Genomic DNA, 115,343 nt, shown 5'->3' with positions numbered 1-115,343 from the left:
CGGGCTGTCCCTCGGCGATGTCGACGTCACACCCATACCGGTCGACACTCACACCGCCCGAATGGATTTGACGTTCTCGATGGGCGAACGCTGGAGCGACGCGGGTGAGCCCGCCGGCATCGGCGGAACCGTGGAATTCCGCACCGACGTATTCGACGCGGACAGCATCGCCGCCCTCATCGGCCGGTTGCAGCGGGTGCTGCTCGCGATGACCGCCGACCCCGCACGGGCGTTGTCGTCGGTGGATCTGCTCGACGACGCCGAACACACCCGACTGGACGACGTCGGCAACCGCGCGGCGCTCACCGGACCGGCCACCGGGACCGACTCGATCCCGGCGCTGTTCGCCGCGCAGGCGGCCCGCACCCCGGACAGCGTCGCGGTGGTGTGCGACGGACACGCGATGACCTACCGCGAGCTCGACGAGGCGTCGAACCGGCTGGCGCACCTGCTGGCCGGCCGTGGGGCGGGCCCGGGACAGGCTGTGGCGCTGCTGTTTTCACGCTCCGCCGAGGCGATCGTCTCGATCCTGGCCGTGCTGAAGACCGGGGCTGCCTACCTGCCGATCGACCCGGCGCTACCGGCCGAGCGGATCGGGTTCATGCTCTCCGACGCCGCTCCGATCGCCACGCTCACCACCGCCGATCTGGTCGAGCGGCTCGACGGCCACGAGGCCGCGGTCATCGAGGTCAACGATCCCGCCGTCGACACCCAGCCCGCGACCGCACTGCCGGCGCCGGGGCCGGACAACCTCGCCTACCTGATCTACACCTCCGGCACCACCGGTGTCCCCAAAGGCGTTGCGGTCACCCACCGCAACGTGACCCAGCTGCTGGCATCCGAGGACTCGGGCCTGCCGACCGACGGCGTGTGGTCGCAATGGCATTCGCTGGCCTTCGACGTCTCGGTCTGGGAAATCTTTGGCGCCCTGTTGCACGGCGGCCGACTGGTCGTGGTGCCCGAAACCGTGGCGCGGTCACCGGAAGACCTGCACGCATTGCTGGTGGCCGAACAGGTCAGCGTCCTCAGTCAAACCCCGTCGGCGGCCGGCGCCCTCTCACCCGCGGGCCTGGAGTCGGTCGCGCTGGTGGTCGCCGGCGAGGCCTGCCCGGCCGATCTGGTGGACCGCTGGGCTCCCGGCCGGGTGATGATCAACGCCTACGGCCCCACCGAAGCCACGGTCTACGCCGCGATCAGTGCCCCGCTTCAGGCGGGCTCACCGGGCCCAGTGCCGATCGGGTCCCCGGTGCCCGGCGGCGCGGCGTTCGTGCTCGACGAGTGGCTGCGGCCGGTGCCACCCGGCGTGATCGGCGAGCTGTATGTGGCCGGCGCCGGCGTGGCCTGCGGCTACTGGAAGCGGGCCCGCCTGACCGCGTCACGGTTCGTGGCCTGCCCCTTCGGGGCGCCCGGATCGCGCATGTACCGCACCGGCGACCTGGTGCGCTGGCGCGGGGACGGGCAGCTCGACTACCTCGGCCGCGCCGACGAGCAGGTCAAGATCCGCGGCTACCGCATCGAGCTCGGCGAGGTGCGGGCGGCGCTGTCCTGGACCGGCGGCGTCGAGCAGGCCGTCGTCGTCGCCCGCGAGGACCGGCCAGGGGACAAGCGCCTCGTCGGTTACGTCACCGGGACCGCCGACCCGGCCGCGGTGCGTGCCGCGCTGGCCGAAAGGCTGCCGGGCTACATGATTCCCGCCGCCGTCGTCGTCATGCGGGCCCTGCCGCTGACCCCCAACGGCAAGCTGGACACCCGCGCGCTGCCCGCGCCGGAATACTCCGACGCCGACCAATATCGGGCCCCCGACAACGCCGTCGAAGAAATCCTGGCCGGCATCTACGCCCAGGTGCTCGGGCTCGAGCGGGTCGGCGTCGATGACTCGTTCTTCGACCTTGGCGGGGACAGCATTTCGTCGATGCAGGTGGTGACGCGGGCGCGCACCGCCGGCCTGGTGTGCAAGACCCGCGACATCTTCGTCGAGCAGACCGTGGCCCGGCTGGCCCGGGTGGCCGAGGTGGTCGACGCCGACGCCGCGGTGCTCGACGAGGGCGTCGGGCCGGTGCAGGCCACCCCGATCATCCGTTGGCTGCACGGCGTGGAAAGCGTTGGCGGACAAGTCGATCAATTCAACCAGGCCATGCTGGTGCAGGCCCCCGCCGGGGTCACCGAGGCCGACGTGGTCACGGTGCTGCAGGCCCTGCTGGATCGCCACGCGATGCTGCGGCTGCGCGTCGACCGCTCGGGCGTCCAGGGCGCCGGCGAATGGGCGCTGACGGTGCCCGGGGCGGGCTCGGTCGATGCCACCCAGTGCCTGCACGTCGTGGACGAGTTGACCGACGCGGCGGTTATCGAAGCGCGGTCGCGGCTGAACCCGGCCGCCGGCGTGATGCTCAGCGCGCTGTGGGCCAGCGCCACCGGGCAGCTCGTGGTCATCGTCCACCACCTCGCCGTCGACGGTGTTTCCTGGCGGATCCTGTTGCAGGACTTGAACATCGCCTGGGCCCAGCATCACAGCGGGCAGCCGGTCGAACTGCCCGCCGCGGGCACCTCGTTTGCCCGGTGGTCGTCGCAGCTGGCCCGGCATGCGCACCACCCCGACGTCGTCGATCAGGCGGACACCTGGGCGAAGGTGGCGGCGACGCCGCCGGCGCTGCCGGCGCTCCGCCCCGACGCGGACACCTTCGCCACGGCCCGACACCTCGTTACGGAGCTGGACGCCCAGACCACCGGCATGCTGCTCGGCGAGGTTCCGGCGGCGTTCCACGCCGGCGTCCAAGACATCCTGCTGATCGCGTTCGCGTTGGCGTGCGCGGAATTCCGCGGCGGCCGCGCGCCCATCGGCATCGACGTCGAGGGCCACGGCCGGCACGAGGAACTGGGCCGCGACATCGACCTGTCCCACACCGTCGGCTGGTTCACCACGAAATACCCGACGGCTCTGAACGTGGGCGGCGTCTCCTGGGGGCAGGTCGTCGCCGGCGGGACCGAGCTGGGCGCCGCACTCAAAGACGCCAAGGAACAGCTCCGCGCGCTGCCGGACCCGCTGACCTATGGGCTGCTGCGCTACCTCAACCCCGAGGTCGACCTGGACGGCGCCGAACCACCGATCGGGTTCAACTACCTGGGACGCCAGGGCGGTACGGGCGAGCTCACCGCGGACATGTGGCGGCCCGTGCCCGACGGCGGGTCGGTCACCCGCGCCGCCGCGACGATAGCCATGCCGCTGATGCACACCCTCGAACTCAACGCGGTCACCGTCGACTCCGCGGAAGGTCCGCGCCTGCACGCCAACTGGACCTGGGCGCCGTCGGCGCTCGACGACGAACAGATCACCCGGCTGAGCCGGCTGTGGTTCGAGGCCCTGGGCGGCATCTGCGCCCACGTGCGCTCCGGCGGCGGCGGATTGACGCCGTCGGACATCGCGCCCGCGCGCCTGAGCCAACAGCAGCTCGATCAGCTTGCGGGCCAACACCATATCGCCGACGTCCTGGCGTTGACCCCGGTCCAGCAGGGGCTGCTGTTCCACGCCAACACCGCACCGGCGACCGACGATCTGTATGCGGGACAGCTGAACATCAGCCTCGCCGGGCCGCTCGACCCGAACCGCCTGCGCGACGCGGTGCGCACCGTGATCGCCCGGCATCCGAACCTGGTGGCCCGCTTCTGCGACCGCTACGACGAGCCGGTCCAGATGATCCCGGCCGACCCCGCGCCGGCCTGGCGGTACCTCGAGCTGGATGGCACCGACACCGACGAGCAGATTCAGCGCCTCTGCGCCGCCGAACGCGCGGCCGTCTGCGGCGACCTCGCCGAGCAGCCCGCGTTCCGGGTGGCGTTGGTGCGCACCGCATCCGAGCGCTATCGGCTGGTGCTGAGCAATCACCACATCGTGCTCGACGGCTGGTCGATGCCGATCCTGCTGGGCGAGATCTTCGCCGGCTATTACGGGCAGCGGCTTCCGCCCGCGGCGCCCTACCGCAGCTTCGTCAGCTGGCTGGGCGAACGTGACCTCGACGCCGCCCGCGCGGCCTGGGGCGAGGTGTTCGCCGGCTTCGACACCCCCACCCTGGTCGGCCCCCAGGACCGGGCGGAGCTCGGGCGGCAAAGCGTCGAGACGTTCACGCTGCCCGCCGACCTCACCCAAGCCGTCGGCGACCTGGCGCGGTCGCACCACACCACCGTCAACACGGTGCTGCAGGCCGCCTTCGCGCAACTGCTGTGCGGCCTGACCGGCCAACGCGATGTCGTCTTCGGCACCACGGTGTCGGGCCGCCCCGCCGAAATCGCCGGCGCGGACACGATGGTGGGCCTGCTGATCAACACCGTGCCGGTGCGGGCGAACATCGGCGCCGCCACCACCACCGCCGATCTGCTGGACCAACTGCAGGGCGCGTACAACCACACGCTCGACCACCAGCACCTGGCGCTCAACGAGATTCACCGCATCACCGGACAGGACACCCTGTTCGACACCCTGTTCGCCTACGAGAACTATCCGATCGACGCCAGCGCGCTGTCGGGCAACCACGAACTCGCCGTCACCGACATCACCAGCAGGGAGTCCACCCACTACCCGTTGACGGTGCAGGCCCAGCCCGGACGCGAGATGCGCCTCCAAGTCGAGTACGACACAGACGTTTTCGACGCGGCACGGATCGCAACGCTGATCGAACGGCTGCGGCGGGTGCTGATCGTCATGACCAGCGACCCCGCGCGGCGGCTGTCGTCGATCGACGTGCTCGAGCCCGCCGAACACGACCGGCTGGACGCGTGGGGCGACCGGGCGATCCTGACCCGGGCCGGCACGGCGGCGTCCATCCCGGAGTTGTTCGCCGCCCAGGTGGCGCGCACCCCGCGCGCGCCGGCGGTGACGTTCGAGGGCCGGTCGATGACCTACCGCGAACTCGACGAGCGCTCGAACCGGTTGGCGCACTTGCTGGTTGACCGTGGCGTTGGCCCCGGCGAGTCCGTGGCGCTGTTGTTCGGCCGGTCGGCCGACGCGATCGTCGCCATCCTGGCGGTGCTGAAGACCGGCGCGGCCTACCTGCCGATCGACCCGGCCCTGCCGGCGGCCCGCATCGATTTCATGCTCGGCGATACCGCACCCATGGCCGCGCTCACCGTCGCCGCCCTGGCCGACCAGCTCGACGCCCACCACCTGATGGTCATCGACATCCACGACCGCGGCCTGGCCCGCCGGCCCGCCACCGCGCTCCCGGCTCCGGCGCCCGAACACGTCGCGCACATCATCTACACCTCCGGTACCACCGGTGTGCCCAAAGGCGTTGCGGTCAGCCACCACAACGTGACCCGGCTGTTCGACGCGCAGGCCGTCGGCGTCGAGTTGTCGGCGGACCAGGTGTGGACGCAGTTCCATTCGTATGCCTTCGACTTCTCGGTGTGGGAGATCTGGGGTGCGCTGCTGCACGGCGGGCGACTCGTCGTGGTGCCCGATTCGGTGGCCCGCTCGCCGATGGACTTCCACGCCCTGCTGGTCGCCGAGAAGGTCACCGTCTTGAGCCAAACCCCCTCGGCGGTGCGGATGCTGTCGCCGCAGGGATTGGACTCCGCGGCGCTGGTGATCGGCGCGGAGCCCTGCCCACCGGAACTGGTGGACCGCTGGGCGCCCGGGCGGGTGATGGTCAACGTCTACGGCCCAACGGAAGCCACGATCTTCTCGTCGACGAGCACACCGTTGAGTGCGGGCTCGGGCGCACCCCCGATCGGCTCGCCCGTCCCCGGGGCCGCCTTGTTCGTGCTCGACGGGTGGCTGCGCCCGGTGCCGCCCGGCGTGGTCGGCGAGCTGTACGTCGCCGGCCGCGGCGTCGGATACGGGTACGTGCGCCGCGCCGGGCTCACCGCGTCACGGTTCGTGGCCTGCCCGTTCGGCGAGCCGGGATCGCGCATGTATCGCACCGGCGACCTGGTGCGCTGGGGCGACTCCAGATCCGGTGAGGGCCAGCTGCAGTACGTCGGCCGCGCCGACGAGCAGGTCAAGATCCGCGGCTACCGCATCGAGGTCGGCGAGGTGCGCTCGGCGCTGGCCGCGCTCGACGGGGTGGACGAGGCCGTCGTCGTCGCCCGCGAGGACCGGCCCGGCGACAAGCGCCTCGTCGGCTACATCACCGGCACCGCCGACCCGGCCGTCCTGCGCACCCAGCTGGCCGAGCGGTTGCCGACCTACATGATCCCGGCGGCCGTGGTGGCGCTCGAGGCGCTGCCGATGACCGTCAACGGCAAGCTCGACACCCGCGCCCTGCCCGCGCCGGAATACTCCGCCGCCGGGTACCGCTCGCCGACCACCCCCACCGAGGAGATCCTGGCCGGCATCTACGCCCACGTGCTCGGAGTCGAGCGGGTCGGGGTCGACGACTCCTTCTTCGACCTCGGCGGCGACAGCATCTCGGCGATGCGCGTCATCGCGGCGATCAACAGCGCCATGGACACCGGCGTTCCGGTGCGCGTCATCTTCGAGGCGCCCACCGTCGCCCAGCTGGCGCCGCGCATCGGTGAGGACACGGGCCGGCTGGACCCGCTGGTGGCGGGCGCCCGGCCGGCGGTGATCCCGCTGTCGTTCGCCCAGAGCCGGCTGTGGTTCCTCGACCAGCTGCAGGGACCGTCCCCGGTCTACAACATGGCCGCGGCGCTGCGGATGCACGGGCGGCTCGACGCGCAGGCCCTCGGCGCGGCGCTGGCCGACGTCGTGGCGCGTCACGAGAGCCTGCGGACGGTGTTCGCCGCACCCGGGGGAACACCCCAGCAGGTGGTGATCCCGGCCGAGCGGGCCGATCTCAGCTGGCGGACCGTCGACGCCCGCAGGTGGTCGGCCGGCCGACTGCGCGACGCCATCGACGTCGCCGCCGCCGAAACGTTCGACCTGGCGACCCAAATCCCGTTGCGCGCTTCGCTTTTCCGCGTCGCCGAGGACGAACACGTGCTGGTGGCCGTGGTGCACCACATCGCCGCGGACGGCTGGTCGCTGCGCCCGCTGGTGCGTGACCTGGGCCTGGCGTACGCCAGCCGGTCTGCCGGGCGGGCCCCCGACTGGGAGCCGCTGCCGGTGCAATACGTCGACTACACCCTGTGGCAGCGCGACCAGTTCGGCGAGCTCGCCGACAGCGGCAGCCGCATCGCCGCGCAGCTCGCCTACTGGCAGGAGGCGCTGGCCGGCATGCCCGAGCGGCTGCAGCTGCCCACCGACCGGCCCTACCCGCAGATCGCCGATCAGCGCGGGGCGGCCGTCGAGGTGGACTGGCCGGCGGACCTGCAGCAGCAGGTCGCCGGGCTGGCCCGCGAGTACAACTCCACCAGCTTCATGGTGGTGCAGGCCGCCCTGGCGGTGCTGCTGTCCAAGATCAGCGCCAGCACCGACGTGGCCGTCGGCTTCCCGATCGCCGGGCGGCGCGACCCCGCGCTCGACGAGCTGGTCGGCTTCTTCGTCAACACCCTGGTGCTCCGCGTCGACCTGGCCGGCGATCCCAGCTTCACCGACCTGCTGGCCCGGGTGCGCGCCCGCAGCCTCGAGGCTTTCGAGCACCAAGACGTGCCGTTCGAGGTGCTGGTCGAACGGCTCAACCCGGTGCGCAGCCTGAGCCATCACCCGCTGGTGCAGGTGATGCTGGCCTGGCAGAACTTCGCCGGCCAGGACGGCGACCCCGGGGCCGGGCTGGCCCTCGGCGACGTGCGGGTCAGCTCGATCCCGCTAAACACCCAGGTGGCCCGCATGGACCTGGTGTTCTCGCTGGCCGAACGCTGGACCGAGGGCGACGAGCCCGCCGGGATCGGCGGGCGGGTCGAGTTCCGCACCGACGTGTTCGACGCCGACAGCATCCGGACGTTGATCGGGCGGCTCGAGCGGGTCCTGACGGCGATGACCGCCGATCCCACCCGCGCGATGTCGTCGGTGGACCTGCTCGACGCGGCTGAGCACGCCCGCCTCGACGCCCTCGGCAACCGCGCGGCCCTGACCGCCCCCGCGACCACGGACGCGTCGGTTCCGGCGCTGTTCGCCGAGCAGGCGGCGCGCACCCCCGACGCGGTGGCGCTGAGCGACCAGGGCCGCTCGTGGACCTACCGCGAGCTCGACGAGGCCGCCAACCGCGTGGCGCACCGGCTGGCCGGCTTCGGCGTGGGCCCCGGCGAGCGGGTGGCCCTGTTGTTCGGCCGTTCGGCCGACGCGATCATCGCGATCCTGGCGGTGCTCAAGGCCGGCGCCGCGTACCTGCCGATCGACCCCGGGCTGCCGGCCGAGCGGATCGGGTTCATGCTCTCCGACGCAGCGCCGATGGCCGCGATCAGCACCGGCGATCTGGCCGCGCGGCTGCGCGGGCATCACGTCGTCGTCCTCGACATGAACGACCCCGCGATCGACGCCCAGCCGGCCACCGCGCTGCCGGCGCCGAGCGCGGACGACATCGCCTACCTGATCTACACGTCGGGCACCACCGGTGTGCCTAAAGGCGTTGCGGTGAGCCACCGTAACGTCGCCCAGCTCCTGGCATCCGGGGACTCGGGCCTGCCGCGCAGCGGCGTGTGGTCGCAGTGGCACTCGCTGGCCTTCGACGTCTCGGTCTGGGAGATCTTCGGCGCGCTGCTGCATGGCGGGCGGCTCGTGGTCATCCCCGACTCGGTGGTGCGGTCCCCGCAGGACTTCCACGCGCTGCTGGTCGACGAACAGGTCGACGTCATCAGTCAGACGCCGTCGGCGGCGGGCGTCCTGTCGCCCGAGGGGCTCGAATCGGCGACCCTGGTGGTCGCCGGGGAGGCCTGTCCGACGGAGCTGGTGGACCGGTGGGCGTCGGGCCGGGCGATGATCAACGCCTACGGCCCGACGGAGGCGACGGTGTACGCGGCGGTCAGCGCGCCGCTCAAGTCCGGATCGAACGTCGTTCCCATCGGGTCGCCGGTGCCCGGCGCGGGCCTGTTCGTGCTGGACGAATCCCTGCGGCCGGTCCCGCGAGGCGTCGTCGGGGAGCTCTACGTGGCCGGCGCCGGCGTGGCCTGCGGCTACTGGCGCCGGGCCGGGCTCACCGCGTCGCGCTTCGTGGCCTGCCCCTTCGGGGCGCCCGGATCGCGCATGTATCGGACCGGGGACCTGGTGTGCTGGGGCACTTCAGGATCGGGCGACGGCCAGCTGCAGTACCTCGGCCGCGCCGACGACCAGGTCAAGATCCGCGGCTACCGCATCGAGCTCGGCGAGGTGCGTTCGGCCCTGGCCGCCCTCGACGGGGTGGACCAGGCCGCCGTCGTCGCGCGCGAGGACCGTCCCGGCGACAAGCGCCTGGTCGGCTACGTCACCGGGGCAGCGGACCCGGCCGAGCTCCGCGCCCGGCTGAGCGATCACCTGCCGGCGTACATGGTCCCGGCGGCCGTCGTGTCGCTCGACGCGCTGCCGCTGACACCCAACGGCAAGCTCGACGCGCGGGCCCTCCCGTCACCCGAATACACCGACGCCGATCGCTATCGCGCGCCCGAGACCACGGTCGAGGAGACCCTAGCCGGCATCTACGCCCAGGTCCTGGGCGTCGAGCGGGTCGGGGCCGACGACTCCTTCTTCGACCTCGGCGGGGACAGCATCTCCTCGATGCAGGTGGTGACCCGGGCCCGGGCCGCCGGCCTGGCGGTGCGGACCCGCGACATCTTCACCGAGCAGACCGTGGCCCGGCTGGCGCGGGTGGCCGTCGCGGCCGACGGCGGGGACGGCGTGGTCGACGAGGGCACCGGAGCGATCACCGCCACCCCGATCATCCGCTGGCTGCGCAGCCTGGAAAGGGCAGGCGGCCCGGTCGACCAGTTCAACCAGACGATGGTGCTGCAGGCGCCCGCCGGGGTCACCGAGGCCGACGTGGTGACCGTGTTGCAGGCTCTGCTGGATCGGCACGCCATGCTGCGGCTGCGCGTCGACGAGGACGCCGGCGAGTGGTCGCTCCAGGTGCCCGAGCCGGGTTCGGTGGACGCCGCCCAGCGGGTGCTCTCGGTGGACGAACTGTCCGACGCGGCGGTCATCGAGGCGCGATCGCGGCTGAACCCGGCCGCCGGGGTGATGCTCAGCGCGCTCTGGGTCACCCCCACCCGCCGGCTGGTGCTGATCGTTCACCACCTGGCCGTCGACGGGGTCTCCTGGCGCGTCCTGCTGGAAGACCTCAACATCGCCTGGGGCCAGCACCATCACGGGCAGCCGGTGGCGCTGCCCGCGGGCGGCACCTCGTTCGCCCGCTGGGCCGCGCTGCTGGCCGAACACGCGCAGGCGCCCGCGGTCGTCGGACGGGCCGACGCCTGGCGGCGGGTGGCGGCGACCCCGCCCGCGCTGCCGGCCGTGCGCCCCGGCCTGGACACCTACGAGACCGCCGAGAACCTGTCCGTGACGCTGGACGCCGAGACCACCCGCACGCTGCTCGGCGCTGCGCCGGCCGCCTTCCACGCCGGGGTCAACGACATCCTGCTCGTCGGCTTCGCCCTGGCCTGGGCCGAGTTCCTCGGCAACGTGGGGGCCCCGATCGGCATCGACGTCGAGGGCCACGGCCGCCACGAGGACCTGGCCGCCGGCGTGGACCTGTCGCGGACCGTGGGCTGGTTCACCACCAAATACCCGGTGGCCCTCAACGTGGACGGCCTGTCCTGGGCGGACGTCGTGGCCGGCGCGCCGATCCTGGGCGGGCTGCTCAAAGACGCCAAGGAGCAGCTGCGCGCCCTGCCCGACCCGCTGACCTACGGGTTGCTGCGCTACCTCAACGACGACGTCAACCTGGACGGCTCCGACCCGACGATCGGGTTCAACTACCTCGGCCGGCTCGGCGGAGCAGCGGCCGAGCTCACCGACGAGCTGTGGCGGGTCAGCCGGGACGGTTCGTCGGCCACCGCCGCCAGCACCGCGGTGCCCATGCCGCTGATGCACACCGTGGACCTCAACGCCGGCACCATGGACACCGAGGACGGCCCCCAGCTGCACGCCACCTGGACGTGGGCGCCCTCCGCGCTCGACCGCGAGCAGGTGGCCCGGTTGAGCACGCTGTGGTTCGAGGCGCTGGCCGGCATCTGCGCGCACGTGCGCGACGGCGGCGGCGGATTGACCCCGACGGATGTCGTGCCGGCCCGGCTGGACCAGCCGCAGATCGACCAGCTCGAGCGGCGCCACCGGATCGCCGACATCCTGCCGCTGACCCCGTTGCAGGAGGGGCTGCTCTTCCACGCCAACACCACCCGCGGTGACGATCACCTCTACGTGGTCCAGCTGGACCTCAGCCTGGCCGGTCCGATCGAGCGCGACCGGCTGCGCGACGCGATGCACACGGTCATCGGCCGGCACCCGCACCTCGTCGCCCGGTTCTGCGACCAGTTCGACGAGCCGGTGCAGATCATCCCGGCCGACCCGGCGATGGTCTGGCGCTACCTCGAGGTCGCGGCCAACGGATCCGAGCCCGAGGAGCGGATCCAACGCCTGTGCGCGGCCGAACGCGCCGCCGTCTACGACCTGGCCGACGAGCCCGCCGTGCGGGCGGTGCTGATCCGGACGGCGCACGACCGGCACCGGCTGGTGCTCACCATCCATCACATCGTGCTCGACGGCTGGTCGGTCCCGATCCTGCTGAACGAGACGTTCGCCTGCTACACCGGGCAGCGCCTCCCCGCGGCCCCGCCCTACCGCAGGTTCGTGACCTGGCTGGCCGAGCGCGACCTCGACGCCGCGCGCGCGGCCTGGGCCGGGGTGTTCGCCGGCTTCGACACCCCGACGCTCGTCGGGCCGCCGCTTCAGCTCGAGCCCGGTGCCCGCGGCGTCCAGTCGTTCGCGGTCTCCGCCGAGATCACCGCCGCGCTCAGCGAGCTGGCCCGCTCCAGCCGCACCACCGTCAGCACCGTGCTCCACGCCGCGTGGGCGCAGCTGCTGTCGTGGCTGACCGGCCAGCACGACGTCGCCTTCGGCACCACCGTCTCCGGCAGGCCCGCCGAGGTGCCCGGCGCCGACTCGATGGTCGGCCTGATGATCAACACCGTCCCGGTGCGCGCGCGCATCACGGCGGCGACCACCGCGGCCGACCTGCTCGCCCAGTTGCAAAGCGCGAACACCGACACGCTCGATCACCAGCACCTCGCGCTGAGCGAGATCCACCGAATCACCGGTCAGGACAAGCTGTTCGACACCCTGTTCGCCTACGAGAACTACCCGCTGGACACTTCGGCGATGGCCGTCGACCACGAACTGGGCATCACCGACGTCAACATGTTCGAGCGCAACCACTACCCGTTGACGATGCAGGCCGCGCTGTCCGGCGAGGAACTCGGCCTTCGGGTCGAATACGACGCCGACGTCTTCGACGCGCAGACCATCGGCGCGCTGAGGGAGCGGCTCGAGCGGGTGCTGGTCGCGATGACCGCCGATCCGGCCCGGCCGCTCTCGTCGGTGGACCTGCTCGACGCGTCCGAACACGCTCGCCTCGACGAGGTCGGCAACCGGGCGGTCCTGGCCCGGGCGGCACTCGAATTCCCGTCGATTCCGGCGTTGTTCGACGCGGACGCCGCCGGGACGCCGGACGCGGTGGCGGTCCGCTGGGGCGACCTGTCGATGACCTACCGCGAACTCGACGACGCCGCCACCCGGCTGGCGCACCTACTGGCCGGTCATGGTGCGGGCCCGGGACAGTCTGTGGCGCTGCTGTTTTCACGCTCGCCGCAGGCGATCGTCGCGATCCTGGCGGTGCTCAAGACCGGTGCGGCGTACCTGCCGATCGACCCGGCGGCACCCGCCACCCGGATCAGGTTCATGCTCGAGGATTCCGCGCCGGTCGCGGCCGTCACCACCACGGGCCTGCGCTCGCGGCTGGACGGGTGCGACGTCACCGTCATCGACATCGAGGACGCACAGACCGATACCGCAGTGGGCACGCCGTTGCCGGCGCCCCCGCCCGACGGCGTCGCCTACATCATCTACACCTCGGGCACCACCGGAGTCCCCAAAGGCGTTGCGGTGACTCATCGTAACGTGACGCAGCTGCTGGAGACGCTGGACGCGGGCCTGCCGCGCGCGGGCGTGTGGACGCAAAGCCACTCGTACGCCTTCGACGTCTCGGTGTGGGAGATCTTCGGCGCGCTGCTGCGCGGGGGGCGGGTGGTGGTCGTGCCCGAGTCGGTGGCGCGCTCCCCGCACGACTTCCACGACCTGCTGGCCACCGAACGGGTCAGCGTGCTGACCCAGACCCCCTCGGCGGTGGCGATGCTTTCCCATGAGGGCCTGGACTCGGTGTCGCTGGTGGTGGTGGGGGAGGCCTGCCCGCCCGAGGTCGTGGACCGCTGGGCGCCGGGGCGGGTGATGGTCAACGCCTACGGCCCGACCGAGACGACGATGTGCGTGGCGATCAGCGCGCCCCTGACGGCGGGATCCGGGACGCCGCCGATCGGTTCGCCGGTGCCCGGCGCGGCGCTGTTCGTGCTCGACGCGTGGTTGCGTCCCGTGCCCGCGGGCGTCGTGGGGGACCTGTACGTCGCCGGCGACGGGGTCGCCGCGGGATATGTCGGCCGGTCCGGGCTGACCGCGTCGCGGTTCGTGGCCTGCCCGTTCGGGGCGCCCGGGTCGCGCATGTATCGCACCGGGGACCTGGTGTGCTGGGGAACGGACGGGCAGCTGCAATACCTGGGCCGGGCCGACGAGCAGGTCAAGATCCGCGGCTACCGCATCGAGCTCGGCGAAGTCCAGACCGCGCTGGCCGCACTGGATGACGTCGACCGGGCGGTGGTGATCGCCCGCGAGGACCGCGCCGGCGACAAACGCCTGGTGGGTTACATCACCGGAACCGCCGACCCCGGCGAGGCGCGCACCGCGCTGGCCCAACGCCTGCCGGGCTACATGGTGCCCGCGGCCGTGGTCGGGCTCGACGCGATGCCGTTGACACCCAACGGCAAACTCGACGCCCGCGCCCTGCCCGCGCCGGAGTACACCGGCAGCGGGTACCGGGCCCCGTCGAGCGCCCTCGAGGAGGCGCTGGCCGCGACCTATGCCCACGTGCTCGGCGTGGAGCGGGTCGGGGTCGACGACTCGTTCTTCGACCTGGGCGGCGACAGCATCTCCGCGATGCGCCTGATCGCCGCGATCAACACCGGGCTGGGCGCCGAGCTGCCGGTGCGGACGTTGTTCGACGCGCCCACGGTGAGGGCGCTGAGTCAGCGACTGCGCACGCCCGCGACGGACGCCGAAGAGCTGGTCCCGGTGCAGACCCTGAAGCAGGGGGCCGGCGGTGTTCCGCTGTTCTGCGTGCATCCCGCCGGCGGGGTGAGCTGGCCGTATCAGGTTCTCGGAAACCACCTCGACTGCCCGATCGTCGGGATTCAGCAGCTCCCGCGCAACGGCGACGCGGGCCCGCGGTCGATCCGGGCGATGGCGCAGACCTATGCCGGCCGGATCCAGGACGCCTATCCCGGCGGGCCCTACAACATTTTGGGCTGGTCGTTCGGTGGGGTCGTGGCGCACGAGATCGCCATCGAGCTGCAGCGGCGCGGATGCGAGATCGGGTGCCTGATCCTGCTCGACGCCCAACCCAACCTCGACGGAGGCGCCGCCCTGGGCGAGCACGCCCTGGGCGAGCAGCGGGTGCTCGAAGAAGTGTTGCGGGCCAACGACATTGGCCGTGGCGATGAAGACGGACAGGCCGAAGAAGGCCGGCCGCGCAGCAAACCGCTCTTCGAGCTGCTGCTGGGGAACCTCGACGACAACATCGAGCTCTATCGCCGCCACGAGCCCGGGCGCTTCGAGGGGGAGGTCACCGTGTTTTCCGCGGCCCGCGACGGCGGCGATCGCGGCGCGCAGCTGTCGCGATCGTGGGCGCCCTACGCGTCCGGCGACATCCGGGTGCACCCGATCGACTGCACGCACCACGAGATGCTGACCGCCGAATCGGTCGCGATGTACGGCGAACGACTCCGCCACCTTCTCCGCGCGGCGGTGCGAGCCACCTCACACTCGCGCCGATCGCGGTGATCACCAAGCGTTGATCATGGGCGTTGATGGGCCGTTGCAGCGCTTTTGGCGGACGTCACGCGCGGGTCGAATCGGGCCCCGGTAGGGTCGAAGAGGTGTGCGGAGTCACCGGGGAGGTACGACTCGACGGGCGGGCGCCCGAGGTAGCGGCGGTCTCAGCGATGGCCGCCGTGCTGACGCCGAGGGGCCCGGATAGTGGCGGCGCCTGGTCACAGGGCCGGGTCGCGCTCGGTCATCGTCGCCTCAAGATCATCGACCTGACCGAGGCCGGCTCGCAGCCGATGGTCGACTCCGAGCTGGGTCTGTCCATCGCCTGGAACGGCTGCATCTACAACTACAAGGAACTGCGCAGCGAACTCAGCGGGTACGGCTACCGCTTCTTCTCGCACAGCGACACCGAAGTTCTGATCAAGGCCTACCACCGGTGGGGCGACGACTTCGTCAGCCACCTGTTCGGCATGTTTGCCTTCGCCATCGTCGAGCGCGACAGCGGGCGGGTGCTGCTCGGGCGCGACCGGCTCGGCATCAAACCCCTCTACCTGACCGAGGACAGCCACCGGGTCCGGTTCGCGTCGACCCTGCCGGCCCTGCTGGCCGGCGGCGGCGTGGACACCCGCATCGACCCCGTCGCCCTGCACCACTACATGAGCTTCCACTCGGTGGTGCCCGCCCCGGCGACCATCCTGCGCGGGGTGCGCAAGGTGCCGCCCGCCTCGCTGGTCGCGATTGAGCCCGACGGCAGGCGCACCGTCACCACGTACTGGGCGCCCGATTTCACCCGGCACGCCGACCGCGCGGACTGGTCGGAGCGCGACTGGGAAGACGCCGTGCTGTCCACGCTGCGCCTGGCGGTGAAGCGCCGCCTGGTCGCCGACGTGCCGGTCGGCTGCCTGCTGTCCGGCGGTGTCGACTCCAGCCTGATCGTGGGCCTGCTCGCCGAAGCCGGCCAGCATGGGCTGTCCACCTTCTCGATCGGCTTCGAGTCGGCCGGCGGCGTCAAGGGCGACGAGTTCCAGTACTCCGACATCGTGGCCCAGCGCTTCGAGACCGACCACCACCAGATCCGCATCGAGACCGACCGGATGCTGCCCGCCCTCGACGGGGCCATCGGCGCGATGAGCGAGCCGATGGTCAGCCACGACTGCGTCGCCTTCTACCTGCTCAGTCAGGAAGTGGCGCGCCACGTGAAGGTCGTGCAGTCCGGCCAGGGCGCCGACGAGGTGTTCGCCGGCTACCACTGGTACCCGCCGATGGGCTCACCGGCCGCCGCGTCGCTGCAGGGTGCGGTCGCCGAGTACCGCGGCGCCTTCTTCGACCGTGATTCGGCCGAGCTGGCGGGCCTGCTGGGACCAGGCATCATGGCGCCAGGCGACCCCAGCGGCCGGTTTGTCACCGAGCACTTCGCTCAGGCCGGCGCCGAGACGGGCGTCGATCGCGCGTTGCGGCTCGACACCACCGTCATGCTGATCGACGACCCGGTCAAGCGGGTCGACAACATGACGATGGCGTGGGGGCTGGAGGGCCGGGTTCCGTTCCTCGACCACGAGTTGGTGGAACTGGCCGCCACCTGCCCGCCGGAGTTGAAGATCGCGCACGAGGGCAAGGGCGTCCTGAAACAGGCTGCGCGGCGGGTCGTTCCGTCAGAGGTCATCGACCGGCCGAAGGGCTATTTCCCGGTTCCGGCGCTGACCCATCTCGAAGGGCCCTACCTCGACATGGTGCGCGACGCCCTCTACGCGCCGGTTGCCAAGGAGCGCGGCCTGTTTCGCGCGGAAGCGGTCGACAGCCTGCTGGAGAATCCCAATGGCAAGCTGACCCCGCTGCGCGGTAACGAGCTCTGGCAGATCGCCCTTCTCGAGCTGTGGTTGCAGCGGCACGGCGTCACGGGGCCGGTTGCATGACCGTGGTCGATCCATCCGGCGACCACACCGAAGCGATCACGCTCGGCCTGCACGACGCCTCGCCGCCGGAGCTGGTCGATGCGATGGCCAAGGATGTCGAGCTCGAATTGGGTTGGGGCCGACTCATTTTCGGCCAGACCTTCGCCGACTCCCAGCACCTGGTCGAGGCGCTGCGGCGCGAAGGGCCCGGGCGGCGCGACATCTGCATCTACGCCCGCGAATCCCACGTCGTGGTCGCCGAGGCGCCGACCGAGCTGTTCATCGATCCCAGCCACACCTACCGGCTGCGCTTCACCGGCAAGAAGAAGACCTCGCCGCCGGCGCCGCTGGGCGTGACGGTGCGCACGCTCAACGATCCGATCGACGCCGACGCCATGAACCGCGTGTACGTGCGCTGCGGAATGGTCCCGGCCGGGGTCGACGTGATCTGGGACAACCATCAGCATGTGCCGGCGGTGAAGTACCTGCTGGCGGTGCGCGACGAGGACGGCGCCGTCGTGGGCACCGTCACCGGGGTTGATCACGAGTTGCTGTTCAACGACCCGGAGGAAGGGTCGAGCCTGTGGACGCTGGCCGTCGATCCGGCCGCGGGGCTCCCGGGCGTCGGCGCGGCCCTCACCCGGGCCCTGGCCGAGCACTTCCGCGACGCGGGCCGCGCCTACATGGATCTGTCGGTGGCGCACGACAACGCCGCCGCCATCGGCCTGTACGAGAAGTTGGGTTTCCGCCGCGTCCCGGTGCTGGCGATCAAGCGCAAGAACGCGATCAACGAGCCGTTGTTCAGCCCGCCGCCGGAGACGGTCGACGACCTCAACCCCTACGCCCGCATCATCGCCGACGAGGCGCTGCGCCGCGGGATCTGGGTCGAGGTGCTCGACGCCGAGACCGGCGAGATGCGGCTCACCCACGGCGGCCGCAGCGTCATCACCCGCGAATCGCTGTCCGAATACACCTCGGCGGTGGCGATGTGCCGCTGCGACGACAAGCGGTTGACCCGGCGCCTGGTCTCCGAGGCCGGGATCACCGTGCCGCGCGCCCGCCTGGCCACCTTCGACGAGAGCGACTTCGCCTTCCTCAAGGAGGTCGGCGAGGTCGTCGTCAAACCGACGCGGGGTGAGCAGGGCAAGGGCATCACGGTCGGGGTCGTCGCCGACAACGGGCCCGACGATCTGTCCGCCGCGCTCGCGCGCGCCCGCAAGCAATACCCGGACGTGCTCATCGAGCAGCGGGTGGCCGGCGACGACCTTCGGCTCGTGGTGATCGACGGCCGCGTCGTCGCCGCCGCGCTGCGCATGCCCCCGGAGATCATCGGCACGGGGGAGCACAGCGTGCGGGACTTGATCGCGGCCGAAAGCCGGCGCCGTTCGGCGGCCACCGGGGGCGAGTCCCGCATCCCGCTCGATGACCTCACGGAATCGACCGTCGCCGAAGCCGGTTGGGAGCTCGACGATGTGCTGCCCCAGGGCACCCGCCTTCGGGTGCGTCGCACCGCGAACCTGCATCAGGGCGGCACCATCCACGACGTCACCGCGCAGGTGAACAGCGAATTGTGCCGGGTCGCGGTGACCGCGGCCGACGCGATCGGCATCCCGGTGACCGGCATCGACCTGCTGGTGCCCGACGTCACCGGCGCCGACTACGCGTTCATCGAAGCCAACGAACGACCGGGGCTGGCCAACCACGAACCTCAGCCCACCGCAGCGGCTTTCATCGATTTCCTCTTCCCCGGCCACCCCGGGCAGCCGCAGGCCTGGACGCCCGAGGAGTCCCGCTCCGATCGTGGCTGACGCCGCGCCTGCGGTGCCGGTCCGATATCCGGTCGGCCCATTGCCACCCGAAAACGCCGACCCGCGAGAGGAGCCACCGACCATGACCGGTGCAAAGACTCGGCCCGACGGCACTGCCGCTGATGTGGAATCGCAGCGCCTGGCCGCGGTCCGCCGCTTCGCGATCCTCGACACTCCACGAGACGGAGTCTTCGATCGTGTCGCGGCGATTGCGGCCCGCATGTTCAACGCACCGTTCGCCTCCGTGACGATCGTGGATGAGGACCGCATCTGGTTCAAGGCCATTGAGGGTTTGCCGGAGGAGACCACGCAGATCGGCCGAGATCCGGGTCTGTGCGCGTCGGCGATCCTGCAGGACGAGCCGTATGTGATTCCGGATACCCTGCGCGACCCCAAGGCTCTCGATAATCCGCTGGTGCGCGGCGAGTTGGGGATCCGATTTTATGCGGCCGCACCGATCATCACCCCGGACGGGCACCGCCTGGGCACGGTCAACGTGCTCGACACCCACCCGGGCCAGGTCACCCCCAAGCAAACTGCTGGCCTCCAACTGCTGGCCGGGGTGGTGATGGAGCAACTCGAGTTGTGGCTGGCAACCCAGCAGACGGTGCGCAATCAGGAAGCCAGCGTTCAAGCCGTTCTGAGTTCTCGAGCCGACACCGACCGGGCCGTCGGCATGATCATGCACGCGCAACACTGCGATTCGGCCACCGCCTGGAACGTCCTACGGGACCTTTCGCAACGTACGAACATCAAAGTTCACACCATCGCCGAGATCATGGGGCGCTACGTTTGTGGCGGCGATGAGATGCCCCTGGACCGCGAGCAGGACCGGCTCATGCTCGGTGACCTGCTGTACCCCGACGACGAAAACGACTGAGACGCCCATGAGTGCGAGCGCGCAAACGAAGTCCATCGCGACGCAGGTGCCCGCCCGGCTGGACCGGCTGCCGTGGTCACGGTTTCATTGGCGCGTCGTGGTCGGCCTGGGCGGGGTGTGGGTGCTCGACGGGCTCGAGGTCACCATGGTCGGCAACGTCTCGGCGCGGCTGATGGAGCACAACAGCGGCATCGCGCTGAACCCCGCGCAGATCGGCATGGCGGCCGCGATCTACATCGCCGGGGCGTGTTCGGGGGCGTTGTTCTTCGGTCACCTCACCGACCGGTTCGGGCGACGAAACCTGTTCATCCTCACCCTCGCGATCTATTTGGTCGCCACCGTGGCGACCGCGTTCGCGTTCGCCCCCTGGTATTTCTTCTTGACCCGCTTCTTCACCGGCTCCGGCATCGGCGGCGAATACGCCGCCATCAACTCGGCCATCGACGAGTTGATCCCGGCGCGGGTGCGCGGCCGTGTCGACCTGGTGATCAACGGAACCTATTGGCTGGGTTCGGCCGCCGGCGCCGGCGGCGCGCTGATCCTGTTGAACACCGCGAACTTTCCGCCCAACCTCGGGTGGCGGCTCGCCTTCGGCATCGGCGCGATCCTCGGCATCTTCGTCCTGCTCGTGCGGCGCAACGTCCCGGAAAGCCCGCGCTGGCTGTTCATTCACGGCCGCGAGGAGGAAGCCGAGCGCATCGTCGGCGAGATCGAAGACGAGGTTCAGCGGGAGACGGGCGAAGCGCTGCCCGAACCGCAGGGCAAGCCGCTGCGGATACGTCAGCGCAAGGCGATTTCGTTCCGGGAGATCGCCGGGGTGGCCTTCAAGCTCTACCCGCGGCGCGCGGTGCTCGGGCTGGCGCTGTTCATCGGGCAGGCGTTCCTCTACAACGGCGTCACGTTCAACCTAGGCACGCTGCTCAGCCAGTTCTACGCCGTGCCGTCGGGCATGGTGCCGGTGTTCTTCGTGTTGTGGGCCCTCAGCAATTTCGCCGGCCCGCTGGTGCTCGGGCACCTGTTCGACACCGTCGGCCGCAAACCGATGATCACGCTGACCTACATCGGTTCCGGTGTCGCGGTGGTGGTGCTGGCGTTGGTGTTCGTCACCCAGGCCGGCGGCGTCTGGGCCTTCATCGGGGTGCTGATCGTTGCGTTCTTCCTGGCCTCGGCGGGTGCCAGCGCGGCGTACCTGACGGTCAGCGAGATCTTCCCGATGGAGACGCGGGCGCTGGCGATCGCGTTCTTCTACGCGATGGGGACGGCGATCGGCGGCATCACCGGCCCGTTGCTGTTCGGTCAGCTCATCAACTCGGGGCATCGCAACGAGGTCGTCTGGTCGTTCTTGATCGGAGCGCTGGTGATGGCGGCGGCCGGGGTGGTCGAACTGTGGCTCGGCGTCGCCGCCGAGCGGCGCCCGCTGGAAGAGCTGGCGTTGCCGTTGACTGTGGAAGACGCCGAAGACGCCGAAAGCCAAGAGGATTCGGCGCTACCGGACTGACGGTCCGGATGGATCAGCCGTACGCGTCCCACCACGTGTGCAGGTCTTCGACGGTGGCCGGGTCGCCGGTCACGTCGCTGAGCATGAGCCTCGCGTCGTTGGACCAGATCACGTTCGGGTGGTTGTTGTAGCTGCCGCACGCGATCAGGCCGGCCATGTCGTTCGGGGTTTCGTCGTAGTGCCAGCCGACCGGTGAGCGTCCCTCGCCCGGGCAGTTCACCAGGCTGACGTTGCCGATGTCGTCGTCGAACGCCTTCTTCAGCCGGTCGGGCGTCCCGAACAGCCCGTAGGTGGCGCGGCTCGGGCCGCCGGGCTGGGTGTTCTGCCCGCAGGTGACCATGGCCACCGCGTGCGTCCAGACGCTGCCCGACTCTGGGGTGGCGGGCGTGCACGTTCCGGGCAGGTAGCCCGGCGGCAGCAGACTGATCAGGCGGGCCTGGTCACCGCTTCCGGCGGCGGTGCTCGGCGGCGCGGTTTTCCCGATGCCGGCCCGGTGCGAGGGCTCGCTGGTCGGCTTCAGCACGAGCCAGACGCCGACGGCGCAGATGGCGGCGGCGACGACGGCCGCGGCGGCCGCTGCGGCCAGGATCGGCCGCCGGGAGCGCGTGCGCGGCGGGCCCGCCGGGCTGATCGCCGGGGCGTCGCCGCGCTGCAGGATCGTCTCGGCGCGCTCTCGTTCGGGACTGCTCAGCGCGGTGTGCGCGGCGGCCGCCAGGGCACCGGCGGAGGGGTAGCGCTCGCTCGGATCCTTGGCCATTCCACCCGCGATCACCGTGTCGAATGCCGGGCTCACGCCGTGCGCGCTGGGTTGGGGGATGGGCGCCGTCAGGTGGGCGTTGACCAGCGCGCCGGTGCTGTCGGCGCCGTAGGGCGGCGTCCCCGTCAGGGCTTCGTACAGCACGCAGGCCAGTGCGTACACGTCGGCGCGGGAGGTCACATCGTTTGATGCAGGGTCGCTTGCAGCGTCGCTCGAAAAGCGTTCGGGCGCCATGTATTTCAAGGTCCCCACCGCGGTGCCCAGCTGGGTGAGTTTCTCGTCGGTCTTGGCGTTGGCGATGCCGAAGTCGACGAGATAGGCGAAGTCATCGCCGGTGATCAGGATGTTCTGCGGTTTGACGTCGCGGTGTGTGACCCCGGCGGTGTGCGCGGCGTCGAGTGCCGACGCGACCTGGTGGATGATGGCCACCGCGCGCGGCGCGGCCAGCGGTCCTTCCCGTTCCAGCAGGCGGTCGAGGTCGACGCCCTCGATGAGGCGCATCTCCAAGTACAGCTGCCCGTCGATCTCGCCGTAGTCGTGAACGGGCACCACGTGCGGTTCCAGCAGCCTGCCGGTGATGCGGGCCTCGCGCTCCAGGCGCTTGCGGAACACCGGATCCTGACTGAACGTGTGCGACATCAGCTTCAGCGCCACGGTCCACTGTTTGACGGTGTGCTCGGCCTCGTAGACCTCGCCCATCCCGCCGCGGCCGAGCAATCGCTTCAGGCGGTAGGGCCCGAACATCGTCCCCGACCGCGAGCCCTGCGCGTCGCCCATCGCTGACTCCAATCAAGACCGGCGGGTGGGCCGTCGATCTCACCGCAGGAAAAGTACAGCATCCGCGTGGGCGGGGGCGTGGGACGCGACTAGCGGACGTCGTCGTCACCGGCGGCGCGGTCGGTGAGCCCTTCGCGAGACAGCGCCCGGACGAATCCGTAGGCCTGCATGCCGGCCGGGCCAGGATTGTCGAAAATCCACGCGTTGATCTTTTCCAGCGCGTTGGCCAGGTCGTCGCGCTTGACCCGGACCAGGTATGTCCTGCGGTCGTCGTCCGGGTCCTCGAGGGACTCGGCGACCGCGACGGGATTCCTGAACGCGTACGCAATCCCGTGCACGGCATCGTGGTTCAGCGCCCATTGAATTTCGCTGGGGCGCAATCGATTCACCGCCAGATTTCGATAGTCATGCTCGTGGTCGGAACTGCTCACCTGGCCGGTGATCCTTTTCTGTGTGCAGCGCGCGGGAGGCGACAAGCCGGGCATTCTCATCATAGGAAGGGAAGCCGCCCGCTGCATGTCGAGCGCTTTTGCGCACCGGTGTCAGCGGCTGTACTTCAGGAACAGGTAGTCCTCGCAGACCAACGCGTGCGCCAGGCGCATCGTGACCGGCGCGGTCAACCGCGCCGGGTGCACGCGGTAACCCACCGGCTGGCTCGCGGCGAGTCGGGGAGCGAGCGTGACGCACAGTTCGGTCACGACGTCGGCCTCCACCAGCTCGTCGAGCAGGGTCGGCCCACCCTCGCACAGGATGCGGTGCATGCCGTGCTCACGCAGCATCGCGACGGCGCGGGCCACGTCCACGGTGTCCTCACCGGCGACCAGCAGGCGCAGGCGGTCGTCATTGTCGAGGCGCGCCGCGGTTCGCGCGCAGGTCACCAGGATCGGTGGTTGTTCCGGATTGCTGAACAGCCGGGCGGGCAGTTCGCCGCTGCGGCTGACGACCGCGATCGGCGGGGGCGCGAACCGGCCCTCGTGGTGCCGCCTGGCCCGCGCGGCGTCGGTGAGCTTCACCGGGCCATAGTTTTCGGCGCGGGCGGTGCCGGCTCCGACCAGGACGACGTCGGCAAGCCCGCGCAGGATTCGTAACAGCCGTTGATCGGTGGGACACGACAGCGGGCCGGCGCGCCCGCCGAACGCGGCGGCTCCGTCGGCGCTGAAGATCATGTTGGCGCGCAGGCCATCCGGGGGATCGGCGTAGAAGGGCGCGAGTTCGACGATGCTGGGGACGATGCTGACCCGGGGAGTCTGGTCCACCCTCACGCCTCGTGGCCGGGTTCGAGTTGGCGGACGTCGCCGAAGGACACCCAGCTTTCCAGCTCCCGTGGCGCGCTGCCGCCGACCGGTGCCAGCAGGTGCCCGACGTGGTCGCCCAGCGGGAAGCGTTCCAGGATCTCACCGACGAACCATGCGGCCGCGTCGTCGAGGATGGGCATCCCGTCGGGGCCCGGATGCCAGGAGCAGCGGTCGAACTTGTCGATCTTGTCGCTGGTCTGGCTGCCGAAGAGCTCGACGACGTCGAGGTGGTCGTGATCGAAGACGTGCACGGCCAGGTGGGTGGCGTCGCGGGCCGTGCGGAACGTGTGGTTTCGCCGCGACAGGCCGACCAGAAATCGGGGCGGATGAATGCTGGCCTGGCTGGCGAACCCCACCAGGCAGCCGGCCGGGGTGCCATTGGCCTGCGTGGTGACGACGAACATCGGATAGTTCAGCACCGCCACCAGCTTGTCGAATGCCTCGGTCTCCGGGTCGGTTTCGGGGTCGGCCATCCGGTCAGTCTTCCCCGTCAGACCCCGGGGGAATCGTGTTCCCGCGATTTGCGCCGCGACGCAACATCATTGGGGAGATGATCCGCCGGATCGCGTAGGCGGCGACACCGATGCCCAACACCGTCACACCGGACAGCACCGACCACCGTGGCGTCGCGAAAGCCAGCACCACGCATCCGAGCAGGCCGACCACCGGGACGGCCCGGGGCGGGCGGCCCTCATCGCGCCCGAGGGTGAGCGCGGAGGCGTTGGCGATGGCGTAGTAGATCAGCACGGCGAACGAGGAGAAGCCGATGGCGTCGCGAAGGTCGGTGGTGGCCGCCAGGACCGCGACGACAACGCCGATCAGCAGTTCCGCGCGGTGGGGCACGCGAAACCGCGGGTGCACGGCGGCCAGCGCGTGGGGGAGATGGCGATCTCGCGCCATGGCCAAGGTGGTGCGCGAGACGCCGAGGATCAGCGCCAGCAGCGAACCCACCGCGGCGACCGCGGCCCCCGCCTGGACGAGGGGAACCAGCCGGGCCGCGCCCGCCGCGCGGGCCGTTTCGACCAGCGGGGCGGCGCTCTGGGCCAGGCGGGTCGGCCCCAGCACGGACAGCGCCGCGACCGCCACCAGGGCGTAGACGGCCAGGGCGATGGTCAGCGCCAGCGGTATCGCTCGCGGAATGGTGCGGGCCGGGTCGCGCACCTCCTCGCCCAGCGTCGCGATGCGCGCATACCCGGCAAAGGCGAAAAACAGCAGCCCTGCGGCTTGCACCACACCGCCGACGGTCGCGCCGGCCAGGCGGAACGGATCGATGTCGGCCCTTCCCGAGCTGAACGCGGCGACGATCACCGCCGCCAGCACGCCCAGCACCAGCGCGACGATGACGCGGGTCAGCCAGGCCGATTTCCGCACTCCGGCGTAGTTCACCGCGGTCAGCGCGACCACCACCGCGACGGCCACCGCATGCGCCTGCGCGGGCCAGACGTAGGCGCCGACGGTGAGGGCCATCGCCGCGCACGAGGCGGTCTTGCCGACGACGAAGCCCCAACCCGCCAGGTATCCCCAGAAATCGCCCAGCCGCTTTCGCCCGTAGACATAGGTGCCGCCCGACGCGGGATAGCGCGCCGCGAGCCGCGCGGAGGAAGTGGCGTTGCAGTAGGCCACCACCGCCGCGAGCGCCAGGCCCAGCAGCAGTCCCGAACCGGCGGCGCGCGCCGCGGGACCCAGCGCGGCGAAAATCCCGGCGCCGATCATCGAGCCCAGCCCGATCACCACCGCGTCGAAGACTCCCAGGCTTCGGCGAAGCTCGTCGCGGCGGCCGGATGGCGCGCTCATCCGAGTGGGTTGTTCTGGCGCACTCCGCGATACATGCCCCAGCGCACGAACCACGGCATCACCACGCGTTCGACCGACCAGGACGGGAAGCGGAAGGCGTGGCCGGTGGGCAGGAAGACCTCCAGCCCGTTGGGCTGGATGCCGACCAACGCACCCCATCGCCGCGTCGGCGCGCGGTAGGTGCGCAGCGGGCGGCCCGCGAACTCCGCGAGGAGGTTTCGCGCCACCAGGGCGTCGCCGCGGTTGCGGGCGGAGCTGCGCAGGGGGTCGGTGGCCGCGACGTCGCCGAGCGCGAAGACGCGCCGCTGTCCGGGCACCCGCAGCTCCGGTGTGACGCGCACGAACCCGAACTCGTCGAGCAACTCCGGTGGCAGCCAATCGGTGTTGGGCCGCGCCCGCCCGATCGCCCACAGCACGGCGTCCGCGTTGGCCGGGGGTTGTCCGGTGCTCCAGCGCACCGGTTCGTCGGTGAGTTCGTCGCCGACGAAGCCTTCGCCGAGCACCGCGCGGTGGCCCGGATGCACGCCGACGCCCAGCTCGCGCAGTCGGGTGCGGATCCGCTGCCACGTCCGCGGGTGATACTCCTGAAGCGCGGACGCGCCGGGGAAGTACAGGTCGATCCGCTTGTCCGGCCAGGTGGTCGCCATGTTGAGGGCGCTGCTGACCGCCGCCGCGCCGCCGCCCACCACGATCACCGACGCGGCGGCGGCGAGCCGGTCGTGCGCCGCGCGCAACTCGGCGCCGATCTCGGCGGCGGTCTGCAGTGTCGGCCGGCGCCAGAACCCATTGCTGACCCCGGTCGAGATGACCAGCGCGTCGTAGGCCTCGGTGATGGTCGCGCCGTCGTCGCCTCGGCCGAACACGGTCTGGGCCTCCAGGTCCACTCCGGTCAGCGTCGCCTGCACCGTGCGGACGCGGTCCAGGCGACGGAACCGGTCGAACGGGATCCAGTAATCGCGGGCCCAGTCGTGCGGGCGGGAGAGCCGGACGCCGAGTTCCTGGCCGCTCACCAGCGCGGGTTTGGCCGAGATCCCGACGACGTCGGCGTGCCGGGACAGCCGGATCGCAGCGAGGACGCCCGCGTCCCCGAGTCCCGCGACGACGACGCGCTTTCGGTTCATGGGGCTATCCTGCCGTGCGTACGGTGCGGACGAACGTCGACGATCCGATTGCGAGGAGGCCACGTCATTGGACGCCCTTCTGCGCGCCCTCGTGCGAGCCTCGGCCCCCCGTCCCGCCGCGGCACAGCGCGCCGCCATGGACTTCGCGAAGGACCTCGTCCCGGCGGTCGTCGCCGAGGTCCGGTGGGCGTTCACCCCGCCGCGCACCTGGCTGATGGGTGTGGTGGCCAACGTGGTCATCGCCGCCGCCTGGCTGGTGGTGCAGCCGCTGACCCCGGTGGGCCGGCACCACGATTGGGTGATCCTGGTTGGCACCTACTTCTCTTCGTGGGTGCTCGCCGACGTCACCACCACCAATTTCCTGGGCGCCGATCATTACCGCATCCTTCGGGGGCTGTCCGCGGGCGTGCCGTTCGGGCGCATCCTGTTGATCAAGAACCTCGCCCTGCTCGCGATCGTCGGGCTGCCGACCATGGCCGCCGCGACGGTGCTGACGTTGTTGCTGGAATCGCCTGCGCGCCTGGCTATTACGGTCCCCACCGTCGCGGTGCCGATCGTGTCGTGGCTGGGCGTGGGGAACCTGATGTCGGTGCTCTACCCGGTCAGTGTCGAGCCGTTGATCCGGCGGTGGCGCCAGCGCGGCGATCTGCGCCGCATGCGCAGCTGGCTTTTGGCGCTGGCGCTGCCGTACGCGTTGTACCACGTCGCCGATCCGATGAACGGTGTGGAGCACCGTGTCTTGTGGCAGCGATTGCCCGCCCTCATCTGGCCGGTGTTCGGCCGGGACACCAAAAGCGTTGTCCACGTCGCCATCGCGGTCAGTGTGTGGATCGCGTGCAGCGTCGCAGCGGTCGGATGGGTGCGCCGGCGCGGGCTGCAGATCAGGTGAGCTGCGGCTTGATCTCTTCGATGACCCACTGCGCGTAGTCGAGGTACTCGTCCACGCCACCGACGGCCGGAACGGGAACCGCGGTCATCGTCACGCCCTGCTCGGCGAGCCAGCCCAGCCGGTCGACGATCTGCGCCGCGCTCATGCCCGGCCGATCGCTGGCGTCGCGCCGGGCGACGTGCCCTTCGCCCACTCGGTTGGTGCCCAACCCGTGCATCACCTCGAAAGGGCGGCCGTCGTAGGAAGGTTGGGCCTTGATGTAGTCCAGCTTTTCGGCGATCTGCTCGGGCTTGGTAAGGAACGGCCACCAACCCGAACCGAAGGCGGCGGCCCTGCGCAACGCGGCGTCGGCGTCGCCGCCGATCCAGATCGGGAGGTGGGGCTTTTGAACGGGTTTCGGCTCGAAGGCGATGTCGGCGAACGACACGTAGCGGCCCTCGAATCGCGGCGCGTCACTGGTCCACAGTTCGACGATGGCCGCCAGGTACTCGTCGGCGATCCGCCCGCGTTCCCCGAACGGCACGCCGACGAGCTCGAACTCCCGCGCCAGCCACCCGACGCCGAACGTGACCATCATCCGGCCGCCACTCATCCAGTCGGCGGTGGCCAACGCTTTGGCCAGCACGATCGGATGTTGCAGCGGCAGGATGGTGATGCAGGAATTGACGACGACCCGTTCGGTGGCGCCGGCGATGAAGGCCTGGGCGACCGTCGAATGCAGGTAGTGCGCCCCGGACAAGTCGACGTGGTCGGTCGGGATGACGAGATGTTCGGGCACCGCGATCATGTCGTAGCCCCACTGGTCGGCGCACCGCATCATGCGCCGCTGTTCTGGGCCGGTGACGGCCGCTTCCCAGGGTTGCGAAATCGCCTTGAGGCGCAGCATGTGCGGAACGGGGAAGGCGAATTTCACGGGCATCCCAGCCAGCGGTCCATGTCCCCCAATCTAGGGTGCGTGTTGTTAACCTGGCCACGTGGACTCCGAAACGGACCCTGCCAGCAAAAAGCCGACGAACGCCGCCTTGGCGGCCACCAGTCGGGCGTTGCTGTGCATGATGTCCTATGAGGAGGAGATCTCCGGCTACGACCTCAAGAAGTGGATCGACTGGAGCGTCGATCTCTACTACTGGAGCCCGTCCTACAGCCAGATCTATACGGAGCTGAAGAAGTTGGAGGGCATGGGGCTGGTCACGTCGCGCGTCGAGCGCGACGAGGGCACCCGCACCCGCCGGCTCTACAAGATCACCGAAGCCGGCATGGCGGCTGCCATCGAGTGGGTCAACGACGCGCCGGTGGACCCGCCGGTGCTCAAACACAGTGTGCTGCTTAGGGTTACGTTCGGTCACCTCACCAATCCGGCTCGGCTCAAGGAACTGCTGCAAGAACATGTGGCGTTCGCCGATGCCCGTCATCGCAAGGCGGTGGAAGACGCCGACGGCGCCGAAGGCGAACCGGCGTGGGCGTATTCGGTGATCGCGTTGCGCTGGGCCGCGAAGTACTACGCCGCCGAGCGTGAGTTCGCCCTGGAGCTCATGAAGGACATCGACGAGGCCGACGCCGTCCTGAAGAAGGCCGAGAAGGGCGGGTTCGGCAAGCCGCGTCCCACGCCGGGGTATTGGCGCGAAATCGAAAAGCAGGTCCAGGCGAAGCGCGACGCCGAGTAGTTGTGGCGGCGGTCGTTTCGCCCTGTGTCGCCGCTCGTTGCGTGCACGCGGGTGCGGTTTCGGATATCGGGAACGTATATTGAATTCCCTTGTGTCACTGTGTTTTCTGTGGTCACAATGCGGGGTTTTCTGTCGGTGGGTCTTCGTAATGTCTGCGGCATGGGTTCGAGTACGCGTGAGGAGATCGTCGAAGCCTTCGACGCGCTCGACGCCGCCCTCGAGGGCGTGGCAGGGCTGAGTTTTGACGCGCTGGCCCCTCGGGAGTGTGTGGCGCTGTTGGAGCGCTGCGAAAGCGTGCGCCGCCGCCTGCCCGTGCCCGAGCATCAGTTGATCAATCACCTGGCCCGCCAAGCCAGCATCCAAGAACTCGGCGCCAAACTCGATCAGGCCATCGCTGACCGGTTGCGGATCAGCCACACCGAGGCCGGCCGGCGGGTCAAAGAGGCCGCCGATCTGGGCCCACGTCATGGTCTGACCGGTGAACCCTTGCCCCCGGTGTTGGCCGCCACCGCCGCCGCCCAGCGCCGCGGCGAGCTGGGCGCCGGACACGTCGCGGTGATCCGCAGGTTCTTTCGCCGGCTGCCCGGCTGGATCGACCCGGCCACCCGCGAGCGGGTCGAGGCCGATCTGGCCGGCCACGCCGCCTATCACCGGCCCGACGAACTCGACGGCCTGGCCCACGTCCTGGAAGATTGCCTCAATCCCGACGGTCTTTTCACCGATGAGGACCGGGCCCGTCGCCGCGGGGTGACCCTGGGCCGCCAACGACCCGACGGCATGTCGGAGTTGCGGGGCCTGATCACTCCCGAACTACGGGCCACCGTCGAAGCCGTGGAGGCCAAACTCGGCGCGCCGGGCATGTGCAACCCGCTTGATGAGATGCCGTGTGTGGAGGGGACGCCCAGCCAGGCCGCCATCGACGGCGACTCCCGCTCGGCTGCTCAGCGCGGCCATGACGCCCTGCTGGCCGCGCTGCGGGCGCTGTTGGCCTCCGGGGAGTTGGGTCAGCACAACGGGTTGCCGGCCTCCATCATCGTCACCACCACCCTGGCCGAGTTGGAGGCCGCCGCCGGGCGCGCCCTCACCGGTGGGGGCACCATCCTGCCGATGAGTGAGGTGATCCGCCTGGGCCGCCACGCCCACCACTACCTGGCGATCTTCGATAAAGGCAAGGCCCTGGCGTTGTATCACACCAAGCGGATCGCTTCCCCGGGGCAGCGGATTGTGTTGTACGCCAAGGACCGCGGCTGTACCGCCCCAGGCTGCGGGGTTAAGGGCTACTACTGCGAAGTCCACCACACCACGGACTACAGCAAGTGTCACAGCACCGACATCAACGATCTCACCTTCGCCTGCGGCCCGCATCACCGCATGCTCAACCCCGGCGGCTGGAGCACCCGCACAAACGCCCGGGGCGAGACCGAATGGAAACCCCCGCCCCACCTCGAGCGCGGCCAACCCCGCACCAACACCTACCACCACCCCGAAAAACTCCTCCACCACGAACACGACGACGACGAAGAAGCCGACAACCCCGGCGCGGCATAACACTTCGCGATCGCCGCTAGGTCCGATGGCGGCGACCCGCTTCGCCCGGCTGCGCCGCGCTCGCGATCGCCGCGTCTTGCGCCGCGATGTAGCCGTACACCAGACCCTGCGCGATCGTCGCGCCCGCACCCGGATACGTCGTGCCGAACGCGTTCGCGGCGGTGTTGCCGATCGCGTACAACCCGGGGATCACCCCGCCGTCCTCACGCAGCACCCGCGCCCGCTCGTCGGTCCTGAGGCCGCCGCAGGTGCCCAGATCGGACAGCACCACCTTCACGGCGTAGAAGGGGCCTTTGCCCAACGGACGCAGGTTTGGGTTCGGCGTGACCGTCGGGTCGCCGTAATAGCGGTCGTACGCGCTGCGGCCGCGGCCGAAGTCGGGATCCTCACCGACGGCGGCATGGTGGTTGAACCGCGTCATCGTCTCAAAGAACGCCGACACCGGCACCCCGATCCGCGCGCCCAGATCGGTGAGATTATCGGCCTGGGCCGCGATGCCTGCGACATACCAGGCCTGCGGGACGCGCATGCGCGGGAACAGTTCGGCGCCAAAGACATAACTGTTGCGGTACTGCTGATCGAAGATGATCCACATCGCCTCGACCGGGCTGCCGGATCGCTCCAGCTCGAGCACCCGCTGCCCAAACGTCATGTAATCGGTGGCTTCGTTGGCGAACCGGCGCCCGTTCTGGTCGACGATCAGGCAGCCCGGAAGCGAGCGCTCGGCCAGCATCACCGCCGGCGCCTTGCCGGGCAATGGCGCGATGGCGGGGAACCACCACGCCTGATCCATCAGGTCGATGCCGGCGCCGAGTTCCTGGCCCGCGCGGATGCCGTCGCCGGTGTTGGCCGCGGCGCCGAGGCTGAGATCGGCGCCCAACGACTCCGATTGAAACTTCCACCGCATGTCCATGCTGTGGTCGAAACCGCCGGTGGCCAGCACCACGCCGCGCCGGGCGGTGATCGTCACCTCGCGGCCGCCGTGTTCGACGACGGCGCCCGTCACGCGTTCACCGTCGTGGGCGAGGCGCGCGAGCGCGGTATCGGTCCACACGGGGATCCCGGCGCGCAGCACCCCGGTGAACAGCCCGGCCGCCAGGCCCTGACCGCCCGCCGCGTAGCGCCGGCCCAGCATGCGGCCCGCCACGCCCTGCGCCAATCGCTTGCCGTACGTGGGAATACCCTTGCGCGGCATCCGGGCGACGAGGTTCATCCAGCGGTAGTCCGCGCCCGTCGTCGGCATCGGAATACTGACCTCCATCAGGCCGGGCTCCAGCCGGGTGCGGTATTCGCCGAGCAGCGCGGTGTCGAATGGGCGGCATTCGCAGGTGCGCCCGGCCGCGCTGCCGCCGGGCGCCTCGGGGTGGTAATCGGAATAGTCGCGGGCCCAGAACAGCCGCAGCGGCGTCGTGCGGCGCAACATGTCCACCGTCGCCGACACGTGCGCCAGGAACCCGGCCGACCGCTGCGCGGGCGCCGACCCGGCGACCACCGAATCCAGGTAGGCGCCGGCGCTTTCGGCGGTGTCGCCGGCGCCGGCCTCGGCCAGCACCGGGCTGGCCGGCAGCCACAGCGCTCCGCCGGACCGGGCGGTCGAGCCGCCCACATACGACGATTTCTCCACGATCAACGCCGACAGCCCGGATTCGTGGGCGGCCAACGCCGCCGCCATGCCGGTGCCGGAGCCGACGACGAGCAGATCAACGGCGGTGTCGGCCACGGGAAGCCCGGCAGGGATCGTCGTGCTGCGCGTCGTCACGTCCGAAACGGTAGGCCGCGCCGGCGCGCTAACGGAAGAGCCGTCCTGATGAGTGGAACAACGCGGCCCACGTGCCGGCCCGGGGGAGTTGAATCGCGCCCATGACGTCGCAGACTGAGGCCGACGAAGTTCGGCTGATAGAAGCGCAGGCGGCGCCGACGCGGTTCGCCCGCGGCTGGCACTGCCTGGGACTGATAAGGGACTTCGCCGACGGCAAGCCACACGCGATCAACGCCTTCGGACAGAAGCTCGTCGTGTTCCGCAGCGGTGACGGCAGCATCAACGTGCTCGACAGCTATTGCCGGCACATGGGCGGCGACCTGTCGCAGGGCGAGGTGAAGGGCGACGAGATCGCCTGCCCGTTCCACGATTGGCGCTGGGGCGGCGACGGCCGCTGCAAGCAGGTGCCCTACAGCCGTCGCACCCCCAAACTGGCCCGCACACAAGCCTGGACGACGCTGCAGCAGGACGGCTTGCTGTTCGTCTGGAACGACCCCGAGCGCAAACCCCCGCCGTCGGACGTGACGATCCCGCGCATCGAGGGCGCCACCAGCGACCAGTGGACCGACTGGCATTGGTACACCACCGTCGTGGGAAGCAACTGCCGCGAAATCATCGACAACGTCGTGGATATGGCGCACTTCTTCTATATCCACGGCTCGTTGCCCACGTACTTCAAGAACATCTTCGAGGGGCACGTGGCCACGCAATACATGAACGGTGGGAGCCGGCCGGACATGGGTGGCACCGGATCGCAGATGCTGGGGACGACATCGGTGGCGTCCTACTACGGTCCCTCGTTCATGATCGACGACCTGACGTATCACTACGAGCACGGGGACGCCAACACGATCCTCATCAATTGCCACTATCCGATCGACGCGAATTCCTTTGTGCTGCAATACGGCATCATCGTGAAGAAGTCGGAGGTGATGCCGGACGACCAGGCGATGGAGACCGCGATCACCCTCGGCGACTACGTCAAGCTCGGTTTCGAGCAGGACGTGCAGATCTGGCGGCACAAGGCGCGCATCGACAACCCGCTGCTGGTCGAGGAGGACGGGCCGGTCTATCAGCTGCGTCGCTGGTATCAGCAGTTCTACGTCGACGCCGCCGACGTGCAACCGGACATGGTTGATCGCTTCGAGTTCGAACTCGACACGACCCGACCGTACGAAGCATGGATGAAAGAGGTCGAAGCGAACCTCGCGGCCCAGGCGGCGGGTTCCGTGTGATGGCACTCGACGGGTCCGTCAGGACCGACAACCGACTCGTCGACATGGCCATGGCCCCGATCACGTGCCGCGAGTGCGGTGCGCGGGTGCTGGCCCGCAAAAGCAGCTGGAACCAGACGAGTGTGCAGTGGAACGAGCGCGCCTCGGCGAGCTGCATCGAGCGGCGTGAAGCCGAGCGCCTCGCCGGTCATCATCACGGGCCGTTCCTGGTGTGTGCCGCACTGCGGGACTCGATCCAGGCCGCCGTGGCCACAGGAGAATTGGCGGTCGTCGACCCCGTAATGTGATGACCGTGAGTGGTGCAGCACGGGTCGCCGTCGTGACAGGAGCCAGCCGCGGCGCCGGACGCGGTATCGCGGCTGCGCTTGCCGCCCGCGACTGGCGGGTGTATGCGACAAGCCGCACCATCAGCGACGCTCCGCCCGGCATCGTGCCCGTTCGTGTCGATCATGGGGACGACGACGCCGTCAAGGGCCTGTTCGACCGCGTGCACGATGAGTGCGGGCGCCTCGATCTTCTGGTCAACAACGCCACGACCATCTCCGACGAGCTGGTCAGCCCAAAGCCCTTCTGGGAGAAGCCACTCGAGCTGGCCGACGTGCTCGATGTGGGATTGCGATCGTCCTACGTCGCTTCATGGTGCGCCGCACCGCTACTGATCGCCGCCGGCCGCGGCCTGATCGCGTTCACGTCCTCGCCGGGGTCGGTGTGCTACATGCACGGTCCCGCGTACGGCGCGCAGAAGGCCGGGGTCGACAAGATGGTCGCGGACATGGCCGTGGACTTCCGGGGCACCGGGGTCGCGACGGTGTCGATCTGGATGGGCATCCTGCTGACCGAAAAGCTGCGCGCCGCTTTCAGTGCGGATCCGGCGGCGCTGGCCGCGACCGCCGAGCACGCCGAAACACCCAAATTCACTGGGCATTTGATTCATGCGTTGTTCTGCGATCCGGCCCTGGAGGAGCTGAGCGGGCAGGCGCTGATCGGGGCGGAACTTGCGGAGCGTTACGGGATCACCGACGAGGGCGGCCGCCGCCCGCCGTCGCACCGGGAAATGCTCGGCTCGCCCCGGACGCCGAGCAGCGTCGTGGTGCGCTAGCCGGAATCGGATGAACCGTCAGCCACCGAAAACATCGAGCGCTCCGACGTAAGCGCGGTTGGCCTTCACCCGCTCCGTCAGGCACCACGATCCGTCATGGCGGCGCCGCCATGTGTCGTGATAGTCGCCGACCGTGTAGAACCGCGTCGATGGGTCAGCCGCCGAATTCAGGTGCACGTCACGGACATAGGCGCGGCTCACTGCGGTGTCGCCCGTGACGTCGACGACGACATTGCCCAGGAGGTGTTGGGTGGGGCCGCACTTGTCGAGAAACCCGCCAATCGTTTCGATGATCGCCGCGCTTCCCTCCAGGCGCCCTGTCCCGAAATCCCCGTGCGCATCCTCGGCAAGGATCTCGGCCATCGTGTCCCAATCGCGATTGTCCATGGCCCTCGCGAAAAGATTCAGCGCGCGTTCGACGTCGCGTTCGTCGCAGAGAGCCTGCAATCGTTCGTCATCCATGTGGCTGTTCCCTTGGCCTAGGTGTGCGCCCCGCCGTCGACGCGGATCTCGGTGCCGGTGATGAATGCGCCGTCGTCGGAGGCCACCATGGCGATCACCGCGGCGACCGCACTGGCGTCGCCGAGTATTTCGCTGTCCTTGCCGTGCAGCAGCGGAGTCTGCTTGGCCCACAGGCCGAGGTCATACCCGTCGGGCATTTTCTCCAGCGTGCTGTTGGCCAAAGCCGTTGAGATCCCGCCGGGTTGGATGTTCACCGCGCGCAACCCCTGCTTGGAGTACTCCAGCGCCAGCGAATGGGTGAAACTCAGGATGCCGCCCTTGCTGGCGGCGTACGCGGCCATGTAGGGGTGGGCGAACGACGCGGCGGTGGAGGTGAAGTTGACGACGACACCGCGGCCGGATTCGAGCAGCGCCGGCAGCGCCTGGCGCGTCATCAGGAAGGTGCCGGTCAGGTTGACCGCCAGCGTCCTGTTCCAGTCGGCCAGCGTGGTCTGGTGAGTGTGCGAACAGGTCTGCACGGCCGCAACATTGACCAGTACCTCGAGGCCGCCCAGGTCGGCCACCGCGGCATCGACGGAGGCGATCACGTCGTCCTCGGCGGAGATATCGAGCACCGCGGTGGTCAAGCGCTTGGCGGTGCCGGCGTCGTCGGCGGCGGCCGCCGTGCGCGCCAACCCCTCCGCGGCGACGTCGTAGGCCACGACCGTCGCCCCCTCGTCGAGCAGCCGGGCCACGGTGGCCTGCCCGATGCCGGAGCCGGCTCCGGTGACGATGGCCCGCCGATCGGCGAAACGATCCATCAGTGCAGACCTTTCGTTCATGCCAGTTGGAAGGCGCTGATCGGGGCTTCCTCCGGGTACGCGGTCGGCCCGCCGAGGTCGTAGGCGGCGTTGAGCGCGGCGATGAACGCCGGGTCGTGCAGCGGTTCACTCGGGATGTCGAGCTTGATGCCCTTGGCCTTGAGGTCATCGACCATGATGTCGATGGCCTTCTCGACGGTCAGGTCATCCGAGCCTTCCATGTTCTTTTTCAGCTCGTCGTAGTCGGAGAACACTTCGGCCGACCAGTGCACCAGGAACCGGAGTTCGTCGGTGTGGTGGCGGGCGATCACGTCCTCGCCGTTCTTCAGCAGCCAGTGGTCGCGGCTGGCGGGGTCTCCCGCGAACACGGTGTCGAAGGCCAGGCCCGCCGGAATTTGTTGGTCCAGTGGGCCATTCGCCTCGCCGCGGTGCACCATCATCTCGTTTTGCACCACCACGCCGCGGTTGTTGATCGGCGGCAGGATGCGCTGGGGCGCCTTGAGCGGCCCCTGCGGCCAGTAGGTGAATCCGCTGCCGGCGTCGAGTGAGAACCAGGTGATGACCTGCGCCATCTTGATCAGATGGTCGCGGAACAGGCCGGATTTGCCCATGACGCTGGTCAACCATGTCGGGGCGTTCTCGTGGCGGACGCCGCGGAAGCTCGGCGAATCCAGGTGGCCAGGGTCGCGATTGGCGCAGGGCCCGTTGATGTTGAACAGCATCAACTGGGGCTTGGCGTATTCGGCGTTCCAGTAGTTCTTGGCCATGTCCAGGAAGCGCTCGTTGTAGAAGCAGTCATGTAGTTGCGGGTAGAGCACCGCGCCGTAGTTGGCGAGGTAGCCGCGGAAGGTCGGGGTCAGGAACAAGTCCAGCGAGGGGGAGAAGCCCTCGGGGAACATGCCGCTCATCGTCGCCATCAATTCGTCGGCCGACGCGAAGTGTTGAGCGATGATCAGCTTCCACGGGCCTTCGGTGCGCACCACGTCGAGCAGGCGCTCACGCTGGTCGTCGGTGTAGACGTTGTCTATTTCGCGGGGTGGGGCGGCCGGCCGCAGCACGTCGGAAAGCTCCATCCGGCGCTCGTCGGTGAGCATCAGCGGTCTCCTTTGCAGTTCGAGATCGGTTGATTGTGCGCAGTGTCACCGCGATTCGGTGGACGGCTGTCCGGTGATCGGGACGTCAAAAATGGAGCGGATGGGCGAACTTCGCCCGAAGCAGGGCCCCGACCTCCGCGAGGGCCAGCCGGCCCCGCGCGGTGGCGTCGGAACGCATCAAAAATCCGTGGTACATGCCGGGATAGCGGGTGACGGTGGTCTGCACGCCGGCGTCGCGCAGCCGGGCCGCGTAGCGCTCACCCCAGTCCCGAATCGGATCGCAGCCCCCGGTGACCACGATCGCCGGCGGCAGACCCGACAGATCGGTCGCATATGCCGGTACGAGATACGGGTCGGTGGGCGGTCCGGCGTCGCCGTCGACCACCGCGTGCATGTAGTCGATGTCGTCGCGGGTGAGCAGCGGCGCGTCGGGCATCGCCGCAATCGAGGCGACGGACATGTCGCGGTCCAGGCCGGGATACAGCAGCACCTGTGCGCAGATGGCCGGTCCGTCGCGATCGCGCGCGGCCAGCGCCACCGCCGCCGCCAGCGAACCGCCCGCGCTGTCGCCGACGACCGCGAGCCGCTCGGCGTCGACGCCCAGTTGGTCGGCGTTGTGCGACACCCATTCCGTTGCGGCGTAGGCGTCGTCGAACTGCGCGGGCGGCGGTGCCTCCGGGGCCAACCGGTAGTCCACGGCGACGACGACGGCCGCCGCCGCCGAGCCCAGCTCGCGTGCCAAGGGTTCGAACGAGCGGTTGGAGCCCATCACCAGCCCACCGCCGTGTAGGTAGATCAACACCGGTGCACCGGAATCCGTTGTCGGACAATAAATCCTGACGGGGACAACGCCGGCGGCGGTGGGTGCGAGCGTCTCGGTCACGGCCGCCATCTCGGGCATCGCCTCGGGCGGCGGCGCGGCCTCCAGCCCGGCGCGCACCGCGGCCAAACCCCGCTGCCGCATCGGGGCGATCTCGCCGAACGAGGCGATCCGGGCGGCCGCGTCGGGATCCAGTGCGGGAGAAGTCATGTCGCCGCCACGTCAGTGCGGTGCGGATTCGAACCGGGTCTCGGTCCGCAGTCGTGGGGGCTGTTGCGCGGCAAGCACATTGGCTCGCTCTGTCATCGCGGCGCCGACGCTGTCCGGGTGGGTGTGCAGGTAGAAGCGCCCCTCGGCGGACTGCCCGAAGATCGTCTCGGCGGCCTCCAGCGGATCCATGGACGCGGTCTTGATGCCGAGCATGGTCGAGCGGTGGGTTTCGGCCGCGGCCACATCGGTGGCCGCGCCGGGGTCGACGCCGCCCGCGGACTCGAAGATGTTGGAGCGCACCGGCCCGGGCAGCACGGCCTGGACGTGGATGTGATGGGCGTGCCCGGTGGCCTGCACCTCCAGGTGCAAACACTCGGTCAGCGACAGCACCGCGTGCTTGCTCACGATGTAGGGCGCCTGCAGCGGCATCGCCACCACCGCGCCCACCGATGCGATGTTCCACACCCATGCCTGCTCGTCGCTGGCCATCATCTTCGGCAGAAACGCGCGCACGCCGTGGAAGACACCGCTGACGTTGATGTCCATGACGCGTTGCCAGTTGGCCACCGGCGTGTCCCACAGGTAGCCGAACTGTTCGATGCCCGCATTGTTCACCAACAGGCGCACCGGCCCGGCGTCGCGGTAGGCACGGTCGGCGAGGTTCTGCACGGCGTCGGGGTCACGCACGTCGCAGACGACGTCGTGCGCCACGCCGCCGGCCGCGGACAGCTCGTCGCGCAGCGCTGTGGCGGCGTCCCCGTCGACGTCGGCCAGCACCACCGCCATGCCCAACCGGGAGGCGTACCGGGCCAGTCCGGCGCCGATGCCGGATCCTGCGCCGGTGATGACCGCGACACCGCCGCCGAAGGCTGTCTGGGCGTCCATCGCTATGAGCCGGCGCCGCTTTCGGCGTGCATTTCCGACAGCAGAACCGAGTTGGTGGCGTCGAGGACGACGTCCATCTCGGTGAATTCCAGTCCCCGGACGCCGCGCCGGACCCCGACGTTGACCACGCCGCTGGACACCGCGAACGGCACGAAGTTGGCGATCTGGTTGACGAAGATGTAGAACCGCGCGCGGGTGACACCGTCGTCAGGGCCGTCGGTTCCGGTGCGGTGCACGTTGGTGGCGTGGTGCCGCAACGGGTAGGGGCTCTGCTTGCGGTGCTCGGACAGCCATTCCATCACCGCGTCGCGACCGCTGAGCTCCGGTGACATCAGTTCCTCGAAAGGGCTTGCGCCGGAATCGCTCCGGGTCAGATAGTGCACATCCTCGGCGTAACTGGTCGCCAGTTCTTCGTAGTGGGCCTCGTCGTAGTGGTACCAGAAGGACGCGATGAACTCCTGCAGCTCGGCCAGGCTGATGTCGTTGCTCATGGGCACAAGTCAACTCCGGTGTTGTCCCGCTGAGTTTGCCGATGCCCGGTCAGTGGAACACGGTCTGGATTCAGCCGGTGATCAGCTCCCAAAGGGCTCCAGCGCTCGCGTGCATCGCCGCGTCGGTGATCCGTTCGTCCCAATACCGCACCGAGCCGAACTCCGAACGCCACGCGAGCGCCGCGCGGGTGAACTCGTGCAACCGGTGCTCGCGGGTGGTGCCGATCGCGCCGTGCACCTGATGAGCGTCGCGCACCGCCACCGAAGCCGCATGACCGGCACACGAACGTGCCGCGGCCACAAGGAATTCCAGGTGGGGCGCCGACCATTGACTGATGACCCCGGCGTGCAGTGCCGCCTCGGTCGCCGCTCGGGCGAGCGCGGTTTCGGCGGCGATATCGGAGATCAGGTTCTGTACGGCCTGGAACTTGGCCAGGGGGCGGCCGAACTGGACCCGTGCGGCCGCGTGGTCGGTACACAGCTGCAGGATCCGGTCCAGGGCGGCGCTCATTTGGATGGATCGCACCAGCGCGGCTTTCAGCCGAAGCTGGGTGATGAGGGCAAGTCCGACCGGGATCCCTTGCAGGTCCGCCGGATCGGCGGTCACCGTGTCGCGTGGCTCGCCGATCAGGTTGCTGCCCGGGGTGACCGTGAGCTGCTCGGCGGCGACGTCGGCAACTCGGTGTCCGCCCTCGGCTCGCCACACGACCACGATCCGCTCGGCGGAAGTGGCCCAGGGCACCGCCGTTGCGGTTGCCTGTTTGTCGAGCACGCACACGGTCCGAACCGTGTCGTCGGCGGGCATCCCGCTGGCCTCCAGCAGCCAGCAGGCCAATAAGTCGTGCTCGGCCAACGGGATTCGAACCCCGTGGCTGGCGGCCGCGGTCACCAGTTCGGCGGCTTCGTACCAGGTTGCCCCGCTACCGCCGTGCTGTTCCGCACCGGTCAAGCGCACGAGGCCGAGTTCGTCGAGGTGCCGCCAGAGGGCGGGATCGCGCGCGATCGTCGCCGCGGGTGGGTGCTTGTCGCGGTAATCGGAGAAAACCGCGTCCATCATCTCGACGAGGGCGCCGTCAACGTAGGGCCCGGTGCTCATCGCATGCCCAACCCGCGCGCGAGCACACCGCGCAACACCTCGTTGGTGCCGCCGCGCAGCGTGAAGCCGGGCCGCTGATCGACGGCCGCACACACCAGGTCCGAGAAGGCCGAGTCGGGGGCCTCCTGCAGGTCGGCGAATTCGGCGATGTCACCTTCGGTGGTGGTGCCCAGCACCTTGACGACCGCGGCCGGTAGGTCCGCGGCTTCGTGCCGTTCCAGCGCACCCGCCACCGCGGTGGACATCTGATGTAGGCCGGCGATGCGCGCCACCAGGCGCCCCATATTGGGGTCGCGGGGGATGGCGTTCGACGCCATGCGATCGGCGCAGGCCGCCAACAGCACGAACGTGGACAGGAACCGCTCGGGCCCGCTGCGTTCGAAGGCGAGCTCGGAGGTCACCTGTTGCCAGCCGTTGCCGATTTCACCGAAGACCATGGCGTCGGGGACGAACGCCGAATCCAGGATCACCTCGTTGAAGTGGTGGGCGCCGTTCATCGACACGATCGGCCGGATCTCGACGCCGGGTCCGCGCAGGTCGACGATGAACTGGCTCAGGCCGGCGTGCCGGTTCGCGGGGTCCACCGCTGCGGTGCGCGCGAGCGCGATGAACGCGTGCGCGAGGTGGGCACCCGACGTCCACACTTTGGTGCCGGTCAGCGACCAGCCACCGTCGACCTGCACCGCCCGGGTGTGCACGCTGGCCAGATCGGAACCGGAGTCCGGCTCGCTCATCCCGATGGCGAAGAAGCACTCGCCGCGCACGAGCCGGGGCAGGAACTCCGACTTCTGGTGCTCTGTCCCGTATTTGAGCAGCGAGGGCACGATTTGGCGATCGGCGATCCAGTGTGCCGCCACGGGTGCGCCGGCGGCCAGGAGTTCCTCGGTGACGACGAACCGTTCCAGGAATGAGCGCCCGTGCCCGCCGTATTCGGCCGGCACCGTCATGCCCAGCCAACCGCGCGCGGCGAGGGCGGCGGTGAATTCTTCGTCCCACCCCGTCAGCCAGGCGTCGACGGACGGGGTGAACGCCCCCGCGGCCGATTGGTCGGCCAGGAAATCGCGCACCTCGAAACGCAGGTCCTCGGTCGCCGCGGTGTCGACGCCGGCGGGCGGCACCAGGCGCGGGAGTGCCATCAGCGTGCCTTCCACTTCTCGATGCGCCGCGCGTGTTCGGCGGAGCGGTGCGCCAGCGGTTGCATGGCCGCGGCCATGCCGAGCGTGGCATCGAGCGAGCCCGTGCGGGACTCCCGAAGTAGCCGCTTGGCCATTCGCAGCGCGTGGGGCGGATTCTTGCCGATCCGCTCGGCCAGCGCCCGGGTCTGCGGCAGCAGGTCGTCGTGCGGCACCACGCGGCTGACCATGCCCCATTCCAGGGCGGTCGCCGCGTCCACGCGATCGCCGGTGAACGTCATCTCGGCGGCGCGTTCGTAGCCCACCGCACGTGGCAGGAACCAGGTGCCGCCGTCGCCGGGAATCAGGCCGAGCTGCACGAAACTCTCCGCGAACGACGCGCGCTCCGATGCGATCCGGATGTCGCACATCATCGCCAGGTCGCAGCCGGCGCCGACGGCCGCGCCGTTGACCGCGGCGATCAGCGGCACCTCGAGCAGTTGCAGCGCCCGCGGGATCCGCTGGATTCCGGCGATGTAGGCGTGCCGTTGGTCCAGAGCGTCGAGACCGAACATGCCGGCACGGTCGGCCATTTCCTTGACGTTGCCGCCGGCAGAGAAGATCTTGCCCGCGCCCGTGAGGATCACCGCGCAGATCGAGGTGTCGGCGTTGGCGGCGTCGACGGCCTCCTCGAACGCGGCGATGAAATCCTTGCCGGTGATCGCGTTGCCCATGTCGGGCAGGTTGATCGTCCAGACCTGTGTCGGTCCGACGGTGGCGATATCGAGAGGCGCGGTCATGCGGGCAACTGTAGGGACTTGGTCTGCAGGTACTCCTCGAACCCCGCGCGTCCGAGCTCGCGCCCGATGCCGGACTTCTTGTAGCCGCCGAAGGGGGCGACCGGGTTGTACGTGCCGCCGTTGATGTCGAGCTGACCGGTCTGGACACCGCGCGCGAAGGCGATGGCGCGGTCGATGTCACCGGCCCACACCGCGCCGGACAGGCCGTAGGGGGTGCAGTTGGCGATCCGCAGGGCGTCGGCGTCGTCGTCGAACGGGATGACCGCGAGGACGGGCCCGAACACCTCCTGCTGGCCCAGCTCCGAGTGGGGGTCGACGTCGGCGAAGACCGTCGGCGCGACGTAGTAGCCGACGTCGCGGACCTTCTCGGCGCCGCCGGTGACCAGTCGGGCACCGTCACGCACGGCGCGCTCGATGTAGCCCAGCACCGTTCCGAACTGCTTGGCCGAGGCCGAGGGGCCGATCCGGATGGCCGGGTCGAACGGGTCTCCCACGGTGTATTTCGACGCCGCCGCCCGCGCCATGTCCAGTGCCTCGCCGTACCGGGACCGCGGCACCAGCATCCGGGTCCAGGCCATGCAGGTCTGGCCGCCGTTGAGGAAGGCGTTGCCGACGCCCACCTTGACCGCGGTGGCCAGGTCGGCGTCTTCGAGGATCACGTTGGCCGACTTGCCACCCAGCTCGAGCGCCACCTTCTTCACCGTGCGCCCCGCCAGTTCGCCGACCCGCGCCCCGACGTCGGTCGAGCCCGTGAACGAGACGAAGTCGACGTCGGGATGTTCGGCGAGCCGCTCGCCGATCACGGCGCCCGCCCCCGACACCAGATTCACCACGCCGGCGGGCAGGCCCGCCTCCGCGACGGCCTCCACGAATTCGAACACCGACAGCGGCGCCTCGTTGCTGGGCTTGAGCACCACCGTGCAGCCGGCCGCGATCGCCGGCAGCACCTTCGCGACCACCTGGTACAGCGGGTAGTTCCACGGGGTGATCGCCCCGACCACGCCGTAGGGCTCCCGCAGGACCAGCGAATTGCCCACGCGCTCTTCGAATTCGAAGGAGTCCAGCACGCCGGCGAAACCCCGGGCCACCGCCAGCGGTACCTGCGTCTGCACGGTTTGGGCGATGCGCAGCGGGGCGCCCATCTCGCGGCTGATGGTCTCGGCAATGTCGGGCAGCCTCTTCTCCATCGCGGCGATCACCGCGGCGACCCGCTCTCGGCGCTCGGCGACGCCGATCAGCGGGTCGAACGCACGCCGGGCGGCGGCCGCCGCCGCGTCCACGTCGGCTTGCGTGCCGGCGGGCACCGAACCGATCGGCTTCTCGGTCGAGGGGTCGATCACCTCGATGGCATCGCGCCCGGCGGGCTCGACCCATTGCCCGTCGATGAACAGCGTGGTGCGGTCGTAGTCGTGCATGGTCTTCTTTCGGTCAGGGGACAATGCTGGCGCGGACGTCGCGCCTGCCTTCGGCGGCCGCGAAGGCCTCATTGATGTCGTCGAGCGAATAGCATTTCGCGGCAAGGTGACTCAGTGGCAGCCTGGCTTGGTTCTGTTCCAGGAAGGCCAGCGCCCGCGACAATACCTCCGGGTCGTACAGCGACACTCCGATCATCGTCTTGTTGGCGAACACGAATCGGGAAGGATCGAACTCGAAGGTCTTGCCGATGTTGATGTTGCCGATCTCGACGTAGCGGCCGAATTGCCCGAGCAGCTTGAGGCCCTCATCGATCGCCGCCGGGTGGCCCGCCACCTCCACCGCCACGTCGGCCCCCTGCCCATCGGTGAGCTTGCGGACGAGCTTGGCGCGGTCCTTGACGTCGGGCACCTCGGTGATGTCGATGACGTGGTCGGCGCCGAAGGCGCCCGCCAGTTCCAGGCGTTCGGGCACCCCGTCGAGGACGATCACACGTGCCGCCCCGCGCGCCTTGGCGACCGCGACCGCATACAGGCCGAGCGCACCGGCGCCTTGCACGACCACGGTCTCGCCAAGCTGCTGGTCGACCCGCTCGAGGCCGTACATCACCTGCGACAGTGCGCAATTGGCGCCGGCGGCGATGTCGTCGGAAACACCGTCGGGCACGGTGTACACCACCGCGCCGGCCGGCAGCAGGTAGTAGTCGCCGTATCCGCCGACGAAATACGGCGGCGCGTCGGCACGGCCGAGCATCGCCATCGTCAAGTTCAGACACGCGTTACGCCGGCCGGCCAGGCAATTCCGGCACCGATGGCAGCAGAAAAAATACGGGAAGACCACCCGGGCGCCCGGTTGCAGAGGTGTGCCGCTGGAATCCGTGCTGACGCCGTCGCCGAGCGCTTCGACCGCGCCGACCATCTCGTGGCCCAGAACGGTCGGCAGCTGACCGCCCAGGCCCCGGGTGGCGAAGGTGCCGTGCCAGGCGTGCACATCCGAGCCGCAGATGTTGGCCCGGGTGACCTTGATCAGGATCTCGCCGGGGCCGACTTCGGGCAGGCTGACGGTTTCGATTTCGAAGGGCTTACCGGGCCCGTCGAAGCGTGCGATGCGGCCTGTGTACACGGGCGACGAATTCCTTTCGGGCAGATGCTGTTTCGAGGTCAACTGAATGCGTGCTCTTCAATACTGAAACGTTCCCGCAGCAAGCGTTTGAGCAACTTCCCGCTGGGGTTCTTCGGCAGCGCGTCGACGAAGAAGACACGTTTGGGCGTCTTGAAGCCGGCCAGATGAGCCCGGCAGTGGGAGAACAGGTCTTCCTCGGAGAGGGTGGCGCCGTCGCGGGGGACGACGGCGGCCACGACGGCTTCCACCCACACGGGGTGGGGCAGGCCGAACACCGCGACTTCCTCAACACCGTTGTGCCGGTAGATGACTTCCTCGACCTCCCGGCTGGCCACGTTCTCGCCGCCGGTCTTGATCATGTCCTTCTTGCGGTCGACGACGTGCAGCAGCCCGTGTTCGTCGAAGTAGCCGAGGTCACCGGAGTGGAACCAGCCGCTCGTGAAAGCCGCCGCCGTGCGTTCCGGGTCATTCAGGTAGCCCGGCGTCAAATGCGGGCTGCGGTGGGCGATCTCGCCGACCACGCCGGCCGCGACGGGGTTGTCCGCGTCGTCGAGGATGGCCGTTTCCACGTTGAGCACCGGCCGTCCGGCCGCTCCGCCGTGCGCGTCCTGTTCGTCGGGTCCCAGCGCGGAGGCCAGCGGCGCCATCTCGGTCTGGCCGTAGAAGTTCCACAGCCGCAGGTTGGGCAGCCGCTCGCGGATCTCGCGCAGGATCTCCACCGGCATGGCCGAGGCGCCGTAGTAGCCCTTGCGCAGGCTGGACAGGTCCACCTGATCGAACACCGGTGAGCGCAGCAGCGAGATCCAGACCGTCGGCGGAGCGAAATAGTTGGTGACGCGGTAGCGCTCGATGGTGCGCAGCACGGTTTCGGGCTCGGGCCGCGGCAGGATGATGCTGGTCGCGCCCAGGTAAATATCGGTGGCCAGGAAGTTGTCCAGCTGCGCGCAGTGATACAGCGGCAGCGAGTGGATCTCGACGTCGTCGGGCGACATCTCGCCCGCGGCAATCGTGCTGACGTACTGCCACATCAGGCTGCGGCTGGTGTGGATGGCGGCCTTGGGGCGCGATTCGGTTCCGCTGGTGTACATCAGCCGCAGGGGTTGGTCGTCGTCGATGTGCGGGCTAGGGACCGGCGCGTCGGTGGTCAGCCACTGGCTGAAATCCGCCCAACCGGGCACGCCCTGGTGTCCCCTCGGCACCAGGGCAACCTTGGCCCTGACCGCCCCACCTCGCAGAATCGCCTCCTCGGCGGTCGGTGTCAGATCCGCCTCGACGACGAGGCCGCCGACCTGACTGTGATCGAGGATGTAGGCGATCTCCTCTGCGGTCAGCATGAAGTTGATCGGGACCAGGACCACTCCCGCACGCGCCGTCGCGAATGCCAGCACGGCGTACTGCCAGCAGTTGCGTGACAAGAGCCCTAATCGGCCGCCGGGCCCAAACCCGCTGTCGCGCAGGGCCGCTGCCGCCCGGTCTACCAGGTCATCGAATTCGGCAAACGTCAGCACGACACCGTCGTCGATGATCGCGATCTTGTGCGGGTGCCGGCGGGCCGATCGCCGGGGGATATCGCCGAGTCCATGGCTACGTGCCCGTTCGATCATGGCGTCGAGGTCATCGGACTGCATGCCGGTCACGGTAAGCGCCGTCGCCCGCGGGCGGGTCATCCGTGTCCCGCTGAGTAGGCAGGGGTCCGCCATGCGCGGTGGACCGCGCCGATACTCATCGGCATGAGCACTGGTGTCCCTTTCACGACCGAAAGCGCCGGGTGGACGGGTCCGGATCACGACGGCGCCGGCGAACTGCGCGCCAACCTGCGTCAGGCGGACCCCGGTGTGCTGGTCGCCGTCCTGGCGCAGCTGACCGGCGACCCGACCGTGGCCGAGCGGTTCGCACCGAAGATCAGCCACGTGCCCAACCCGCCGGAGCAGGCCGGCGTCACCGATCCCGAGACCGCCGCACGGCTCATCGAGGAGATCGTCACCGCACTGGGGGAGCCGCGCCGGCCGGACGCGGTGCCCGCCGACGACCTCGACCTGTTCGCCCGTATCGCCCCCATCGCGCTCGGGGGAGAGATCGGCCCCGAGTACCTGCAGCTGCTCCTCGAGCAGGGCGGGTTCCAGCCCTCACAACCGGTACTGCCGCGCACCGCAAAGCTTCCCGCGGACTTCCGGGTGGTCATCATCGGCGCGGGCATTGCCGGCATCACCGCCGCGCTCGCGTGCGCGGACGCGGGTATCGAATACCAGATCATCGAGCGAAACGACGAGGTCGGCGGAACCTGGTACACCACCACCTATCCCGGCATCGGTGTTGACACGCCCTCGGCGTACTACTCCCTGTCGCGTGACATCAACGGCGACTGGTCGAGTTATTACCCTCAGGGTGCGGAGTATCAGGCCTACCTGGTGTCGGTGGCGGACAAGAACGATCTGCGCCGGCACACCCGCTTCGGCACCGAGGTCGAAGCGTTGTGGTGGGACGAGGGGCGCCGGCAGTGGCAGATCCACGCGGTCGGCCCGGACGGAACCCGCGACGTCAGTTACGCGAATGTGGTGATTCCGGCCGCCGGGTATCTCAATCGGCCGCGGTGGCCGGAACTGCCTGGCCGCAAGACGTTCTCGGGAATTTCGATCCATTCCGCACAGTGGGATCCGAAGCTGGATCTCACGGGCAAAAGGGTCGCGATCATCGGAGCCGGGTGCACCGCGGTCCAGATCGTCGACGCATGCGTGGACCAGGTCGCGCACATGACGGTGTTCCAACGCCAGCCGCACTGGGTCGCGCCGCGACGGCGGCCATCCGACGATGTTCCCGCCTACCAGAGGTGGCTGGGCACCCGGCTCCCGTTCTACGCCAATTGGGTTCGGCTCAAGTCCTATTGGGGCACATCCGACAACAACTATCCGGTGATCCTGCATGACGAGGAGTGGGCGGCCGAGCACCTGTCGATCTCGCCGGCCAACGACGTGCTGCTGCAGATCTGCCTCGATTACATCGATCGCGTGTTCGGCGCGGGCAGCGAGCTCGCCCGCAAGGTCACCCCCGACTTCGCTCCCTATGGCAAGCGGATCATCCGCGACCCCGGCGGCTACTACGCCGCGCTGGCCCGCGACCACGTCGACGTCGAGGCCAGCGAACCGGCCCGGGTCAACGAGGCCGGAATCGTGACCGCCGACGGCAGGCAGATCGACCTCGACATCATCATCTACGCGACCGGCTACTACCTGGATTTCCTTTCCAACGTGGATATTCGGGGCCGCGACGGCAAGAAGCTGACCGACGAGTGGGGCGATGCTCCCCGGGCCTACCGCGGCGGGATGGTGCCCGGATTCCCCAACCTGTTCATTTCCTCTGCACCCAACTACAGTCCGGGTCACGGCGCGGGGCACAACTTCGGTGTCGAAGTGATGGTGCACTACGTGATGGAATGCCTGCAGTTGCTGGCGTTGCGCGAGGCCGCAACGATGGAGGTCACGCAGCGCGCCTACGAGGACTACGTCGACCGCATCGATGCGACCATGGCCGGCACAGTATGGCGCCACACGCCGTCGGCCCACACCTACTATCGGTCGGGGGGCCGGATCGTGATCGCCTTCCCGTACCGCCTGGTCGACTTCTGGCACGACCATCGCGCCCCGGCCGAAGAGGATCTCGAGCTGCGATGAGCGACGGGTTACTTTCCGGCAAAACGGCTTTGGTCACCGGTAGCAGCCGCGGTATAGGGCGCGCCATCGCGCAGCGACTGGCCGCCGAGGGCGCGACCGTGGCGGTCACCGCACGATCGCACACGTCTTCTCTGTCGACGCGGGCCGGAACCACCGCCGCGTTGCCGGGGACCATCGGCGAAACGATCGACCTGATCGAGGCCGCCGGGGGCTCGGCGTTCGGCGTTGCGAGCGACCTGGAGGATGCGCGGCAGCGCGACGGTTTGGTCGGGGCGGTGCTCGACCGCACCGGACGCATCGACATCCTGGTCAACAACGCCGGTTTCGCCGACTACTCGCTGGTCGAGGACATGAGCCTGGAAACGTTCGACCGCACCGTGGAGCACTACCTTCGCGTTCCGTTCGTGCTGACGAAATCCGCTGTGCCGCAAATGCGTAACCAAGGCGCGGGCTGGATCGTCAACATCGGCTCGGTGACGGGCGTGGCCCCCGTCCGGCCGTACCGGGAATACAACAAGACGTCCGGCGACGTGATCTATGCGTCCATGAAAGCCGCCCTGCACCGGTTCACCCAGGGCGTGGCCGCCGAGCTGCTGGACGCCAACATCGCCGTGAATTGCGTCGGGCCCTCGACGGCGGTACGCACTCCCGGTGCCGCGCAACTGATTCCGGACTCGTTCCCCACCGAACCGGTGGAGTATCTGGCCGAGACGGTGCTGGCGATGTGCCATCTGCCCGCCCAGGAGCGCACCGGCTTGGTCGCGTTCAGCCTGCACTACCCGTGGTCACAACGACTACCGGTGCACAGCCTGGACGGCACCGAGGTGTTGCCACCGCTGCAGCCGCCGGCGACCGCTAACCCGAATATCGCCCCGTCGGGGGTCTAGACGAGTACCGGGTCGGGGATGGCGCAGAAGCTGTGGCATACCCGGTCGCGGATGATCACGTCGGTGGTTTCCGGGTCGAACCAGCGGTCCACCACCGCCCAGTGGATAGGGTGCATCAGGTAGGGCCCCATCAGCGCCTCGACATCGGCGAACTCCTGCTCGAAAACGTGCGTCCACGAGCAGTTTCCGACCACCGCGGATACCCGGCTCAGCTGCCAGGCCCGGATCGTCGGTAAGTGCCGCGGCATTGATGACAGCTCGCGCTCGAACCGGGCGACGGTGTGCTCGGGTGTGTCGGGCTGCACGCGCAGCAAAAGCGTTCGGTAGACGCTGCCCAGCTTCTCGCCGCAGCGAACGGGTGCGCCCGCGTAGCCCGCGCCGTTGACCCGATCCACCGACGGATCAGCCAGCACGGCGGCGAGATCATCTGCCGCGCGATCACATTGGTCTTTCGTCGCGAACCGCAGATGCAGCAGAATGTCGCCCCCGTTGCGCGAGCCGGGCAGTGTCGGTTGCACCACCCGGCGCAGTGGCGCCGCCGCACCGGCGGCCGTACGCAACTCGTCGAGGATCCGGTCGCGATCGGCCCCGGCGACGTCGATCAGCCGCGTAAGGTTATACATCGCACAGTCCGTCCACGTCGTCGGCGGCCGCGGCGAAGGACCGGGACCGATCGGTCACCAATTCGCCTATCCGCGACCACCATTCGCCCAGCGCCGGATCCGGGCGCCCCTTCCACGTCATCTGCCACCACGCCTGCGCGCTAGGCAGTGTCCAGGTGATGGTGACGGTGTTGACCTGCTCCTCGGACTCGTCGAACCAGATCGGCGGGCTCACCAGAACGTCGCGCAGCGTCATACCCCGTTCGCGCGCGCCGGGGGCGTATTCGGCGACATAGGCGTCGACGAATCGGCGGGCACACCCGGGTCGGGTCACCACCCGGTCGATCACGAACACTTCGCCGTCGGCCATGAGCCGACCGTATGGCACGCCGGGGACGCGGCGCCGTCGGCTCCCGGCCACCGGGAACCTACCGTTGACCAACTGCGGATGCGGGGTTCAGTGTCGGCGCATGAGTGTAGCGCCGCCCGACCCTTTCGCCCCCGCCGTACTGGGGCCGGTGACATTGCGTAACAGGGTGATCAAGGCGGCGACGTCGGAAGGCCGATCGCCGCAGGGCTTGGTGACCGACGATCTGATCGAATTCCATCGGTCGTTCGCCTCCGGTGGCGTCGGGATGACGACCGTCGCGTACTGCTGCGTGGCGCCCGAGGGCGCCAGCGCGCCCGGACAAATCGTGATGAGCGAGGCGGCCCTTCCGGGCCTGCGGAAGCTGACCGACGCGGTGCACCAGGACGGTGCGGCGATCTCGGCCCAACTCGGGCACGCGGGTGTCGTGGCGCAGAAGAGGCTGACCGGGGTCACGCCCATGGCGCCGAGCAGGTTCGTCAACCCCGCGTCCATGGGTTACTGCCGCGAGATCACCCGCGCCGAGATCGCCCGGGTGATCGACCAATTCGGTGCCGCCGCCCGGGTGGCCGCCGACGCGGGCTTCGATGCCGTGGAACTGCATTTCGGTCACCTATACCTGCCGAGCTCGTTTTTGAGTCCGTTGATCAACCGGCGCAGGGATGAATACGGCGGCGACATCGACAATCGGTCGCGGTTCTGCCGTGAGATCGCCCGGCGCGTTCGCGACGAGATCGGTGACCGCATCGCGGTGACCGCCAAGCTCGATATGGACGACGGTGTGCCCGGTAGCATCTGGGTCGACGAGGCGCTGCGCACCGCGGCGCTGCTCGATGCCGACGCCGTGCTGGATGCCATCGAATTGACCCAGGGCTCTTCGGTTTTCAAGCCCATGTATCTGTTTCGTGGTGACGTCCCCGTCAAGGAATTCGCCCAGGTCATGCCGCAGCCCATGCGCACCGGCATCCGTTTCATCGGAAAGTGGGCGATGGGCGACTATCCCTACCGTGACCTTTACATGCTGGAGAATGCCCGCCAGTTCGTCCCCCTCATGCGCAACACCAAGCTGATCCTGCTGGGAGGCATCACCAATCGCGAGCACGTCGAGACCGGCATGCGCGAAGGCTTCGATTTCGTGGCGATGGGGCGGGCGCTGCTGCGCGAACCGGACCTGGTCTCCAGGATGATCGCCGATCCGGCCACCCGAAGCCGCTGCACCCACAACAACAAATGCATGGTCACCGTGTTCGGGCGGACCCATTGCGTGCTCGATCCCGGACAGCGCTACGGTGCGGCAGAACCGTTGCGCGCCAACGAACTACCGCTGCAATAGCTCGGACAGGGCTGCGGCGGCCTCTTTGCGCGCCCGGTGCGCGATGTCGAGCATCGGCATCGTCATGAACCCGTGGATGCCGCCGTCGTAACACAATTGCCTGGTCGGCACGCCGGCCGCTGTCAACGCGGCGCCGTAGGCCAATCCCTCGTCGCGCAGGGGATCGTGGCCGGCGACCACCACCACGGCGGGCGGCACCCCGCGCAGGTCGGCGTTCAGCGGCGCGGCGTACGGGTGCGCGCGGTCCTCGCGCGAGGGCACGTAGCAATCCCAGTACCACTGCAGCGCCGGTTTGGGATTGTAGAAGCCCCGGCCGAACAGCCGGTAGGACTCGGTGTCGAAGTCGGCCGCGATCACCGGGTAGAGCAGCAGTTGGGCCGCCGGCGCCGGGCCGCCGCGGTCGCGGGCCATGATCGCGGTCACCGCGGCCAGGTTGCCGCCCGCGCTGTCGCCGCCCACGACCAGACGCTCGGGGTCAGCCCCGAGCGACCCGGCGTTGTCGTACGCCCAGCACGTCACGGCGTACACGTCCTCGGCCGCCGCCGGCCAGGGATTCTCCGGAGCCAACCGATAGTCGACCGAAACCACAACGGCGGGAACGAGGTTGGCGATATTGCGGCAGAGCCCGTCGTGGCTGTCCAGGTCGCAGAACACGAACCCGCCGCCGTGTGCGTAGACCAGGATCGGCAGCGGTCCAGCCGCCTCGGGACGGTATACGCGCACGGGGATCGGGCCACCCTGACCCTCCACCGAGCGATCGGCGACCGCGGCGACGGGTTCGGGCCGCGCCGGCGGCACGAGCCTTGACCGGATGAGCGCTCGGGCCTCGGCGCCGCTCATCTCCTGCACGGGTGGGAACCCGCCATCCAATTGCGGGAGGATCGCAGCGATCTGCGGATCGAGGCTCACGCGTACTGCAGGGCCGGCCGTCGCGCCGGCGCCGGGTGTTGCGGCCGCAGGGAAGGCAACGGCCGCAGCGGCTGCAGGGTCGGGGCGACTCGTTGTGGGCCGCCTTCGACGTTGCGCCACACGCCCATCGCGGTCATGCGCACCGGGGCGGCGAGGCGCTGGTCAAGCGCCATGCGATTCAGCGGACCGCATACCGACACGGCCGCCACGGCCTCACCGGGACTCCCGATAGGGGCCGCGACACAGCCAAACCCGAGCAGGGCTTCTTCGCGCTCGAAGGCGACGCCGTGCGCCCTGACCTTGGCCAGTTCCGCCGCCAGTTGCGGGGCACTGGAAATCGAGTACTTGGTCAGGCGGGCCCCCAGATCGATGTCGGTCTCCTCGTCGCGATAAGCCAGGATCGCCTTACCGACGGCGGTACAGTGCGCGGGCTGACGGCCGCCGACCCGGGTGGGGATCGCACCGAGCATCCGGTCGCCGACCTTGTCGAGGTAGACGACGTCGGCTCCGTCCAGCACCGCGAGGTGCACGACAAGCCCGGTGGCGCGGTGCAATTCACCCAGCAGTGGGCCCGCGGCCCGCACCAACCGATCCTGGTGCACGGCAAGCGAACCCAGCTCCACCAGCCGCATGCCGAGTTCGTAGTCACGACCGCTGCGACGCAGCCAGCGCAATTGAACCAGCCGCTCGAGCATCCGGTGCGCCGACGAGCGTGGCAGGCCGGTGCGGCGCACGATCTGGGCCAGCGTCAGCCGTCCGGGGCCGTCGAAGGCGTCCAGGACCAGCGAGATGCGGTCGATGACGGCGGTGGGGGTTTCGGCAGGCGCGGCCATACGTCCTCCTGGCTGGCATATTCCTATTAGGAATATAGTTCTACCACACCGCTGTGGTCGCTGTCACACACCGCGCCGACAAACCCGCGAGCGTAACGGCACTGTGAATCTCCGCGCGATTTTTCGCAGTGGCGTTACGCCCGCGGGCAAAAGGGAATCAGGCGTTGGCGGCCGAGCGTCCGGCGCGGCGGCCGTAGAAGCTGCCGTCACCGAGCGAGACGCCGCTGGCATAGCCCCACGCGGCCAGGCCGGCGGTGCACCGGCCGGCGGCGAACAGCCCGGGTATGGGCGCGCCGCTGACGTGCAGCACCTCGGCATCCAGCGTGGTGGCGAGCCCGCCCAGCGTGAAGCCGCCGGTGCTTTCCCGCAGGTCGATGGCGCCGACCGGGGAGCCGATCGGCCTGATCCACTCTTGCTTCTTGTGCAGCAGCGGGTCCTCGCCGCGCGCGGCGCCCTCGTTGTAGGCGGTCACGGTGGCCTGCAGCGAACCGGGCGGCAGGCCCATGTCGCGTTCCAGGTCCGCGACGGTGTCGGCCACCCAGGTCGCCGGGCGCAGCATCAGCTTCGGCGACCACGACGCCTCCGCCTCCTCCTGCGCGTCACCGTCGATGATCAGGTACGCGACGTTGTCCTGCTGGTACAGCGTGAGCTGGCCGATGCGGCCCGGGTAGGTGTCCTCGGCGACGTAGCGCTGACCGCGCCCGTTGACCAGGACGCCGCGCACCAGCTGTTGGGGGTCGGCGAAGATCGCGACCTCGGTGGCGTCCATGTGCGCCAGGTCGGCGCCCAGCGCCTGCGCCATCCGGATCGCCTGCCCGTCGTGTTGCTCGATCGACGCGGCCGGCCGTCCCGCGATGCGCGGCGCGTAGCGCGCCACCATCGCGTCGTTGTAGGCGAAACTGCCGGTGGCGAGCACGACCCCGCGGCGCGCCCGGATCGCCATGTCGTGCCCGTACTGGCGGGCGCAGATGCCCACCACCCGGCCGTCGGATTCGGTGATCAACCGCTGCACCCGCACGTCGTAGAGCGCCCGCGCGCCGGCGGCGGTGGCCGTTTCGACGAGCGGCTTCATCAGCATGTAGCCCGCGCTCGCTTCGCCCTGCTTCTTGTTCTGCATCTGCGGGACGTGCCCACGCGGGGCGGGGGCAGCGATCGTGTTGAACGGATAGGAGTTTTCGCCGCCGCTGTACATCAACCCCTGATCGCCCATGGGCTCCCAGCCCGGCTCGGAGAAGAACTCCGCCTTGAACGGGACGCCGCAGCCCACCAGCCAGTCGAAGTGGGCGACGCTGCCGGCGCAGTAGTCGGCGATCCTGGTCTCGTCCGCGCCGGGCCCCATCGCGACATTGAGGAATGCCGCCATGTTGTCGACGGAATCGTCGAAGCCGCAAGCCTTTTGCAGCGGGGTGCCGCCCCCGAGGTAGATGAATCCGCCGGCCATGGACGCCGCGCCGCCCCAGGAGCCGGTGCGCTCGAGCACCAGGACGTCGGCGCCGGAGCGGGCGGCTTCCACCGCCGCGGCGGCGCCCGCGATCCCATAGCCGGCGATGACGACGTCGGCCTCGGCGGCCCACGACGTGATCGACGACGCCGCCAGCGGCGTCACATCAATTTCGGCGATCACATGCGCATGGCCGCGGGTGGATCCGGAATCCACTCGTGGCCCCAATAGCTGTCGGCGGTGATTTCCTCTGCGGTGTAGTACGTTTCGTCGACCCGCATCCCGTCGGTGCCGAATTCGATGTCCCAGTCGCCGGGCGCGCGGACGTAGAAGGACACCATCTTGTCGTTGGTGTGCCGGCCCAGGGTGGACGCGACGGTGAAGCCATCGGCGTTGACCCGGTCCAGCGCCTGGCCGACCGCGTCGAGGGTGTCCACCTCCACCATGACGTGCACCAGTCCGGGATCGCGCTGCTGGGCGGCGGGGCAGATCGCCAGGCTGTGATGGCGCGCGTTGATGCCGAGGAACCGCACCCGGATCGGGCCGAACTCGGCGGGCAGCGGCACCCGGAACGCGCCACGAGACCGGAAACCGAGCACCTCGGTGTAGAAGTCGACGACGCCGTTGAAATCGGTTGCGGGAACGACGACGTGGCCCAGGCCCTGGTCGCCCGTCACGAACTTCGCGCCGAACGGCGTGATCACCGGGCTGTGGTCGAGCACCGCGCTGTGGAAGACCTCCAGCGTGGTGCCGGCCGGGTCCTCGAAGGTGATCACCTCTTCGACGCGGCGGGCGTCGGCCTCCTGGACGGACAATTCCTTGAAACCGACACCGGCGCCGTCCAGGGCGGCCTTGACCCGTTGCAGCGCCTGGTGGTCGCGCACCTCCCAGCCGACGGTGATCACCCGGTCAACGTCGCCGGGCACGACGATGATCCGGGCCGCGCGCTCGTCCATCCGCAAGTACAGCGCGGACTCGTCAGGTCCTTTCCCTTCGGCAAATCCCAGCACACCGAACGCGAAATGGCGCCAACGCTCGATATCGGCGGTCGAAACCGTGATGTAGCCAAGGCTTTTCAGGTCAGTCACCGAAAGCTCCTCAGATCAGGGCCCGCAGCGGGCCCTCGGGCGGGTCGATGCCGATCGAACTCAGCGCCGCCGCGTGATAGGTGGTGCCGGGCACATGGATGGCGTGCATCTGTCCGACGTGCACGTCACGCCAATAGCGTTGCAGCGGCTTGTCCATCCGGGCCGCGTTGCCGCCGGAGCGGGCGAAGATCTCGTCGACGGCCGAGACCGCGCGCCACACCGCGCGAACCTGGGTGCGGCGCCCGGCCGCGCGGTCGGCGAACGACGCCTCCTTGCCGGCCGCGACCATGTCGTAGATGCGGTCGGCGTTGGCCAGCAGCTCCTGGCGGGCGGCGTTGATGTCGGCGGCGGCCTCGCCGATCGCGTGCATCACGTAGGGGTCGTCCTTGATCGCGGTGCCGGTCGCGCCGACCCGACCCCGCTGATAATCCAGGTGCGCGGCCAGCGCGCCCTCGGCGATGCCGATGGTGGCCGCCGAGATGCCAAGCGGGAACATCGTCGACCACGGCATCAGGTACAGCGGTTCGGTCATGCCGGCCTCGCGCTGGGCGGTGCCGTCCATCACCTTCGCCGCGTCCATGGTCCGGTAGGCGGGGACGAACGCGTCTTTGACGATGACGTCCTTGGAACCGGTTCCCCGCAGCCCCACCACATTCCACGAGTCCTCGACGATCTCGTAGTCCTTGCGCGGCAGAATCATGTGCAGCATCTGTGGCGGCATCAACGGGACGCCCTTGTCGTCGCCGAGCATGGCCCCCAGGATGATCCAGTCGCAGTGATCGGTGCCCGAGCTGAACTGCCAGCGCCCGTTGAAGAGGTAGCCGCCGTCGACCGGTTTGGCCACGCCCTGCGGCGCGTACGGGGAGGCCATCCAGGTGTCGACGTCGTCGGCCCAGATTTCGGCGGCGACCTTGGGGTCCGCGTAGGCCAGCTGGTAGGGATGCACACCCACCACGCCGACGATCCAGCCGGCGGCGGGATCCAGCGCCGCGGTCGCCATGGTCGTTTCGGCGAACTCGCGGGGGTGGACCTCGAAGCCCTGGTATTGCTTGGTCTGCAGCAGCCGGATCAGGCCGGCGCCCTTCATCAGCTTGACGGTGTCGTCGGTCAGCCGGCCGAGTTGTTCGGCTTCGGCGGCCTGGTCGCGCAACTGATCGGCCATCGCCACTACCCGGTCGATTACCCGGTCGCTCATATCGTTGTCCTTACGTGTGGGGGCTTAGTAATGGTCTACCGCAGTGGGGGCCAGTCCCAAAGGAAATCCCGATGAGCGGACACGGCGGTTGTCAAAATTCGACCCGAACATCGGTGCCGGCCGGCCGCGCCTGGCAGGCGAGAATCAGGCCGTCTTCGAGATCTTCCGGGCCCAGGACGTCGCACGGGGCCATGGCCACCTCGCCCGTGACGACGGTCGCCACGCACGAACCGCAGCGGCCTTCCCGGCACGAGTGGGGCACCGCGATCCCCGCGTCGAGCATTGTCTCGACCAGCGTCTGACCGCACGGCCAGCGCAAACGATGCCGACGACCGTCGAGATCGACTTCGACGTGTGCGACTTCCGCCATCGGCCGATCATCGGCCGGGGCGCCGGGATGGCGGACGCCCGCGCCCGGTGGCCGGGAAAACTCGCCTCAAGCGTCCGGTGACCGGGAGGGGGAGCGGGTCGCGATGCCGCAGGCCTTACGGTGAGTACTTGTGAGCGATCCCGGCCAACAGTCCGTCGATGTCGTCGTGGTCGGCGCCGGCTTCGCCGGCCTCTACGCCCTGCACACGCTGCGCGGCCGGGGCCTGTCGGTGCGAGTGCTGGAAGCCGCGCCCGAGATCGGCGGCACCTGGTACTACAACCGCTATCCCGGCGCGCGCTGCGACGTCGAGAGCGTCGATTACTGCTACTCGTTCTCCGACGAACTACAGCAGGAATGGAACTGGACCGAACGCTATGCCACCCAGGCCGAGATCCTCGAGTATCTGAACTGGGCCGCCGACAAACTCGACCTGCGCCGCGACATCGCGCTACGCACCCGGGTGGTCTCGGCGACGCTCGACGAGGCCACGCTGCGCTGGACGATCACCACCGATGCCGGACAGACGATCTCGGCGGGGTTCTGTCTGATGGCCACCGGCCCGTTGTCGGCCGCACTGACCCCGGACTTCGACGGCCTGGACACCTTTGGCGGCGAGATCTACCACACCGCCCAATGGCCCCACGACCCCGTCGACTTCCGCGGCAAACGGGTGGCCGTCATCGGCACCGGATCCTCTGGCATCCAATCGATCCCGATCATCGCCGAGCAGGCCGCGCACCTCTACGTCTTCCAGCGCACCCCCAATTACAGTGTCCCGGCGGGCAACAGGCCGTTGACGGCCGCAGAGCTCGACGAAATCAAGGCGGAATATGCGCAGCGGCGCGCGCTGTCGTGGCGCAGCGGCGGCGGCTCACCGCACCTCACCGCCCCGAAGCCGACCATGCAGTTCACGCCCGAGGAGCGCCGAGCGGCGTTCGAAAAGCGGTGGCAGCTGGGCGGTGTGCTGTTCTCGAAGACCTTCCCGGACCAGATGACCGATCTGGAGGCCAACGAAGAGGCCCGCAAATTCTACGAGGAGAAAGTCCGGGCGATCATCAACGACCCGGCCGTCGCCGACCTACTGATCCCCAACGACCACCCCATCGGCACCAAGCGAATCTGCACCGACAGCAACTACTTCCAGACCTTCAACCGGCCGAACGTGTCGCTGATCAGCGTCCGCGCCACCCCCATCGAATCCGTCGACACCACCGGCATCAACACCACCGACACCCACTACGACGTCGACATGATCGTGCTGGCAACGGGTTTCGACGCGATGACCGGGGCGTTGGGCAGGATCGACATCGTCGGACGCCGCGGCACCGCCCTGCGCGACGACTGGGCACACGGACCCCGCACCTATCTGGGGCTGGGCGTCGACGGGTTCCCCAACATGTTCCTGATCTCGGGCCCGGGGGCGCCCGCCGTGCTGGCGAACATGGTGCTGCATGCCGAAGCCCAGGTGAACTGGATCGCCGAGGCCATCGCGTTCCTCGACGAGCACGGTTACGCCGCAATCGAAGCCAAGGTCGACAGCGTGGACGCCTGGGGCGCCGAATGCGCCCGCCGGGCCGAGACGACGTTGTTCACCAAGGCGAACTCGTGGTACATGGGCGCGAACGTGCCGGGAAAGCCGCGGGGCTTCATGCTGTTCGTCGGGGGCTTCGCCGCGTACAACGACATCTGCGCCGAGGTCGCCGACGCCGGCTACCGCGGCTTCGATCTGATCGAACGATGACGGGATTGCTGGACACGGTTGTCGTCGTCACCGGCGCCGCCAAAGGAACCGGGCGGGTGCACTGTCAGCGCTTCGCCGACGAGGGCGCCGATGTGATCGCGCTCGACGCGCCCGCGGTGGCCGACGAATTGCAGGGCGCCGCAAGGGAAGTCGCCGACCGCGGTCGGCGATGCGTGACCGGCTTGGCCGATGTCACCGACCTCGGGGCCGTCACCACCGCCATCGATGCCGGCGTCGCCGAGCTGGGCCGCCTCGACGTCATCGTCGCCAACGCCGGCGTCCACCTGCCGGGCGCGCCGTCCTGGGAACTCGACCCGCAGGTGTGGCAGCGCACGCTGGACATCAACCTCACCGGCGTCTGGCACACCGTCAGGGCCGGCGTGCCGCATATCGGCACCGACGGCGGCTCCGTCGTCATCATCAGCTCCACCAGCGGCATTCGCGGCCTGCCCAACACCGCCCACTACACCGCCAGCAAGCACGCGGTCGTGGGACTGGCCCGCACGCTCGCCAACGAGCTCGGGCCCCGCGGCATTCGGGTCAACACCGTGCACCCCGGCCCGGTCGCCACCCCAATGGTGCTTAACGAGGCCACCTTTCGGCGGTTGCGACCGGACCTGGCCAACCCGACGGAGGCCGACGCCGCCGAAGTGCTGCGCGCCCGCAACCTGCTTCCGGTGCCGTGGGTCGAGCCCGTCGACATCGCCAACGCCGTGCTGTTCCTGGCCTCGGATGAGGCCCGCTACATCACCGGCACACAGCTCGTCGTCGATGCCGGCCTGACCCAGAAGACGACATGAGGGCGACCCCCCGCGCGCGACTCCAAGGCAAGGTCGCCCTGATCACCGGCGCGGCGCGGGGGATCGGTCGCGCGCAGGCGGTGCGGTTCGCGCAGGAGGGCGCCGACATCGTCGCGCTCGACGTGTGCGGCCCGATCGACACGGTGATCGTCCCGCACAGCACCCCGGACGACCTCGACACCACCGCGTCGCTGGTCCGCGAGGCCGGCGGCCGGGTGCACACCGACATCGTCGACGTCCGCGACCTCGCCGGCCTGCGGGCCGCCACCGACCGAGGCGCCGAGCGGTTCGGCGGCCTGGACGTGGTGTGCGCGACCGCGGGGATCACGTCGCGCGGCCTGGCGGTCGACCTGGACGAAAACGCCTGGCGCACCATGCTGGACGTCAACCTCACCGGAGTCTGGCACACCTGCCGCGCCGGCGCTCCCCACCTCATCGCCCGCGGTGCCGGCTCGGTGATCCTGACGAGCTCCATCGCCGGGCTGCGTGGGCTGGTCGGCGTCGCGCACTACACGGCCGCCAAACACGGCGTGGTCGGCCTGATGCGCTCGTTGGCTAGTGAGCTTGCGCCGCACAATGTTCGCGTCAACTGCATCAACCCGACCAACGTCGACACGCCGATGATCCACAATGAGTTCGTCAGCAGCGCATTTCGCCCGGACCTGGACCGGCCGCCCACGCGCGCCGAATTCGCCGACGCCGCTCGTTCGATGAACATGCTTGCGGTGCCGTGGATCGACCCGATCGACGTCGCCAACGCCGCGCTGTTTCTGGCCTCCGACGAGGCGCGCTACATCACCGCGATCACCCTGCCCGTCGACGCGGGCGCCACCGGAAAATAAGGAGGATCCGTGACCGACATTGCGAAGTACGGGCCGTGGGCGTTGATCGCGGGCGGTTCGGAAGGGGTGGGTGCCGAGTTCGCAAAGCGCTTGGCCGGTGACGGGTTCGGCCTGGTGCTGATCGCTCGTAAGCCGGGACCGCTGCAGGACACGGCGCGGCAGTGCCGTGAGATCGGCGCGCAGGTGCGCACGTTGGCCCTCGATCTGCTGGACCCCGATGCGGTCTCGCGAGTCACCGCGCAGACCACGGACATTGAGGTCGGCCTGTTGATCTACAACGCCGGCGCCAACACCTGCAGCGAGCGGTTCCTGGACGCCGAGCTCAGCGACTTCGGCCGGGTGATCGACCTCAACGTGACGCGGATGCTGCAACTCGTGCAGCACTTTGGCCGGCCGATGCGGTCCCGCGGCCGCGGCGGCATATTGGTGGTCGGCTCGATGGCGGCGACCCACGGTTCGATGCGCCAATCGGTCTACACCGGCGTGAAGGCCTTCAGCCGCCTCTTCGCCGAGAGCCTCTGGCTGGAGCTGCGCGAGCACGGTGTCGACGTGCTGGAACTGGTGCTGGGTGTGACGCGCACGCCGGCCATGGCCCGGGTCGGCCTGAAGTTCGATGTGCCGGGGCTGTCGGTCTCCGAACCGGTTGACGTGGCCCGCGAGGGATTGGAGAACCTGGCCAACGGCCCGGTGTTCATCGCGGGCGGCAACGCGGCCGCGGTGCAGCGGGGCAGCGGACCGGACCGCGCCGCGATCGTCCTGGGCGCCCACAGAACCGTGCAGGAACTCCTGGGCCAGAAGTAATTTGCCCCGGTGTGGGCACGGAGGTGCCCTCCCTGGCCGATCGACTGGAAGGAGCGACGGTGATCGACGCCGACGAACTGTTGACGCGGCTATGCCGGCTCGAGGACGAACGCGACATCGCCCGATTGATCGCGTCCTACGGTCCGGCGGTGGACGCCGGGGATGCCGACGCCGCGGCGCGGCTCTGGGCGGCCGACGGCGGCTACGACGTCGAGGGTTGGCAGATGCACAGCCAGGCCGACGTGCACGCCATGGTGAGCTCGGCCTCGCATCGGAAGCTGGTGGGTGATGGCTGCTGCCACTTCCTCGGACCGGCGGTCGTGACGGTCACGGGAGATTCGGCAGTGGCGGTCAGCGAATCGCTGGTCCTCGTGCGTGACGGCGAGGGCTATCGCGTATGGCGTTGCACGGCAAACCATTTCGAGTTGCGGCGCATCGAGAATCGTTGGCGGATCACCAAGCGTACGAGCCGTGTCCTCAATGGTAATCCCGGCGCCCACGCCTTGCTCACCGCAGGCCTGGCGGGTGCGACGGCGCCGACGCTAGGTGTGGAGGAGACGTGAAGGATTGCCCGTTGGTGTTCTTTTCGTTTGTCGCGCTGGACAACCCGGAGCCCGAAGCGCACCGCCGCTACAACGAGTGGCATCAACTCGACCATCGACCGGAGAACCTGGCACTGCCGGGCGTCGCGTGGGGAGACCGGTGGGCTCGCACCGCCGGATGCCGCGCCGAATCGGTCGCCGGCCCCGAGCATGCGGCAACCGACTACGTTGCCATGTACTGGTTTCGGGAACCGGTCGAGCGATCGGTACGGGAGTGGGAGCGACTCGGACGCGACTCGTTCGAGTGGGGCCGGGGACCCATGATCGCCGGAGTGCGCCGAACGCTGCTGGCTTTCTTCCGGCCCGTCAAGGGTTATGCCGCGGCATCGTCGTTGGTGTCGCCGCAGGTCATTCCCTACCGCCCCAACCGCGGGCTGCACCTGAGCATGACGCGGTTCACCGATCCGTTGGGCGCTGACACGCACGAGCACCACCGCTGGGAGGATCGGGTGTTGATTCCGGCATTGCTCGACATTCCGGGAGTGGCTGGGGTGTGGACATTTTCGCTCGACCGCCACCAAGGCAACGGACTTGGACTTCGGGCCCTCGACCCGGTGGCCGACCGTGGCGCGCTGCGGATCCGCTTGCTCTACCTCGACGACGAGCCCGTGGCGACCTCGAGCCGGATTCGTGATCGTGTCGGCGCCACAGATATGCGTCTACCGGACTCGGCGGCCTCCGGTGACGTCGTGATCAGCACACCGCTGCGCACGATAATCCCGTGGCAGGACTGGTGACTCGCTCATCGTGGCGGAGTGGCGGACGGCACGCGAGCGGAGGTCGATGGTGGCTGACGGCGACGGTGAGCCCAGGCCGCCGGCCGCTTCGGGGCCGCCACCCGGTGACGAGGACGGTCCTGCGTTAGCCGCGTGAGAGGAACGCCAGCACGGTGCTTTCGAACGCCTCCTTGGCCTCGATCATCGCCCAGTGCCCCGAGTTGGGGAAGATGTGCAGCTCCGCGTTGGGAATGGTGCGCATCGGGATGAGGGCCATATCGGGCGGGCTCACCCGGTCGTCGCGCCCCCAGGTCAGCAGGGTGGGCGCGGTGAGCTTGTGCATGGTCGCCCACGGCAGCGGCCGGTCGGAGGCGGCCAGCGCGGCGTTCATCCCGGCGAACGCCGCCTTGCCGTACATGCGTCGCGCCGCGGCCAGGGTGTCGGGGTCCGTGGCCAGCTGCCAGCGCTCCTCGATCAGCTGCTCGGTGACCAGCCCCTGGTCGTAGACCATCGATTTGAGCCAGTCGACCAGGCGTTGCCGGGTCGGGTCTTCGACGAATTCCTGCAGCAGCCGGATGCCTTCGCTGGGGCTAGGGCTGAAGATGTTGGTGCCGATCCCACCGATGGTCACCAGCCGATCGACGCGGTCGGGATTGTGGGTGGCGAAGTTGATGCCCACACCGCCGCCCATCGAGTTGCCGACGATGTGCACCTTGGCGACGCCGAGCGCGTCCAACAATGGCGATACGGTGCCGAACGCGGTCACCATCGGGTGGCCGCCGAAGTCGTCGCTGACCCCGAACCCCGGGAATTCCAGGATCAGACAGCGGAACCGCTCGGCGAAGGCCGGCAGCACCCCGCGGAAGTTGCGCCACCCGGTGACACCGGGCCCCGAGCCGTGCAGGAACAGCAGCACCGGGGCGGAATCGCCGCCCCCGCTGTCGTAGTAGCGCAAAGCGCCCTTTTCCGTGCTGATTTCACGCAGGTCGTGCTCTGCGATGGTCGTCTGTCCAAAAGTGTCTGCCACGGATGTCACCCTGCCATGCCGCGGCGGCGGGATGGGGAAGGGTTCCGCTGAACGGGCGGCGGTCAGGTTCCGCGGACCGGCGCGCTCGAATTGATCAGCTCTTTGAGGGCGGCGGGGAACGCGTCGGCCAGGTCCCACAGGTCGGGCACGAGATCGGGGCAGGAAATGATGCCGACGCCGAGACGGCCCCCCAGCGACATCACGGTGATATTGAGCCCGGCGCCGGCGATGATCGGACCCAGCGGGTACATCGCGTCGAGCCGGCAACCCAGGAAGTAGAGCTGGTCTCGTGGCCCGGCCACGTTCGACATCACCAGGTTGTGCGGCGGCTTCTCGGGCAGCGGGATGCGGGGCAGCAATTTCATCGCGGCGCCGAACATGGTCTGCCCGGCCACTTGCGTCCAGTCCTGCAGCAGCGACGGGCCCATCGCCGCGGCGTGGTCCTTGGCCGCGGCGTTCCCGGCGGCAATGCTGGTGAGTCGTTCGACGGGGTCGGCGATGTGGGTTTCGAGCCGGCACAGCATCCAGGTCGTCTGGTTGCGGCCCGGCCGCGACGACTTGCCGCGGACGGACACCGGCACGCTGGCGACCAGAGGGATGGCCGGTAGGGCGTGGCGGTCCAGAAAGAACTGCCGCAGCGCCCCCGCACACATCGCCGTCACCACGTCGTTGACGGTCACCCCGAACCGCGCTTTGACGGTTTTGATGTCGTCGAGGTCCACGCCGGCCAGGGCGACGTTGCGGCGCCGGGTGAAACGGCCGTTGAACGCCGTCGGCGGCGCCGCGAACGGGGCCGCCATCGTGTGGCCGCCGCCGCGGGCGCGCAGGACCGTCTGCGCCAGCGTCAGCGCCGTGGCCGGCACCACCCTGGCCAGGCGCCACGGCCGCAACGCCGCCCCGATCAGACCGCTGGCGGCGATCTGCAGGGGATTCGCCGCGCCGGTGCGGGCGGCCGGTTTCGGCGGCGGGCCGTCGGGCGCGGCGCTGCACAACTGCGCGAGCAGGTTGGCACCGCCCACGCCATCGACCACCGCGTGGTGGGCCTTGAGGACGACGGACAGCGCGTCGCCGCGCAGGCCTTCGAGCACCCACATTTCCCACAGCGGACGATCGCGATCGAGCGCAAGCCCGGCGACGTGGCCGCAGATATCCGCCAGTTCTTCGGGTCCGCCGGGCGAGGGCAGGGCGACGCGGTGTAGGTGGCGAGCCAGATCGAACCGGTCGTCGTCCACCCAGACCGGATGGTCGAAGTTCAGTTGGTTGTCGGCCAGCTTGAGGCGGAATTCCGGCACGGCGTCAACCCGCTCCGCCAGCGCTTCACGAAAACGCGCGAAGCTATACCCGCCCGGCGCGGTCGTCGGGTCGAGCTCCAGGACGCAGCAAACATTCAACGGCTGCGTCGGTGATTCGAGGTACAAGAAGAACGCATCTAGCCCGCTGAGTCGTTGCATATCTGCTCGTCTCTTGTATGTGGCTCTGACCGCTGGTCACATGACCATCGGTCATCCCAGGCCCGCTGACGGGACGCCCGCTCGGTGCGACCGCAATGTGTTGGTGTGACATTTATCTGTAGCCGGTGAGGGGCTTTCGGCAAACATCTCGCCGGCACAGTGTTCGAAGCCGCCCCCCGGCGTCCCGGTGCGATACGAAAACGCCACGCGGCCAAAGTCTTTGACCAGGCCGAGACGACGACGTCGCGGAGTGCTAGCGGGCCATCGCCGAGTCGGGCGCTGCCCAGTCGGTCGACACCTGGCGGTGCTTGATCAGCCAGGTGTCGTCCTCGGGCACCAGGATGTCGCGGTAGCGGCCGCAATGGTCGAGGCCGATATGGGTGACCACGGTGAAGTACGACCTGACGCGCGCCTGGCCGGGTGCCAGCTCGGTGAACGACACGTTGGCGACGTTGTGGCGCACAAGGGGTTTGACGCCCACGTCGACGGCGAGGTTTCCGGTGACACCGCCCAGGAACTCCGCGATCGCCGATCGCCCGCGCAGTGGGTCGAATCCCCGTATCTCGAGGACACCGTCCGAGCAGAATGTCTCCGCGAGGGCGTCGAGCGCACCGGCGTCGCCGGACCAGTTGTAGCGCGCCAAGGTGTCGCGGATCTGCTCGCGGGCCACCAGCTCCCACATTTCCACTGTTACGGCTCCTCCCGCCGGTCCCTTGCCAAACATCCTGAACGGCAAGGCAATTAAACGGAGCTGCCCGCGGTCTCGCCCGCCCGCCGCATCGCCGCTGTGGCGAAGGCTACTCCGAGGTTTTGGGAGCCGGCCGGTTGGGCAATAAGTGCTGAGCAAGACGCACGACACGGAGGGAGTACCTATGTCGGACAAGAGCGGTCCCGAGGAAGCCATCAAGGGCGTCGTCGAGGGAGTCAAGGGCAAGGTGAAGGAAGTCGCCGGCGCGGTCGCCGGACGTGACGACCTGATGCGCGAAGGCCAGGCCCAGCAGGACAAGGCCGACGCGCAGCGCGAGGCCGCCAAGAAGGAGGCCGAGGCCGAAAGCGCCCGAAAGGCCGCCGAGATCAACGAAGCTCGCCAGAAAGCCGAACAATAGCGGCGGTCCCGCGACGCTTCGCGACCCGCCGCCCGGCAACGCGGTGATCGACGGCATCCGGTGACGATCATCGGCGATCAAGCCGGATTCCGTCCCGCACAAGCGCTTCGAGGCCGGCGGCGTACGAAAGACCCTCAGGGGTCGACGGGCCGATTCGTCCACTCGCGGCCGGGCCGGCGTGCCGAGCGGAACCATCCGCCGGCCGCGCCGGTGCCGCCGTCGGTCGCAATGGTGTGGCCCGTGACGAACGACGACAGGTCCGAGGCCAGAAACAGGATCACGTTGGCCTGATCCTCGGGCACGCCCATCCGACCGACCGGCACCCACTGCGGCCATCGCGTCTGCTCCTCGGGCGAAAGCCATTGCGAGTAGGGCACTTGAAGGGACTCGGTGACGTCGGGCGCGATCGCGTTGACCCGCACGCCGTGGATGCCCACTTGCACGGCGAGGCTCCGAGTGAACGCGATCAGGCCGGCTTTGAACGCGGCATACACCGGATCCTCCGGGTAACCGCGCAGCCCCTCGACCGACGAGACGTTCACGATCGCGCCGGCGTGCCGGTCCACCATGGCGGGCAGGAACGCCCGCGTGAGCAGGAAAACGTGGTGCAGGTTGATTCGGTAGAGCTCATCCCAGAGCTGCGGGTCGGTGTCGGCGAAGTTCCCGGGGTGGCGCAGCCAGTGGCCCACGTTGTTGACCAGCACGTCGACCCGGCCATACCCATCCAGCACCGTTCGGGCCAGGCGGGTGACGTGGTCGGGGGCCCGGACGTCGGTGATGACCGCCCGCGCGGACCCGCCGGAGGCCGTGATGGCGTCGGCGGTCGCATCGGCCAGCTCGCCGTCGATATCCGCGATCACGACGTGGGCGCCGTGGCGGGCGAAGAGCCGCGCGGTGGCCGCGCCGATACCGCCGCCACCGCCCGTCACGACCGCCACCCGGCCGGCCAGCAACAGGTCCGGATGCTGTGCGTGTGTCATCGCTCATATCTTGGGCCACTCGGCGGGCCGGCCCACACCCGGTCCGGCCCCGATCGGCCCGCGCGACAACCGCAAACGGGATCAGGCAGTGGTACCCATCTCTGCGGCCAGCAAACAGTGACGTATGCGACGTTTGCTGCGCGCTGCATCGGCCGGTATGCCGGGTATCCGGTGTCCACTTGAGGAGTTGATGACACATGGTGAGCACAATCGATCCGGCCCGCATATTGCCGAGCGTGGCGACGACGCGGCGCATGCATCATCGGCATAGCCCGCAGTCGGTTGCCGTCTCGTTCGCCAGCCGCCTGATCGTGAAGAACGCCGTGCGCGCCTGGGCCATGACGCCCAACCTGCACTGGCCGCTCGAGTACGTCGACGATTTCGCCGGGATGTTTCCCCGCCTCGGCTCCGGGGCGAGCACCGAACCGGTTCGTCTCGAGCACTGCGCCGCCGAGTGGGTCCGCGCTCCCGGCGTCTCGGGGGACCGGGCCATCCTCTATCTGCACGGCGGCGCGTTCCTCACCTGCGGCCTCAACACGCATCGCTCGATGGTGACTCGCTTGTCCAAGGAGGCCGACGCCGCCGTGCTCGCCGTCGCGTACCGGAAGCTGCCCGCGCATCAGATCACCGATGCCATCGACGACGGGATCAGCGGCCTGCGGTGGCTGCAGGACCGCGGCTACGACGGCGACCGGGTCGTCGTGGCCGGCGACTCGGCCGGGGGATACCTGGCGTTCATGACCACGCTGTCGGCGATTCGCGACGACGTCATGGAGCCGGCCGGGGTTGCGACCATCTCGCCGTTCACCGACGCGGACCCGGAACGAAAGCTCAAGCACCGCAACGCACGCAAGTGCTCGATGTTCACCCGCCGCGCCTTCTCGAGGTTCGCTCAGTACCTCGGCGATGCGCAGGTCGTCGAAGGCCGGGGCGAGTCCACGGTCGCCTCGCCCGTGGATGCCGACCTGTCGTCGTTGCCGCCGGTGACCATCCACGCAAGCTCGGACGAATTGTTGCTCGCCGACGCCGAACTGATGGCGAAGCGCCTGGAAGCCAGCGGGATCCGGTGCGATCTGCACCTCTGGGACGGCCAAATTCACGACTTCCCGCTGGCCGCCGACATCTTGCCGGAGGGGCGCCGCGCCATCAAATACCTCGGGGACTTCGTCAAAGACGTCACCCCGGTCAGGGACGCGGTCCGGAGAAAGGTCCGAAACGCGCGCCGCCTGCGCAGCGCCGCGGCGGCCGGTTGAAGACGACGAAAGTAATTGTGCCGCAGTCTGATTCGATGGACGGTGTCCATCCTCGGTCGCGGTGGCTGCGGTTGCCACACGCTGCCGGTGCCGGCCGGCGGCGATGGCCGGGGACGGGACGCAGCGCGTAAGTCGCGCCGCTGCCGTTACAGTTGGTCCTGATGAGCCCACCAGCCCCGCCTGCGCTGACCGTGCGGTACGAGGGAGCCGAACGCACCTTCGCGCCAGGCAACGACGTAGTGATCGGGCGTGACCTTCGCGCGGACGTCCGCGTCGCCCACCCCCTGATCTCCCGCACCCACCTCATCGTGAGGTACGACCAGGGCCGATGGATCGCCGTCGACAACGGCAGCCTCAACGGCCTTTACGTAAACAACCGCCGCGTCCCGGTCATCGACATCCAGGACGGGCAGCGCGTCAACGTCGGCAATCCGGACGGCCCGGCGCTGACCTTCGAGGTCGGCCGTCACCAGGGTTCGGCGGGGCGGCCGCCCCTGACGACGTCGATACCGATCGTCGGCACGTCCAGCGCGCCACTGGTGGGGGCGCCGCACGGCCCGCCCACCGGCACCCACCACCCCGCCCAGCCGCAGCAGCCGGCGTCGGCCTCGTTCCGTCACCCGGCCCATCCGCCCACCGCAACACAGCCCAGCCAGCCGCCCAGCGGGCCCACCCCGAGCCAGCCGTCGGGCCCGCAGCCCCGCTATCCGACCAGCGGCCCCCTCGCCGCGCCGCCCAGCGCAGCCCAGCCCGCACCGCAGATCTACCGGGCGCCGTCGACGCACGCGGCCCCGCCCACCACCGCGCAGCCGGCGGCATCCCAGACGGGCCGGATCGGCGGTGACTCGTCGAACATCGCGACCTCGATGATGAAGATCCTGCGGCCGGGCAAGGCCGGGCTGGAGTCGACACCGGGCGCGATCACGATCGGCCGCGCCAACGACAACGACATCGTCATCCCCGAGGTCCTCGCGTCACGCCACCACGCCACCCTGATCCCGGCGCCCGGTGGCACCGAGATCCACGACAACCGCAGCATCAACGGCACGTTCGTCAACGGCGCCCGGGTCGATTCGGCCGTGCTGCGCGACGGCGACGTCGTCACGATCGGCAACATCGACCTCGTCTTCCACGGCGGCACCCTGGCCCGCCGCGACCAGACCGCCACCGAGACGCGCACCGGCGGCCTCGACGTGCGCGGGGTGACCTGGACGATCGAGAACACCAAGACGCTGCTGGACAACATCTCGCTGACCGCGCTGCCCGGGACGTTGACGGCGATCATCGGGCCGTCCGGCGCCGGCAAATCGACATTCGCGCGGCTGGTCGCCGGGTACACGCACCCCACCACGGGCACCGTGGCGTTCGAGGGCCACAACGTCCACGCCGAGTACGCCTCGCTGCGCAGCCGAATCGGGATGGTGCCGCAGGACGACGTGGTGCACGGGCAGCTGACCGTTCAGCAGGCATTGATGTACGCCGCCGAGCTGCGCCTGCCGCCGGACACGACCAAGGACGACCGCGCCCAGGTGGTGGCCCGGGTGCTCGAGGAACTCGAGATGACCCAGCACCTGCACACGCGGGTCGACAAGCTGTCCGGCGGCCAGCGCAAGCGCGCCTCGGTGGCGCTGGAGTTGCTCACCGGGCCGTCGCTGCTGATCCTCGACGAGCCGACATCCGGGCTGGACCCGGCGCTGGACCGGCAGGTGATGACCATGCTGCGGCAGCTGGCCGACGCCGGCCGGGTGGTGCTCGTCGTCACCCACTCGCTGACCTACCTGGACGTCTGCGACCAGGTGCTCCTGCTCGCCCCCGGCGGCAAGACGGCGTTCAGCGGGCCGCCCAGCCAAATCGGTCCCGCCATGGGCACCACCAACTGGGCCGACATCTTCAGCACCGTCGCCAACGACCCCGACGGGTCCCGGGCGCGCTACCTGGCCCGCACGGGCCCGGCCCCGGCGCCGCCGCCGGCGGAGAAACCCGCCGAACTGGGCGACCCCTCACACACCAGCCTGTTCCGGCAGTTCTCCACGATCGCCCGGCGCCAGATGCGGCTGATCATCTCGGACCGCGGTTACTTCGTCTTCCTGGCGTTGCTGCCGTTCATCATGGGTTCGCTGTCGATGTCGGTGCCCGGCGACGTCGGCTTCGGCATCCCGAACCCGATGGGTGCGGCACCCAACGAGCCGGGCCAGATCCTGGTGCTGCTGAACGTCGGCGCGGTGTTCATGGGCACCGCGCTCACCATCCGCGACCTCATCGGCGAACGCGCGATCTTCTTGCGCGAGCAGGCGGTTGGCCTGTCCACGTCGGCGTACCTGTTGGCGAAGGTGTGCGTCTACACGGTGTTCGCGATCGTCCAGTCGGCGATCGTGAGCATCATCGCGGTGCTCGGCAAGGGCGCGCCGACCCAGGGCGCGGTGGCGCTGGGCAAGCCCGCCCTGGAGTTGTTCGTCGACGTCGCGCTGACGTGCGTCGCCTCCGCCATGCTCGGGCTGGCGCTGTCGGCGGTCGCCAAGTCCAACGAGCAGATCATGCCCCTGCTGGTGGTGGCCGTCATGTCGCAGCTGGTGTTCTCCGGCGGGATGATCCCGGTGACCGGCCGGGTGGGCCTGGATCAGATGGCCTGGGCCACGCCCGCCCGATGGGGATTCGCGGCGTCGGCGTCCACCGCCGACCTGACCAAGCTGGTGCCGGGCCCCCTGACCCCGAAGGATTCGCACTGGCAGCACACGCCGGCCGCATGGTGGTTCGACGTCGGCATGCTGGCGCTCATCAGCGCCGTCTATCTGGGTTTCGTGCGCTGGAAGATTCGCCTCAAGGGCGGGTGATCGCGCGCGGCCGCGTCCGTCAGGCGCCCTTGCGGACCACTTGGTCGGCCGCGGCGCGCATGCGATCGGACAATTGCAAAAGATTGTGCTCGCCTACGCCCAGGGGAAGGGTGTACGCCAGCTGCCTCAACTCGACGGCGTAGTTGCGCAAATCTTCGCGGAGGCGCGTCTCAACAGTGGGCATGATTTCTCCCTCGGGCTGGGGCAGAGTGCCTGGTCCGCGTCGACCAACCAATCCGAGAATTTTCGCAGCCTTTCGCCGAATCCGCCAGAGCGTCGGCGGGTCTTAACAGCGGATTTACAGTCGGAACCCCGGCCGTTCGCGACCGACGCACCGGAGAATGCCACGCGTGATCTCGCGGCGGCGTTACGCTGACGCTGCCCGATGTAAGGCCTCGAGGCTGCGAGAAAGGCACAGGCGCCGGAATGGATTTCGAACTCGACGCCGGGCAGCGCGCCTGGCTGGCCGAGGTCCGCGAATTTCTGCACGGCAACGTCACCCCGGCCCTGCGGGCGGAGCTCGCCGCGCACGACTTGGAGTTTCCCGACGGCGAAGTGGCGCGGTTTCGACGCAAGATCGGCGCCAAGGGCTGGTTCGGGCTGAACTGGCCGCGCGAGTACGGGGGCCTGGGCCTCGGTGCCATTCACCTGCACCTGTTGATGAGCGAATTCGAATACTGGGGCGTGCCCGGCCCCGACCTGACCGTCACGTCGGTGGCGCCGATGATCATGCGGCACGGCACCGAACGAAACAAAAACGAATGGCTGCCCCTGATCGCCCGCGGCGAAATGATCTGTGCCGTCGGCTATTCCGAGCCCGAGGCCGGCACCGATCTGGCGAACCTGCGGACCAGCGCGACCCGCGACGCCGAGGAATGGGTGATCAACGGCACCAAGATCTGGAACAGCGGGGCGCAGCGGGCGACGCATGAATGGCTCTGCGTCCGTACCGATCCGAGCGGTGCCCGCCACCGCGGCATCTCGGTCATCATCGTCCCGATCGACAGCCCCGGCGTCGAAATCCGCCCGCTCTACGCGTGGTCGGGCTACCGCACCAACGAGGTGGGATTCCGCGACGTGCGGGTGCCGGTCACCAATCTCGTCGGCGAAGTCAACCGCGGCTGGACCTACATCACCGGCGCGCTCGACCTCGAACGCGGCGCGCTGACCAACGCCGGAGACCTGCGCCGCGCCGTCGAGGAACTGCACGAGCTTTCGCGGCGTCCGCGGCGCGACGGGACGGTGCCCGCCGAGGACCCGTCGCTTCGCCGTCGGCTGGCGCAGGCCGAAGCCGACGTCGCGGTGGCCACCCTGATGGGCTACGAGGCGGCCTCGATCCTCGACAACGGCGTCATTCCGACCGTCGAAGTCAGCGTCGAAAAGGTGTTCACCAGCGAGCTGCGGCAGCGCATCGCCGCTCTGGCGCTCGATCTCCTCGGCCCGGATGGCTTGTTGGCGCACCGCAGCGAGCAGGCCCCGCTGGCCGGCAAATTCGAGCGGCTCTACCGGGCCGCCCCGCTGATGCGCTTCGGCGGGGGTACCAACGAGGTGCTTCGCGACATCATCGCCCAGCGCGGGCACGGGATGCCCTCTTATGGACGCTGACTCGGAGCCTCGCACCCACCGATGAAGACGATCCCGTCCGCCGAACAGCGCGAGTTCGCCTCGGCGTTGCGTGCCCTGCTGGCCGCCGAGAGCCCGGTCAGCCTGGTGCGCGCCCTCGACCAACCGGGCGCGGACCGCCGCACACCGGCGCTGTGGAAGGCGCTGGCCGACGCGGGTGTGTTCGGCCTGGCCATCGCCGAGGAGTACGGCGGCGCCGGCGGCTCCCTCGATGACCTGGCCGTGTTCTTCACCGAAGCCGGTCGCGCCCTGTGCCCGACGACGGTGCACAGCAGCGTGCACGCCGCCCTCGCGCTCGACCAGCTCGGCTCCCCGGGCGCCAAGGCCGTCTGGCTGCCACCGCTCGCGGCCGGGAGCGTCCGCGCCACCACCGCGCTCTGGAACGCCCGCGACGCCGCGGTCGTCTGTCCGCCGCTGCGCGCCGATCCTGCCTCGCAACGGTGGCGGCTCAACGGGATTGCGGATTACGTCGCCGACGCCGACGTCGCCGATCTCATCGTGGTGTCGGCCGCCTCTTCGCGGGACGTAGCCGAACGCACACTGGTCTTCATCGTCGATGTGCACGCCGGTGGCGTGACCGTCGAGCCGCTCGACATGGCGGGCGGGCACCGGGCGTTCACCGTGCGTTTCGACGATGTGGTCGTGGCCGGTGACGCCGTGCTCGGCGGCGTCACGGCGCCGGGATTGCGCCGGCTGGCCAACACCGCGGTGGCGCTGGGATCACTCGACTTGGTGGGGGTGGGGCAGGCGGTGCTGGACCGCACCGTCGACTACACCAAGCTGCGTCACCAGTTCGGCCGGCCCATCGCATCGTTTCAGGCGGCCCAGCATCTGATCGCCAACATGCACATCGCGCTGGCGGCCGCGCGATTGGCGGCGCACGCGGCGGTGTTCTGGCTGGGGCGCGGCCGCACCGCGAGCAGGGAGACGGCCATCGCCCGCATGCACGCGGCCACCGCGGCCCGGCTGATCACGCTGGACGCCCACCAGCTGCACGGCGGGATGGGCTACGTCACCGAGACGGACCTGCACTTGTGGACCGAACGGGCCCGGCTCGGTTCGACGCTCGGTGGCGGCGCCGACGTCGCGGCGTCGTGGCTTCAGGAAACCATGCACGAAGGGAGCGCCGATGAGTGAGGACAGCTTGATCGACGCCGAGTCCGCGTCGCGGGTGGGCACGGTCGCCGCGTCGGCGACCGGTGAGGTGAACCGGCGCGACTGGCAACGGTGGGCGGCCGCGGTGGGCGAGGACAACCCGTTGTATTTCGACCCGGAGTACGCCCGCGCCAACGGCTTTCGCGACATCATCTGCCCGCCGCTGTTCCTGCAGTACGCGGTCCTCGGGGTGGCGCGGCTCGAGTCGCTGCGCCCCGACGGATCCTCCGGCGCGGTCTCCGGTGGCCTCGCGTTTCCCCGCGCGCCCAAGCGGATGGCCGGCGGGGAGAGCTTCACCTTTCACCTGCCGGCCTACCACCGCGACAAGATCGAAATGGTCCGCACCGTCGAGTCGATCGTCGAAAAGCAGGGCCGCTCCGGCAGATTCGTCCTCGTCACCTGGCACACGGTGTACCGCAACCAGGACCGCGACCTGCTGGCGGAAGCGTCGACGTCGATGATCGCCCGCCCATGAGCGACCAGCAGGTCTTCTTCGAAGACATCGCCGTCGGCGATCACATCCCCACGCTGACGGTGACCGTCGACGAGACCCAGATGTTCTTCTTCAGCGCCGCCACCTACAACGGCCACCGCATCCACTACGACAAGGAATGGGCCCGCGACACCGAGGGTTACGACAACGTGCTGGTGCACGGTCCGCTGCAGGCGGCGCTGCTGGCCCGCGCCCTCGGGGACTGGATCGGCGGGCGGGGCCGGCTGGTGACGTTCGCCGTGCAGAACCGGGCGATCGCCTATCCCGGTGAGGCGCTCAGTTTCGGCGGCGCAGTCACCGGTAAACGCTTGGGAGACGACGTTTTCAGGGGGGCCGGGTTGGTGGATCTGGACATCGCCGGGCGTCGCGAGGACACGGTGCTGATGCCCGGCACCGCCACGGTCGCGCTGCCGCGGCGGGGGAGCCGGGCATGACCGGGCTGCGAGGGGAGGCCGCGATCGTCGGCATCGCCGAGTTGCCTGCCGAGCGGCGCCCCGCCCGGCCGGCGCTGTTCACCCTGGACCAATACGCGCTGTTGGCGAAGGTGGTGATCGAGGACGCCGGCATCGACCCGGGTTGCGTGAACGGCCTGCTGACCCACGGTGTCGCCGAGTCGGCCATGTTCGCCCCGGCCACCCTGTGCGAATACCTGGGACTGGCACTGGATTTCGGTGAGCGGGTCGACCTAGGCGGGGCCTCCTCGGCCGGCATGGTGTGGCGTGCCGCGGCCGCCGTCGAACTCGGTGTCTGCGAGGCGGCGCTGGCCGTGGTACCGGGCTCCGCGTCGGTGCCGCAGTCCGGGCGGCGACCCCCGGCCGACCCGAATTGGTACGGGGCATCCTCCAACAACTACGGCTCGCCGCAGGCCGAATTCGAGATCCCCTACGGCAACGTGGGCCAAAACGCGCCCTACGCTCAGATCGCCCAGCGGTACGCGGCCGAATACGGTTACGACCCCGCCGCCGTCGCCAAGATCGCCGTCGACCAACGCACCAACGCGTGCGCCCACCCCGGCGCCGTTTTTCACGGCACCCCCATCACGGTGAACGACGTGCTGAACAGCCCGATGATCGCCGACCCCATCCACATGCTGGAAACGGTGATGCGCGTGCACGGGGGAGCGGCGGTGTTGATCGCCAACCCCGACATCGCGCGCCGCGCCCGCCACCGCCCGGTGTGGATCAAGGGTTTCGGCGAACACATCGCCTTCAAGACCCCCACCTACGCGGAGGACTTGCTGTCCACACCCATTGCGCGCGCCGCGGAGCGGGCCTTCGCGATGGCCGGGCTGTCCCGGTCCGATGTCGACGTCGCCTCGATCTACGATTGCTACACCATCACGGTGCTGATGAGCCTGGAGGACGCCGGGTTCTGCGCGAAAGGCAAAGGCATGTCGTGGATTAACGAACGCGACCTGACCTATCGCGGAGAGTTCCCGCTCAACACCGCGGGCGGGCAACTGTCCTTCGGTCAGGCCGGCATGGCCGGCGGCATGCACCACGTGGTCGACGGCGCGCGGCAGATCATGGGGCGCGCGGGCGACGCGCAGGTGCCCGACTGCGACACCGCCTTCGTGACCGGTAACGGCGGCATCATGAGCGAGCAGGTCGCGCTGCTCATGCAGGGGGACTAGCCGATGAACCCAGCGGCCCTTCCCGTTCCCGAGCCGACGCCCGTCTCCCGGCCGTTTTGGGACGGCCTGGCGCAGCACCGGATTCTGGTGCAGTACTCGCAGTCGCTTCAGCGCTACGTGTTCTACCCGCGCACCCTGGCTCCGGGGACGCTGGCCGACGACCTGGAGTGGCGTGAGATCGACGGCGCCGCAACGCTGTACACCTTCACCATCGCCCGTCGGCCCACCGGCCCGCCGTGGGCCGACGCGGTGCCGCAGCTGCCCGCGGTGGTGCAGTGGGATGCCGGACCGAAATTCAGCACCGAGCTGGTCGACGTCGATCCCGACGGCATCCGGATCGGGATGCGGCTCGAGCCGGTGTTCTGCGACCTCGCAGACGGGATCACGTTGCTGAAGTACCGGCCGTCCGACCTCGGCGGCGGCCTCGGAGGCCGCACCCGATGACGGCAAAGAGGAAGTGAGACAGTGCCGGAGACGGTTCAGCAGCTCCTGCGGCAGCGCAGGCACGAGGACACCCCCGCGATCGCCCACGACGAAAGGACGTGGACCTGGCGCGAGCACCTCGCCGAAGCCGAGGCCGAGGCGGCGGCACTGATCGGGCGTGCCGATCCCAGCCGGCCGCTGCATGTCGGTGCCGCACTGGGCAATTCACCGGCGATGCTGCGCGCGATGGCAGCGGCCGCGCTCGGCGGCTACGTGCTGTGCGGCCTGAACACGACCCGCCGCGGACCCGCGCTGCTCGCCGACATCCGGCGCTCCGACTGCCAGATCGTGCTCGTCGACCACGATCACCTGCCCCTGCTGGACGGCCTGGATCTCACGGGAATTCAGGTTCTCGACGTGGGCGGGACGAGTTACGCCGATGCGGTGGCCGCGGCGCCACCGCTGACCCCCCATCGCGAGGTCGCCGCCGCCGACACGTTCATGATGATCTTCACCTCGGGGACAAGCGGTGACCCCAAGGTGGTCCGATTCGCACACGGGATGGCCGTCATGTGCGGCGCCAGCCTGATCTTCCAGTACGACGTCACCGCCGCCGATGTCTGCTACCTGGCGATGCCGCTGTTTCACTCCAACGGCGTCGCCGCAGGGTGGGCGGTGGCCATCGGCAGCGGGGCCACCATGGTCCCCGCCAAATTTTCGCCGTCCCGCTTCCTCGACGACGTGCGCCGCTACCGCGTGACCTACCTGAACTACGTCGGCAAGCCCCTGGCGTTGATCCTGTCCACCCCCGAACGTCCCGACGACGCCGAGAACACGTTGCGCGTGGCATTCGGCAACGAGGCGACCGATCGCGACATCGCCGAATTCGCACGGCGTTTCGGGTGCCGCGTGGTGGACAGCTTCGGCTCCAGCGAATTCGCGGTGATCGTGGTCCGCGAGGACGGCACCCCGCCCGGCTCCATCGGCAAGCCGTACCCCGGCGTGAGCATCTACAACGCGGCGACGCTGACCGAATGTGACGTCGCCCGGTTCGACGCGCACGGCGCGCTGACCAACTTCGACGAGGCCGTCGGCGAACTCGTCAACACCCAGGGCGCGGGGCCCTTCGCCGGCTACTACAACGATCCGAGGGCCACGGCCGAGCGCATGCGGCACGGGATGTACTGGTCGGGCGATCTGGCCTACCGCGATGCCGACGGGTGGATCTACCTGGCCGGGCGGACCTCCGATTGGATGCGGGTGGACGGGGAGAACTTGGCGGCCGCCCCGATCGAACGGATCCTGGCGCGGCTGCCCGCTATCAGCCAGGTCGCCGTCTACGCGGTTCCCGACGACCAAGTCGGTGACCAGGTGATGGCCGCCCTGGTGCTGCGTGCCGGGGCGGATCTGACCCCGGACGACTTCGGGAAGTTTCTCGCGGCCCAGCCCGATCTGTCACCCAAGGCGTGGCCGCGCTACGTGCGCATCAACGACCAGCTGCCGGCGACCGCGACCAACAAGATCCTCAAACGCGCGCTCATCGCCGTGGGCGTCAGCGCCCAGGACGGCGTGTTGTGGACGCGCCCCGCGCGCGCCACCACGTATGCGCCGGCGGTCGAAAACACCGGTGGCCGTTCGGCATCCGCCACCGCGGGCGCCTGAATCAACCGCCCGACACAGGGTCGGCCCCACCGGCCTCGCTAGGTACCGGGGCTTCCCCGAACCGCGCCAGCACCAGTGTGGCCGCCACGGCGACGGCGAATCCCGCGATCACCAGCCAGCCGAGCCCGTCGCGTGCGGTGTCACCCAACCACGCCACCCCGACGAACGCCGGTGCGAGGGTTTCTCCGACGACCATGCCCGCGACCGCCGTGGTCACAGAGCCGCGGTGTAGAGCGGACGTGAGCAACAGAAATCCCGCGGCGCCACCCGCGGCCGCCGCGTACAGGGCGGGGTTCGTGTAGAACGCGCGCGTGGTCGGATCGATCACGTCGATCAGCCGCACGCCGACCTCGACGACGCCGAAGCCCGTCCCGGCGCCCAGCCCTAATGCGAGCGCACGCGCGCGGTCCGGCAGACGCCCGGCGGCGGCGCCGGCGATGAATATCGCGGCCACCACCCCCAGGAGCGCCCAGCCGAGCCCGGCCGGGGCATGTCGAAAGTGCCCGGGCCCGGCCGCCAGTGCGAGGACGACGAGGCTGGCGCAGACCACGCCGACGGCACTCCATTCGGCCGGCGACAGCCGGGCCGACAAGACCCATGCGGCCACGACGCCGGTGACTGCGATCGAGGCGGCCAACGCGGCGGCGACGACGTAAATCGGAACGAGCCGCAGCGCGGCCACCTGCAGGAGAAATCCGACGACGTCGAGGCCGACACCGGCCAGGTAGCGCCACTGCCGGACGGCCCGCAACAGCAAGACGGTGTCGACGCCCGAGCCGCTGCCCGCTTCCACCGACCGCGTCCCCGCCGCTTGCAGCACGGTCGCGGTGCCGTAACAGACCGAGCAGCCCAACGCGAGAAGGAAGCCCATCAACACACCCACCGACATTAGCCGCGCGGGGCGCCGACCCCGTCCAAACACTGAATGGTGAACGTGTATGCGACATGTGTGGGCACATTTTGCATATGTGTAACCATGTGTGCCAACCAATTTCAAATCTGCGGTTTAAGTCGGTGTACACCTGTGTACTCCATTGGCATGGCCGAACGCGGCGCCCGGCCCCACGTCCCCCGCGGGCGTCGGCTGTTCCTGCGGGCGGTGCGGCGGCTGTTCAGCCCGCTGGAACCCGATGACTATCTCGAGATGATCAATCCGCTGTGGACCACCAAAGAGCTGCGCGGAAAGGTCGAACGGGTCGAGCCGCAGGGCTCGGAAGCGGCGAGTGTGCTGATCCGGCCCGGGTACGAATGGCCAGGCCACAAGCCCGGTCAGTATGTTCGGCTCGGCGTGGTCGTCGACGGCGTCTACTACTGGCGTGCGTATTCGCTGACGTCGGATCCGGCGCCCGAGGACGGGCTGATCAGCGTGACGCCCAGGCGGGTCGACGGCGGTGTCGTGTCGCCGTATCTGGTGCACACGATCCGGCCCGGGGATCTGGTCCGGCTGGGCGAGGTTGAAGGCGTGTTCACCTTGCCGGAGCCGTTGCCGGCCAAGCTGCTGTTCATCAGCGCAGGCAGTGGCATTACCCCGATCATCAGCATGTTGCGCAGCATCGATCACGGCGGTGACGTCGGCGATGTCGTGGTCATTCACTCCGCCCGCACCCGCGAGCAGGTCATGTTTTTGTCGGTCCTCGAAGAGTTCGACCGCCGCCACCCCGGCATGCGGCTGGATCTGCGCCTGACCTCCGAGCGGGGCCGGCTCAAGCCGGATGACCTGGACGAAGCCTGTCCGGATTGGCGCGAACGCGAGGCGTTCTGCTCGGGTCCCGGCGACATGCTCGACGCGCTGATCGAGCACTGGGAACGCAACGGCGACCGCGACCGGCTGCACTTCGAGCGGTTTCAGCCCAAGATCGGTGGCGACGCCAACGCCGGCGAGGGCGGCACGGTGTCCTTCCTCGACAGTGAGAAGACCGCCGAATGCGATGGCGGCACATCGATTTTGGAGACCGGGGAAAAGGCGGGCCTCAACCTGGCCTACGGCTGCCGGATCGGAATCTGCCATACCTGCGTCGGGACGCTGAAGTCGGGCAAGCTGCGTGACCTGCGCTCGGGTGACGTGATCGAGCCCACCGGACAAGACGTCCGGATCTGCATCAACACCGCCGAAGGTGATGTCGAGCTCGAGCTGTGACGGAAAGGAGCGGGTTGTGACAGCCGCTGCGAAAACCACCGGGGGCGAGCTGCTCGCCCGTCTGGGGGAGCAAGAACGCGAAAAGCTCGCGAAGGAATTGGACGCGATTCATGACGAGGTGTTCGCCGATCTCGGTGAACACGACCGGCATTACATCAAGACGGTGATCTCGGTGCAGCGACAGATTGTGGTCGCCGCCCGGGTGCTGTTGCTCGGCTCGCGCTCGAAGACCGCATGGGTCCTGGGAACGGCCTGTCTGGGAATGGCCAAGATCCTGGAGAACATGGAGATCGGCCACAACGTCATGCACGGGCAATGGGATTGGATGAACGATCCCGATATCCATTCCTCGGTGTGGGACTGGGACACCGCGTCGACCGCCGAGGCCTGGAAACACTCCCACAACTACGTTCACCACACCTTCACCAACATCTTGGGCAAGGACAAGGATCTCGGCTACGAGCTCCTGCGGATCGATCCGAATCAACAATGGCACCCGCGGTTCCTGTTTCAGCCGCTCTACAACGTCTTGCTCATGTTGCTGTTCGAGTGGGGCGTGGCCATTCACGACATGGACATCGACGCCATTCGGCGCCGCGAGAAGCCGTGGTCGGAGGTGCGCAAGGACCTGAGGGGCATCGGGGGCAAGGCCCGAGCGCAGATCTTCAAGGACTATCTCGGGTGGCCGCTGATTAGCGCCGGCGCCTTCGCGCTCGTCCAGCTGGTCTTGCGCGGCAGGCTCGATCAGCCCGCGGAGTCGCGCCTGGGCAGGGCGCTCCGTAAGGCCGGGGCGGGCCGCCTGGGCTCGACGGCGGGGTTCCTCGACAAGATCCTGCCGGGCGTGGAAAGCACCTATCTACGAACCATGGGTGCCGACGCGGCCGCCAACCTCATCCGCAATGTGTGGTCGAACGCGATCATCTTCTGCGGTCATTTCCCCGACCAGACCTACACGTTCAGCCAGGAAGACGTTGAAGACGAGACGCGCGGCGGGTGGTATCTGCGCCAGTTGGTTGGCGCCGCGAACATCGAGGGCAGCCCGCTGTTCCACATCATCAGCGGCAACCTGGGTTATCAGGTGGAGCACCATCTCTACCCCGACATGCCGAGCAGCCGATACTCGGAGATCGCGCCCAAGGTCAAAGACATTTGCGAGCGCTACGAGCTGCCGTACAACTCCGGGCGGTTCTCGAAGCAGTGGCTGATGGTGCAGCGCACCATCTTTCGGCTGGCATTCCCCGGCGGAAAGCCTCGGCGGAAACCCGGCCCGTACCGAAGCCAGGGAGGCCAACCCGCACCGCAGCGTCCCAGCGAGGGCGCCCGGTTCCGCGACCGTGTCCCGGCCGAACACCCGGCGGCGGGTCCCGAACACCAATCAACGGCGTGGCGGTGCAACCGCCACCGCGCGGCAACGACTGACGGCATCCCCGCTCGCGCCGCGCGGGTGGCTAGGGACGAACCGCCCTTTCCCTACTAGGCCCCATGCTCGCCCGACGATCATCGAAATGAACCGCTATCGCCGGCGCCTCGTGGATGATGATCGATGGTGCATATCATCCGGACCGCGAGCGCCTTTCCCGCGCGGCTGTGGCGCAGCCCGCTGCGCGGGCCATGGCTGACAGCGGTATTCGGCTCGGTCCTGTTGGTGACCCTGCCAGTCGTGATCCTCACCGGCCTGCTGTCCTACATCGCCTACGGGCCACGATTCGGCCAGGCCATCCCCGGCGACGTCGGCTGGCTGAAGTTGCCGACCTTCGACTGGCCCACCCGCCCGTCCTGGCTGTACCGGCTGACCCAGGGACTTCACGTCGGACTCGGGCTGGTGCTGATTCCCGTGGTGCTCGCCAAGCTGTGGTCGGTGATACCGCGGCTGTTCGTGTTGCCGCCCGCGCGGTCGATTGCCCAACTGCTGGAACGGGTTTCGCTGCTGATGCTGGTCGGGGGCGTCCTATTCGAGATCGTCACCGGCGTGCTGAACATCCAGTACGACTACATCTTCGGATTCAGCTTCTACACCGCGCACTATTTCGGCGCGTGGGTCTTCATCACCGGGTTCGCCATGCACGTGGCGGTCAAAGGCCGGCGCATGTGGTCCGGTCTGCGCTCGATGTCGCTGCGCGACGTGCTCCGCACCGGGCGCTCCGACACCAAGCCGCAGCCCTGGCGGCCCGACGGGCTGGTCGCCGCCGACCCCGGACCCGCGACGATGAGCCGCCGCGGCGCGCTGGCGCTGGTGGGCGGCGGTGCGCTCTTTCTCGCGCTCATCACCGCCGGTCAAACCGTGGGCGGGTATGCCCGGCCCGCCGCCCTGCTGCTGCCACGCGGGCGCAGCCGCGGCAACGGGCCCAATGACTTCGAGGTCAACCGGACCGCGGCGGCCGCCGGAATCGCCCCCGAGGACACCGCCCACCGATGGCGCCTGAGGATGACCGGCGGCCCCCGACCGGTGACCGTCGACCGCGCCGCGCTGCTGGCGATGCCGCAGCACACCGCGGTGTTGCCGATCGCCTGCGTGGAAGGGTGGTCGACCACGCAAACGTGGAGCGGGGTGCGGCTGGCGGATCTGGCCCGGCTGGCCGGCGTGCCCGCACCGGCATCGGCGCGGGTGTCGTCGCTGGAACGCACCGGCGCCTTCGGCGGCGCCACCCTGCAGGGCAGCCAGGTGTTGCACCCGGATGCGCTGCTGGCGCTTCGCGTCAACGGCGCGGATCTGTCCCCGGACCACGGTTTCCCCGCGCGCGTCATCGTGCCCGCGCTGCCCGGCGTCCACAACACCAAATGGGTGGCCGCCATTGACTTTCGGACGGCCGCACATGCGTAACGCGTTCGCGAGGCTCTACGGATCCCATCCGCTGCACCTGCTGACGATGATCGCCGGATTCGCGCTGCTGGGCTATGCGGTCGCCACGGTCAAACCCGTCACGCTGTGGAACCCGGGCGTGTGGTGGCAGTCGATCATCGTGTGGTTCGCCGCGGCCATCGTCGCCCACGACCTGGTGTTGTTCCCGGTTTACGCGTGCCTCGACCGGCTGCTGCCCCGCCGACCTGCGCGCCCCGGCCCCGACTTGCCGGTGCTCAACTATCTCCGGGTGCCCGCGCTGGGGGCGGGCCTGACGCTGCTGGTGTTCTTGCCCGGCATCATCGAACAGGGCGCCGCCACCTACCGGGCCGCGACCGGCCAGACCCAGGACCCGTTTCTGGGTCGGTGGCTGCTGTTGACCGCCGTGATGTCCGCGGTCAGCGCCGGAATCTATGCCATCCGGACGGCCATGGTGTGGCGGCGGACGCGGGGGCGGGAAATGGCATCTCGGGCAACGAATCAACCCTCCCGCGACGGGCCTTAAGGAATTCTTGGTGACACCTTGGAGTGTCCTACCGGGTCCGTGCGCGTCCCGTGCATCCCTTCTGGCGTCACTAGACTCGTGTCATGTGGGGAGCCGAAAGGAAGGGGCACGACCCGCGATCTGCGTGGGCGTAGCCGCGCTGGTCATCGCGATGGGCTGGTCGCCCGGCGGCGCGCCAGGACCGGCCACGCCGGCTCTCGATCTCGGCATCAACGCCTTGCCCGGATCGCAAAGCGGACCCGACGGCATCTTGCCCGTGCAAGCCACCGGCGGAGAAGGATGCATCATCGGCCTTAATTGCGGGTGCCTGCGCAACTGCCATAGGGCGCACCCCCGCCCACCGAGTGTTCCCGCCAAAACCCAGCGCTCCACTCCCGCCCCGAGGAATCCCTAGCCGCCTGATTTCTTGACGGCGGTTCGACCGCGGCCCGCACCGCTTTCCTATCATTTACCGAATGAGCGCCGGTGGGCTGGATATCGAGTCGTCGCCGGCGTTCTCCATTGAGGACCCGGCCCGGTTTCGCGCCGCGGGCTGGTGGTGCGATACGACGCTGTCGGACGCGGTGCGTCGCAACGCCGCGCAAACCCCGGACCGTCCCGCCTATGTCGACCACGACCAAACGTCGCTGACATGGCGCGAATTCGACGGTGTCGCAACACGTTTGGCTGAAACGCTGGCCGGCGCCGGTGTCGCGCGCGGGGATCGGGTCGCGGTGTGGCACGGGGATTCCGCGGCCATCCACGCCCTGTTCGTCGCGGTCGAACGCTGCGGGGCGGTGGTCGTCGGCGTCGGCGCGCGGGCCGGCACCCGCGAGGCCGCCGCGATACTGCGCAGCGCCTCGCCGAAGGTCCTGATCAGCGACGAACCCCACCGCGAAGCCGCGGCGGGCGTCGCGGGCGAACTCGGGCTGCCCGCGCTGCTCCTGAGCCGGACGCTTCGCCTGGATGTCGACGCCGAACCCACGGCGCTCACGAGCGACCGCCGGCTCGGCCCGGACGACGTTTTCCTGATCAATTCCACCTCGGGGACCACCGGGCTACCCAAGTGCGTCGTGCACACCCAGAACCGTTGGTATTACTTCCATCAGAAGGCCGTCGCGAACGGGCTGCTGACGCCGGATGACATCTTCCTGCCGGTCATACCCACACCATTCGGGTTCGGGCTCTGGACCAGCCACACCACGCCGATCTACCTCGGCGCCACGGCGGTGCTGCTCGACCGGTTCACCACCAAAGCCACCTGCGAGGCGATCGCCCGGCACAAGGTCAGCGTATTGTGCTGCGTCAGCACACAATTGACGATGCTGATGGCGGACCCGGCCAGTCGCGAGCACGACCTGAGTTCGCTGCGCGTCGTCTACACCGGCGGGGAGGCATTGCCGTATCGGCCCGCGGCCCAATTCGAGGACCTCACCGGCGCCAAGATCCTGCAGTTCTTCGGCTCGAACGAGACGGGGATGCTGAGCGCGACCACCGCCGACGACTCGCGTGAACACCGGCTCCGCACGGGGGGCCGCATCATCCCCGAAATGTCGGTCCGGCTCTTCGACGGAGACCGCGACGTCACCGACACGGGCCGGGGCCAGCCCGCGTGCCGGGGCCCGGCCACCAGCCTCGGTTACCTCGGCGGCACCGACCACGACAAGCTGTTCACCCGCGAGGGGTGGATGCGCATGGGCGACATCTGTGAAATCGACGCGGACGGCTATCTGCGGGTCACCGGGCGCACCTCCGACTTCATCGTGCGCGGCGGCAAGAACATCAGCGCAAGCCAGGTCGAAGACGCCGTCACCACCCATCCCGCCATCGCGGTGGCGGCCGCGGTCGCCATGCCCGATCCGGTGTTCGGCGAAAAGGTCTGCCTCTATGCCGAACTCACCGACTCCGCCACCATCGACCTTCCCGAGCTCGTCGAACACCTGCTGGCGCTGGGAGTTTCCAAGGAACTGCTGCCCGAGCGCCTCATCATTGTCGACGAACTGCCCCGCTCGTCGGGCGGAAAGATAGCCAAAGGCCTACTTCGCGAGGATATTGGAGCGAGGATGGAGGCTGGCCATGAACGCACCTGACGCACGCCGCGGCGGGCTGGAAGTCTGGGCGCCGTCGGTGGTTCCACCGATCGGCGTCGAACTCTCCCACGAGCAGGCGCTTGCCATCGCGTTCCGTCACCTCGCCGGCATCGGGTTCGCCGAGAACATGGCCGGCCACATCACCTGGCAGCTCGACGGCCAGACGGACATGTTCGTCAATCCCTGGGGTCTGTGGTGGCAGGAGATCACCGCCTCCGACATCTGCGTCGTGGATGGTGACGCGCACGTGGTCAGCGGTCGCTGGGACGTCACTCCGGCGATCCACATCCACACCGAACTCCACCGCGCCCGCCAGGACGCCCGCGTGGTCATCCACAACCACCCGTACTACGCATGCGTGCTCGCCGCGCTGGGCAGGCTGCCGGAGTTGGTGCACCAAACCGGTTCGCTGTTCCTCGACGACCTGTGCCTGGTCGAGACCTACGACGGCGAAATCGACAGCCCCACTCGCGCCGCGGATCTCGCGGCCCGCATCGGCGCGGCCAACCTGACCATCCTGGCCAACCACGGCGTCATCGCGACCGGCCGCAACCTGCCCGAGGCCGTCTATCGCGCGGCCTCGATCGAAAGAGTATGCAAGCTCGCCTACGACGTCATGCTCACCGGCAGGGAGCCGGTCCCCATGCAGTGGTCGGACATGGCCGGCATGCAACGCTCGCTGATCGAACGGGCCGCCGACGTGTACTGGGCCGGGGCCGCGCGCATGACGATCAAGGCCGACCCCGACGTACTGACTTGAGCCGCAAGGAGATTGACGCGTGAAATCGATCGACGAGCTGGCCACCGACCTGAACTTCACCACGGCCAAGACCGGCACCGAGCGGTCAGTCACCTTTCTGCCCGATCCGCCTCGGGCGCCGCGCCGCTACACGGTGATCTCGGTCGACGACCACATCGTCGAACCCCCCGACACCTTCACCGGCCGGCTGCCCCGAAAGTTCGCCGACCGCGCGCCCAAAGTCGTCGACACCGACACCGGGGGACAGACCTGGGTGTACGACGGGCAAGAACTGCCCAACGTCGGCTTCAACGCCGTGGTCGGGCGACCGGTGGCGGAGTACGGCTTCGAACCCGTCCGATTCGACGAGATGCGCAGGGGCGCATGGGATATCCATGAGCGCGTCAAGGACATGGATCTGAACGGCATCTACGCCTCGCTCAACTTCCCGTCGTTTCTCCCGGGCTTCGCCGGACAGCGGCTGCAGCAGGTGACCAGCGACCGCGACCTGGCGCTGGCCTCCGTTCGGGCCTGGAACGACTGGCATTTCGACGTGTGGGCGGGCTCGCACCCCGACCGCATCATTCCCTGCCAATTGCCGTGGCTGCTCGATCCCGAGCTCGGCGCGACGATGATCTACGAGAACGCCGACCGTGGCTTTCACGCCGTGACGTTCAGCGAGAACCCGGCGATGCTGGGACTGCCGAGCATTCACACCGATCACTGGGATCCGATGATGGCCGCGTGCGCCGAGACCGGGACCGTGGTGAACCTGCACATCGGGTCCTCCGGGTCGTCGCCGTCCACCACCGCGGACGCGCCACCGGACGTGCAGGGCGTGCTGTTTTTCGCCTATGCCATCTCCGCGGCGGTCGACTGGTTGTACTCGGGGCTGCCCAGCAGGTTCCCCGATCTGAAGATCTGTCTGTCCGAAGGCGGAATCGGTTGGGTCGCCGGGCTGCTCGACCGCCTCGACCACATGCTCAGCTATCACGCGATGTATGGCACCTGGCAGGCGCTCGGCGAGCGGCTGACCCCCGCGGAGGTGCTGACCCGCAACTTCTGGTTCTGCGCGGTCGAGGACAAGTCGTCGTTCGTGCAGCGCGACCGGATCGGGGTCGACAACATCATGCTGGAAGCCGACTACCCGCATTGCGACTCGACGTGGCCGCACACCCAACAAGCCATCCACGAACAGATCGGCGATCTGCCGCCCGACGTCATCCGTAAGTTCAGCTGGGAGAACGCGTCCCGCTTGTACCGGCACCCGGTGCCGGCCGCGGTGCAACAGGACCCCGAGGCATTCTGACCGGTTAGCACCCTTGACCTCCGGGGGGTTCCCTGCGCCGACGGCTTGGTGTAAGTTACGTTTAGTATGTACTGAACGATCTGATGGAGGCGTATGTCGCCGGAAGAGGCCGAGTTCGTCGACCGCCTCGGGCTGTTCTTCGAGCTGCTGGGCGCCACCCGCACCATGGGTCGGCTCTACGGGTGGCTGCTGATCTGCGATCCGCCGCAGCAGTCGCTGACCGCGCTGGCCGCCGCGCTGTCCGTGAGCAAGGCGTCGATCAGCACCGTCGCCCGCCAGCTGCTGGAAGGCGGCATGGTGGAGCGGTTGCCGAGCCCGAACCGGCAACACCTCTACCGGGTCAGGCCAGGCGGGTTCACCAGCGTGCTGGAAACCCAGCTGTCGCTGATGCGGCTGGGCATCGAGCCCGCCGACTTCGCGCTGTCCGTGCTCGGGGAGGACCGCGCCGAACAGCGCCGGCGCGTCGAGGACTTCCGCGATTTCTGCGAGTTCTGCACGCAGGCCTACCGCGACCAGCTCATGGAAATGTGGACGGAATACCGCGCGAACAGGAGACAGCGATGACCGCACCGGACAAAGTCGACTTCAGCTCGGTCGCCTGGGGTTCGGTGGAATGGACGAACCTTGTCACGTTGTATCTGCGCGCGTGCGAAAGCCGTTCGAAGCGACCGATTTTGGGGGACGGGGTAGCGGCGGAGGCGGTGGACCGGATCGGCTATGACTTCAAGCGCATGCGCCGGAGCACGATGCCCGCCTCGAACCAATACTTGGTCGCCTTGCGCGCCAAGAAGTTCGACGACTGGTGCGCCGATTACCTGTCCCGTCATCCCGACGCCGTTGTCCTGCACCTGGGTTGCGGCCTTGACGGCAGAGCCTTCCGCCTTGACCTACCGCCGTCGGTTTCCTGGTTCGACGTCGATCAGCCCAGCGTCATCGGGCTGCGGCGGCAGCTCTACGACGACACCGAGCGCTACCGGATGATCGGCTCGTCGGTGACCGAGCTGCGGTGGCTGGACCTAGTTCCCGCCGGGCGCCCCACGCTGGTGGTGGCCGAGGGCCTGCTGATGTACCTGCGCGAAGAGGAAGTCCGGCGGCTGCTGCAGCGTCTGATCGACCGATTCCCCGGCGGCGAAATGCATTTCGATACGCTCTCGGCCCTGGCCCCGCTGCTGTCCAAGGTCTTCACCAGGGGCATCATCACCTGGGGCATCCGAGACGCGCGCCAGCTGGCGGCCTGGCATCCCCGGCTGCGGTTCCTCGAGCAGACCCCCGCGCTGGCCGGCTACAAGCACATCCCGTCGGCCGCGGTGCGGTTGATCTACCACGCCACGTGGGTGATGGGCGGGCGCGGCTACGACGTACTCAACCGCTTCGAATACTGAACCGTCACAGGTCCGACGCCAGCCGGCGCAGAATGTCGGTCGCGGGCTCGGCGGTCGCGTGCCGAAAACCGGTGCCCGCCCACAGGTGTACGTACTCGGGCCTGCCCGCCGCCGCGGCCGCCTTGCGCAGCGGGCTGGTCAGGTGGTGGATGGCGGGATAACCCGGAGGCGCCTCGGCTTCGTGGGCGTCGATGAACGCGTTGCGCAGGCCGCGCGCCGGTCGGCCGGTGAAGGCCCGGGTCAGCACCGTCTCCGTGTACGCGGGATCGGCAAGTGCCGCCTGATGAGTGGCCGACGCGCCGCTCTCGGTGGCGCGCAGCAGCGCGGTCCCGACGGCGGCCGCGGCCGCGCCCGCCCGGATCACCTCGGCCACCGCGGCCGGCGTGGCGAGCCCGCCGGTGGCCAGCACCGGCAGGGGAACCGTCGCCGCGACCTGCGTGACGAGATCGACGATCCCGACGGGCGTCAACGGTCGCAACGGCGCCAGGGTGCCGGAATGCCCGCCGGCGTCCGCCGCCTGCACGACGAGCATGTCGACCCCGGCGGCGTGCGCCTGCGCCGCCTCCTCGGCCGTCGTGACCGTCTGGACCACCACGCTCTTGGCCCGCTGCAACGCCGCGATCACGTCGCGCGGCGGAATCCCGAACGTGAACGACACCATCGGAACCGGATCGTCGAGCAGCAGCTCGATCTTCTCGTCGAACCTGTCGTTGTCCTCGATGGGCTCGGACGGCAGCGTCAGGCCGAACTGGTCGGCGTCGGCCGCAATGTTCGAGGCGTAGGCCCGGTAGCGCTGCGCGTCGACCGGCAACGGGTTCGGTGCGAACACGTTGACGCCGAACGGGATCCCTTCGGCGCGAACGGCTTTGATCTCGGCTTCGACGGCCTCGACGGTCTTGTAGCCGGCGGCCAGCACGCCCAGGGCCCCCGCGCGGGTGGCGGCCGACACCATGGCCGGCGTGGTCGGGCCCCCCGACATCGGGGCCGCAACCAGCGGAATGGACATCCCGAACTGCGCCAACATCTCCATGCGTAGACAATATCGGCCGCGATCGGCGCTGCGGCGCTGCGGCGGTGCGCCAGCGTTCCGCCGTGACCACCGACCTGGCAGGATGCTTGAGCGTGAAACGCCCCAACTTCCTCGTGATCGTCGCAGACGACCTCGGGTTTTCCGACATCGGCGCCTTCGGCGGCGAGATTGAAACGCCCAACCTCGATCGGCTCGCCTACTCCGGGATCCGGCTCACCGATTTCCATTCGGCGCCGGCGTGCTCGCCGACCCGGGCGATGCTGTTGACCGGGACCGACCACCACATCGCCGGCATCGGCACGATGCTCGAGGTGGCGTCCCCGGGATTTCGCGGAGCGCCCGGCTACGAGGGCTACCTGAACGATCGGGTCGTCGCGTTGCCCGAACTCCTGCGCGACGCCGGGTATCTGACGCTGATGTCGGGCAAATGGCATCTGGGCGCCACGATCGACAGGTCGCCGTGGGCGCGCGGTTTCGAGCGATCTTTCGCGCTGCTGCCCGCCGGAGCCAGCCACTACGGGGGAGCGGGCGCGCGTGGGTTTTCGCCGGTGCCAACGCTTTACACCGAGGACGACCAATTCGTCACCGTCGGGGACGACTTCTACTCGTCGGACTCCTACACCGACACGTTGCTGCGCTACCTGGATGAGCGCGCACCCGAGGACGACCGCCCGTTCTTCGCCTATCTGCCGTTCCAAGCGCCGCACTGGCCGTTGCAGGCGCCCGACGAATCCGTCGCCAAGTACCGCGGACGCTACGACCAGGGACCGGACGCGCTGCGCGAGGAGCGACTGGCCGCCCTCAAGCGGCTCGGCCTGTGCCCGCCCGACGTCGTCGCGCACCCGGTGGTGGCCGACGGCGCCCCGGAATGGGCCGACATGACCGACGAGCAGCGCGCGCGCTCGGCCCGCAGCATGGAGGTCTACGCCGGGATGGTGGACCGGATGGACCACAACGTCGGCCGGGTGATCGACTACCTGTCGGCCAGCGGCGAACTCGACGACACCGTGGTCATCTTCCTGTCCGACAACGGCGCCGAGGGCGCGATCGTGGAGGCGATGCCGCTGCGCGGCGCGGAAATCGCCGCGCAGATCGAAAAGAATTGCGACAACAGCCTCGACAACCTCGGCCGGCCCACGTCCTTCATCTGGTACGGGCCGCGCTGGGCGCAGGCGGCCACCGCGCCGTCGCGTCTGCACAAGGCGTTCACCACCCAGGGCGGGATCCGCGTGACGGGCTTCATCACCTGGCCGGGCTTCGCCCGGCAACAGCAGATCGGCACCGCGTTCAGCACCGTCATGGACATCGCACCGACGTTGTTGGAGCTGGCCGGCGCCGCACACCCGGGCACGTCCTACCGCGGCCGCGAGGTCGCCCCCATGCGCGGCCGCTCACTGGTGGAGTACCTGACCGGCGCCGCGGAGACCGTGCACGACGCGGACACCGGGACCGGCTGGGAGCTGTTCGGCCGCCGCGCCATCCGGCAGGGGGACTGGAAGGCGCTGCACCTGCCGGCCCCGTACGGTCCGGGCAGTTGGCAGCTCTACGATCTGGCTTCCGATCCCGGTGAAGTCGACGACCTGGCCGCGTCGCATCCCGACAAGCTCGCCGAGCTGGTGGCGCTGTGGGATCGCTACGTCGAAGAAACCGGCGTGATCCTCGAACCCGTCTCCGTCTTCGAGACCGAGCTCTAGCTACCGGTTCACCGCTTCTCGATCACGTGCCGGGTCGGTGGGCCTCAAATAGCTCGACTGAACCACTGTGCCGCGCGACCACGACGTCGAGTCCCGCGTCGTCGAGCCAGCGCTGCACGTCACCGGCCTGGGGCGTATTCCCGAAAAAGCCGGCCGCCTGCAACGCCGTCACAAAGCGATCTTGGCGCCAGCCGCGACCCCGGACACACGTGCTCCCGCGCAGAATCCCACCCGGCTTGAGCACGCGGGCGAGCTCGACCACCGCAGCCTGCGGATCAGGAAGGCAATGCAGCCCGTTGAACGTCAAAACCAGGTCAAACGTGTTGTCCTGGAAGGGCAAATCTGTGATATCGGCCTCGCTGAATTCCATCAGGCCGACCACGCCCAACTGGGTCGCCCGGCCGCGCGCCCGCCTCAGCATGTCCGACGAAATGTCCGCGGCCACGTAGCGGCAATCCTGCCCGCGGCGCAAACCGCGAAACGCGAAGCCTCCACCGCACGGGATGTCAAGGATATGGGCGCCATCGGGAGCATCGCCGACCCGCTGAACCCCTTCCAGGAGGTCATGGAACACCAACCCCCACAACACTTTTGCGCCCACCGTAGCGACGCCGTCATGCATCGCGGCCGTGTTGTACAACGCCGATGCCACCCGAGCGGCACGCCAGCGGTCCGTTACCTGCCCCATGCGTTGACTCTAACCGCGGAGTCGAGGTCGGCGGTGTCGGGGCTTGGGGCGTTCAATACTTTCTTCGGGGACCTGCTATCAGGAGGCGTGGGCCGGAATGGCTTGGAGGATTTCAACTTCTCCCTCGTCGTCAATTTCGGCTGAGCTCGCCGTCGGAGCCGGCACGCGGCCTCGTCCCGGTTGACCGGTTCCCGCCTGCGCCGGGCGGTTCCGCTGCTGTGGGGATGGCGTTGTCGATGAGGACGGCGGCGATGGCGCCGGCGGTGGCGAAGGATTCGGTGTTGAGGACTCGGTTGCGCGCCGAGGCGCCATCCAGGAGCAGCGCGAGTTGTTCGCCGAGCTGTTCGGGGTCGGTGGCGCCGGCTTCGCGCGCGGTTTCGGCGAGGCGAGCGGCAAAAGCCTTCTTGTAGTCGCGGGCGTGGACGCGTGCCGGGTGGCCCGGGTCGCGAATCTCGACGGCCGCCGCGATGAACGGGCACAGGGGCCCGTGAATGTCGAATGCGGCGAGGAGCCGTTCACGCGGCGTGAGGTCGGTGCGGTCGAAGACCTCGGGCAGGATGTCGGGATCGAATCGGCGGAGGTGTTCGGCGATCAGCTCATCCTTGCCGGTGAAGTGCTGGTAGAACGTGCGCTTGGACACTTGGGCCACCGCGCAGAGCTGGTCAAGGCCGGTGCTGTTGATGCCTTGATCGCGGAACAGTTGTCGTGAAGCGCCCAGGATGCGCTCGCGTGCGCCCCTGCCGCGGCGCAGCCCTCGCGGCCCCTTCTCCAACTCGGTCATAGAGCCAGCCTAGCCCAGTTGGGTACGGATCGGTGTGCATAGCTTGCATTACAGATGTCTCTCCGATACGTTAAGCACACAGTTCGGTGTATATAACATCGGCGCTACGAACCGGATGGAGTAATCGTGGGAAAGCTCGATGGAAAGGTCGCAGTGATCACCGGCGCGACAAGTGGCATGGCCCTGGCCGGCGCCAAGTTGTTCGCCGACGAGGGGGCTCACGTCTTCATCACGGGCCGACGGAAGGACGCCCTGGACGAGGCCGTCGAACAGATCGGGCGGAATGTGACCGGCGTGCAAGGTGATTCGGCCGAACTCGACGATTTGGACCGCTTGTTCGACACGGTCAGGCGGGAGAAAGGCGCGATCGACGCGTTGTGGGCAAGCGCCGGGATAGGCAAGCAGAACAGGCTCGGCGAGATCACCGAGGCGGACTTCCATGACGCCTTCTGGCTGAACGCGCGCGGCACGCTGTTCACCGTGCAGAAGGCGCTGCCGCTGTTCAACGACGGCGGCTCGATCTTCATGACCGGATCGAACGCATCGCTGCGCGGCTACCCGAATTGGAGTGTGTACGCGGGAAGCAAGGCCGTGCTGCCCGCCTACGCGCGGGTGTGGGTGGCCGAGTTGAGGGACAGGAAGATCCGGGTGAACGTGCTGACTCCCGGCCAGGTCGCCTCGCCGATGTTGGATGAGGTGATGGACGAGGAGATGAAGGCCCAGTTCCAGTCCGTGATCCCGCGGCGAGAGATGGGCCGCCCCACGGAAATTGCGTCGGCCGCGTTGTTCCTCGCCTCCGACGACTCGAGCTATGTCAACGGCATGGAGCTGGTGGTCGACGGCGGCACCACGGTGATCTGAGTGAGCGACGACCACAACCACACAGGAGTAACCATGACCACGTTCACCCCGCACCGCGGCACGGTGCAGGCCTTCGTCGACTGCATGCACGGCGGCGCAGACAAAGACGCACTTTCCGGACTCCTCGCCGAGGACGCGGTGCTCTACGGCCCGCTCGGCGATGACCCACTCACCGGCCGGGAGGCCGTCCTGGGCGCCATGCAAGGGGTCGGCACGGTGGCGACCGATCTCGCCTACCAGGAAGTCCTCAGCGGCCAGACGCACCACGCCGCGTACTTCCGGCTGCAGGTCGAAGACACCGTGGTCGACGGGATGGACTACATCCTGCTCGACGAGGACGGCAAGATCGCCGAGGTGACCATATGGTGGCGCCCGCTTCCGTCCGGCGTGCAGATGCAGCGGCGCCTTGCCGGTCTGCTTGGCATGCAGCCCTGGGAACTACGCACGAACGACGAAACTTGATGGCGTGCCGTCGACGGTGGAGCACGCAAGACAGCAGCCCGGCTCGACGGCCCAGTTAGGAATTCCCGCCGTCACGCGGGACGACCCGCCAGCTGGGCCAATTGTGCTGCCCCCTCGGCTGTTTGGGTGGTCAGCACGATCCGTCCGGAGGTGACCTGTTCCTCGATGATCGGCGCTTCCAGCACCAGGTTGTCCCGGATGAAGGCCACATGGTCTTTGAGATGCTCGGCGGTGAACGACGCCCACGCCGCCGCCGACGGCGGGTCGAGCACCAGGGTCACCTCGTAAAAATCTGCCGTCAGGGCCTTGGGCGGGTCCACGTGGATCAGCCCGAGCTGCATGGTTTCCGGACCCAGCGCGTACACGTTGGCCCGGCCGATGTCGCAGGTGTTGAGGGCGTCGGTCGGGGCGACGGGGACGTTTGGACCCATGTCCGGGCACTTGGTGGCGGGCGTCGTCGGATGTGACTTTGTCACCGGCCGAACGGGCAGCGGCGCAATCTTCACGATCGGCGGCGGCGCCGGCGGCGCGGCAGAAGTGGTGGGCGCGTTGGTGGTCGGCGGGCTGGACGGCGCGGGCTTGTGCGCCGAGTGGCAGCCACACGTCAGCGCCGCAAGTAGACCGATGGACCCAAGCCAGGCGACGGCGTTGCGCACGCGAACTCGACGGGGACACATCGAAACACACTCTACTCACGTATCCGGAGGATCCTCGGAACTCTTGCACCGCAGTTTCTTTGGTGCCAAGCGGGCGCGGTGCCGCCGAGGGGGAGATGTGCCATCCTTTACTGACACTACGAATATAGAGTAGTGTCTCGATCCTGAATGGCTATGGATAAACGACGAAAGCCTAATCCCGCCGAGCGCCGCCGCGATTTATGCGATGCGGCGATTCGATTGTTGGCCGATGACGGGGCCAAGGGGTTGAGCCATTTGAAGGTGGATCGCAAGGCGGGCGTGCCGGACGGCACGACGTCGTTCTATTTCCGCACCCGCTCGGCGTTGCTGCGGGCCGTCGCGGAGCGTTCGGCCGAGCTCGACCTCGCCGAACTGCAGGCGATCGCGGACAGTTCCGAGGCCGGCGGTGAGGCTCCCACACCCTCGCGGTTGTCGCAGGTCGTCATCCAGGCTGGCAGCGATCCGCAGCTGTACCGGACCCGGGCGCGATATGAGCTGACCATGCAGGCCACCCGCGATCCCGCGCTGGCCGCGATCCTGCAGCAGGCCACCGACGAGTTCACCAAGCTGCATCGGGAAATCCTCGTGCAGCTCATGCCGCATGGCGCGGAGCTGGATCCGGCCGTCGTCGAGGATCTGAGCAACGTCACGTTGACGTTCATCAACGGCCTGCTGCAGCGGTTTGCCCATGGCGACCGGATCGTCGACAGCGCCGAACAGCTCGATGGGGTCTTGTCGGCGATCGCGGCCGGGATATTGAGGAGTTCGGACAAGGGGCGGCTCACCCAGGCGGGCGGCCTGCAGCTGCTGCGCGGCGGGGCGGCGGGGTCGCAATGAGAGCCCCGGCCGGATCCGGCGCGCGGGGCTCTTACCCTTGCCAGAGCACCCGCAGTATGGTTCTCTACGACAATAGAGTGAGTCCACGTTCATGCGCCGTTTTGAGCCGAACTTGTGCACACGCCAGAGCGACGCAATTAAGCGGAGTGTGTAAATTGCCCCGGACCGAATCCAGCACCGTAACGCTGGCAGCGCGGGCCCCGGCGCTGGTAATCCGGATATCCAAAACTGCAGCGGTAGGAGGGGTTTCGTGACGGCGAGCACCGACAGCCATGTTCGTTTCGATCCATACGACGTCGGGCTGATCGCCGACCCCTACCCGATGTTCGCGCGGTTGCGCGAAGAGGCGCCGCTGTACTACAACGCCGAATTCGACTTCTATGCGGTGAGCCGCTACGCCGACGTCAGCAAGGCGCTCGTCGACCACGAGACGTACAGCTCCGCGCGCGGCGCGATCCTCGAGCTGATCAAGGCCAACCTCGAAATCCCGTCGGGCATGTTGATCTTCGAAGACCCGCCGATCCACGACGTGCACCGCAAACTGCTGTCGCGGATGTTCACCCCGCGCAGGATCGCCGCGCTCGAGCCGATGATCCGCGACTTCTGCGCCCAACTCCTGGACCCGCTGGTGGGCTCGGGGCACTTCGACTTCGTCACCGACCTGGGCGCGCAGATGCCGATGAAGGTCATCAGCATGTTGCTCGGCATCCCCGAAGACGACCAGGAGTACATCCGCGACCGGGGCAACGCGCAGCTGCGCACGGAGGCCGGCAAGCCCATGGACGCGGCCCAGCACGGCCTGTCCGTGGGTGAGCAGTTCGAGGCGTACATCGACTGGCGCGCGGAGCATCCGTCCGACGACATCATGACCGAACTTCTCAACGTCGAGTTCGTCGACGAATCCGGCACGACCCGGCACCTCAGTCGCGAAGAGATCCTCGTCTACCTCAACGTCGTCGCCGGGGCGGGCAATGAAACCACCACCCGGCTGATCGGTTGGTCCGGAAAGGTTCTCGCCGAGCACCCCGATCAGCGCCGCGACCTCGTCGAGAATCCCGCGCTCGTCCCGCAGGCCATCGAGGAGCTGTTGCGCTACGAACCGCCGGCCCCGCACGTGTCCCGGTACGTGACCCGCGACGTCACCGTGCACGACCAGACGGTGCCCGAGGGCAGCGTGATGATGATGCTCATCGGATCGGCGTGCCGCGACGAGGCCCAGTTCGGGCCCGACGCGGGCGAATTCAACATTCATCGCGCGGTCCGTCCGCACCTCACGTTCAGCATGGGCACGCACTTCTGCCTGGGCTCGGCGCTGGCGCGCCTGGAGGGCCGCGTCGCGCTAGAGGAGATTCTCAAGCGTTTCCCCGAATGGGAGGTCGACCTGAGCAAAGCCACACTCAGCCCCACGTCCACGGTGCGGGGCTGGGAGTGCATGCCGGCGCTGGTGTCACGATGACAAGTCGGGTGAATGGGCGGGTAGAAGGGAAGGTCGCCTTCATCAGCGGCGCCGCCCGCGGTCAGGGCCGCAGCCACGCCGTGCGTCTGGCGCAGGAAGGCGCCGACATCATCGCCATCGACGTCTGCGGGCCGATCGAGAACCTGGCCTATCCGCACTCGACGCCGGAAGACCTCGACGAAACCGTCGATCTGGTCAAGGCTCTCGACCGCCGCATCGTGACCGCTCAGGTCGACGTCCGCGACTACGACGCGCTGAAGGCCGCCGTGGACAGCGGGGTGGAACAGCTCGGCCGCCTCGACATCATCGTCGCCAACGCCGGCATCGGCACCTTCGGCAACAAGCTACACAAGATCCGCGAGAACATCTGGCACGACATGATCGACGTGAACCTCTCCGGCGTGTGGCACACGGTGAAAGCCGGTGTGCCACATATTATCTCTGGGGGCCGGGGCGGCTCCATCGTGTTGACCGGTTCCGTCGGATCGCACAAGGCCATGGCGCACACCGGCCACTACATTGCCGCAAAGCATGGAGTTCTGGGGCTGATGCGGGCGTTCGCCGTCGAGCTGGGCGAGCACAACATTCGGGTCAACTCGGTGCACCCGAGCCAGGTCAACACCCCGATGACGATCAACGAGGTGACGTTCCGGTTGTTCCGGCCGGACCTGGAAAATCCCGGGCCGGACGATTTCGCGCCGTTCTCGCAGATGATGCACACGTTGCCGGTGCCCTGGGTGGAAGCCGTCGACATCAGCAATGCCGTCCTGTTCCTTGCCTCTGACGAATCGCGTTACATCACAGGCGTTTCGCTACCCGTCGACGCGGGTGCTCTGCTCAAGTAAGCATTAACAAAAATTCAACTGAAAGAAGAAGACTATGCCCGAGTACGACTACGAAGAAATGAAGAAGGAAGCCGAGCAGTACATCAAGTTCGAAAAGGATAAGAAGAACCGCATCGCCTACATCACCTTCGACCGCCCCGACGCGCAGAACTCCACCACCCTGGGGATGCGGCAGAACTACGCCGATCTGATCCACAAGTGCAACGTCGACGACGACGTCAAGGTCGTCGTGATCCGCGGCGAGGGTGAGGATTTTGGTAGCGGCGGAGACCTGCCCGAACAGCGCGGGATGCTGGAGAACCCGGGCATGCCCCTGTTGCACGAACTCGCGATCAACGACGACGACGTCAAGTACCCGCCCGGCGGCTCCTACCGCTACCTGTCCACGGTCACCGACTTCTACGCCAAGGCGCGCGCGGGAAACCGTCCGCTGCAAGAACTTCGGAAGATCAGCATCATCGAGGCCAAGGGCTACTGCTACGGGTGGCACTTCTACCAGGCCGGCGACGCCGACCTGGTGATCTCCTCCGACGACGCCCTGTTCGGCCACCCGGCGTTCCGCTACGTGGGCTGGGGCCCACGGCTGTGGTGGTGGGCCGAGACGATGGGCCTGCGCAAGTTCTCCGAAATGCTGTTCACCGGAAGGCCGTTCAGCGCCAAGGAGATGTACGACTGCGGCTTCGTCAACAGCGTGGTGCCCCGCGACAAGCTGGAAGACGAGACCCTCAAGTACGCGCTGGCGTGCTCGAAGGCCCGCCCGACCGACACCGTGGCCGTGCAGAAGACCTTCCTGGAGCTCTACAAGCAGCACAAGGGCGAGTACTTCGGCAGCCTGCTGACCGGCATGGTCGAGGGCATGCTGCCGATGATCGCCAATGACGCGCAAGAGGTCGACCTGACCGCGGGCACCTTCGAGAAGGGCCTCAACAACGTCGTCAAGGACAACGACATGAACTTCCCACCGGAGTGGCGACTGAGCCGCTCCGGTCGCGCGAAGCCCTGACCACCTTGCGAGGGCGCACATGTCGGCGCTGACGGCCTTCAGGGTCATCGAATTGGCGGGGTCGGTCGCGGGGGAGTACTGCGGAAAGCTGCTGGCCGACTTCGGCGCCGAAGTGATCAAGGTCGAGGCGCCGGGTCGCGGCAGCCCGACGCGGGCCATGGCGCCCCGTCTCGCCGACGGCGTTGAGGGCGGCGCATTGTTCGCCTACCTCAACACCAACAAACGTTCCGTCGTTCTCGACACCGCCTCGCGAGCAGGCGCCGAGCGTCTGGATCGGCTCATCGGCGGCGCCGACGCGGTCATCGACGACGGCGACACCGATTGGGGGCGGCGACACCCGAGCGCAGTGTGCTGCTCCATCACGCCGTTCGGCCGTGACGTCCCGGCCGAGTACGCGAATGCGAAGAGCATCAACGTGTTCCACGCCAGCGGCTGGGGCTATCACACCCCCAGCCATCCGGACCCGACCAGGCCGCCGCTGCGGGGGCCGGGCCGATTCCTGCCCGACTACGAGGCGGGGCTGGAGGCGGCGCTGTGCGTCGCGGCCGCGTTGTTCGGGCGCCTGCACTCCGGCCGGGGCGAGACCATCGACGTCTCCCAGCAGGCGGTGCTGGTCTCGCGGGCCGATTGCATTCTCGGGCGCCTGGTCACCGGCGAAGTCCCCGCCCTCGGCACCCGGGACGACTACGACCAGCAGGGTCCGGCGTCGTTCTTCGCCTGTGCCGAGGGCTTTGTCTATCTGTACCTGACCAGCCGCGCCCACTGGCTCGGCGTCAAGGAGTTGATGGGCCGCCCGATTTGGCTCGACGACTTCGACGACGACTGGCTGGAGTTCTCCGTCACCCCGGACAAGGTCGTCGCGTTCCAGCGGGGATTCGCGGCGTGGGTCCGCGACCTGTCCAAGGAGACGGCGGCCGACGAGGCTCAGCGCCTGGGCGTGCCGCTGGTGCCGGTCAACGAGGCCGCCGACCTGCATCGCTCACCCCAGTACCGTCACCGCGGCTTCTTTTCCGACGTGAGCCACCCCGTGCTCGGCGACGCGGCATACCCCACGGTGCCGTACCTGTTCAGCGCGTCCCCCGCTGAAATCGCCTCCGCGGCACCCGCGCTCGGCCAGCACACCGCGTCGGTCCCGGACCTCCTCGACACTCCACACGCCCCACCGGCGGTGCATTCGGCGCAGCTGAAGCCGCCCAAGACACCGCGCGGTGGCCCGCTGGAGGGGGTGCGCGTCGTCGAACTCACCAAGGTGTGGGCCGGCCCGTACGCCGGCAAGCTGCTGGCGCTGTTGGGCGCCGAGGTGATCAAGGTCGAAACCGCGGCGCTGCCCGAGGAGATGCGGGCCTACGGCGGCACCGACATCAACCACGCGCCGTTCTTCCTGAGCATCAACCCCGAGATCTTGAGCGTCGACATCGACATCAAGTCCGACGAGGGCATGGCGCAACTGCGGGACCTGATCGCCCGCAGCGACATCGTCATCAACAACCTGCGGCCGGGCGCGATGGAGCGCCAAGGCCTCGGGTACGACCGGCTCACCGATATCAAACCCGACATCATCTCGGTGTCGATCAAGATGTGGGGCAACGACGGGCCGCTGGGACATCAGACCGGCTACGCGCCCTGCTTCGCCGCCCTGGCCGGCCTCGCGCCGCTCGTCGGCTACGCCGGCGGGCCCCCGCTCGGAACCAGCATGCGCTACGGGGATTCCACCGTCGGCGCGGCGGCCGCATACGCCGCCGTGGTGGCCCTGCTGCACCGCGAGCTCAGCGGCGCAGGGCAATTCGTCGACGTGTCGGCCGTCGAAACCCTCTCCTCGATGATCGGGGATAGCCTGCTCGAACACAGCCTCACCGGGCGACGACTCGGCGCCGACGGAAACCACCACCCCGACATGTGCCCGCACGGCTGCTACCCGTGCGCGGATGGCTCTTGGGTCAGCGTGGCCGTCTCCAACGACACCGAATGGCGGCGGTTGTGCGGCGTGCTCGGTGCCGCCTCGCTGGCCGGCGACCCCCGCTACGCCACGTCAGAGGACCGACGCCGGCACGTCGAACCCCTCGACGCCGATCTCGCGTCGCTGACCCGCGCCCTCGACGCCGAGGAACTCGCTCATCGGCTACGAACGGCGGGAGTGCCGGCCACCAAGAGCGCCACCGCCATGGATGTGATTGCCGACCAACAACTCTGGGACCGCGAACTGTTTCGTTTCGTTTCGGACCATCGCGAAGGCCAGCGGCCCGTGCTCGGACCGTCCTGGCGGCTGGCGCGCAACCCCGCGCGGATTGCGCGCGGCGCGCCCGACCTGGGCGAGGACACGGATTACGTTCTGCAGGAGATATTGGGCACGCAACCGACGGGCGGATCATGACAATCTTGGCGCAGACCGCGGCCCTGGTGACCGGCGCCAGTAGTGGCATCGGAGCGGCGACGGCCAAAGCGCTGGCCGCCGAGGGCGCGGCGGTGGCCCTTCTCGCGCGCCGCGGCGACCGACTGGCGGAGCTGAAGGCCGAGATCGAATCCTCCGGCGGCACAGCGCTCGTCGTCGCCGCCGACGTCACCGACGCCGAGCAGGTCGCGGCCGCCGTGCAGCGCACCATCGCTGAGTTCGGGCGCCTCGACACCTTGGTGAACAACGCCGGCCTAATGCAGTCGGCGCCCGCGACCGAAGCCTCGCTGCAGGATTGGGACAACATGGTGGCCGTCAACGTGCAGGGTGTCCTCTACGCGACGCGCGCGGCGCTACCGCACCTGATCGACGCCGCCGCCGACTCGCCCCGCGGCGTGGCGGACCTGGTGACCATCAGTTCCACCGCCGGGTGGGTGGCCCGGCCGAATACCGCCGTGTATTCGCTGACCAAGTTCGGGGTCAACGCGTTCAGCGAAGGCATCCGCCAAGAGGTGCTCGGCAAGCGGGTGCGCGTCGGCGTGGTGGGCCCGGGAACGGTGGATACCGAGATCTTCAGCCATCTGGCCGAATCCTCGCGGGAGGCCTTCGAAAAGCAGACGTCGGGCATGGTCATGCTGCGGCCCGAGGACATCGCCGACGCGGTCCTGTTCATGGTCACCCGCGACCGACGGGTGGCGGTCAACCACATGCTGGTGCGCGCCGCCGAACAGACCTGGTAGCGCTGTGAGTTCGCACTGGGTGATCGGTGATCAGTATGGATTGCCGATCCCGGCGGACCCCGCGACCCTGCTCAGCGGTGGAGCTTCGTTCCTCACGAAGGTCTTTCGGGCGGCCGGGACACTCGACGACAACAGCGTTGTCCACATCGGCGACTACCGCGAGATCGACGGCGGCAGCACCGGACGCAAAGTGGTGTTGTCGGTCGAATACGACCGTCCCGCACCCGATCTGCACACCGACCTGTTCGTCAAGTTCTCCCGCGATTTCGACAATCCGGTGCGCGATCGCGGAAAGACACAGATGGAACCCGAGGTCCGCTTCGCCTCGCTGTCGCGCACCCCCGAATTCCCCATCGCCATACCCTGCGCGCAGTTCGCCGATTACCACGGTCAAACTGGCACCGGCCTACTGATCACCGAGCGGATCACCTTCGGTGGCAACGGTATCGAGCGCCAGTACCACAAGTGCCTCGACTACGAAATGCCCGAACCCCTCGAGCACTACCGCGCGCTGCTGACCGCGCTCGCGCGCCTGGCCGGCACGCATCGCTCCGGCCGGCTGCCCGCGGAATTGACCGCTCACTTTCCGTTGGACGTGCGGGCCGCGACGGTCGGGGAGCGGGCGGCGTTGTCCGCGGAGCAGCTGGACCGACGGGTGAACCAACTTGCCGAATTCGCGCGCACCCATCCCGGGTTGCTGCCGGCGAACGTCGGCTCGCCGGAATTCCTGGCCCGCCTGCGCGATGACGTAGCCCGCGTGGCGCTCCATGAGCACACCATCGCGCACCAACTGGCCGACGACTCCGACTATGTCGCGCTGTGCCACTGGAACGCCAACATCGACAACGCGTGGTTCTGGCGCGACACCGACGGCGCGTTGCACTGCGGCCTGATGGACTGGGGATGCGTCGCCCAGATGAATCTGGGCATGGCGCTGTGGGGAGCGATGTCCGGCGCCGAGACCGAGATGTGGGACGCGCATCTCGACGAGCTGCTGACCCTCTTCGTCACGGAATACGAGCGCTGCGGCGGTCCACGTCTCGACCCGTCCCGGTTGCGTCGGCACATGCTGCTCTATGCGGCCGCCATGGGGGTCGCCTGGTTGTTGGACGTGCCGGCCCTGATCCGCAAGCGATTCGACGCCGTGCCCGGCACGCGCAAGGATCCACGCATCCGGGACGACGAAAGCGTGCGCGCGCCACTGCAGATGCTGTCGAACCTGCTCAGCGCGTGGGAATGTCATCGAGTGGGGGACCTGCTCGATGACGCGGTGCCCTAGCGTCAAACTGGGTCGTCGTCGCCGTCGTAATTCAGGAATCGTTCGGGGTGATGGAAGGCGTTGGTGCGGGGTTGTCCGTGGTCGAGGTGGGCCGGTGGGAGCCATTCGGTGTCGCCGCGGGCGTTTTTGCGGGTGGTCCAACCCTTTTCGGCTAGCCGGTTATCCGGTCCGCAGGCCAGGGTGAGGTCATCGATGTCGGTGCGATGCGTGGTGGTCCAGCCGCTCACGTGGTGGACCTGGCTGTGATACGCCGGCGCGTCACAGCCCGGTTTCGTGCAGCCCCGGTCCTTGGCGTACAACATGATTCGCTGAGCGGGAGAGGCCAGCCGCTTGGTGTGGTGTAACGCCAGAGCCCTGCCGCGGTCGAAGATCGCCAAATAGTGGTGGGCGTGGCTGGCCATGCGGATCAGATCCGACATCGGCACCAACGAGCCCCCGCCGGTGATACCTTTACCTGCCGCGGCTTCGAGCTCCTGCAGGCTGGTGGAGACCACGACCGACACGGGTAGGCCGTTGTGGCACCCCAGCTCCCCGGAGGCCAGCAGGGTGCGCAGCCCGACCAGCAGACCGTCGTGATTGCGCTGGGCTGGGGTACGCAGGTCACGGCGCACTGCATCGTCATCGGGAACCTCATCGATGAACGGAACGTCGTCGTCAGGATTGCAGGCGCCGGGGGCGCCCAGCTTGGCCAGCACGGGTTCGAAGGTGGCGCGCGCCTCGGGGGTCAGATAGCCGCGGATGGGTGACATGCCGTCGTATTGCTGGGCGCCGATGGTGATGCCGCGCTTGCGGGCACGCTCGCCGTCTTTGAGTTTGCCGTCGGGGTTGATCCAGCCCATCAGCCGGTGGGCGTATTTGTGCAACTCATCGGGGCGAAAGCCGCGGGCCTGCTGCGCCAAATCTTGGTCGGCGTGCTCGTGGATGCACGGGTCGCCCCCGGACGGCAGGTTGGCAAAGAAACCGCGGATGACCCGCACGTGTCCGTCGCCGATCAATCCTTGGCGTTGGGCGGCCGCTGTGGCGCTCAAGGTGGGGGCCAACGCCTCCCCGGTCAACGCTTGACGTTCCCCGAGATCAGCGGCTTCGTCCACCCGGCGGCCGGCCTCGGACTTGGTGATGCGTAACCGATCGGCCAGCGCACAACGCAGGGTGCCACCGAGTTCTGTCGTGGTGGCCTGGGCGCGCAGCTGATTGATCAACTCATGCTGGGGGGCGCGCAGCCGGCGCGCAACGCGTTCGATGCGCTCGAGCGTGCGCAACCGTTCCGGGGTGGTGAACACCTCAAAGGACAACGCGCACAACCGGTCCAGGTCGGCATCGAGCGCTTCGAAGACCTCGACGATCTCATCCCGACTGCTCGAACCCATGCCCCAAAGTGTAGGAACGGCCACCGACAAAAAACCGCGGATTGTGACCACTGAAACCGCAGTGACACAAGGGATTTCGATATCCGTTTCCGGTATCCGTAATCGCGCCCGTGGGGCCGGGAAGGACCGACGCCGCCCAGGCTAACCCCAAGCAGGACTGGTGGTCAGCACATCGACGCCCTCCTCGGTGATGTGGACGGTGTCGCGGCGGAACACCGCGCCGGCGCCCTGCCGCCACACATAACCGGTGATCGCCAACACCATGCCCGCCTCGAGTTGGTCGTGCTCGCCCGCGGCCAGCAGGGCTTCGGACACGACCGGCGGGTCGAAACCCAGCCCCAGCCCGTGCGCGATCGGCATCGGCGGTATCGGCTCACCGACCGCCTCATAGGCGGCGAGCAGATCGCGGGTGGGTGCGCCGGGACGGCACGCGGCGAGCATCGTGTCGTACAACGTGTTCGACCGCGAGAAGAGCTCGCGCACATCGCCGCTGACGGCGTCGCCGGCGGGCCAGGTGCGTCCCACTTCCGCGACGTAGCCGTCCGCCAACGCGCCCGCGGCGAACGCGACGAGATCGCCCGATCCGATCTCGTGCGCAGAAGCGCGGCGCCACGGCTGTTCCCGCGACGTCACCCACGCGGCGTCCTGGGTGGCCGGCGTGCTCACCCCGCCGGCGGCCATCGCCTCCATCATCACCCCGGCCAGGGTCCGCTCCGACACCGCGGGCGCCAATTCGCCCAGGGCAGTGGCGAGTCCGTGGTCGGCGACGCGAAGGGCCGCCTCCATCGCGGCGATTTCGTCGGGCGTCTTGATGCGCCGAGCCGCGCGCATCGCCGGCTCGGCGTCGACGAGTTCCGCGTGGGGAAATGCCTCGGGCAGCAGCGCGGCGAAAGTCGGTGTGATCGCATCGGTTCCGACCCGCCGCGCCGACTCTGCGCCGTCGACCTTCTTCAGCACGTCGATGAGCGTCATCGGGTTCCAGGCCAGCCCGTAGAGGTGATCGTGGTCGATCTCCTCCGGGACCCCCTCATCGTCGGTGCTGTTGAGGTAGATGTCCTTAGTGGCACGCACCAGCACACACATCGGACCGAACGGTCGTGTCCCGGCGATCCACAGCTGCGGCGCGCCGGTGACGTAACGAATGTTGGCCTGCCGCCCGAGCACCAGGATGTCCAGACCATGCTCGTCCATCTGGGCCAGCGCGCGTTCCCGGCGCCCCGAGCGCAACGCCACGGGGTCGGGCAGAACTTCAGTCGTCATAGGGGGTGTAGGGGTAGTCGGTGATCGGCACGTAGCCGTCCTCGGTGATTACCACGATCTCCTCACTCCGATAGCCTCCCGTGCCGTCCTCCCACATGACCGGTTCCAAGACCAGCACCATGCCGGGCGGGAAGACGAAGTTGTCGTCGAACTCCGCGCCGAGATCCGTGCCGATCATCGGCGCCTCGGCGGGATAGGTGCCGATGCCGTGCCCCAGATAGAAATGCGGCAGCCAGGGTTTGCGGCCACCGTTGGCGCCAATCGCCGCGCGCGCCAAATCACCGGACGTCGCACCGGCTTTGGTCACGGCCAGCACCGCGTCGAGGACAGTGCGCCACTGCCGGAACTGGTCCTGCTGTCGTGTCGTCGGGCGCTCGCCGACCACCCAGGTTCGCCCGAAGTCGGAACAGTATCCGGCGTAGGTGATGCTGATGTCGGTCCACAGCACGTCGCCGGCCGCCAGTTCGCGATCCGTCGGCAGCAACGGCAGCGCGAGGTCGCCGTGCGTCGTCCATACCCCGGCTTCCCGGGAGCTCGGCATCACCTGCCAGATGGCCTCCAGCATGTTGGTCGTGGCGCCCAGCTCGAACGCGCGACGCACGAACGTGGCCGAAAGATCGATCTGGCGGACGCCCGGCGCGAGCGCCTGCTGCACGTCCACGATGGCCTGTTCGGTGATGCGGGCCGCCCTGCGCAGACAGGACAATTCGTCGCGGGTCTTCACCAACTGCGCGGCGCCGACCACGATGGCCGCATCCGTCGGTGGGCCCGCCGGGAAGAGCTTGGGCGCCGCCCGCCGCATCGCCCCGGTGAGCTCGTCGACGGCGATGCGCGCTCCCGGCGGGACGATCCCGGCCAGCCGCCGCGCGAAATCCTCGACCCCGTGGTCGAATTCGAGGTACGCGGGGCCGTGCAGATGGTCGTCGGGAACCGGCGCTTCCGCGCACGCCCCGCTGCGGAACGGCATGAACAGGTGCGGATACACGTCATCGGCGAGCACCACCGCGACGGGGCGCTCCACGTGGGACAGGCCCGCATCCAACAGCGGCCAGCTGGCGCCCGTGGCGTAGCCGACGTAGCCGTTCAGCAGCAGGATCAGCGCGTCGACACCGTGTTCGGCCATCGCCGCCCGCAGCCGCGCTCCGGTCTCCGCGCGCATGCGGGCCCAATCCGGCTCGTCGGGGATGTCGAGCACCGAGTCGACGGCGGTCGCCGAGTTCGTCATGCGGCGATCCCCAGGAATTTCTTGATGTTGCCGCCGACAACACGCACGGCGTCCTCCGGCCCGACGGCGCCGACCACCGCGGCCAGCGACCGCTCCGAATAGCCGAAAGTGCTTTCGTTGTGCGGGTAGTCCGACGACCACATCACCTTGTCGACGCCGATCTCGTTGATCTGCCGCAAGCCCAAGGGATCGACCATGAACGAGGCGTACATGTGCGTGTCCCAGTAATGGCGAATGTGGCGCTCGGGCTGGTGCGCGAGCATGTGCCGATACGAGGCCAGCACGTGCTCGGCGTCCTGCAGCGCCGTCGGTACCCAGGCAATACCGCCCTCGAACCAGCCGACCCGCAACCGCGGATGCCGGTCGAGGATGCCGCCGAAGATGTACTTGGAGAACATCTCTCGAAACGAGTCGATGTTGACCATCATGGCCACCGCCACGCTGTTGACCTCGCTGGGGAACTTGGGTTGACTCTCGCCGATATGGTGCGCGACCGGCAGGCCGGCCTCTTCGATCTCGTCCCACACCGCGCTCATCGCGGTGCTGGAGTAATCGATGGGCTGGCCGTCGCGGTCGTTGCCGGGACTGATCGGCATCAGAAACGTGGTCAGCCGCAGCGACTTCAGCTCGGTGAGCGTGCGGCGGGCGCCGGCCGGATCCCACCAGTTGATCAATCCGACGCCATAGCAATGCCCGCCGGAACGTTCCTGAACGTCGGCGATGTGCTCGTTGTAGACCCGAAAGATCCGCTCGCGGATCGCGTGGTCGGGATGGTGGAACAGCGCGAGCACCGCATTCGGGAAGGCCAGTTCCCTGTCGACGCCGTCTTCGGCGAGCTCACGAACCCGGGCCTCGACGTTGTTGGTGGCCGCCCCGGCGAGATCGTCGTACTGCATGAGCACCGCGCTGAAGTCGCCGACCACCATCGACTGTCCGGGCGGGCCGAGCAGGTACGCGCCGTCCTCGTACCAGATCCGCGGGGCCTGATCCTTGAGATCTTCGGGAAAGCGCTCGTAGAAGATGTCGTCGGCCACCGAGATGTGGTTGTCGGCGGAGAAGACCTCGGTGCCGGCCGGCAGGCCGGTGCTGAACTCCGCGGCATGACCGCGACGGTCCTTGGGCGCGCCGATCACGCCGTCGGGATAGACGGTTTGGGCTGGGCTGGACATCATCGTCCCTTCATCGGGGATCACTCATCATTGTGCATCTGGGTCGGGATAGGTGACGCCACTGAGCCGCTCGGAAAGCTGCCACAGCTGTCGCACGTCGGTGTCGCTGCGCACCAACCGGGGGACTCGAGCGAAAGTGACTCCACCCCTGACCGTCTCGTAGAAGCCGCGCGGACCGTAATACATGGCGCCCTGCGCATCCGGGGACACCGCGGCGTAGAGGGACGGCTTGATGCCTTCGTCGATGTCGAGCCACATGAACGGCATCACGCGCCAGGTCAGTTGCGTCAACCGGGCCTGCAACGTGGGTTTGTCGCGGCCGTACGAGGCGCCGCTGAGCAGGTTCGTCTTGGTCAGGCCCGGGTGCGCAGCGTTGGACATCAACCCCCAGCCACCCTGGCGGCTGCGCCGATCCAATTCGACGGCGAACATCAGTTGCGCCAATTTGGCGACCCCGTACGAATGCATGGGCTTATAGCCCTGCTGCGCATTGACATCGCCGAAGTCGAGCTTGCCCTGGGTCGCGGCGAGGCTGCTGACCGTCACCACCCGCGCGGATTCCGCCGCCCGCAGCAACGAGAGCAGGTGTCCGGTCAACGCGAAGTGGCCTAAATGGTTTGTCCCGAACTGCAATTCGAAGCCGTCGCGGGTCTGCTGGCGCTGCGGCGGCGTCATGACGCCGGCGTTGTTGATCAGAATGTCGATCGGGCGCCCTTCGGCGGTGAGCTGTTCACCCAGCGCCGCCACGCTTTCCAGCGACGACAGGTCGAGTTGCCTGATGGAGAGCTTGGCCTGCGGCACCTCTCGGCGGATGTCGGCGGCCGCCCGTTCGCCCTTGACCCGGTCACGGACAGCCATCACCACGTCGGCGCCCGCGGCGGTCAGCCGCTTCGCCAGGCCGAACCCCAAACCGCTGTTCGCCCCGGTCACGACCGCGAACCTGCCGCGCAGATCGGGAACACTCAGCGCGAGATCGGGCTTCACCATGTCACGGGCAGCTCATAGAGGCCGTAGGCCAGCGCGTCGTGCTTGAACGGAAGCTCATCCAGCGGCACGGCAAGCCGCAGCGTGGGGACGCGGCGCAGCAGGGTGGGCAGGACGATCTGCAATTCCATGCGGGCCAGCTGCTGTCCCACGCACTGGTGGCGACCGTAGCCGAACCCGACGTGCGGCCCGTCTTCGCGCAAAAGGTCGAGGCGGTCCGGGTGGGGGAACTGGCGCTCATCCCAGTTCGCCGGGGCGACGTCGAGGATGATGCCATCGCCGGCGCGGATCGTCTCGCCGCCAATCTCGATGTCCTCGACGGCGATTCGGCGCTGACCGGTCTGGATGATGCTCAGGTAGCGCATCAGCTCCTCGACCGCGGTCGCGATGACCTTCGGATCGTCGGTGTCGCGCAACAGTGCCCGCTGATCGGGATGCTCGAGCAACGCGGCGATGCTCAGGCTGATCATGTTCGCCGTGGTCTCATGACCCGCGATCAGCACACCGGTCGCCAATTGTGCGGCTTCGCGCACGCTGATCTCTTCGGCGTTGACCCGCTCGGCGAGGTCGGACACCAAATCCTCTGAGGGGCTTTGCATTTTCGTCCGAACCAGGTTGGCCAGATACTTGGCCAGCGAGGCAGCACCTTGCGCGGTGTCCTCCTCGGTCGCGTAACGGCCCATGCCGCGCTGGGCTTGGGTCTGGAAGAATTCCGCGTCCTCGTACGGCACGCCCAGCAGTTCGCTGATGACCAGGGAGGGGACCGGCAGCGAGAGGGTGCTGACGACGTCGCCCGGCTTCGGCCCAGCCAGCAGGGCGTCGATGTGATCGTCGGTGATCTTCTGCACCGCCGGCCGCAGGGCTTCAACACGCTTGAAGGTGAACGGTTTCGACAGCATCCGGCGAAACCGGGTGTGCTCCTCGGCATCGGAGGTGAACACCGAACGCGGGCGCTTGTGCACCGTGGCCAGCATGCCCGCGTTCCAGTGCGGATAACCCGGCAGCCGGTCGTCGACACTGGTGCGGGAGTCGGTGAACAGCGCGCGGATCGCGTCGTAGCCGTGGATGAGCCACGGTGTGCTGTCGTCCCAGATCCGCACCCGGCTCAGCTGCTTGTCGGCGTTGAGCTCCAATACCTGCGGGGGCGGGGAAAACGGGCACCCCGGCGCGCGTGTCATCGGAAACTCCGGGATATCGGTGGCGGTGGATCCTTCGGTCATCGTGCTCCTCGGTGTTCGGCTTACGCGGTTGTCGGTGACGGCTGGCCGCCCGCCGCGGCCACGTGGACGGGCGCGCGCCACAGGCCGACGATCGCGTCGATCAGCCCTTCGGCGGCGACCGGCCAGGCCGAACGCGATCGCGGCCCGTGCTCGGCCAGCGCGCCCTCGTGCTCGGCGCAGGTGTGCATCAGCAGGTTGCGCACCATCACCATCCGTTCGGAACGCACCCGCTTGGGCAGCTCGGGGAGACAGCGGTTGATGCCCTCGAGCGTCTCCACCAGTAACGGCGAGGCCAGCGCATCTTTGGTGACCACGTGGCGATACGTGGGATCGGCCATGGCCTGGGCGGCGAATCGCGCATACCAGCTCGGGGTTCCCAGCGCGGCCAGATGTTCGGTCAGCGGACGCACCAGCGCGCCCACCCAGTCCCGCAGCTCGGCGGAATCGCCGACCGCGGCCAGCATGTGCGCGCGCAGCTCCTCGATCGGGTCACGGTGTTTGGCTTCGATCGCGCGCAGCAGGTCGACCCTGCTCCCGAAGTGGTAACACGCCGCGGCGTTGTTGCCCTGTCCGGCCGCCTCGCTGATCTGCCGGTTCGACACGGCATACATCCCGCGTTCGGCGAACAACACCTCGGCGGCCGACAAGAGCGCCTCTCGGGTGCCCGTCGACCTTTCGGAACGAGCGATCCGCTCGGCGGTCATCGCCTCAGTGAACACGCGCCGCTGGGTTAAATCAAGCAATTTATTTAGTTGGGGGTTCCGCGGCGGCCCCGGATCCCGCCCGCCGGCGCCCGATGACGGCGGCCGAAAGGTCCGTCGAATTCCAATTCGGCGTGCTGCGAGCGAATTCCGCCCGCGTCACGGTTGTTAGCTGACCGGGAATGCGGGGCGCCGCGCCGGGCACGCCGGGCGGCATCCCCTGGGCACCGCAGGGCCGCCCCTTGACGAAATTGGTCGTGAGATGTCTAATCCGGACGAGAAATCGGGAGGCAGAACCGGTGGTCGTAATCGACACGCGGACCGTGGATCGGACGGGGCTTCACCGCATATGGAAAGCGATTCTTATCGGCATCGCGGCCATTGTGTTTGCGGCATGCTACTTCCAGCCGGTTCTCCTCATCGGGGTCGCCCTGATTGTTGTGGCGCTGCTGTGCGCGCGCTTGGTCTATAAGGGCCGGGACCGTTATATCCCCAATTTGTATGCGCGGGACATCGAAATTTACGACGATGCATATCGTTCGTTTATCGGGCGCACGCTCGCGGATCTGCGTCGGTGCAAGATCGGGGGCCACACGCTGCTGTGGGAGGCCTCGCGCCTGGCGACGCCAAGCCCCGGCGATCCTGACGAATTGCTGCTTGACCTCGGCGTCTGGGCGGGCTGGTCGACCCGGCTCATCTCTGACGCCTCCAACCGCACGGTGTACGGGTTCGATACCTTTTCCGGGCTCGTCGAGGACTGGCAGATCGATGACCACACCGTCATCAAGCGCGGGACCTTTTCACTGGCGGAGCCGGTGGCGCAACGTTTCATCCGGGATACCGGCGTCAGCTTGCACGACGGGGTGCCCGACGCGCTCGGCCGCAAGGTGGAGTTCATCAGGGGAAGCACCTACGAGACGCTGGCCCCATTCCTGGCCGACCGGCCGGACGCCATCATCAAGCTTTTTCACATGGATCTGGATACCTACGAGAGTTGCCTGCACGCGCTGGAAACCTGTAAGGACCGCTTCGTCGAGGGATCGATCCTTGTCTTTGACGAATATCTGGTCACCAATGGCGAAATGCTGGCGTTCTACGAGTTCCAGAACAAGTACGAGTTGCAATGGCGCTACCGCGCGTGGGGCCTCGAGGCGTGGGAGATGAACCTCGAGATGGTTACCGCACGCCCGAAACGGGCCATCTACTACCTGGTCACGATGGCCTTGCATTGGACGATCGGGAGCGGCAGCTACGCCTGGACCTTTTTCCGCAAAAGGTTTTGGCGATTTTGGCTGGGCGCGCCGCTATCCGACATGCTTTTCATGCTTGGCGCTGCGGGACAACGTAAGTCGGTCAGCCTGGAAATCACCGGGCTGGGCAAACTCGATCGAAACCGCCCCGTGCAGCACTAGCGGCTGTTCAGCCGCCCCAGACCGCGTGGGCGCCGGCGTCGCCCACCCGGTAGATCTGGAGCGTCGACGCGATGCCGGTCGCGAGCACCACGATCGCGACGAGGACGTGGAGCACCACGCGGCGCTGATCGGATCGGCGTTCGACGACACGGAGCGCGATGAGCGCGACGGCAACCGCCAGCAGCGCGGCGGAGAAGTAGGTCATGACGCCGCCCCGCTCGGCGTGCTCGCGCAGGATCGGGCTGGGGTTGGCCTGGCGGTCGTAGAGCCACGCTCCGGCGTCGATGGTGATGGGCGTCAACACCATCGTCACCGCCGCCAAGATCAGCGTGAGCCACATCAGCTGCCCGCGCCGGGCGGCCGGCCAAAGCCCGCACGCGATCTCCAGCGCGGCGGTCAGCGGCACGAGCACCAACACGAAATGCAGCAACAGGGCGTGAGCCGGCATCCCGATGACGTTCATGGCGTCCCTCGGCTGGGGGTCTGCTCGGGCCTGCTCAGCGCCTAGCCGCCGAGCCCCTTCTTGATGGCCGCGTCTTGCTTCTGGCCGACATCGTTGACGAAATCAGGCGGGGCCAGCGTGTCGGTCGGGCCGTCGAACTGCAGCGTGGCGAGCGCCCTTCCCTCGGTGAAGAGCAGGATCACCACACCCTTACTGCGGTCGGGCGCGTTTCCCATCAGCATCGTGCCGCCGCTGCCGACGTTCGACGGTTGCGTGGTCGGGTCCTTGACGACGCCGCCCTGTTGGCCCTTGGCGGCGTTCAACGCGTTCGTCGCCGCCTCGGGGTCGTCGTAGACACCAATGGTCACCTTGATCGCGTGGCTGCCGTCGTCGTCCTTGAAGGTCGTCGCCACGCCCGGCTGCCCATTGGGATTGCTCGTCGGGGGAGCGGCGGTAAAGGGAACCGGTGCATTGATGTCGCTCGCCTGGATGAGCAGCCGGGCGTACTCATTGGGCTGTGCCGGTGCCGCCGACGACGACGGTGGTGCCGAGCCGGGGCTGCTGGTGGCGGAGGTTGCCGAGGTCGCGGATCCGGTCTTCGACGTCGACGGTTGCTGCTTGTTGTTGCCGCAGCCGGACACCGACACCGCCAGCGCCGTTGTCGCTGCGACACCCGCGAGCAGCGCTCGTGAAATCCTCATCGATCGAGTTCCCTTCCAGGTCTTCCCGGCGACCGCG

At 68.6% G+C, this 115,343-nt stretch carries 95 protein-coding genes and 2 pseudogenes (1 of these 97 only partly in view); 50 read left to right on the top strand and 47 right to left on the bottom strand.

The features are described 5' to 3' along the window. From AC0KS4_RS12105 to AC0KS4_RS12085, 5 genes are all read left to right on the top strand, one after another. Window positions 1–14,962: the final stretch of a non-ribosomal peptide synthase/polyketide synthase gene (locus tag AC0KS4_RS12105; protein WP_238955956.1), read on the top strand. 16,343 nt of this gene lie to the left of the window's left edge; 14,962 of the gene's 31,305 nt are visible here — the last part of the coding sequence; the start codon falls outside the window, past its left edge; it ends in the stop codon at window positions 14,960–14,962. Window positions 14,963–15,057: 95 nt separating this feature from the next. Further along, a complete protein-coding gene (locus AC0KS4_RS12100) occupies window positions 15,058–16,863 on the top strand; it encodes an N-acetylglutaminylglutamine amidotransferase (protein ID WP_225328534.1) in 1,806 nt (601 codons plus the stop codon). Further along, window positions 16,860–18,650, top strand: coding sequence for an N-acetylglutaminylglutamine synthetase (gene ngg / locus AC0KS4_RS12095; RefSeq protein WP_225328535.1), 1,791 nt, complete (start codon window positions 16,860–16,862; stop codon window positions 18,648–18,650). The genes AC0KS4_RS12100 and ngg overlap by 4 nt, the downstream gene beginning before the upstream one ends. A gap of 82 nt (window positions 18,651–18,732) precedes the next feature. Continuing rightward, window positions 18,733–19,530 carry a GAF domain-containing protein gene (locus AC0KS4_RS12090; protein WP_225328536.1) on the top strand — a complete coding sequence of 266 codons (798 nt, stop codon included), beginning with the start codon at window positions 18,733–18,735 and terminating at the stop codon, window positions 19,528–19,530. A gap of 7 nt (window positions 19,531–19,537) precedes the next feature. Next, window positions 19,538–21,028 carry an MFS transporter gene (locus AC0KS4_RS12085; protein WP_225328537.1) on the top strand — a complete coding sequence of 497 codons (1,491 nt, stop codon included), beginning with the start codon at window positions 19,538–19,540 and terminating at the stop codon, window positions 21,026–21,028. Window positions 21,029–21,041: 13 nt separating this feature from the next. Here the strand turns inward: AC0KS4_RS12085 and AC0KS4_RS12080 are convergent, their stop codons facing one another. The 6 genes from AC0KS4_RS12080 to AC0KS4_RS12055 all read right to left on the bottom strand — a co-directional run bounded on the left by AC0KS4_RS12080 (window position 21,042) and on the right by AC0KS4_RS12055 (window position 26,772). Beyond that, window positions 21,042–22,562, bottom strand: a complete 1,521-nt coding sequence (locus AC0KS4_RS12080) for a serine/threonine-protein kinase (protein WP_238955955.1) — start codon at window positions 22,560–22,562, stop codon at window positions 21,042–21,044. Between the two features lie 89 nt (window positions 22,563–22,651). Further along, window positions 22,652–22,993, bottom strand: a complete 342-nt coding sequence (locus tag AC0KS4_RS12075; protein WP_225328716.1) for a hypothetical protein — start codon at window positions 22,991–22,993, stop codon at window positions 22,652–22,654. A 111-nt stretch (window positions 22,994–23,104) separates the two neighbouring features. Further along, window positions 23,105–23,818: a pyrimidine reductase family protein gene (locus AC0KS4_RS12070; RefSeq protein WP_238955954.1), complete on the bottom strand. Its 714-nt coding sequence runs from the start codon at window positions 23,816–23,818 to the stop codon at window positions 23,105–23,107. Between the two features lie 2 nt (window positions 23,819–23,820). Next, window positions 23,821–24,330: a flavin reductase family protein gene (locus AC0KS4_RS12065; protein WP_238955953.1), complete on the bottom strand. Its 510-nt coding sequence runs from the start codon at window positions 24,328–24,330 to the stop codon at window positions 23,821–23,823. 4 nt (window positions 24,331–24,334) lie between these two features. Beyond that, window positions 24,335–25,651, bottom strand: coding sequence for an APC family permease (locus tag AC0KS4_RS12060; protein WP_238955952.1), 1,317 nt, complete (start codon window positions 25,649–25,651; stop codon window positions 24,335–24,337). After that, entirely contained in the window at window positions 25,648–26,772 is a 1,125-nt protein-coding gene (locus AC0KS4_RS12055) for an FAD-dependent oxidoreductase (protein WP_238955951.1), read from the bottom strand. Before AC0KS4_RS12055 ends, AC0KS4_RS12060 begins: the two co-directional genes overlap by 4 nt. 91 nt (window positions 26,773–26,863) lie before the next feature. On the opposite strand from AC0KS4_RS12055, the gene AC0KS4_RS12050 reads away from it, so the two are divergent. Then, the gene (locus AC0KS4_RS12050) at window positions 26,864–27,661 is read left to right on the top strand and encodes a hypothetical protein (protein ID WP_238957289.1); all 798 of its coding nucleotides are present in this window, start codon (window positions 26,864–26,866) and stop codon (window positions 27,659–27,661) included. On the opposite strand, the gene AC0KS4_RS12045 is transcribed toward AC0KS4_RS12050, so the two are convergent. Further along, window positions 27,654–28,574 carry a TIGR03619 family F420-dependent LLM class oxidoreductase gene (locus AC0KS4_RS12045; RefSeq protein ID WP_225328772.1) on the bottom strand — a complete coding sequence of 307 codons (921 nt, stop codon included), beginning with the start codon at window positions 28,572–28,574 and terminating at the stop codon, window positions 27,654–27,656. The two genes, AC0KS4_RS12050 and AC0KS4_RS12045, sit on opposite strands and share 8 nt — an antisense overlap. Window positions 28,575–28,635: 61 nt before the next feature. Here AC0KS4_RS12045 and AC0KS4_RS12040 point away from each other — a divergent pair, with 61 nt between their 5' ends. After that, on the top strand, window positions 28,636–29,325 hold the full coding sequence (locus AC0KS4_RS12040) for a PadR family transcriptional regulator (protein WP_225328721.1): 690 nt from the start codon (window positions 28,636–28,638) through the stop codon (window positions 29,323–29,325). Between the two features lie 159 nt (window positions 29,326–29,484). After that, complete coding sequence (locus AC0KS4_RS12035) at window positions 29,485–30,873, top strand: HNH endonuclease signature motif containing protein (protein ID WP_238955950.1); 1,389 nt, start codon at window positions 29,485–29,487, stop codon at window positions 30,871–30,873. 16 nt (window positions 30,874–30,889) lie between these two features. Here AC0KS4_RS12035 and AC0KS4_RS12030 read toward each other — a convergent pair whose 3' ends face one another. Next, window positions 30,890–32,632 (bottom strand): 3-ketosteroid-delta-1-dehydrogenase, encoded by a 1,743-nt coding sequence (locus AC0KS4_RS12030; protein ID WP_238955949.1) that lies wholly within the window; start codon window positions 32,630–32,632, stop codon window positions 30,890–30,892. 101 nt (window positions 32,633–32,733) lie between these two features. On the opposite strand from AC0KS4_RS12030, the gene AC0KS4_RS12025 reads away from it, so the two are divergent. Genes AC0KS4_RS12025 through AC0KS4_RS12015 form a run of 3 tightly spaced genes read left to right on the top strand, consistent with a single transcriptional unit; the run spans window position 32,734 to window position 34,966 of the window. Continuing rightward, window positions 32,734–33,867 carry a Rieske 2Fe-2S domain-containing protein gene (locus AC0KS4_RS12025; protein ID WP_225328724.1) on the top strand — a complete coding sequence of 378 codons (1,134 nt, stop codon included), beginning with the start codon at window positions 32,734–32,736 and terminating at the stop codon, window positions 33,865–33,867. After that, the gene (locus tag AC0KS4_RS12020) at window positions 33,867–34,154 is read left to right on the top strand and encodes a ferredoxin (RefSeq protein WP_225328725.1); all 288 of its coding nucleotides are present in this window, start codon (window positions 33,867–33,869) and stop codon (window positions 34,152–34,154) included. Before AC0KS4_RS12025 ends, AC0KS4_RS12020 begins: the two co-directional genes overlap by 1 nt. After that, window positions 34,154–34,966, top strand: a complete 813-nt coding sequence (locus tag AC0KS4_RS12015; RefSeq protein ID WP_238955948.1) for an SDR family NAD(P)-dependent oxidoreductase — start codon at window positions 34,154–34,156, stop codon at window positions 34,964–34,966. The genes AC0KS4_RS12020 and AC0KS4_RS12015 overlap by 1 nt, the downstream gene beginning before the upstream one ends. Window positions 34,967–34,984: 18 nt before the next feature. Here the strand turns inward: AC0KS4_RS12015 and AC0KS4_RS12010 are convergent, their stop codons facing one another. The 12 genes and pseudogenes from AC0KS4_RS12010 to AC0KS4_RS11955 form a co-directional block, all read right to left on the bottom strand. Further along, the gene (locus tag AC0KS4_RS12010) at window positions 34,985–35,428 is read right to left on the bottom strand and encodes a nuclear transport factor 2 family protein (RefSeq protein ID WP_238955947.1); all 444 of its coding nucleotides are present in this window, start codon (window positions 35,426–35,428) and stop codon (window positions 34,985–34,987) included. A 17-nt stretch (window positions 35,429–35,445) separates the two neighbouring features. Beyond that, window positions 35,446–36,228 (bottom strand): SDR family NAD(P)-dependent oxidoreductase, encoded by a 783-nt coding sequence (locus AC0KS4_RS12005; RefSeq protein ID WP_238955946.1) that lies wholly within the window; start codon window positions 36,226–36,228, stop codon window positions 35,446–35,448. 17 nt (window positions 36,229–36,245) lie between these two features. Beyond that, window positions 36,246–37,322 carry a hypothetical protein gene (locus tag AC0KS4_RS12000; RefSeq protein ID WP_238955945.1) on the bottom strand — a complete coding sequence of 359 codons (1,077 nt, stop codon included), beginning with the start codon at window positions 37,320–37,322 and terminating at the stop codon, window positions 36,246–36,248. Window positions 37,323–37,367: 45 nt separating this feature from the next. Beyond that, a pseudogene (locus AC0KS4_RS11995) lies at window positions 37,368–38,352 on the bottom strand (alpha/beta hydrolase). 12 nt (window positions 38,353–38,364) lie between these two features. Further along, a complete protein-coding gene (locus AC0KS4_RS11990) occupies window positions 38,365–39,237 on the bottom strand; it encodes an SDR family NAD(P)-dependent oxidoreductase (RefSeq protein WP_238955943.1) in 873 nt (290 codons plus the stop codon). Window positions 39,238–39,239: 2 nt separating this feature from the next. Next, the gene (locus tag AC0KS4_RS11985; RefSeq protein WP_238955942.1) at window positions 39,240–39,728 is read right to left on the bottom strand and encodes a nuclear transport factor 2 family protein; all 489 of its coding nucleotides are present in this window, start codon (window positions 39,726–39,728) and stop codon (window positions 39,240–39,242) included. Window positions 39,729–39,798: 70 nt separating this feature from the next. Further along, window positions 39,799–40,824 carry an acyl-CoA dehydrogenase family protein gene (locus AC0KS4_RS11980; protein WP_238955941.1) on the bottom strand — a complete coding sequence of 342 codons (1,026 nt, stop codon included), beginning with the start codon at window positions 40,822–40,824 and terminating at the stop codon, window positions 39,799–39,801. Beyond that, window positions 40,821–41,960: an acyl-CoA dehydrogenase family protein gene (locus AC0KS4_RS11975; protein WP_238955940.1), complete on the bottom strand. Its 1,140-nt coding sequence runs from the start codon at window positions 41,958–41,960 to the stop codon at window positions 40,821–40,823. Before AC0KS4_RS11975 ends, AC0KS4_RS11980 begins: the two co-directional genes overlap by 4 nt. Beyond that, complete coding sequence (locus AC0KS4_RS11970) at window positions 41,960–42,736, bottom strand: crotonase/enoyl-CoA hydratase family protein (protein ID WP_238955939.1); 777 nt, start codon at window positions 42,734–42,736, stop codon at window positions 41,960–41,962. Before AC0KS4_RS11970 ends, AC0KS4_RS11975 begins: the two co-directional genes overlap by 1 nt. Continuing rightward, entirely contained in the window at window positions 42,733–44,151 is a 1,419-nt protein-coding gene (locus AC0KS4_RS11965; RefSeq protein ID WP_238955938.1) for an aldehyde dehydrogenase family protein, read from the bottom strand. Before AC0KS4_RS11965 ends, AC0KS4_RS11970 begins: the two co-directional genes overlap by 4 nt. Window positions 44,152–44,164: 13 nt before the next feature. Then, window positions 44,165–45,271 (bottom strand): zinc-binding dehydrogenase, encoded by a 1,107-nt coding sequence (locus tag AC0KS4_RS11960; protein ID WP_238955937.1) that lies wholly within the window; start codon window positions 45,269–45,271, stop codon window positions 44,165–44,167. A gap of 38 nt (window positions 45,272–45,309) precedes the next feature. Continuing rightward, window positions 45,310–46,908, bottom strand: coding sequence for an acyl-CoA synthetase (locus tag AC0KS4_RS11955; protein WP_238955936.1), 1,599 nt, complete (start codon window positions 46,906–46,908; stop codon window positions 45,310–45,312). Between the two features lie 93 nt (window positions 46,909–47,001). Here AC0KS4_RS11955 and AC0KS4_RS11950 point away from each other — a divergent pair, with 93 nt between their 5' ends. After that, on the top strand, window positions 47,002–48,939 hold the full coding sequence (locus tag AC0KS4_RS11950; RefSeq protein ID WP_238955935.1) for a flavin-containing monooxygenase: 1,938 nt from the start codon (window positions 47,002–47,004) through the stop codon (window positions 48,937–48,939). Then, window positions 48,936–49,826 (top strand): SDR family NAD(P)-dependent oxidoreductase, encoded by an 891-nt coding sequence (locus AC0KS4_RS11945; protein ID WP_238955934.1) that lies wholly within the window; start codon window positions 48,936–48,938, stop codon window positions 49,824–49,826. Before AC0KS4_RS11950 ends, AC0KS4_RS11945 begins: the two co-directional genes overlap by 4 nt. On the opposite strand, the gene AC0KS4_RS11940 is transcribed toward AC0KS4_RS11945, so the two are convergent. Together AC0KS4_RS11940 and AC0KS4_RS11935 are read right to left on the bottom strand one after the other, a co-directional pair. Continuing rightward, window positions 49,823–50,449, bottom strand: a complete 627-nt coding sequence (locus tag AC0KS4_RS11940) for a Dabb family protein (RefSeq protein ID WP_238955933.1) — start codon at window positions 50,447–50,449, stop codon at window positions 49,823–49,825. The two genes, AC0KS4_RS11945 and AC0KS4_RS11940, sit on opposite strands and share 4 nt — an antisense overlap. After that, window positions 50,442–50,798 carry a hypothetical protein gene (locus AC0KS4_RS11935; RefSeq protein WP_238955932.1) on the bottom strand — a complete coding sequence of 119 codons (357 nt, stop codon included), beginning with the start codon at window positions 50,796–50,798 and terminating at the stop codon, window positions 50,442–50,444. The genes AC0KS4_RS11940 and AC0KS4_RS11935 overlap by 8 nt, the downstream gene beginning before the upstream one ends. Before the next feature lie 100 nt (window positions 50,799–50,898). On the opposite strand from AC0KS4_RS11935, the gene AC0KS4_RS11930 reads away from it, so the two are divergent. Next, window positions 50,899–52,128, top strand: coding sequence for an NADH:flavin oxidoreductase (locus AC0KS4_RS11930; RefSeq protein ID WP_238955931.1), 1,230 nt, complete (start codon window positions 50,899–50,901; stop codon window positions 52,126–52,128). On the opposite strand, the gene AC0KS4_RS11925 is transcribed toward AC0KS4_RS11930, so the two are convergent. From AC0KS4_RS11925 to AC0KS4_RS11900, 6 genes are all read right to left on the bottom strand, one after another. After that, window positions 52,114–53,037, bottom strand: coding sequence for an alpha/beta hydrolase (locus tag AC0KS4_RS11925; RefSeq protein ID WP_238955930.1), 924 nt, complete (start codon window positions 53,035–53,037; stop codon window positions 52,114–52,116). The genes AC0KS4_RS11930 and AC0KS4_RS11925 overlap by 15 nt on opposite strands. Further along, entirely contained in the window at window positions 53,034–53,870 is an 837-nt protein-coding gene (locus AC0KS4_RS11920) for an IclR family transcriptional regulator (protein WP_238955929.1), read from the bottom strand. The genes AC0KS4_RS11925 and AC0KS4_RS11920 overlap by 4 nt, the downstream gene beginning before the upstream one ends. A 157-nt stretch (window positions 53,871–54,027) precedes the next feature. Then, window positions 54,028–55,527, bottom strand: a complete 1,500-nt coding sequence (locus AC0KS4_RS11915) for an FAD-dependent oxidoreductase (RefSeq protein WP_238955928.1) — start codon at window positions 55,525–55,527, stop codon at window positions 54,028–54,030. Continuing rightward, a complete protein-coding gene (gene bphC, locus AC0KS4_RS11910) occupies window positions 55,491–56,399 on the bottom strand; it encodes a biphenyl-2,3-diol 1,2-dioxygenase (RefSeq protein WP_225328747.1) in 909 nt (302 codons plus the stop codon). Before bphC ends, AC0KS4_RS11915 begins: the two co-directional genes overlap by 37 nt. Before the next feature lie 10 nt (window positions 56,400–56,409). Further along, window positions 56,410–57,594, bottom strand: coding sequence for an acyl-CoA dehydrogenase family protein (locus AC0KS4_RS11905; protein ID WP_238955927.1), 1,185 nt, complete (start codon window positions 57,592–57,594; stop codon window positions 56,410–56,412). Between the two features lie 91 nt (window positions 57,595–57,685). Then, the gene (locus AC0KS4_RS11900) at window positions 57,686–57,964 is read right to left on the bottom strand and encodes a 2Fe-2S iron-sulfur cluster-binding protein (RefSeq protein ID WP_238955926.1); all 279 of its coding nucleotides are present in this window, start codon (window positions 57,962–57,964) and stop codon (window positions 57,686–57,688) included. A gap of 130 nt (window positions 57,965–58,094) precedes the next feature. On the opposite strand from AC0KS4_RS11900, the gene AC0KS4_RS11895 reads away from it, so the two are divergent. The 6 genes from AC0KS4_RS11895 to AC0KS4_RS11870 are packed head-to-tail and all read left to right on the top strand — an operon-like array spanning window position 58,095 to window position 63,487. Beyond that, window positions 58,095–59,705, top strand: a complete 1,611-nt coding sequence (locus AC0KS4_RS11895; protein WP_238955925.1) for a flavin-containing monooxygenase — start codon at window positions 58,095–58,097, stop codon at window positions 59,703–59,705. After that, the gene (locus tag AC0KS4_RS11890) at window positions 59,702–60,505 is read left to right on the top strand and encodes a mycofactocin-coupled SDR family oxidoreductase (RefSeq protein WP_238955924.1); all 804 of its coding nucleotides are present in this window, start codon (window positions 59,702–59,704) and stop codon (window positions 60,503–60,505) included. The genes AC0KS4_RS11895 and AC0KS4_RS11890 overlap by 4 nt, the downstream gene beginning before the upstream one ends. Continuing rightward, window positions 60,502–61,347 (top strand): mycofactocin-coupled SDR family oxidoreductase, encoded by an 846-nt coding sequence (locus AC0KS4_RS11885; protein WP_238955923.1) that lies wholly within the window; start codon window positions 60,502–60,504, stop codon window positions 61,345–61,347. Before AC0KS4_RS11890 ends, AC0KS4_RS11885 begins: the two co-directional genes overlap by 4 nt. Before the next feature lie 9 nt (window positions 61,348–61,356). After that, the gene (locus tag AC0KS4_RS11880; RefSeq protein ID WP_238955922.1) at window positions 61,357–62,148 is read left to right on the top strand and encodes an SDR family NAD(P)-dependent oxidoreductase; all 792 of its coding nucleotides are present in this window, start codon (window positions 61,357–61,359) and stop codon (window positions 62,146–62,148) included. Window positions 62,149–62,207: 59 nt separating this feature from the next. Beyond that, complete coding sequence (locus AC0KS4_RS11875) at window positions 62,208–62,711, top strand: nuclear transport factor 2 family protein (RefSeq protein WP_225328773.1); 504 nt, start codon at window positions 62,208–62,210, stop codon at window positions 62,709–62,711. Between the two features lie 14 nt (window positions 62,712–62,725). After that, window positions 62,726–63,487 carry a hypothetical protein gene (locus tag AC0KS4_RS11870; protein WP_238955921.1) on the top strand — a complete coding sequence of 254 codons (762 nt, stop codon included), beginning with the start codon at window positions 62,726–62,728 and terminating at the stop codon, window positions 63,485–63,487. A 124-nt stretch (window positions 63,488–63,611) separates the two neighbouring features. On the opposite strand, the gene AC0KS4_RS11865 is transcribed toward AC0KS4_RS11870, so the two are convergent. From AC0KS4_RS11865 to AC0KS4_RS11855, 3 genes are all read right to left on the bottom strand, one after another. Beyond that, on the bottom strand, window positions 63,612–64,493 hold the full coding sequence (locus AC0KS4_RS11865) for an alpha/beta fold hydrolase (protein WP_225328755.1): 882 nt from the start codon (window positions 64,491–64,493) through the stop codon (window positions 63,612–63,614). Window positions 64,494–64,555: 62 nt separating this feature from the next. Then, window positions 64,556–65,944 carry a WS/DGAT/MGAT family O-acyltransferase gene (locus AC0KS4_RS11860; protein ID WP_225328756.1) on the bottom strand — a complete coding sequence of 463 codons (1,389 nt, stop codon included), beginning with the start codon at window positions 65,942–65,944 and terminating at the stop codon, window positions 64,556–64,558. Window positions 65,945–66,197: 253 nt separating this feature from the next. Then, window positions 66,198–66,632, bottom strand: a complete 435-nt coding sequence (locus AC0KS4_RS11855; protein WP_225328757.1) for a nuclear transport factor 2 family protein — start codon at window positions 66,630–66,632, stop codon at window positions 66,198–66,200. A 184-nt stretch (window positions 66,633–66,816) separates the two neighbouring features. On the opposite strand from AC0KS4_RS11855, the gene mbp1 reads away from it, so the two are divergent. After that, window positions 66,817–67,050 (top strand): microaggregate-binding protein 1, encoded by a 234-nt coding sequence (gene mbp1 / locus AC0KS4_RS11850; protein ID WP_225328758.1) that lies wholly within the window; start codon window positions 66,817–66,819, stop codon window positions 67,048–67,050. A 134-nt stretch (window positions 67,051–67,184) separates the two neighbouring features. Here the strand turns inward: mbp1 and AC0KS4_RS11845 are convergent, their stop codons facing one another. Further along, window positions 67,185–68,030 carry an SDR family oxidoreductase gene (locus tag AC0KS4_RS11845; protein ID WP_225328759.1) on the bottom strand — a complete coding sequence of 282 codons (846 nt, stop codon included), beginning with the start codon at window positions 68,028–68,030 and terminating at the stop codon, window positions 67,185–67,187. 197 nt (window positions 68,031–68,227) lie between these two features. On the opposite strand from AC0KS4_RS11845, the gene AC0KS4_RS11840 reads away from it, so the two are divergent. Both AC0KS4_RS11840 and AC0KS4_RS11835 read left to right on the top strand, forming a co-directional pair. After that, window positions 68,228–69,283: an alpha/beta hydrolase gene (locus AC0KS4_RS11840; RefSeq protein ID WP_238955920.1), complete on the top strand. Its 1,056-nt coding sequence runs from the start codon at window positions 68,228–68,230 to the stop codon at window positions 69,281–69,283. 161 nt (window positions 69,284–69,444) lie between these two features. After that, the gene (locus AC0KS4_RS11835; protein ID WP_238955919.1) at window positions 69,445–72,114 is read left to right on the top strand and encodes an FHA domain-containing protein; all 2,670 of its coding nucleotides are present in this window, start codon (window positions 69,445–69,447) and stop codon (window positions 72,112–72,114) included. Between the two features lie 19 nt (window positions 72,115–72,133). Here AC0KS4_RS11835 and AC0KS4_RS11830 read toward each other — a convergent pair whose 3' ends face one another. Next, window positions 72,134–72,298 carry a hypothetical protein gene (locus AC0KS4_RS11830; protein WP_008257199.1) on the bottom strand — a complete coding sequence of 55 codons (165 nt, stop codon included), beginning with the start codon at window positions 72,296–72,298 and terminating at the stop codon, window positions 72,134–72,136. Window positions 72,299–72,540: 242 nt separating this feature from the next. Between AC0KS4_RS11830 and AC0KS4_RS11825 the strand changes: the two genes are divergently transcribed. Genes AC0KS4_RS11825 through fadD1 form a run of 7 tightly spaced genes read left to right on the top strand, consistent with a single transcriptional unit; the run spans window position 72,541 to window position 79,103 of the window. After that, complete coding sequence (locus tag AC0KS4_RS11825) at window positions 72,541–73,719, top strand: acyl-CoA dehydrogenase family protein (protein ID WP_238955918.1); 1,179 nt, start codon at window positions 72,541–72,543, stop codon at window positions 73,717–73,719. 21 nt (window positions 73,720–73,740) lie between these two features. After that, complete coding sequence (locus AC0KS4_RS11820; RefSeq protein WP_238955917.1) at window positions 73,741–74,874, top strand: acyl-CoA dehydrogenase family protein; 1,134 nt, start codon at window positions 73,741–73,743, stop codon at window positions 74,872–74,874. Next, a complete protein-coding gene (locus AC0KS4_RS11815) occupies window positions 74,867–75,367 on the top strand; it encodes a MaoC family dehydratase (protein WP_238955916.1) in 501 nt (166 codons plus the stop codon). Before AC0KS4_RS11820 ends, AC0KS4_RS11815 begins: the two co-directional genes overlap by 8 nt. Further along, a complete protein-coding gene (locus AC0KS4_RS11810; RefSeq protein ID WP_238955915.1) occupies window positions 75,364–75,819 on the top strand; it encodes a MaoC/PaaZ C-terminal domain-containing protein in 456 nt (151 codons plus the stop codon). The genes AC0KS4_RS11815 and AC0KS4_RS11810 overlap by 4 nt, the downstream gene beginning before the upstream one ends. Further along, complete coding sequence (locus AC0KS4_RS11805) at window positions 75,816–77,018, top strand: thiolase family protein (RefSeq protein WP_238955914.1); 1,203 nt, start codon at window positions 75,816–75,818, stop codon at window positions 77,016–77,018. Before AC0KS4_RS11810 ends, AC0KS4_RS11805 begins: the two co-directional genes overlap by 4 nt. Window positions 77,019–77,021: 3 nt before the next feature. After that, entirely contained in the window at window positions 77,022–77,462 is a 441-nt protein-coding gene (locus AC0KS4_RS11800; RefSeq protein WP_238955913.1) for a Zn-ribbon domain-containing OB-fold protein, read from the top strand. A 21-nt stretch (window positions 77,463–77,483) separates the two neighbouring features. After that, window positions 77,484–79,103, top strand: a complete 1,620-nt coding sequence (gene fadD1, locus AC0KS4_RS11795) for a fatty-acid--CoA ligase FadD1 (RefSeq protein ID WP_238955912.1) — start codon at window positions 77,484–77,486, stop codon at window positions 79,101–79,103. 1 nt (window position 79,104) lies between these two features. On the opposite strand, the gene AC0KS4_RS11790 is transcribed toward fadD1, so the two are convergent. After that, complete coding sequence (locus AC0KS4_RS11790; protein ID WP_308193055.1) at window positions 79,105–79,992, bottom strand: DMT family transporter; 888 nt, start codon at window positions 79,990–79,992, stop codon at window positions 79,105–79,107. Window positions 79,993–80,142: 150 nt separating this feature from the next. Between AC0KS4_RS11790 and AC0KS4_RS11785 the strand changes: the two genes are divergently transcribed. The 9 genes and pseudogenes from AC0KS4_RS11785 to AC0KS4_RS11745 all read left to right on the top strand — a co-directional run bounded on the left by AC0KS4_RS11785 (window position 80,143) and on the right by AC0KS4_RS11745 (window position 90,083). Next, the gene (locus AC0KS4_RS11785; protein ID WP_238955910.1) at window positions 80,143–81,240 is read left to right on the top strand and encodes a ferredoxin reductase; all 1,098 of its coding nucleotides are present in this window, start codon (window positions 80,143–80,145) and stop codon (window positions 81,238–81,240) included. Beyond that, window positions 81,221–82,659, top strand: a pseudogene (locus tag AC0KS4_RS11780) (fatty acid desaturase family protein). Before AC0KS4_RS11785 ends, AC0KS4_RS11780 begins: the two are co-directional and overlap by 20 nt. A gap of 124 nt (window positions 82,660–82,783) precedes the next feature. Beyond that, window positions 82,784–84,061, top strand: coding sequence for a molybdopterin-dependent oxidoreductase (locus tag AC0KS4_RS11775; protein WP_225328154.1), 1,278 nt, complete (start codon window positions 82,784–82,786; stop codon window positions 84,059–84,061). Beyond that, window positions 84,054–84,584 carry a hypothetical protein gene (locus AC0KS4_RS11770; RefSeq protein ID WP_238955909.1) on the top strand — a complete coding sequence of 177 codons (531 nt, stop codon included), beginning with the start codon at window positions 84,054–84,056 and terminating at the stop codon, window positions 84,582–84,584. Before AC0KS4_RS11775 ends, AC0KS4_RS11770 begins: the two co-directional genes overlap by 8 nt. A 455-nt stretch (window positions 84,585–85,039) precedes the next feature. Continuing rightward, complete coding sequence (locus AC0KS4_RS11765) at window positions 85,040–86,653, top strand: class I adenylate-forming enzyme family protein (protein WP_238955908.1); 1,614 nt, start codon at window positions 85,040–85,042, stop codon at window positions 86,651–86,653. Further along, the gene (locus AC0KS4_RS11760) at window positions 86,640–87,413 is read left to right on the top strand and encodes a class II aldolase/adducin family protein (RefSeq protein ID WP_238955907.1); all 774 of its coding nucleotides are present in this window, start codon (window positions 86,640–86,642) and stop codon (window positions 87,411–87,413) included. Before AC0KS4_RS11765 ends, AC0KS4_RS11760 begins: the two co-directional genes overlap by 14 nt. 19 nt (window positions 87,414–87,432) lie before the next feature. Beyond that, window positions 87,433–88,701 carry an amidohydrolase family protein gene (locus AC0KS4_RS11755; RefSeq protein WP_238955906.1) on the top strand — a complete coding sequence of 423 codons (1,269 nt, stop codon included), beginning with the start codon at window positions 87,433–87,435 and terminating at the stop codon, window positions 88,699–88,701. A 93-nt stretch (window positions 88,702–88,794) separates the two neighbouring features. Next, window positions 88,795–89,265 (top strand): GbsR/MarR family transcriptional regulator, encoded by a 471-nt coding sequence (locus AC0KS4_RS11750; protein ID WP_238955905.1) that lies wholly within the window; start codon window positions 88,795–88,797, stop codon window positions 89,263–89,265. Beyond that, entirely contained in the window at window positions 89,262–90,083 is an 822-nt protein-coding gene (locus AC0KS4_RS11745; protein ID WP_238955904.1) for a class I SAM-dependent methyltransferase, read from the top strand. Before AC0KS4_RS11750 ends, AC0KS4_RS11745 begins: the two co-directional genes overlap by 4 nt. Before the next feature lie 4 nt (window positions 90,084–90,087). Here the strand turns inward: AC0KS4_RS11745 and AC0KS4_RS11740 are convergent, their stop codons facing one another. Further along, complete coding sequence (locus tag AC0KS4_RS11740; RefSeq protein ID WP_238955903.1) at window positions 90,088–91,113, bottom strand: NAD(P)H-dependent flavin oxidoreductase; 1,026 nt, start codon at window positions 91,111–91,113, stop codon at window positions 90,088–90,090. A 92-nt stretch (window positions 91,114–91,205) separates the two neighbouring features. Between AC0KS4_RS11740 and AC0KS4_RS11735 the strand changes: the two genes are divergently transcribed. Then, window positions 91,206–92,807, top strand: coding sequence for an arylsulfatase (locus tag AC0KS4_RS11735; RefSeq protein ID WP_225328162.1), 1,602 nt, complete (start codon window positions 91,206–91,208; stop codon window positions 92,805–92,807). A 22-nt stretch (window positions 92,808–92,829) separates the two neighbouring features. On the opposite strand, the gene AC0KS4_RS11730 is transcribed toward AC0KS4_RS11735, so the two are convergent. Next, complete coding sequence (locus AC0KS4_RS11730; protein WP_238955902.1) at window positions 92,830–93,459, bottom strand: class I SAM-dependent methyltransferase; 630 nt, start codon at window positions 93,457–93,459, stop codon at window positions 92,830–92,832. A 166-nt stretch (window positions 93,460–93,625) separates the two neighbouring features. After that, a complete protein-coding gene (locus AC0KS4_RS11725) occupies window positions 93,626–94,276 on the bottom strand; it encodes a TetR/AcrR family transcriptional regulator (protein WP_225328164.1) in 651 nt (216 codons plus the stop codon). 126 nt (window positions 94,277–94,402) lie between these two features. On the opposite strand from AC0KS4_RS11725, the gene AC0KS4_RS11720 reads away from it, so the two are divergent. Continuing rightward, window positions 94,403–95,137 carry an SDR family NAD(P)-dependent oxidoreductase gene (locus AC0KS4_RS11720; RefSeq protein WP_225328165.1) on the top strand — a complete coding sequence of 245 codons (735 nt, stop codon included), beginning with the start codon at window positions 94,403–94,405 and terminating at the stop codon, window positions 95,135–95,137. Between the two features lie 33 nt (window positions 95,138–95,170). Then, window positions 95,171–95,599 carry a nuclear transport factor 2 family protein gene (locus AC0KS4_RS11715; protein ID WP_225328166.1) on the top strand — a complete coding sequence of 143 codons (429 nt, stop codon included), beginning with the start codon at window positions 95,171–95,173 and terminating at the stop codon, window positions 95,597–95,599. Between the two features lie 71 nt (window positions 95,600–95,670). Here AC0KS4_RS11715 and AC0KS4_RS11710 read toward each other — a convergent pair whose 3' ends face one another. Further along, the gene (locus AC0KS4_RS11710) at window positions 95,671–96,276 is read right to left on the bottom strand and encodes a SecDF P1 head subdomain-containing protein (RefSeq protein ID WP_255642030.1); all 606 of its coding nucleotides are present in this window, start codon (window positions 96,274–96,276) and stop codon (window positions 95,671–95,673) included. A gap of 153 nt (window positions 96,277–96,429) precedes the next feature. Between AC0KS4_RS11710 and AC0KS4_RS11705 the strand changes: the two genes are divergently transcribed. From AC0KS4_RS11705 to AC0KS4_RS11675, 7 genes are all read left to right on the top strand, one after another. Beyond that, window positions 96,430–97,113: a TetR/AcrR family transcriptional regulator gene (locus AC0KS4_RS11705; RefSeq protein WP_225328167.1), complete on the top strand. Its 684-nt coding sequence runs from the start codon at window positions 96,430–96,432 to the stop codon at window positions 97,111–97,113. Between the two features lie 250 nt (window positions 97,114–97,363). Further along, window positions 97,364–98,569, top strand: a complete 1,206-nt coding sequence (locus AC0KS4_RS11700) for a cytochrome P450 (protein WP_238955901.1) — start codon at window positions 97,364–97,366, stop codon at window positions 98,567–98,569. Window positions 98,570–98,577: 8 nt separating this feature from the next. Then, window positions 98,578–99,414, top strand: coding sequence for a mycofactocin-coupled SDR family oxidoreductase (locus AC0KS4_RS11695; protein ID WP_308193079.1), 837 nt, complete (start codon window positions 98,578–98,580; stop codon window positions 99,412–99,414). A gap of 34 nt (window positions 99,415–99,448) precedes the next feature. After that, the gene (locus AC0KS4_RS11690; RefSeq protein WP_009952401.1) at window positions 99,449–100,417 is read left to right on the top strand and encodes an enoyl-CoA hydratase/isomerase family protein; all 969 of its coding nucleotides are present in this window, start codon (window positions 99,449–99,451) and stop codon (window positions 100,415–100,417) included. Between the two features lie 19 nt (window positions 100,418–100,436). Further along, window positions 100,437–102,788 (top strand): CaiB/BaiF CoA transferase family protein, encoded by a 2,352-nt coding sequence (locus AC0KS4_RS11685; RefSeq protein ID WP_238955899.1) that lies wholly within the window; start codon window positions 100,437–100,439, stop codon window positions 102,786–102,788. Beyond that, entirely contained in the window at window positions 102,785–103,546 is a 762-nt protein-coding gene (locus AC0KS4_RS11680) for an SDR family NAD(P)-dependent oxidoreductase (protein ID WP_225328170.1), read from the top strand. The genes AC0KS4_RS11685 and AC0KS4_RS11680 overlap by 4 nt, the downstream gene beginning before the upstream one ends. A gap of 19 nt (window positions 103,547–103,565) precedes the next feature. Next, complete coding sequence (locus tag AC0KS4_RS11675; protein ID WP_238957288.1) at window positions 103,566–104,825, top strand: hypothetical protein; 1,260 nt, start codon at window positions 103,566–103,568, stop codon at window positions 104,823–104,825. A 2-nt stretch (window positions 104,826–104,827) separates the two neighbouring features. On the opposite strand, the gene AC0KS4_RS11670 is transcribed toward AC0KS4_RS11675, so the two are convergent. The 7 genes from AC0KS4_RS11670 to AC0KS4_RS11640 form a co-directional block, all read right to left on the bottom strand. Next, complete coding sequence (locus AC0KS4_RS11670) at window positions 104,828–106,192, bottom strand: HNH endonuclease signature motif containing protein (RefSeq protein ID WP_238955898.1); 1,365 nt, start codon at window positions 106,190–106,192, stop codon at window positions 104,828–104,830. A 141-nt stretch (window positions 106,193–106,333) separates the two neighbouring features. Continuing rightward, on the bottom strand, window positions 106,334–107,452 hold the full coding sequence (locus AC0KS4_RS11665; protein WP_225328172.1) for a M24 family metallopeptidase: 1,119 nt from the start codon (window positions 107,450–107,452) through the stop codon (window positions 106,334–106,336). Continuing rightward, entirely contained in the window at window positions 107,442–108,677 is a 1,236-nt protein-coding gene (locus AC0KS4_RS11660; protein ID WP_238955897.1) for a M24 family metallopeptidase, read from the bottom strand. Before AC0KS4_RS11660 ends, AC0KS4_RS11665 begins: the two co-directional genes overlap by 11 nt. Beyond that, window positions 108,674–109,846, bottom strand: coding sequence for an amidohydrolase family protein (locus AC0KS4_RS11655; protein WP_225328218.1), 1,173 nt, complete (start codon window positions 109,844–109,846; stop codon window positions 108,674–108,676). The genes AC0KS4_RS11660 and AC0KS4_RS11655 overlap by 4 nt, the downstream gene beginning before the upstream one ends. Window positions 109,847–109,873: 27 nt before the next feature. Further along, entirely contained in the window at window positions 109,874–110,833 is a 960-nt protein-coding gene (locus AC0KS4_RS11650) for an SDR family oxidoreductase (protein WP_225328174.1), read from the bottom strand. Beyond that, a complete protein-coding gene (locus AC0KS4_RS11645; protein WP_225328175.1) occupies window positions 110,827–112,050 on the bottom strand; it encodes a cytochrome P450 in 1,224 nt (407 codons plus the stop codon). Before AC0KS4_RS11645 ends, AC0KS4_RS11650 begins: the two co-directional genes overlap by 7 nt. Window positions 112,051–112,070: 20 nt before the next feature. Continuing rightward, window positions 112,071–112,769 carry a TetR/AcrR family transcriptional regulator gene (locus tag AC0KS4_RS11640; RefSeq protein ID WP_225328176.1) on the bottom strand — a complete coding sequence of 233 codons (699 nt, stop codon included), beginning with the start codon at window positions 112,767–112,769 and terminating at the stop codon, window positions 112,071–112,073. 281 nt (window positions 112,770–113,050) lie between these two features. Between AC0KS4_RS11640 and AC0KS4_RS11635 the strand changes: the two genes are divergently transcribed. After that, window positions 113,051–114,163, top strand: coding sequence for a class I SAM-dependent methyltransferase (locus AC0KS4_RS11635; RefSeq protein WP_238955896.1), 1,113 nt, complete (start codon window positions 113,051–113,053; stop codon window positions 114,161–114,163). 7 nt (window positions 114,164–114,170) lie between these two features. On the opposite strand, the gene AC0KS4_RS11630 is transcribed toward AC0KS4_RS11635, so the two are convergent. Both AC0KS4_RS11630 and AC0KS4_RS11625 read right to left on the bottom strand, forming a co-directional pair. Beyond that, complete coding sequence (locus AC0KS4_RS11630) at window positions 114,171–114,626, bottom strand: DUF2231 domain-containing protein (protein ID WP_225328178.1); 456 nt, start codon at window positions 114,624–114,626, stop codon at window positions 114,171–114,173. Window positions 114,627–114,667: 41 nt separating this feature from the next. Then, entirely contained in the window at window positions 114,668–115,306 is a 639-nt protein-coding gene (locus AC0KS4_RS11625; protein ID WP_225328179.1) for a hypothetical protein, read from the bottom strand. Window positions 115,307–115,343: the final 37 nt, after the last annotated feature.

The organism is Mycobacterium sp. NTMscope_MAC_12 (genome assembly GCF_976985675.1).
Note: the sequence above shows the minus strand (reverse complement) of the source record. Positions and strands in the feature narration are given on the sequence as shown.

Coding starts and splice junctions, on each gene's coding strand:
- ngg (WP_225328535.1), top strand. CDS start 16,860: ATGACCGTGGTCGATCCATCCGGCGACCACACCGAAGCGATCACGCTC.
- AC0KS4_RS12090 (WP_225328536.1), top strand. CDS start 18,733: ATGACCGGTGCAAAGACTCGGCCCGACGGCACTGCCGCTGATGTGGAA.
- AC0KS4_RS12085 (WP_225328537.1), top strand. CDS start 19,538: ATGAGTGCGAGCGCGCAAACGAAGTCCATCGCGACGCAGGTGCCCGCC.
- AC0KS4_RS12080 (WP_238955955.1), bottom strand. CDS start 22,562: ATGGGCGACGCGCAGGGCTCGCGGTCGGGGACGATGTTCGGGCCCTAC.
- AC0KS4_RS12065 (WP_238955953.1), bottom strand. CDS start 24,330: ATGGCCGACCCCGAAACCGACCCGGAGACCGAGGCATTCGACAAGCTG.
- AC0KS4_RS12060 (WP_238955952.1), bottom strand. CDS start 25,651: ATGAGCGCGCCATCCGGCCGCCGCGACGAGCTTCGCCGAAGCCTGGGA.
- AC0KS4_RS12055 (WP_238955951.1), bottom strand. CDS start 26,772: ATGAACCGAAAGCGCGTCGTCGTCGCGGGACTCGGGGACGCGGGCGTC.
- AC0KS4_RS12035 (WP_238955950.1), top strand. CDS start 29,485: ATGGGTTCGAGTACGCGTGAGGAGATCGTCGAAGCCTTCGACGCGCTC.
- AC0KS4_RS12025 (WP_225328724.1), top strand. CDS start 32,734: ATGACGTCGCAGACTGAGGCCGACGAAGTTCGGCTGATAGAAGCGCAG.
- AC0KS4_RS12020 (WP_225328725.1), top strand. CDS start 33,867: ATGGCACTCGACGGGTCCGTCAGGACCGACAACCGACTCGTCGACATG.
- AC0KS4_RS12015 (WP_238955948.1), top strand. CDS start 34,154: ATGACCGTGAGTGGTGCAGCACGGGTCGCCGTCGTGACAGGAGCCAGC.
- AC0KS4_RS12010 (WP_238955947.1), bottom strand. CDS start 35,428: ATGGATGACGAACGATTGCAGGCTCTCTGCGACGAACGCGACGTCGAA.
- AC0KS4_RS12005 (WP_238955946.1), bottom strand. CDS start 36,228: ATGGATCGTTTCGCCGATCGGCGGGCCATCGTCACCGGAGCCGGCTCC.
- AC0KS4_RS12000 (WP_238955945.1), bottom strand. CDS start 37,322: ATGCTCACCGACGAGCGCCGGATGGAGCTTTCCGACGTGCTGCGGCCG.
- AC0KS4_RS11990 (WP_238955943.1), bottom strand. CDS start 39,237: ATGGACGCCCAGACAGCCTTCGGCGGCGGTGTCGCGGTCATCACCGGC.
- AC0KS4_RS11985 (WP_238955942.1), bottom strand. CDS start 39,728: ATGAGCAACGACATCAGCCTGGCCGAGCTGCAGGAGTTCATCGCGTCC.
- AC0KS4_RS11980 (WP_238955941.1), bottom strand. CDS start 40,824: ATGAGCACCGGGCCCTACGTTGACGGCGCCCTCGTCGAGATGATGGAC.
- AC0KS4_RS11975 (WP_238955940.1), bottom strand. CDS start 41,960: ATGGCACTCCCGCGCCTGGTGCCGCCCGCCGGCGTCGACACCGCGGCG.
- AC0KS4_RS11970 (WP_238955939.1), bottom strand. CDS start 42,736: ATGACCGCGCCTCTCGATATCGCCACCGTCGGACCGACACAGGTCTGG.
- AC0KS4_RS11965 (WP_238955938.1), bottom strand. CDS start 44,151: ATGCACGACTACGACCGCACCACGCTGTTCATCGACGGGCAATGGGTC.
- AC0KS4_RS11950 (WP_238955935.1), top strand. CDS start 47,002: ATGAGCACTGGTGTCCCTTTCACGACCGAAAGCGCCGGGTGGACGGGT.
- AC0KS4_RS11945 (WP_238955934.1), top strand. CDS start 48,936: ATGAGCGACGGGTTACTTTCCGGCAAAACGGCTTTGGTCACCGGTAGC.
- AC0KS4_RS11940 (WP_238955933.1), bottom strand. CDS start 50,449: ATGTATAACCTTACGCGGCTGATCGACGTCGCCGGGGCCGATCGCGAC.
- AC0KS4_RS11935 (WP_238955932.1), bottom strand. CDS start 50,798: ATGGCCGACGGCGAAGTGTTCGTGATCGACCGGGTGGTGACCCGACCC.
- AC0KS4_RS11930 (WP_238955931.1), top strand. CDS start 50,899: ATGAGTGTAGCGCCGCCCGACCCTTTCGCCCCCGCCGTACTGGGGCCG.
- AC0KS4_RS11920 (WP_238955929.1), bottom strand. CDS start 53,870: ATGGCCGCGCCTGCCGAAACCCCCACCGCCGTCATCGACCGCATCTCG.
- AC0KS4_RS11905 (WP_238955927.1), bottom strand. CDS start 57,594: ATGAGCGACCGGGTAATCGACCGGGTAGTGGCGATGGCCGATCAGTTG.
- AC0KS4_RS11900 (WP_238955926.1), bottom strand. CDS start 57,964: ATGGCGGAAGTCGCACACGTCGAAGTCGATCTCGACGGTCGTCGGCAT.
- AC0KS4_RS11890 (WP_238955924.1), top strand. CDS start 59,702: ATGACGGGATTGCTGGACACGGTTGTCGTCGTCACCGGCGCCGCCAAA.
- AC0KS4_RS11885 (WP_238955923.1), top strand. CDS start 60,502: ATGAGGGCGACCCCCCGCGCGCGACTCCAAGGCAAGGTCGCCCTGATC.
- AC0KS4_RS11860 (WP_225328756.1), bottom strand. CDS start 65,944: ATGCAACGACTCAGCGGGCTAGATGCGTTCTTCTTGTACCTCGAATCA.
- mbp1 (WP_225328758.1), top strand. CDS start 66,817: ATGTCGGACAAGAGCGGTCCCGAGGAAGCCATCAAGGGCGTCGTCGAG.
- AC0KS4_RS11845 (WP_225328759.1), bottom strand. CDS start 68,030: ATGACACACGCACAGCATCCGGACCTGTTGCTGGCCGGCCGGGTGGCG.
- AC0KS4_RS11840 (WP_238955920.1), top strand. CDS start 68,228: ATGGTGAGCACAATCGATCCGGCCCGCATATTGCCGAGCGTGGCGACG.
- AC0KS4_RS11835 (WP_238955919.1), top strand. CDS start 69,445: ATGAGCCCACCAGCCCCGCCTGCGCTGACCGTGCGGTACGAGGGAGCC.
- AC0KS4_RS11830 (WP_008257199.1), bottom strand. CDS start 72,298: ATGCCCACTGTTGAGACGCGCCTCCGCGAAGATTTGCGCAACTACGCC.
- AC0KS4_RS11825 (WP_238955918.1), top strand. CDS start 72,541: ATGGATTTCGAACTCGACGCCGGGCAGCGCGCCTGGCTGGCCGAGGTC.
- AC0KS4_RS11820 (WP_238955917.1), top strand. CDS start 73,741: ATGAAGACGATCCCGTCCGCCGAACAGCGCGAGTTCGCCTCGGCGTTG.
- AC0KS4_RS11815 (WP_238955916.1), top strand. CDS start 74,867: ATGAGTGAGGACAGCTTGATCGACGCCGAGTCCGCGTCGCGGGTGGGC.
- AC0KS4_RS11810 (WP_238955915.1), top strand. CDS start 75,364: ATGAGCGACCAGCAGGTCTTCTTCGAAGACATCGCCGTCGGCGATCAC.
- AC0KS4_RS11805 (WP_238955914.1), top strand. CDS start 75,816: ATGACCGGGCTGCGAGGGGAGGCCGCGATCGTCGGCATCGCCGAGTTG.
- AC0KS4_RS11800 (WP_238955913.1), top strand. CDS start 77,022: ATGAACCCAGCGGCCCTTCCCGTTCCCGAGCCGACGCCCGTCTCCCGG.
- AC0KS4_RS11790 (WP_308193055.1), bottom strand. CDS start 79,992: ATGTCGGTGGGTGTGTTGATGGGCTTCCTTCTCGCGTTGGGCTGCTCG.
- AC0KS4_RS11785 (WP_238955910.1), top strand. CDS start 80,143: ATGGCCGAACGCGGCGCCCGGCCCCACGTCCCCCGCGGGCGTCGGCTG.
- AC0KS4_RS11775 (WP_225328154.1), top strand. CDS start 82,784: ATGGTGCATATCATCCGGACCGCGAGCGCCTTTCCCGCGCGGCTGTGG.
- AC0KS4_RS11770 (WP_238955909.1), top strand. CDS start 84,054: ATGCGTAACGCGTTCGCGAGGCTCTACGGATCCCATCCGCTGCACCTG.
- AC0KS4_RS11765 (WP_238955908.1), top strand. CDS start 85,040: ATGAGCGCCGGTGGGCTGGATATCGAGTCGTCGCCGGCGTTCTCCATT.
- AC0KS4_RS11760 (WP_238955907.1), top strand. CDS start 86,640: ATGAACGCACCTGACGCACGCCGCGGCGGGCTGGAAGTCTGGGCGCCG.
- AC0KS4_RS11750 (WP_238955905.1), top strand. CDS start 88,795: ATGTCGCCGGAAGAGGCCGAGTTCGTCGACCGCCTCGGGCTGTTCTTC.
- AC0KS4_RS11745 (WP_238955904.1), top strand. CDS start 89,262: ATGACCGCACCGGACAAAGTCGACTTCAGCTCGGTCGCCTGGGGTTCG.
- AC0KS4_RS11740 (WP_238955903.1), bottom strand. CDS start 91,113: ATGGAGATGTTGGCGCAGTTCGGGATGTCCATTCCGCTGGTTGCGGCC.
- AC0KS4_RS11725 (WP_225328164.1), bottom strand. CDS start 94,276: ATGACCGAGTTGGAGAAGGGGCCGCGAGGGCTGCGCCGCGGCAGGGGC.
- AC0KS4_RS11715 (WP_225328166.1), top strand. CDS start 95,171: ATGACCACGTTCACCCCGCACCGCGGCACGGTGCAGGCCTTCGTCGAC.
- AC0KS4_RS11710 (WP_255642030.1), bottom strand. CDS start 96,276: ATGTGTCCCCGTCGAGTTCGCGTGCGCAACGCCGTCGCCTGGCTTGGG.
- AC0KS4_RS11705 (WP_225328167.1), top strand. CDS start 96,430: ATGGATAAACGACGAAAGCCTAATCCCGCCGAGCGCCGCCGCGATTTA.
- AC0KS4_RS11690 (WP_009952401.1), top strand. CDS start 99,449: ATGCCCGAGTACGACTACGAAGAAATGAAGAAGGAAGCCGAGCAGTAC.
- AC0KS4_RS11685 (WP_238955899.1), top strand. CDS start 100,437: ATGTCGGCGCTGACGGCCTTCAGGGTCATCGAATTGGCGGGGTCGGTC.
- AC0KS4_RS11680 (WP_225328170.1), top strand. CDS start 102,785: ATGACAATCTTGGCGCAGACCGCGGCCCTGGTGACCGGCGCCAGTAGT.
- AC0KS4_RS11670 (WP_238955898.1), bottom strand. CDS start 106,192: ATGGGTTCGAGCAGTCGGGATGAGATCGTCGAGGTCTTCGAAGCGCTC.
- AC0KS4_RS11665 (WP_225328172.1), bottom strand. CDS start 107,452: ATGACGACTGAAGTTCTGCCCGACCCCGTGGCGTTGCGCTCGGGGCGC.
- AC0KS4_RS11660 (WP_238955897.1), bottom strand. CDS start 108,677: ATGACGAACTCGGCGACCGCCGTCGACTCGGTGCTCGACATCCCCGAC.
- AC0KS4_RS11655 (WP_225328218.1), bottom strand. CDS start 109,846: ATGTCCAGCCCAGCCCAAACCGTCTATCCCGACGGCGTGATCGGCGCG.
- AC0KS4_RS11650 (WP_225328174.1), bottom strand. CDS start 110,833: ATGGTGAAGCCCGATCTCGCGCTGAGTGTTCCCGATCTGCGCGGCAGG.
- AC0KS4_RS11645 (WP_225328175.1), bottom strand. CDS start 112,050: ATGACCGAAGGATCCACCGCCACCGATATCCCGGAGTTTCCGATGACA.
- AC0KS4_RS11630 (WP_225328178.1), bottom strand. CDS start 114,626: ATGAACGTCATCGGGATGCCGGCTCACGCCCTGTTGCTGCATTTCGTG.
- AC0KS4_RS11625 (WP_225328179.1), bottom strand. CDS start 115,306: ATGAGGATTTCACGAGCGCTGCTCGCGGGTGTCGCAGCGACAACGGCG.